Source organism: Azospirillum endophyticum (assembly GCF_016595245.1).
GTDB classification, from domain to species: domain Bacteria; phylum Pseudomonadota; class Alphaproteobacteria; order Azospirillales; family Azospirillaceae; genus Azospirillum; species Azospirillum endophyticum.
Genome location: NZ_JAENHM010000044.1, coordinates 1 through 115,343 on the forward strand (window position 1 = coordinate 1; position 115,343 = coordinate 115,343).

At 68.2% G+C, this 115,343-nt stretch carries 91 protein-coding genes, 1 pseudogene and 1 CRISPR repeat array (1 of these 93 running past the window's edge); of the genes and pseudogenes, 46 read left to right on the forward strand and 46 right to left on the reverse strand.

What is annotated here, in order from left to right; genetic code table 11:
* Positions 1–375 precede the first annotated feature (375 nt).
* From JHL17_RS13405 to JHL17_RS13420, 4 genes are all read left to right on the forward strand, one after another.
* Positions 376–1,065, forward strand: coding sequence for a GntR family transcriptional regulator (locus tag JHL17_RS13405; protein WP_200193868.1), 690 nt, complete (start codon positions 376–378; stop codon positions 1,063–1,065).
* A 180-nt stretch (positions 1,066–1,245) separates the two neighbouring features.
* On the forward strand, positions 1,246–2,355 hold the full coding sequence (locus JHL17_RS13410; protein ID WP_200193870.1) for an enolase C-terminal domain-like protein: 1,110 nt from the start codon (positions 1,246–1,248) through the stop codon (positions 2,353–2,355).
* Between the two features lie 31 nt (positions 2,356–2,386).
* Entirely contained in the window at positions 2,387–3,118 is a 732-nt protein-coding gene (locus JHL17_RS13415) for an SDR family oxidoreductase (protein WP_200193872.1), read from the forward strand.
* 236 nt (positions 3,119–3,354) lie between these two features.
* The gene (locus JHL17_RS13420) at positions 3,355–4,686 is read left to right on the forward strand and encodes an MFS transporter (protein WP_200193874.1); all 1,332 of its coding nucleotides are present in this window, start codon (positions 3,355–3,357) and stop codon (positions 4,684–4,686) included.
* A gap of 163 nt (positions 4,687–4,849) precedes the next feature.
* On the opposite strand, the gene JHL17_RS13425 is transcribed toward JHL17_RS13420, so the two are convergent.
* Both JHL17_RS13425 and JHL17_RS13430 read right to left on the reverse strand, forming a co-directional pair.
* Positions 4,850–6,415 (reverse strand): methyl-accepting chemotaxis protein, encoded by a 1,566-nt coding sequence (locus JHL17_RS13425; protein WP_200193877.1) that lies wholly within the window; start codon positions 6,413–6,415, stop codon positions 4,850–4,852.
* 55 nt (positions 6,416–6,470) lie between these two features.
* Positions 6,471–7,220, reverse strand: coding sequence for a substrate-binding periplasmic protein (locus JHL17_RS13430; protein WP_200193879.1), 750 nt, complete (start codon positions 7,218–7,220; stop codon positions 6,471–6,473).
* 301 nt (positions 7,221–7,521) lie between these two features.
* Here JHL17_RS13430 and JHL17_RS13435 point away from each other — a divergent pair, with 301 nt between their 5' ends.
* Together JHL17_RS13435 and JHL17_RS13440 are read left to right on the forward strand one after the other, a co-directional pair.
* Positions 7,522–8,511 carry a BMP family ABC transporter substrate-binding protein gene (locus tag JHL17_RS13435; protein WP_200193880.1) on the forward strand — a complete coding sequence of 330 codons (990 nt, stop codon included), beginning with the start codon at positions 7,522–7,524 and terminating at the stop codon, positions 8,509–8,511.
* A 56-nt stretch (positions 8,512–8,567) separates the two neighbouring features.
* Entirely contained in the window at positions 8,568–10,259 is a 1,692-nt protein-coding gene (locus JHL17_RS13440) for an ATP-binding protein (RefSeq protein ID WP_200193882.1), read from the forward strand.
* Positions 10,260–10,287: 28 nt separating this feature from the next.
* Here JHL17_RS13440 and JHL17_RS13445 read toward each other — a convergent pair whose 3' ends face one another.
* The 8 genes from JHL17_RS13445 to JHL17_RS13480 form a co-directional block, all read right to left on the reverse strand.
* Positions 10,288–12,576, reverse strand: coding sequence for a putative bifunctional diguanylate cyclase/phosphodiesterase (locus JHL17_RS13445; protein ID WP_247893524.1), 2,289 nt, complete (start codon positions 12,574–12,576; stop codon positions 10,288–10,290).
* 235 nt (positions 12,577–12,811) lie between these two features.
* A complete protein-coding gene (locus tag JHL17_RS13450; protein WP_200193887.1) occupies positions 12,812–13,462 on the reverse strand; it encodes a DAK2 domain-containing protein in 651 nt (216 codons plus the stop codon).
* Between the two features lies 1 nt (position 13,463).
* Complete coding sequence (locus tag JHL17_RS13455) at positions 13,464–14,465, reverse strand: dihydroxyacetone kinase subunit DhaK (RefSeq protein ID WP_200193889.1); 1,002 nt, start codon at positions 14,463–14,465, stop codon at positions 13,464–13,466.
* 28 nt (positions 14,466–14,493) lie between these two features.
* Complete coding sequence (locus tag JHL17_RS13460) at positions 14,494–16,236, reverse strand: acetolactate synthase catalytic subunit (protein ID WP_200193891.1); 1,743 nt, start codon at positions 16,234–16,236, stop codon at positions 14,494–14,496.
* 75 nt (positions 16,237–16,311) lie between these two features.
* Positions 16,312–17,502 carry a CaiB/BaiF CoA transferase family protein gene (locus JHL17_RS13465; protein ID WP_200193893.1) on the reverse strand — a complete coding sequence of 397 codons (1,191 nt, stop codon included), beginning with the start codon at positions 17,500–17,502 and terminating at the stop codon, positions 16,312–16,314.
* A gap of 10 nt (positions 17,503–17,512) precedes the next feature.
* Entirely contained in the window at positions 17,513–18,343 is an 831-nt protein-coding gene (locus tag JHL17_RS13470) for a CoA-transferase subunit beta (protein ID WP_200193895.1), read from the reverse strand.
* A complete protein-coding gene (locus JHL17_RS13475) occupies positions 18,336–19,241 on the reverse strand; it encodes a CoA-transferase (protein ID WP_200193897.1) in 906 nt (301 codons plus the stop codon). The genes JHL17_RS13470 and JHL17_RS13475 overlap by 8 nt, the downstream gene beginning before the upstream one ends.
* A 143-nt stretch (positions 19,242–19,384) precedes the next feature.
* Positions 19,385–20,572, reverse strand: coding sequence for a LacI family DNA-binding transcriptional regulator (locus JHL17_RS13480; protein ID WP_200193900.1), 1,188 nt, complete (start codon positions 20,570–20,572; stop codon positions 19,385–19,387).
* Between the two features lie 132 nt (positions 20,573–20,704).
* Between JHL17_RS13480 and JHL17_RS13485 the strand changes: the two genes are divergently transcribed.
* The 5 genes from JHL17_RS13485 (at position 20,705) to JHL17_RS13505 (ending at position 26,163) form a co-directional block, all read left to right on the forward strand.
* A complete protein-coding gene (locus tag JHL17_RS13485; protein WP_200193902.1) occupies positions 20,705–22,219 on the forward strand; it encodes a sugar ABC transporter ATP-binding protein in 1,515 nt (504 codons plus the stop codon).
* Complete coding sequence (locus JHL17_RS13490; RefSeq protein WP_200193904.1) at positions 22,216–23,223, forward strand: ABC transporter permease; 1,008 nt, start codon at positions 22,216–22,218, stop codon at positions 23,221–23,223. The genes JHL17_RS13485 and JHL17_RS13490 overlap by 4 nt, the downstream gene beginning before the upstream one ends.
* A 54-nt stretch (positions 23,224–23,277) precedes the next feature.
* Complete coding sequence (locus tag JHL17_RS13495; RefSeq protein WP_200193906.1) at positions 23,278–24,291, forward strand: substrate-binding domain-containing protein; 1,014 nt, start codon at positions 23,278–23,280, stop codon at positions 24,289–24,291.
* Positions 24,292–24,418: 127 nt separating this feature from the next.
* Entirely contained in the window at positions 24,419–25,318 is a 900-nt protein-coding gene (locus JHL17_RS13500) for a CoA-transferase (RefSeq protein WP_200193907.1), read from the forward strand.
* A complete protein-coding gene (locus JHL17_RS13505; RefSeq protein WP_200193909.1) occupies positions 25,315–26,163 on the forward strand; it encodes a hypothetical protein in 849 nt (282 codons plus the stop codon). Before JHL17_RS13500 ends, JHL17_RS13505 begins: the two co-directional genes overlap by 4 nt.
* Positions 26,164–26,223: 60 nt before the next feature.
* On the opposite strand, the gene JHL17_RS13510 is transcribed toward JHL17_RS13505, so the two are convergent.
* The 5 genes from JHL17_RS13510 to JHL17_RS13530 all read right to left on the reverse strand — a co-directional run bounded on the left by JHL17_RS13510 (position 26,224) and on the right by JHL17_RS13530 (position 31,274).
* The gene (locus JHL17_RS13510; protein ID WP_200193911.1) at positions 26,224–26,952 is read right to left on the reverse strand and encodes an FCD domain-containing protein; all 729 of its coding nucleotides are present in this window, start codon (positions 26,950–26,952) and stop codon (positions 26,224–26,226) included.
* A 136-nt stretch (positions 26,953–27,088) separates the two neighbouring features.
* Positions 27,089–28,387 (reverse strand): ABC transporter substrate-binding protein, encoded by a 1,299-nt coding sequence (locus JHL17_RS13515; protein WP_200193913.1) that lies wholly within the window; start codon positions 28,385–28,387, stop codon positions 27,089–27,091.
* A gap of 115 nt (positions 28,388–28,502) precedes the next feature.
* Positions 28,503–29,306 (reverse strand): enoyl-CoA hydratase-related protein, encoded by an 804-nt coding sequence (locus JHL17_RS13520; protein ID WP_200193915.1) that lies wholly within the window; start codon positions 29,304–29,306, stop codon positions 28,503–28,505.
* The gene (locus JHL17_RS13525) at positions 29,299–30,426 is read right to left on the reverse strand and encodes an alcohol dehydrogenase catalytic domain-containing protein (protein WP_200193917.1); all 1,128 of its coding nucleotides are present in this window, start codon (positions 30,424–30,426) and stop codon (positions 29,299–29,301) included. The genes JHL17_RS13520 and JHL17_RS13525 overlap by 8 nt, the downstream gene beginning before the upstream one ends.
* A 5-nt stretch (positions 30,427–30,431) precedes the next feature.
* Positions 30,432–31,274, reverse strand: a complete 843-nt coding sequence (locus JHL17_RS13530; protein WP_200193919.1) for a phytanoyl-CoA dioxygenase family protein — start codon at positions 31,272–31,274, stop codon at positions 30,432–30,434.
* Between the two features lie 223 nt (positions 31,275–31,497).
* Here JHL17_RS13530 and JHL17_RS13535 point away from each other — a divergent pair, with 223 nt between their 5' ends.
* Together JHL17_RS13535 and JHL17_RS13540 are read left to right on the forward strand one after the other, a co-directional pair.
* Entirely contained in the window at positions 31,498–32,664 is a 1,167-nt protein-coding gene (locus JHL17_RS13535; RefSeq protein ID WP_200193921.1) for an acyl-CoA dehydrogenase family protein, read from the forward strand.
* Complete coding sequence (locus JHL17_RS13540; RefSeq protein ID WP_200193923.1) at positions 32,661–34,151, forward strand: AMP-binding protein; 1,491 nt, start codon at positions 32,661–32,663, stop codon at positions 34,149–34,151. Before JHL17_RS13535 ends, JHL17_RS13540 begins: the two co-directional genes overlap by 4 nt.
* A gap of 8 nt (positions 34,152–34,159) precedes the next feature.
* Here JHL17_RS13540 and JHL17_RS13545 read toward each other — a convergent pair whose 3' ends face one another.
* Both JHL17_RS13545 and JHL17_RS13550 read right to left on the reverse strand, forming a co-directional pair.
* The gene (locus JHL17_RS13545; protein WP_200193925.1) at positions 34,160–35,185 is read right to left on the reverse strand and encodes an ABC transporter ATP-binding protein; all 1,026 of its coding nucleotides are present in this window, start codon (positions 35,183–35,185) and stop codon (positions 34,160–34,162) included.
* Between the two features lie 113 nt (positions 35,186–35,298).
* Positions 35,299–35,694 carry a (R)-mandelonitrile lyase gene (locus JHL17_RS13550; protein ID WP_200193927.1) on the reverse strand — a complete coding sequence of 132 codons (396 nt, stop codon included), beginning with the start codon at positions 35,692–35,694 and terminating at the stop codon, positions 35,299–35,301.
* A 295-nt stretch (positions 35,695–35,989) separates the two neighbouring features.
* On the opposite strand from JHL17_RS13550, the gene JHL17_RS13555 reads away from it, so the two are divergent.
* From JHL17_RS13555 to cas2, 7 genes are read left to right on the forward strand one after another with little or no spacing between them, the layout of a single operon-like run.
* A complete protein-coding gene (locus JHL17_RS13555; protein ID WP_247893525.1) occupies positions 35,990–38,308 on the forward strand; it encodes a CRISPR-associated endonuclease Cas3'' in 2,319 nt (772 codons plus the stop codon).
* Between the two features lie 21 nt (positions 38,309–38,329).
* Entirely contained in the window at positions 38,330–38,992 is a 663-nt protein-coding gene (gene cas5c / locus JHL17_RS13560) for a type I-C CRISPR-associated protein Cas5c (RefSeq protein WP_425599609.1), read from the forward strand.
* Positions 38,989–40,797, forward strand: coding sequence for a type I-C CRISPR-associated protein Cas8c/Csd1 (gene cas8c / locus JHL17_RS13565; protein ID WP_200193931.1), 1,809 nt, complete (start codon positions 38,989–38,991; stop codon positions 40,795–40,797). Before cas5c ends, cas8c begins: the two co-directional genes overlap by 4 nt.
* 3 nt (positions 40,798–40,800) lie before the next feature.
* Entirely contained in the window at positions 40,801–41,754 is a 954-nt protein-coding gene (gene cas7c / locus JHL17_RS13570; protein ID WP_200193933.1) for a type I-C CRISPR-associated protein Cas7/Csd2, read from the forward strand.
* 36 nt (positions 41,755–41,790) lie between these two features.
* A complete protein-coding gene (cas4, locus tag JHL17_RS13575; RefSeq protein ID WP_200193935.1) occupies positions 41,791–42,480 on the forward strand; it encodes a CRISPR-associated protein Cas4 in 690 nt (229 codons plus the stop codon).
* A 4-nt stretch (positions 42,481–42,484) separates the two neighbouring features.
* Complete coding sequence (gene cas1c, locus JHL17_RS13580; protein WP_200193937.1) at positions 42,485–43,525, forward strand: type I-C CRISPR-associated endonuclease Cas1c; 1,041 nt, start codon at positions 42,485–42,487, stop codon at positions 43,523–43,525.
* A gap of 6 nt (positions 43,526–43,531) precedes the next feature.
* On the forward strand, positions 43,532–43,822 hold the full coding sequence (cas2, locus tag JHL17_RS13585; RefSeq protein WP_200193939.1) for a CRISPR-associated endonuclease Cas2: 291 nt from the start codon (positions 43,532–43,534) through the stop codon (positions 43,820–43,822).
* 172 nt (positions 43,823–43,994) lie between these two features.
* Positions 43,995–48,093: direct repeats of the CRISPR family, unit length 32 nt; unit sequence GTCGCCCCCTTCGCGGGGGCGTGGATTGAAAC.
* Between the two features lie 79 nt (positions 48,094–48,172).
* Here cas2 and JHL17_RS13590 read toward each other — a convergent pair.
* A pseudogene (locus tag JHL17_RS13590) lies at positions 48,173–48,997 on the reverse strand (LysR family transcriptional regulator); the annotation flags it as partial.
* Positions 48,998–49,169: 172 nt separating this feature from the next.
* On the opposite strand from JHL17_RS13590, the gene JHL17_RS13595 reads away from it, so the two are divergent.
* Positions 49,170–50,186 carry an aldo/keto reductase gene (locus JHL17_RS13595; RefSeq protein ID WP_345773804.1) on the forward strand — a complete coding sequence of 339 codons (1,017 nt, stop codon included), beginning with the start codon at positions 49,170–49,172 and terminating at the stop codon, positions 50,184–50,186.
* A 15-nt stretch (positions 50,187–50,201) separates the two neighbouring features.
* Here JHL17_RS13595 and JHL17_RS13600 read toward each other — a convergent pair whose 3' ends face one another.
* Entirely contained in the window at positions 50,202–52,025 is a 1,824-nt protein-coding gene (locus JHL17_RS13600) for a tetratricopeptide repeat protein (protein WP_200193943.1), read from the reverse strand.
* Positions 52,026–52,357: 332 nt separating this feature from the next.
* Between JHL17_RS13600 and JHL17_RS13605 the strand changes: the two genes are divergently transcribed.
* Complete coding sequence (locus tag JHL17_RS13605) at positions 52,358–53,422, forward strand: TIGR03032 family protein (protein ID WP_200193945.1); 1,065 nt, start codon at positions 52,358–52,360, stop codon at positions 53,420–53,422.
* Positions 53,423–53,490: 68 nt separating this feature from the next.
* On the forward strand, positions 53,491–64,215 hold the full coding sequence (locus JHL17_RS13610) for an FG-GAP-like repeat-containing protein (RefSeq protein WP_200193947.1): 10,725 nt from the start codon (positions 53,491–53,493) through the stop codon (positions 64,213–64,215).
* A gap of 47 nt (positions 64,216–64,262) precedes the next feature.
* On the opposite strand, the gene JHL17_RS13615 is transcribed toward JHL17_RS13610, so the two are convergent.
* Both JHL17_RS13615 and JHL17_RS13620 read right to left on the reverse strand, forming a co-directional pair.
* Entirely contained in the window at positions 64,263–65,735 is a 1,473-nt protein-coding gene (locus tag JHL17_RS13615; RefSeq protein WP_200193949.1) for a M81 family metallopeptidase, read from the reverse strand.
* The gene (locus tag JHL17_RS13620) at positions 65,732–67,060 is read right to left on the reverse strand and encodes an MFS transporter (protein ID WP_200193952.1); all 1,329 of its coding nucleotides are present in this window, start codon (positions 67,058–67,060) and stop codon (positions 65,732–65,734) included. Before JHL17_RS13620 ends, JHL17_RS13615 begins: the two co-directional genes overlap by 4 nt.
* Before the next feature lie 159 nt (positions 67,061–67,219).
* Here JHL17_RS13620 and JHL17_RS13625 point away from each other — a divergent pair, with 159 nt between their 5' ends.
* On the forward strand, positions 67,220–68,125 hold the full coding sequence (locus JHL17_RS13625) for a LysR family transcriptional regulator (RefSeq protein WP_200193954.1): 906 nt from the start codon (positions 67,220–67,222) through the stop codon (positions 68,123–68,125).
* A 108-nt stretch (positions 68,126–68,233) separates the two neighbouring features.
* On the opposite strand, the gene JHL17_RS13630 is transcribed toward JHL17_RS13625, so the two are convergent.
* On the reverse strand, positions 68,234–69,304 hold the full coding sequence (locus JHL17_RS13630; RefSeq protein WP_345773805.1) for an alpha/beta fold hydrolase: 1,071 nt from the start codon (positions 69,302–69,304) through the stop codon (positions 68,234–68,236).
* A 284-nt stretch (positions 69,305–69,588) separates the two neighbouring features.
* On the opposite strand from JHL17_RS13630, the gene JHL17_RS13635 reads away from it, so the two are divergent.
* Both JHL17_RS13635 and JHL17_RS13640 read left to right on the forward strand, forming a co-directional pair.
* On the forward strand, positions 69,589–70,155 hold the full coding sequence (locus tag JHL17_RS13635; protein ID WP_200193958.1) for a TetR/AcrR family transcriptional regulator: 567 nt from the start codon (positions 69,589–69,591) through the stop codon (positions 70,153–70,155).
* A 101-nt stretch (positions 70,156–70,256) separates the two neighbouring features.
* The gene (locus JHL17_RS13640; protein ID WP_200193960.1) at positions 70,257–70,997 is read left to right on the forward strand and encodes an SDR family oxidoreductase; all 741 of its coding nucleotides are present in this window, start codon (positions 70,257–70,259) and stop codon (positions 70,995–70,997) included.
* Here the strand turns inward: JHL17_RS13640 and JHL17_RS13645 are convergent.
* Positions 70,985–72,583 carry an ABC-F family ATP-binding cassette domain-containing protein gene (locus JHL17_RS13645; protein ID WP_200193962.1) on the reverse strand — a complete coding sequence of 533 codons (1,599 nt, stop codon included), beginning with the start codon at positions 72,581–72,583 and terminating at the stop codon, positions 70,985–70,987. The two genes, JHL17_RS13640 and JHL17_RS13645, sit on opposite strands and share 13 nt — an antisense overlap.
* Positions 72,584–72,718: 135 nt before the next feature.
* Here JHL17_RS13645 and JHL17_RS13650 point away from each other — a divergent pair, with 135 nt between their 5' ends.
* On the forward strand, positions 72,719–73,360 hold the full coding sequence (locus JHL17_RS13650; protein WP_200193964.1) for a TetR/AcrR family transcriptional regulator: 642 nt from the start codon (positions 72,719–72,721) through the stop codon (positions 73,358–73,360).
* Between the two features lie 7 nt (positions 73,361–73,367).
* Here JHL17_RS13650 and JHL17_RS13655 read toward each other — a convergent pair whose 3' ends face one another.
* On the reverse strand, positions 73,368–74,702 hold the full coding sequence (locus JHL17_RS13655) for a sensor histidine kinase (protein WP_200193966.1): 1,335 nt from the start codon (positions 74,700–74,702) through the stop codon (positions 73,368–73,370).
* The gene (locus tag JHL17_RS13660) at positions 74,699–75,439 is read right to left on the reverse strand and encodes a response regulator (RefSeq protein WP_200193968.1); all 741 of its coding nucleotides are present in this window, start codon (positions 75,437–75,439) and stop codon (positions 74,699–74,701) included. The genes JHL17_RS13655 and JHL17_RS13660 overlap by 4 nt, the downstream gene beginning before the upstream one ends.
* 405 nt (positions 75,440–75,844) lie before the next feature.
* Here JHL17_RS13660 and JHL17_RS13665 point away from each other — a divergent pair, with 405 nt between their 5' ends.
* A complete protein-coding gene (locus JHL17_RS13665; protein WP_200193970.1) occupies positions 75,845–77,626 on the forward strand; it encodes a cytochrome c biogenesis protein DipZ in 1,782 nt (593 codons plus the stop codon).
* A 42-nt stretch (positions 77,627–77,668) separates the two neighbouring features.
* On the opposite strand, the gene JHL17_RS13670 is transcribed toward JHL17_RS13665, so the two are convergent.
* Positions 77,669–78,181 (reverse strand): MarR family winged helix-turn-helix transcriptional regulator, encoded by a 513-nt coding sequence (locus tag JHL17_RS13670; RefSeq protein ID WP_247893526.1) that lies wholly within the window; start codon positions 78,179–78,181, stop codon positions 77,669–77,671.
* Between the two features lie 118 nt (positions 78,182–78,299).
* Between JHL17_RS13670 and JHL17_RS13675 the strand changes: the two genes are divergently transcribed.
* Positions 78,300–78,491, forward strand: coding sequence for a hypothetical protein (locus JHL17_RS13675; RefSeq protein ID WP_200193972.1), 192 nt, complete (start codon positions 78,300–78,302; stop codon positions 78,489–78,491).
* A gap of 10 nt (positions 78,492–78,501) precedes the next feature.
* The gene (gene maiA / locus JHL17_RS13680; protein ID WP_200193974.1) at positions 78,502–79,137 is read left to right on the forward strand and encodes a maleylacetoacetate isomerase; all 636 of its coding nucleotides are present in this window, start codon (positions 78,502–78,504) and stop codon (positions 79,135–79,137) included.
* Between the two features lie 78 nt (positions 79,138–79,215).
* Here the strand turns inward: maiA and JHL17_RS13685 are convergent, their stop codons facing one another.
* Complete coding sequence (locus JHL17_RS13685) at positions 79,216–79,926, reverse strand: substrate-binding periplasmic protein (RefSeq protein WP_247893527.1); 711 nt, start codon at positions 79,924–79,926, stop codon at positions 79,216–79,218.
* A 276-nt stretch (positions 79,927–80,202) separates the two neighbouring features.
* Between JHL17_RS13685 and JHL17_RS13690 the strand changes: the two genes are divergently transcribed.
* From JHL17_RS13690 to JHL17_RS13700, 3 genes are all read left to right on the forward strand, one after another.
* The gene (locus JHL17_RS13690; RefSeq protein ID WP_200193978.1) at positions 80,203–80,847 is read left to right on the forward strand and encodes a MarR family winged helix-turn-helix transcriptional regulator; all 645 of its coding nucleotides are present in this window, start codon (positions 80,203–80,205) and stop codon (positions 80,845–80,847) included.
* Between the two features lie 71 nt (positions 80,848–80,918).
* A complete protein-coding gene (locus JHL17_RS13695) occupies positions 80,919–81,638 on the forward strand; it encodes a hypothetical protein (RefSeq protein ID WP_200193980.1) in 720 nt (239 codons plus the stop codon).
* Between the two features lie 87 nt (positions 81,639–81,725).
* Positions 81,726–82,271 (forward strand): carboxymuconolactone decarboxylase family protein, encoded by a 546-nt coding sequence (locus JHL17_RS13700; RefSeq protein ID WP_200193982.1) that lies wholly within the window; start codon positions 81,726–81,728, stop codon positions 82,269–82,271.
* A gap of 62 nt (positions 82,272–82,333) precedes the next feature.
* Here JHL17_RS13700 and JHL17_RS13705 read toward each other — a convergent pair whose 3' ends face one another.
* The 8 genes from JHL17_RS13705 to JHL17_RS13740 all read right to left on the reverse strand — a co-directional run bounded on the left by JHL17_RS13705 (position 82,334) and on the right by JHL17_RS13740 (position 91,070).
* On the reverse strand, positions 82,334–84,043 hold the full coding sequence (locus JHL17_RS13705; protein WP_282189306.1) for an AMP-binding protein: 1,710 nt from the start codon (positions 84,041–84,043) through the stop codon (positions 82,334–82,336).
* 102 nt (positions 84,044–84,145) lie between these two features.
* On the reverse strand, positions 84,146–84,754 hold the full coding sequence (locus tag JHL17_RS13710) for a gamma carbonic anhydrase family protein (RefSeq protein ID WP_200193985.1): 609 nt from the start codon (positions 84,752–84,754) through the stop codon (positions 84,146–84,148).
* Between the two features lie 44 nt (positions 84,755–84,798).
* Positions 84,799–86,046, reverse strand: coding sequence for a CaiB/BaiF CoA transferase family protein (locus JHL17_RS13715; RefSeq protein ID WP_200193987.1), 1,248 nt, complete (start codon positions 86,044–86,046; stop codon positions 84,799–84,801).
* Positions 86,039–86,971 carry a hydroxymethylglutaryl-CoA lyase gene (locus JHL17_RS13720; protein WP_200193989.1) on the reverse strand — a complete coding sequence of 311 codons (933 nt, stop codon included), beginning with the start codon at positions 86,969–86,971 and terminating at the stop codon, positions 86,039–86,041. Before JHL17_RS13720 ends, JHL17_RS13715 begins: the two co-directional genes overlap by 8 nt.
* A gap of 86 nt (positions 86,972–87,057) precedes the next feature.
* Positions 87,058–88,341 (reverse strand): TRAP transporter large permease, encoded by a 1,284-nt coding sequence (locus JHL17_RS13725; RefSeq protein WP_200193991.1) that lies wholly within the window; start codon positions 88,339–88,341, stop codon positions 87,058–87,060.
* Positions 88,341–88,916, reverse strand: a complete 576-nt coding sequence (locus JHL17_RS13730) for a TRAP transporter small permease (RefSeq protein ID WP_200193993.1) — start codon at positions 88,914–88,916, stop codon at positions 88,341–88,343. The genes JHL17_RS13725 and JHL17_RS13730 overlap by 1 nt, the downstream gene beginning before the upstream one ends.
* Positions 88,917–88,929: 13 nt before the next feature.
* Positions 88,930–89,955, reverse strand: coding sequence for a TRAP transporter substrate-binding protein DctP (dctP, locus tag JHL17_RS13735; protein WP_200193995.1), 1,026 nt, complete (start codon positions 89,953–89,955; stop codon positions 88,930–88,932).
* Positions 89,956–90,116: 161 nt separating this feature from the next.
* Entirely contained in the window at positions 90,117–91,070 is a 954-nt protein-coding gene (locus tag JHL17_RS13740) for a LysR family transcriptional regulator (protein WP_200193997.1), read from the reverse strand.
* A gap of 196 nt (positions 91,071–91,266) precedes the next feature.
* Here JHL17_RS13740 and JHL17_RS13745 point away from each other — a divergent pair, with 196 nt between their 5' ends.
* Genes JHL17_RS13745 through JHL17_RS13755 form a run of 3 tightly spaced genes read left to right on the forward strand, consistent with a single transcriptional unit; the run spans position 91,267 to position 93,471 of the window.
* Positions 91,267–91,596 carry a hypothetical protein gene (locus JHL17_RS13745; RefSeq protein ID WP_200193999.1) on the forward strand — a complete coding sequence of 110 codons (330 nt, stop codon included), beginning with the start codon at positions 91,267–91,269 and terminating at the stop codon, positions 91,594–91,596.
* Positions 91,593–93,164 carry a PepSY-associated TM helix domain-containing protein gene (locus tag JHL17_RS13750; RefSeq protein WP_200194001.1) on the forward strand — a complete coding sequence of 524 codons (1,572 nt, stop codon included), beginning with the start codon at positions 91,593–91,595 and terminating at the stop codon, positions 93,162–93,164. Before JHL17_RS13745 ends, JHL17_RS13750 begins: the two co-directional genes overlap by 4 nt.
* The gene (locus JHL17_RS13755; RefSeq protein WP_200194003.1) at positions 93,157–93,471 is read left to right on the forward strand and encodes a DUF3325 domain-containing protein; all 315 of its coding nucleotides are present in this window, start codon (positions 93,157–93,159) and stop codon (positions 93,469–93,471) included. The genes JHL17_RS13750 and JHL17_RS13755 overlap by 8 nt, the downstream gene beginning before the upstream one ends.
* A 22-nt stretch (positions 93,472–93,493) precedes the next feature.
* Here the strand turns inward: JHL17_RS13755 and JHL17_RS13760 are convergent, their stop codons facing one another.
* Both JHL17_RS13760 and JHL17_RS13765 read right to left on the reverse strand, forming a co-directional pair.
* A complete protein-coding gene (locus JHL17_RS13760) occupies positions 93,494–93,715 on the reverse strand; it encodes a hypothetical protein (protein ID WP_200194005.1) in 222 nt (73 codons plus the stop codon).
* A 186-nt stretch (positions 93,716–93,901) separates the two neighbouring features.
* A complete protein-coding gene (locus tag JHL17_RS13765; RefSeq protein ID WP_200194007.1) occupies positions 93,902–94,768 on the reverse strand; it encodes a LysR family transcriptional regulator in 867 nt (288 codons plus the stop codon).
* A 328-nt stretch (positions 94,769–95,096) separates the two neighbouring features.
* Between JHL17_RS13765 and JHL17_RS13770 the strand changes: the two genes are divergently transcribed.
* Together JHL17_RS13770 and JHL17_RS13775 are read left to right on the forward strand one after the other, a co-directional pair.
* Positions 95,097–95,474 carry a c-type cytochrome gene (locus JHL17_RS13770; RefSeq protein ID WP_200194329.1) on the forward strand — a complete coding sequence of 126 codons (378 nt, stop codon included), beginning with the start codon at positions 95,097–95,099 and terminating at the stop codon, positions 95,472–95,474.
* 165 nt (positions 95,475–95,639) lie between these two features.
* Positions 95,640–96,284: an alanyl-tRNA editing protein gene (locus tag JHL17_RS13775; RefSeq protein ID WP_200194009.1), complete on the forward strand. Its 645-nt coding sequence runs from the start codon at positions 95,640–95,642 to the stop codon at positions 96,282–96,284.
* Positions 96,285–96,313: 29 nt separating this feature from the next.
* Here JHL17_RS13775 and JHL17_RS13780 read toward each other — a convergent pair whose 3' ends face one another.
* Positions 96,314–97,258 (reverse strand): LysR family transcriptional regulator, encoded by a 945-nt coding sequence (locus JHL17_RS13780; protein WP_200194011.1) that lies wholly within the window; start codon positions 97,256–97,258, stop codon positions 96,314–96,316.
* Positions 97,259–97,433: 175 nt separating this feature from the next.
* On the opposite strand from JHL17_RS13780, the gene JHL17_RS13785 reads away from it, so the two are divergent.
* The 7 genes from JHL17_RS13785 (at position 97,434) to JHL17_RS13815 (ending at position 105,492) form a co-directional block, all read left to right on the forward strand.
* Positions 97,434–98,978 carry an ABC transporter substrate-binding protein gene (locus tag JHL17_RS13785; protein ID WP_247893528.1) on the forward strand — a complete coding sequence of 515 codons (1,545 nt, stop codon included), beginning with the start codon at positions 97,434–97,436 and terminating at the stop codon, positions 98,976–98,978.
* A 73-nt stretch (positions 98,979–99,051) separates the two neighbouring features.
* Positions 99,052–99,969 carry an ABC transporter permease gene (locus JHL17_RS13790; RefSeq protein ID WP_200194013.1) on the forward strand — a complete coding sequence of 306 codons (918 nt, stop codon included), beginning with the start codon at positions 99,052–99,054 and terminating at the stop codon, positions 99,967–99,969.
* Positions 99,966–100,889 (forward strand): ABC transporter permease, encoded by a 924-nt coding sequence (locus tag JHL17_RS13795; protein ID WP_200194015.1) that lies wholly within the window; start codon positions 99,966–99,968, stop codon positions 100,887–100,889. Before JHL17_RS13790 ends, JHL17_RS13795 begins: the two co-directional genes overlap by 4 nt.
* A gap of 5 nt (positions 100,890–100,894) precedes the next feature.
* Positions 100,895–101,872 carry an ABC transporter ATP-binding protein gene (locus JHL17_RS13800; protein WP_200194017.1) on the forward strand — a complete coding sequence of 326 codons (978 nt, stop codon included), beginning with the start codon at positions 100,895–100,897 and terminating at the stop codon, positions 101,870–101,872.
* Between the two features lie 42 nt (positions 101,873–101,914).
* Entirely contained in the window at positions 101,915–102,868 is a 954-nt protein-coding gene (locus tag JHL17_RS13805; RefSeq protein ID WP_200194019.1) for an ABC transporter ATP-binding protein, read from the forward strand.
* A gap of 30 nt (positions 102,869–102,898) precedes the next feature.
* Positions 102,899–104,344, forward strand: a complete 1,446-nt coding sequence (locus JHL17_RS13810) for a M20 family metallopeptidase (RefSeq protein WP_200194021.1) — start codon at positions 102,899–102,901, stop codon at positions 104,342–104,344.
* Positions 104,341–105,492: a M20 family metallopeptidase gene (locus JHL17_RS13815; protein WP_200194023.1), complete on the forward strand. Its 1,152-nt coding sequence runs from the start codon at positions 104,341–104,343 to the stop codon at positions 105,490–105,492. The genes JHL17_RS13810 and JHL17_RS13815 overlap by 4 nt, the downstream gene beginning before the upstream one ends.
* A 153-nt stretch (positions 105,493–105,645) precedes the next feature.
* Here the strand turns inward: JHL17_RS13815 and JHL17_RS13820 are convergent, their stop codons facing one another.
* Complete coding sequence (locus JHL17_RS13820; RefSeq protein WP_200194025.1) at positions 105,646–106,665, reverse strand: 1-aminocyclopropane-1-carboxylate deaminase; 1,020 nt, start codon at positions 106,663–106,665, stop codon at positions 105,646–105,648.
* Positions 106,666–106,805: 140 nt separating this feature from the next.
* Here JHL17_RS13820 and JHL17_RS13825 point away from each other — a divergent pair, with 140 nt between their 5' ends.
* Entirely contained in the window at positions 106,806–107,285 is a 480-nt protein-coding gene (locus JHL17_RS13825; RefSeq protein ID WP_200194027.1) for an Lrp/AsnC family transcriptional regulator, read from the forward strand.
* Positions 107,286–107,294: 9 nt separating this feature from the next.
* On the opposite strand, the gene JHL17_RS13830 is transcribed toward JHL17_RS13825, so the two are convergent.
* The 7 genes from JHL17_RS13830 to JHL17_RS13860 form a co-directional block, all read right to left on the reverse strand.
* On the reverse strand, positions 107,295–108,440 hold the full coding sequence (locus tag JHL17_RS13830; RefSeq protein WP_200194029.1) for an alpha-hydroxy acid oxidase: 1,146 nt from the start codon (positions 108,438–108,440) through the stop codon (positions 107,295–107,297).
* Positions 108,441–108,465: 25 nt separating this feature from the next.
* Positions 108,466–109,338 carry an IclR family transcriptional regulator gene (locus JHL17_RS13835; RefSeq protein ID WP_200194031.1) on the reverse strand — a complete coding sequence of 291 codons (873 nt, stop codon included), beginning with the start codon at positions 109,336–109,338 and terminating at the stop codon, positions 108,466–108,468.
* Between the two features lie 107 nt (positions 109,339–109,445).
* Positions 109,446–110,402 (reverse strand): dihydrodipicolinate synthase family protein, encoded by a 957-nt coding sequence (locus JHL17_RS13840; RefSeq protein ID WP_200194033.1) that lies wholly within the window; start codon positions 110,400–110,402, stop codon positions 109,446–109,448.
* Positions 110,403–110,462: 60 nt separating this feature from the next.
* Positions 110,463–112,250: an ABC transporter permease subunit gene (locus tag JHL17_RS13845; protein ID WP_200194034.1), complete on the reverse strand. Its 1,788-nt coding sequence runs from the start codon at positions 112,248–112,250 to the stop codon at positions 110,463–110,465.
* Between the two features lies 1 nt (position 112,251).
* Positions 112,252–113,382 (reverse strand): ABC transporter ATP-binding protein, encoded by a 1,131-nt coding sequence (locus JHL17_RS13850; RefSeq protein WP_200194036.1) that lies wholly within the window; start codon positions 113,380–113,382, stop codon positions 112,252–112,254.
* A 338-nt stretch (positions 113,383–113,720) separates the two neighbouring features.
* Positions 113,721–114,803 carry an ABC transporter substrate-binding protein gene (locus JHL17_RS13855; RefSeq protein WP_200194038.1) on the reverse strand — a complete coding sequence of 361 codons (1,083 nt, stop codon included), beginning with the start codon at positions 114,801–114,803 and terminating at the stop codon, positions 113,721–113,723.
* A gap of 55 nt (positions 114,804–114,858) precedes the next feature.
* Positions 114,859–115,343: the 3' end of an FAD-linked oxidase C-terminal domain-containing protein gene (locus JHL17_RS13860; RefSeq protein ID WP_200194039.1), read on the reverse strand. Its footprint extends 937 nt past the window's final position; 485 of the gene's 1,422 nt are visible here — the last part of the coding sequence; the start codon falls outside the window, past its right edge; the stop codon is at positions 114,859–114,861.

Here is a 115,343-nt window from a genome sequence, read left to right on the forward strand (position 1 = left end):
CACCGATTACCTCGACGCCATTCTCGCCGTTAAAATCCGTTAACCCGGATTCGGAGCCCTGCCTACGCGGAGGCGTGGATTGAAACATTGACGAAAGCCTGTTACTGGACGACCTGTCCGCGTCGCCTCCTACGCGGAGGCGTGGATTGAAACATCACCCTGACGGTGATCAGCCGGGACAAGTACGGTCGCCTCCGACGCGGAGGCGTGGCTTGAAACGAGCGCGTATCTGCCAGACAGTGGCGACGACCCCACCGAACCACCATGCAGCCGCACCATAATCAGTATCGCATCATGGATCGTGCACGATCCATGATGCATGATTGACCAGAGACTGGACAATTGCTAGGCTTCCCGGAGCGAGCTGGGAGCATCATGTCGAAGAAGCCTGTCATTTCCCGCGTCGCCCTTGCCGATCAGGTCATGCACCTGCTGCAGGAGCGCATTCTGGACGGCGAGTACGAGCCGGGCGGGCGCTTGAACATCGACGCGATCTCGCGCGAGCTTGACATCAGCTCGTCGCCCATTCGCGAGGCCTTGACGCGGCTATCGGCGATGGGGCTGGTGACGTCCTCGACCTTCGCGGGCTTCGCGGTCACTCCCGTCCCGACCCGCAAGTGGTTCGAACAGCTGCTGACCTTCCGCGTCCTTGCCGAGGGATGGGCCGTCAGGCAGGTCGCGCGGCTCCGGCCGGCCGGTGCGATCGAGCGGATGACCGACAGCCTCCGCGCGCTGGAATCGAGCACGCTCGGCGTGCGGGCGCGGGAATACGTGTCGGCCAGCAAGGCGGACGAGAACTTCCACGACGCCATGCTGGATGCCTGCGGCAACGAGGTGCTGGCCCAAAGCGTGCGCAGTCTGCACCCGCATCTGCATCATGCGCGCCTCTTCAGCACGGTTCCGCAAGACATCGCGCCGGTCATCGAGGAGCACAGGGCGATCCTAAACGCCGTTCTGTCGGGCGACGAGGATGCCGCCGCCGCGGCGCTGGAGCGCCATTTGCGGATGTCGTGGCAGCGTTACGACGGCTGGACCTCCGGCGAGACGACGATGCCCGATGCCTGACGCCGGGGAAGCGCCCGCAACACCGGCGCCTTCATCGAACGACCGCAGTGCATGCCCGACGGCGTAACCGGCCGTCGGACCTTGCCGTCTTGCGCCCGTCCTTCGCAGCCCGGGACAGGGCCGCAACCGAGAGACAGCACGTCGAAACCGCGCAAGACAGAACGACGAAGGACGCGTCCGGTGGCAAAGATCGTTTCCGTGGAGGTCCTGCAAGCGGACCTGAAACCCAAAGCCAAGCGCACCGACGCCGTCCAGAGCTTCGAGTGCCAGGAAACGCCGATGGTGCGGATCACCGATGCCGACGGTGTCGTCGGCACCGGCTACAGCTACACGATCGGAACCGGCGGGTCGTCGGTCGTGAGGCTGCTCGACGACCATCTGGTCCCGTTGCTGATCGGCCGCGAGGCCGACGACGTCGAGCGCATCTGGCGCGACCTGTTCTACCGCGTCCATGCCACGACGGTCGGCGCCCTGACCTCGATCGCGCTGGCCGTCATCGACACGGCGCTGTGGGACCTGCGCGGCCGCCGGACGTTCCTGCCGCTTCATCGGCTGGCCGGCGGCGCAAAGGAAAGCATCGACCTCTATTGCACCGAGGGCGGCTGGCTCCACATCGGGGAGCGCGAACTGGTCGAGGAAGCGCTGCGGGCCAAGGAGCGCGGCTTCGGCGGCACCAAGCTGAAGGTCGGGCGCCGGCATGTGGCGGAGGACGTCCGGCGCATCGCCGCCGTGCGCGAGGCGGTCGGCGCCGGCTGGGAGATCATGACCGACGCCAATCAGGGCTTCACCCTGGACGAGGCGATCCGCCGCGTCCGCCATTACCAGGACTTCGACGTAGCCTGGTTCGAGGAGCCCATCCATGCCGACGACGTCCAGGCGCACCGCCGCCTCGCCGCCGCGACCAGCGTCCCCATCGCCGTCGGCGAATCGCTCTACAGCCTGTCCCAGTTCAAGGATTACCTGCAGAGCGGCGCCTGTTCCATCCTGCAGGTCGATGTCGGGCGCATCGGCGGCATCACGCCCTGGCTGAAGGTCGCCCACATGGCGGAAGCCTTCAACGTGCCCGTCTGCCCGCATTTCCTGATGGAACTGCACCTGCCCCTGTGCTGCGCGGTGCCGAACAGCCGCTGGCTGGAGTTCATCCCCCAGCTCGACCTCGTGACCTCCTCGCAAATCCGGATCGAGGCCGGCAAGGCGATCCCGTCGGACGTCCCGGGCCTCGGCATCGACTGGGACTGGGCGGCGCTCGACCGGTACGTCGTGCACCGTCACACGCACACCGCCCACTGACCTCGGTCACGGCAGCATTGGGAGATCGACCATGTCGAATCTGGAAAACAAGGTCGTGCTGGTGACCGCGGCCGGTCAGGGCATCGGGCGGGCGTCGGCCCAAGCCTTCGCCCGCGCCGGCGCCCGGGTCTGGGCGATCGATCGGGACGAGGGGAAGCTGGCCGGCCTGGGCGAGGCGGCCGGCGGAGGCGCGCTTCGGCTTTGCCGGCTCGATGTTCTGGACGAAGGCGCCATCGAGCGGCTGGTGACCGAGATCGGCCGCATCGACGTGCTGTTCAACTGCACGGGCGTCGTGCAGAACGGCACGGTGCTGGAATGCGGCGACGCGGACCTGGACCTGGCCTTCGACCTCAACGTCAAGGCGATGGCCCGCAGCATCCGGGCCGTGCTGCCCGGCATGCTGGAGCGGGGGGACGGCAGCATCATCAACATGGCGTCGGTGGCCAGCAGCGTGAAGGCGGTGCCGAACCGCTTCGCCTACAGCGTCACCAAGGCCGCGGTGATCGGATTGACGAAATCCGTCGCGGCGGACTATGTGGCGCGCGGCATCCGCTGCAACGCGATCTGCCCTGGGACGGTGGAGAACGCTTCCCGGCAGGACCGGCCGGGCGGCCAGGGCGAGTACAAGGCGCCCCGCGCCGCCTTCGTGGCGCGGCAACCCATCGGAACGCCGGAGGATATCGCCGACCTCGTCCTCTATCTGGCCGGTGCCGCCTATACGACCGGCCAGATCCATGTGATCGACGGCGGCTGGGCCGCCTGACATCACTCGAACAACGAGGCGCGGGCGATAACGACCGGAGGTGGAGCGTGTGATGCCGCCGGGCAAGGTTTCGCTCGAATGCCGGCGGCGGCGGATGCGTGGCGGCGTCCCGGAGCCTTTGCCTGCCTGACCTTGTGCCGTGAGCGTGCTATTCCGAAGGCGAGACGCCGGTGGCCGAGGCCCCGGACGCGTCGGCGCCACCGCCCCCGGAAGGGGCGCAGGAAGGAATCATCCGCATGTCCACCGCTCAAGACACCACCGCGGAGGCCGGCAGCCGAGCCGCGGCGCCCCGCCGTGCGAATGTGCGGCGGGCGGTGACTGCGGCAGTCGTCGGCACCGTCATCGAATGGTTCGACTATGCGCTCTACGGGGCGGCGTCCGGGCTGGTCATCAACAGGCTGTTCTTCCCGCAATTCTCCGAACTGGGCGGCCTCCTCGCGGCCTTCGCCACCTTCGCCGTCGGCTTCTTCTCCCGGCCGCTGGGCGGAGTCGTCATCGCGCATTTCGGCGACCGGTTCGGGCGCAAGCCGGCCCTGGTCTTCACCATCGCCTCCATGGGGTTGGCCACCGTCGCCATGGGGCTGCTGCCGACCTATGGCGACATCGGCATCCTGGCGCCCATCCTGCTGGTGGTCTTCCGGCTGTTGCAGGGCTTCGGGGCGGGGGCGGAATATGCCGGCGCCGTCACCCTCGTCTCGGAATATGCTGCACCGGAGCATCGGAGCATGCTCACCGCCATCCTCCAGTCGGCGACGGTGGTCGGCATCATGCTGGCGACGCTGTGCTTCCTCGCGGTGTCCTACATGCCGGAGCCGATGCTGATGGGTTGGGGGTGGCGGATGCCCTTCCTGATCTCCGGCGTGCTGTTCTTCGTGGCGCTCTACATCCGCCGCAACCTCGACGAGACGCCGGAATATGTCGAGGCGATGGAGCGCGCCGCCCGCGAGCGGCAGGAGCACAAGGTCCCGGTCGGAGAGCTGCTGCGCCATTCGCCGAAGGAGCTGCTGTTCGGTTTCCTCTCCGTCACCGGCCACAATGCCAACGCCTATATCCTGAGCGCGTTCTCGCTCAGCTACATGACCAACACGCTGGGCATGCCGCGGGTGGAGGCGCTCAGCGCCGTGGTGATCGCGGCTCTCACCGGCGTCGTCGCGACGCCGGTCATAGGCGCCATCGCCGACCGGATCGGCAACGCCAAGGTCTACATCTTCGGGGCGGCCTTCACCTTCCTGTTCGCCATTCCCTTCTTCGCGCTGCTCGACACGGGGAACGTGGTGCTGGCGACGCTGGCGATGAGCCTCGGCTACGGCCTCGGCTTCGGCGGACTGGCCGGCGCCCAGGGTGCCTTCCTGGCCAATCTCTTCCCGACGCGCTACCGCTTCTCCGGCATCGCGATGACGCGGGAAATCAACAGCCTGCTGATCGCCGGGCCGACGCCCTTCATCGCCTCCGCGCTGGTGGCCGCTGCCGGCGGCAGCCCGCGCTACGTGTCCGCCTACCTGATGGCCTGCTGTGCCCTGACCATCGTCGCGGTCGCCGTGATCCGGACGCGGTCCGTCGCGCGCTGACCTTCCCCCGCGGACGCTGGCCGGTCGGCATCCCTCGTGGCCGGCCGGCGTCGCTGCGCAGTGATGGGGTTCCGGTGGGCGGCCGGGCACCGGATGGTTCCGGCCGGAAAGCCGTGGATCGAGCCGCGCCTCGGGTCGTGGCCGGTCCGGATCGCCGCTCCGCTCAACCGGCCTGCAATGTTCCGACGAAGCGGTCGACCTGCGCGTGGAATTCATGGACGCTGCGCTCCAGATCCTGGATGCCGCCATGCAGGTTTGCCGCGGCGGTGCCGTTGCGGTGCGCGGAATCGGCGACGGTGCGGACGTTCTGGCGGAGCCGCTCGGTTCCCTGGGCGGCCTGCTGGACGGCACGGCTGATTTCCGTCGTCGCCGAGTTCTGCTGCTCGACCGCTGCGGCGATCGAGGCGCTGATCGCGCTCAGCCGGCCCATGACATGGGAGATGTCACCGATCTTGCCGGCGGCGTCGCCGGTCGAGGCCTGGATCGCTCCGATCAGGGCGGAGATCTCCTCCGTGGCCTTGGCGGTCTGGCCCGCGAGATTCTTCACCTCGGTCGCCACCACCGCGAAGCCCTTGCCGGCCTCTCCCGCGCGCGCGGCCTCGATGGTCGCGTTCAGCGCCAGCAAGTTGGTCTGGCCGGCGATGGAGGTGATGAGGGTCAAGACGTCGCCGATCCGCCCGGCGTCGCCGACCAGCCGGTTCATGAGATCCACGGTGGTGGCGACCTGGCGGCTGGCGCCTTGCGATTCGGTCTGGGAACTTTGCGCCTGGATGGAGATCTCGCGGATCGATGCGGCGAGCTCCTCCACCGCGGCAGCCACGGTTTGCACGTTGCTGCTGACCTCCTCGGCGGTCCGGGCCACGGTCTGGCTGACGGAGGCGTTCTCTCCGGCGCCGGCGGCCATCTCGCCGACCGACAGGCCCATGGACGCGGCGGTCTGGTTGACGCCGGTCAGGAGGCGTCCGACGTCGCGGTCGAAGGTGTCGGCGACCGAGGTCAGCGCCTGCTGCCGTTGCCGGTCCGCCTCCTGGCGCAGGAGACCCTGTTCGGCTTCCAGCCGGCGCCGCTCGATGGCGTTCTCCCGGAAGGTTTGGACGGCGAGGGCCATCTTGCCGACCTCGTCCTCGCGGCCGGTGGCCGGAACCTCGATTTCGGTTCTGCCGGCGGCGAGCGCGCTCATCACCTGGGTCATCTGCGCGATCGGCCGCGTGACGGTGCGGACGATGGCGGCGAGAGCCCCGCAGACCACCAGGACCGACAGCAGGGCCGCCAGGGCGATGACCGCGGTGGTCGCGCGGATGTCGTCCTGGATGCGCCGGGTCGACAGCCTGACCTGGATCGTTCCGATCTCGGCCGCCTTCGCGCCCTCCCTGCGGGTCACCGGAGCGTTGCCGGCGATCCCGCCTTCCGGCTGGGCCGCCGTGCCGCCGTGGGCGGCGAAGATCTTGCCGTCCTTGTCCTTGATCGCGCTGCCGACATAGTCGGGATCGGCCGCCAGCGAGGCGAGCAGGACCGTCGCCGCGTTGGCATCCATGTTCCACAGGGCCTCGCCGGCGCCGCCGGCAAGGGCCGTCGCGATCATCTGCGCACGCTCCGCAAGGCCGTTGCGTGCCACGGCCATGTTCATGTAGGCGATGCCCGCCATCGCTCCCAGGGCGAGAACGACGAACAGGGCGGCGATCGGCACCAGGACGCGGGCCGTGAGATTGCGGCGGTAGATTCCGAACATCGCGACTCCTTCATGAAGCGGCCTATCCCGCAAGACCGGGGGCAAGGCGGCGACGTTACTGCGCGAGCGCCGACAGGTGCTGTTTCTGCAGGGTGCCGACGTCGATCTTCTTCAGCCCTTCGGCGAAGACCGCCGCCCATTTCCGCCCTTCCGGCTTGGTGTTGAAGGCGACGTGCAGCGTCTTCGATTCGAGCATCGGGCCGAATTCGATCTTGCCCTGGAGGGATTGCAGCTCGGCGGTGTTGCGCATCAGGTAGGAGAAGACATAGCGGTCGATCTCCGCCGCCTCGATGCGGCCGGCGGCGACCTTGCGGATGTTGGTGGTGTCGTCGACCACGGCCTCCGGCTTCAGGCCGTTCGTCGCGATGGCGTCTCCCACCGGCTTGGCGTTCACGTAGCCGTTGACCACGCCCAGCTTCAGGCGGGCGAGGCCCGGCGGGCTGGGATCGGCGATCTTGGCGCCGGCCGGAACGATCAGGCCGAGCGGGCTCTCGCCGATCGGGTCGGAGAGGGAGAAGCCGTCGAGTTCCGCCGGATACTCCGGGAAATACCCGACCACGCCGGGCTCTTCCTTGGCGCTGTGAACGGCGCGCTGCCAGGGCAGCACCTCGACGCTGACCGTATGCCCCATCGCCTTGAACGCTTCGCGGACCACGATGCTGGAAAAGCCGTTGTCCGGCAGGGAGCCGGAATAGGGGGGCCATTCCAGCGTCGTCAGGCGAACCGTATCCGCCTTCGCTCCGACTGCGCAGGCCAGGATGGCGCCGCCCAGCACGAGGGTGAGGCCCGTAATTCTTCCAACCATGGAAATACTCCCGGGAGTGCCCGGCCTCGGCGGAGAGGCAGGGGAGGATGGGGCGTCAGGGTATGAAATATGCCGCGTCATTTTCGAACCAGTTCGATTAACCGCTCGTTACGAAGCTATTTCCAGAATACAATTTCATGTAAAGTTCATCTTCCATTTGGAGCATGGTCGACCTGAGATCTGGTCGACTGAATTTTTTCACTTCCATTTCAATATTCGCAAAAATGTCATGCGACGATCATTCCGGCGCAAACGAGCTCTGCGACATTCGGGGTAGCCCAATCGCAACAGGGTGATCCCGGTGCCGTTCCTCCTCATTCTGCTGCTCGTCTTGGCCATGCTCCCGCCCGCCCGCGCCGAGGTCCCGGCGGACCGCCAGTTCGCCATCGTCTTCAACAACACCAAGACGGACGGCGGCTTCAACGAGCTGGCGCTGCGCGGCTTGCAGCGCTTCAAGTCCGAAACCGGCATCGATGCGCGCGAGAACGTCATCCGCACCGAGGAGGAGAGCGTCCGGTCGATGCGGACCTTCGCCGAGTTCGGCATCCGTAACATCCTGCTGATCGGGTTCGTCAACGAGGCCGCTGTTTCTACCGTCGCGCAGGAATTCCCGGCAATCCACTTCACCCTGATCGATGGTCGCGTCGATCTGCCGAACGTGCGCTCCGTCCTCTTCCGCGAGGACGAGGCCGCCTATCTCGTCGGCATGGCGGCGGGATTGGCGAGCGGAACCGGAACCGTCGCCTTCGTCGGCGGAATGCCCATTCCGCCGGTCAAGCGGTTCGAATGCGGCTTCATCCAGGGCGCCGTGGCGGCCCGCCCCTCCATCCGACTCCTTCGCCGTTTCCTCGGAACCGGGCCGAGCGCCTTTCGGGACAAGGATGCGGCGCACCGCGTGACGGAGCAACTGGTCGCCGACGGCGCCGACGTCGTTTTCGCCGCCGCCGGCTATGCCGGGATCGGCGTGCTCGAGGCCATGGCGGCGTCCGGACGCCTGGGGATCGGCGTGGACACCAACCAGAACGGCCTGTTTCCCGGCCATGTCCTGACATCGGCGATGAAGCGGGTCGACGTGGCGGCCTACCTCGCCCTGAAGGACGCCCATGAGGGGAAATGGACGGCCGGGGTGCAGTATCTGGGGTTGGCGGAACAGGGCGTCGACTGGGCGAAGGACGAGGCCAACGCCGCCCTGGTGGCCGGACTGGCATCGCGGGTCGATGCGGCGGCGGCGGAGATCGCCGGCGGTGCGCCGGCGGTGCGGCCGGCCGAGCTCGTTCCCGCCTGCCGCTGAAGAGGCCTCCGGACCGGGGTCGCTCCGCCGGCGTCGCCGACCAACCGAGGATCGCAATGCCGCTGCCCGCCGACGGTTTCCTTCGCCTGCGCCCGCCCGGCCGTCTCGCCCGGATCGGCGCCTTCCTGTCCGGAAGCCTGATGGTCCGGACCGTCGGGATGATCTGCCTTCCCCTGTTGTTCGCGGTCGGTCTGGCGGTGGTGGTGGCGATCAGCTTCTCCGACCGGGACGCCCGGACGGCGCTGGAGGCGAGGGCCCGGCAGACCGTGTCGCTTCTCGCCGGCGGGATCGGCGACGCGCTGTGGAACGTCGACCGGGTCGCGGCCCAGGCAATCCTGCGCCCCTTGTCGGAGGACCCCGACTTTGCCGGCGCGGTGATCACCGAAAGCGGCGGCGCGGTCTTCCTCAGGCTCGGGGATGCCGTCCCGCCGCAGGGCGGGCTGATCGTCGAACGGGTCCTGCTGACCAGGCCGTCCGTGGAAGGGCGGGCCGCAGGGGAGCCGACCGCGGGGACGCCGGCCGGCGAAGCGGCCGGGAGCCAGCGGATCGGCCAGCTCGAGCTTCGCCTGACGACGGCGCGGGCGGAGCAGACCATCAGCAGCCGGGCCTGGGCCATCGCCTTGAGCGGCTTCGGCCTGCTGGTCGTGGTGTGCGGCCTGCTGGCGGCCATCGTCCGCGGCGTGACCGCGCCGATCCGCCAGATGACCGACGGCATGGCGGTCCTGGCGGCCGGGCGGGTGGATCTGCGGATTCCGCGCATCGACCGCCGGGACGAGGTCGGGCGGATGGCGGCCGCGCTCGCCACCCTGAAGCAGCACGCGGAGGAGCGCCTGGACTTCATCGAACGCCAGGCCCGCCATATGGAGGTGATCGAGGAGACGGTCGCGAAGCGCACCGAGGAGCTGAGCGCGACGCTGGAAACCCTGAAGCGGGCGCAGGACGAGCTGATCCGGTCGGAGAAGCTGGCCGCCCTCGGCGGCATGGTCGCGGCCATCGCGCACGAGATCAACACGCCGATCGGCAACGGCCTGACGGTGGCGACCACGCTTTCGGACAGGGTCGCGGAATTCCAGGCCATCCTCCAGGGCAAGGAGTTGCGCCGGTCGGTCATCCGGGACTATTCCGACAGCTTCGGCACGGCCAGCCAGTTGCTGGTCGGCAACCTGCTGCGCGCGTCCGACCTGATCGGACGTTTCAAGCGCGTGGCCGTCGACCAGACCGGCGAACTGCGCCGCCGCTTCGGCCTCGACGTGGTCTGCGGCGAGGTCGTCGCCATGCTGCGTCCGACCTACCGGCATTCCCCGGTGTCCATCGCCCTGGACCTGCCCGGCGGCGTGGTGATGGACAGCTTCCCCGGCGCTCTCGGCCAGGTCCTGACCAACCTGATGGCGAACGCCATGCTCCATGCCTTCGCCGACGCGACGGTGGCGGGCACCATCATGATCGGGGCGGTGCTGGAGGAGGACGGCCGGCACGCGACCCTGACGGTGGCCGACGACGGGGCGGGCATCCCGGCGGCGATCCTGCCGCGGATCTTCGATCCGTTCTTCACGACGAAGCTCGGTGCGGGCGGCAGCGGGCTCGGCCTGCACATCGTCTATGCGATCGTCACGCGGGTTCTCGGCGGGACGGTCGCGGTGGAGAGCCGGGTCGGCGAGGGAACCCGGTTCTCGATCCTGCTGCCGCTGGAGGCCCCCCGGCAGCCGGAGCATGAGACGGCCGACGGGCCGGCGGCCGTGGCGCCGTGAACCGGCGCGGGCGGTTGGCCGGCGGCGGTCAGGAAACCGTTGCCGGCGACTGTTCCGGCGAACGTTCCGGCGATCGTTCGAGGATCCAGCGTTCGAACCGCTCCGCCGGCATCGGCTTGGCGTAGAGATAGCCCTGAACGGCGTCGCAGCCGAGCGACCGCAGGATCTCCTCCTGCTCCGCCGTTTCGACCCCTTCGGCGAGGACGGTCATCCCCAGCTCGTGGCCGACCTTCACGATGGTCGCCGCGATGCTGCGGCTTTCCGGGAGCGTGCCGAGATCGGTGACGAAGGAACGGTCGATCTTGAGGACGGAGGCCGGCAACTGCTGGAGCCGCGACAGCGACGAGTAGCCGGTGCCGAAATCGTCGATGGCGATGCTGAACCCCATGCCGCGGAGGACCCGGACCATGGCGAGGACCTGGTCGTTCTCCATCGCGTGGCTTTCGGTGATCTCCAGTTCGATGTCGCGTGGGTCGGCGTTGCAGGCGGTCAGGATGCGTTCGGCGCCGCGGACGAAATTCTCGTCGCGCAGCTGGCGCACCGACACGTTGACCGCCATGCGGAGCCGTCCGACGGCGCCGTCGCGCCAGCGGACCTGTGCGAGGCAGGCCTGCCGCAGCACCCATTCGCCCAGGCTGAGGATATGGCCGGCATCCTCGGCGACCGGGATGAACCGGTCGGGCGGCACCCAGCCTCCTTCCGGCAGCTGCCAGCGCAGCAGCGCCTCGCTTCCGAAGGTGGTCCCGTCCGACAGGGCGAGCTGCGGCTGGTAGACCAGGGAGAATTGCCCGTTGGACTGCGCCTCGGCCAGGCGGCTGACCAGCGAGAGCCGCCCGTGCAGCTCCTCCTCCATCACCGGATCGAAGCGCAGGATGCGTCCGCGCCCGCCGCGTTTGGCGCCCTTCAGGGCCATTCCCGCCCGGCGGACCAGCCGGTGGACATCCTGCTTCCCGACCCGTTCGCCCTCCTCGGCCAGGACGTAGCCGCCCGATACCCGGGTGGCGATGGGGTGTCCGTTGATGGTGAAGGGATCGACGAAGCAAAGCTCGATCGCCCGGACCAGCTCCCGCTGGTCGGTGGTCCGCTTCAGCCGGACCAGCACGCCGAACATGTCGCTGGCGATCCGGCTGACGGCGTTCCGGTCGCCGAAGACGGAGCAGAGCCGGTTCGCCACAGCCATCAGCAGCCTGTCGCCGGCCTCGTGCCCGAGCCCGTCGTTGACCGCCTGGAAATGGTCGAGGTCGAGAAGCAGTACGGCCAGCGCGTCGCCGGCCGCGGACCGTTCCGCCAGCCGGCCGCCGATTTCCTCCAGGAAGAGCGTGCGGTTGGGCAGCCCGGTCAGCTGGTCGTAATAGGCGAGCGACCGCACGTCGTCGAGGAGGGACACGTTGTCGAAGCCGAGCGCCACGTTGGAGCAGAAGACCTCCAGCAGGCGGCGGACGTCCGGCCCGATCTCCCGGCCGGTCGCGACGTAGATCGCCAGATCGTCCCCGGACTGGCCGGGGATGTAGAGCACCGTGGCGCTGTCCAGATAAACGCTCCGCTTGCCCTCCAGGGCCGACGCGATCAGGGTGCGCAGCGGCTCGTCGTCCACGCGGCCGAGCCGCGTCCCGGACAGGTGCCGGAACGGGCCGGCCGCCGCGAGAATGAGCGGCTCTCCGCAGTCACTGCTGCCGGTAGCCGCCAGGGCCGGTGTCGGTGCGAGGCGGGCGAGGACGAAGCCGTTCGCCTCGACGTCGAGAAGGCCGCCGAGCTGAAGCAGGATGCCCTCGCAGAAGGAGCGCAGCGAGCTGCGCCGGAACAGGCCGGCGGAGGCGGCGATGATCCGTTCCAGCCCCTTGCGGCTCAACTCCAGCGCATGGATGTGGCTGTAGGCGCGCAGCGCCGTGAACAGCGAGGTCAGCAGCCGGTTGCGCGTCAGTTCCGACTTGGTCCGGTAATCGTCGATGTCGTAGTCGCGGATGACCGCCAGTTCGGGAGCGTAGCCCGGCTGGCCAGTGCGCAGGATGATCCGCAGGGTGGTCAGCTTCAACTCCTCGCGGATGATGCGGACCAGCTTCAGCCCCGCATCCGGCGTCTCCATCACCACGTCGAGCAGGATGATGGCGAAATCGTCGTCCTCGCGCAGGATCGCGTGGGCTTCGGCCGCCGATTTCGCATGGGTCAGCTCCAGCCGGCGGCCGAGGGTCTCCACGTCGTGAAGCGAGTATTTCGTCGAGGCATGGACGACGTCGTCGTCATCGACCAGCAGCAGGCGCCACGCCCGCCCGGTTGCCGTGCCGCCGGTCTGTCCATCATCCTCGATGATGTCCAGCATGTCGTTTTCCGTGGACGCTTCCATCTATGACCGCCCGGCCCGCACCCGTTCCATCACGACGAAGTTATTACCTCGAAGGGTGTACGATCATGACGGATGGGAGAAGATTATGTGACGGACTTCGGCGTTCCCCGTCGCAAAACCGGGAGGTTCGAGACCGTCAGGCGGCTTCGACCGGCGCCTGACGGTCTCCTCGATCGACGAATGGCGTGGTGGCCCCGATCAAGCCGGAGGTTCAGGCCGGCTTGAGGCTTTCGACCATGTGGCGGAAGGCGATCATGCCAGGGTCGTCCAGCCCGACCGACCGCTCGGCGAACATGCGGGCGCGTCCGATGCGGTTCGGCTTGTCCCGGAAGACCTCGATCGTCCGCTCGGTGGCCCGGACCGCCGCCGCGTGCCGTGTGGCGGGATCGTCCCGTTCCGCAGCGGCGAGTGAGGCCAACGCCGCACGCACCGCGTCCAGCGGATCGAGCACGGTCTTGTCACCCAAGGCCGCGCCGCCGCGGGCCGAGAGCGCGCCCAGTATGTCTCCCAGCAGTTGCGGCAGTTCGGAACATGGCAGGGCGCTTCGCCCGGCCGTCGCCTTGGCCGCCGTGAGGAAGGCCACCGCCAGCAAGGTGCCGAAGCTCGATCCCGACGCCTTGGAGCATGCCATCGCGCAGGTCTTGAAGGCTTGGCCGAGGTCGCCGTCGCTGGTGGCATCCAGGCCGGGGCGGATTGCACGGATGTTCTGGGCGCATTTCCCGAGCGTGGCACCGAGATCGCCGTCGCCCAGCCGGGCGTCGAGGGCATTCAACTCGTCGGCCGCCGTGTCCATTCGATCCGCCCAGCGGTCGAGCGCCGCCGCCAGCACCGCCACCGTCAGTCCGTTGTCGGTTGCATCCATCTCACAGGCTCCAGAACGGGCAGTTGGCCGGGGCGCGCAGCAGCGCTTCCAGCTCCCCGTCGAGACGCAGCAGCGTCAGCGAGGCGCCGGCCATCTCCATCGAGGTGGCATAGCGCCCGACCAGCGGCAGGCCGACCGTCACGCCGGCCTCGGCCAGCCGGCGGGCGAGGTGGCGGTAGAGGATGTACAGCTCCTCATGCGGCGTGGCGCCCAGCGAGTTGACCAAGACCGACACCCGCTCGCCCCGGCCGATGCCGGTGTCGGCGAGCAGCCGGTCCAGCATCTCCCCGGCGATCTCGTCGGCGCGGCGCAGCGGGCCGCGCCAGATCCCGGGCTCGCCGTGGATGCCCATGCCCATCTCCATCTCGTCGTCGGCGATGGAGAAGGTCGGCTTGCCCGATTCCGGGACGATGCAGGGAGTCAGCGCGACGCCGATGCTGGCGGTCGCCGAAACCGCCTTGCGCGCCGCCGCGGTGACCTCGCCCAGCGTCGTTCCCGGCCGCTCGGCCATGGCGCCGGCGATCTTGTAGGCGTAGACCAGCCCGGCGACGCCGCGCCGCTTGGCCCGCTCCTCCGGCCCGGCACTGGCGACGTCGTCGGCGACCAGCACGCTGGTCGTCTCCATCCCCTCCATTTCCAGCATCTCGCCGGCCATGTCGAAGTTCATGCGGTCGCCGCCATAATTGCCGTAGAGCCGCAGCACACCGGCCCCGCCATCGGCCGCCCGCATGGCATCCACGCAATCGCCGACGCTGGGACCGGCGAAGACGTTGCCAATGGAACAGGCGTCGAGCAGCCCCGGCCCGACATAGCCGGTGAAGGTCGGCAGATGGCCGGACCCGCCGCCCGACACGATGCCGACCTTGCCCTGCACCGGCCCACCGGCCCTGGCGATCACCCGTCCGCCCTCGCCGAGGCGGCGATAGCTCTCCGGATGGGCGGCGACCAGCCCATCCAGCATCTCATCCACATAATCGGCGGGGTTGTTGAGGATCTTCTTCATGGCATTCCTCCCTGAAGCCAAGGTCGGCTCAATAGTTCAGCCGGGCATTGCCTTCGAACATCGTGACCGGCGGGTGGGCGCGCTGTTCGGTGACGATGTCCAGCACCGTGGTGGTGCCGGCGGCCAGCGCCCGCTGCAGCGCCGGCAGGAAGGCGTCGGGCGTCTCGATGCGCTCGCCGGCGCAGCCGCAGGCCCGGGCGATGGCGGCATGGTCGACGGCGGCGAAGTCGCAGACGTCGGAGTAGTCGTTGAACAGCACTTTCTCCGCGTGCTTCTGGTAGCCGAGGATCTGGTTGTTCAGCACGGCGACCACGACGTTCAGCCCCATGCGCCGGGCGGTCTCCAGCTCCGACCAGACATGGGCGAAGCCGCCGTCGCCGACCAGCGCGAAGACCGGGGCATCCGGCCGGGCACATTTGGCACCGAGTGCGAAAGGCAGTCCCCAGCCGAGCCCGGCCAGACCGCGCGGGGTGACGAAGCGCATGCCTGGCTTGCGCGAGGTCAGGTAGTTGGCGACCCAGATGGAGGAGTAGCTGGCGTCGGCGACCACGATGGTCTCCGGGGTCAGGACGCTGTCGAGGTCGCGCATGAGGCGCTCGGGCCGGACCGGTGCCGCATCCATCGGAATGGCACGGGCGACGTCGTCCTTCCAGGCGGCCAGACCGGCGGCGATCTGTTTCTCCACCTTCGGCCGGGCGGCGTGACGGGCGGAGAGATCCTCACCCTCCAGGGCCTCGGCCAGGGCGGCCAGGGTCAGCTTGGCGTCGCCGACCAGCCGCAGCGCCTCGTAGTTGCGGCCGATCTCCTGCCCGTCGACGTCGAGATGGATGAAGCGGGCGGTCTTCGGGTAGAGCGACCAGCTGTCGGTGCCGTTCTGGTTGGTGCGGTTGCCGATCAGCAGGATGACGTCGGCGTCCTCGACCATCGGGCGGAGGTGGCGGGTGCGGCCGCCGGTGCCCATGAAATAGCCGACCGGACCGAGCGACAGCGGATGACGCTCGTCCACCGCCCCCTTGCCCATGGCGGTGGTGGCGACGGGCAACGACGCGCGGTCCTGGAGCGCCGCCAGTTCGGCGGCGGCGTCGGACAGGTGGATGCCGCCGCCGGCGATGACCAGCGGCGCCTTGGCCGCGGCGAGCAGGGCCGCGGCCTCGCGCACCCGCGCCGGATCGGCGGCGACGCGGTCGAGCGGGAACCGGCCGAGCGAGGCGACGCGCTCGCCGGTGCCGGGAGCGGGCACGTCGTTGAACAGGTCGATCGGCGCGATCAGCACCGCCGGGCCCGGACGGCCCGAAGCGGCGGCAGTGAAGGCCATGTCGACATAGTCGTCGATGCGCTCGACCTCCGAGACGCGCTTGATCCATTTGGCGCAGCCGCGGAACAGCTCCAGATGGTCGAGTTCCTGGAAGGCGTTCTTGTCGGTCTGCTTGCGGTGCACATCCTGGACGATGGCGACGATCGGCACGCTGGCCTTGAGCGCCTCGGCGAGGCCGGCGACGAGCAGCGTCGCGGCAGGACCGTTCTGGGCGGTGACGACGGGGACCTTGTGGCTGACGCGGGCGTAAGCGTCGGCCATGGCGGTGCCGGCGTTCTCGGTGCGGTAGCCGATCTGTCGGATGCCGAATTCCGGCGCCACCAGGAACAGGGCCGACGGGATGCTCTGCCCGAAGATCATCTCGACGCCGTGACGCTTCAGGGCGGCCGCGAAGACATGGGCGCCGGTGCGGTTGGAGCCTTCGACCGGCTTGGCCGCGGCGAGATGGGTATCCATGCGTGTCCTCCGAAGGGAGTGATTCGATAAATCGTTTTAGTTAGGGGGCGTGGACGGCCGTCCGGATGGCGGCGGTCAGACGGTGCCGCCGTCGCGCAGGGCGCCGACATCCGCCGGGGTCATGCCCAGCCATTCGCCCAGCACCTCGTCGGTGTGCTGGCCCAGCACCGGGGCGGGGTGGCGAATCTCGCCGGGCGAGTCGGACAGACGGACGGTCAGGCCGTGGGTGGTGACGGTGCCGGCTTTCGGATGCTGCAGCTCGACGATCTGCCGGGCCTCGCGCATGTAGGGGTTGGCGAGCAGGTCGGGCAGGGTCGCGATCCGTGCCGCCGGCAGCTCGGCCTGCCGCAGCAGGGTCACCACCTCGTCGGCGGGAAGGCCGGCGATCCAGTCGCCGACGACGGCCTCGATGGCGGGGATGTTGCGCATCCGCGCCTCCAGCGTGGCGAAGCGCGGATCCTCCAGCAGGTCGGGCCGCTTCATGATCCGGGTCAGCCGCGGGAAATGGGCGTCGTTTCCGGCGACCATGTGCAGCCAGACGCCGTCGGCGGCGCGGAAGGTCTGGGCCGGCGCCGAGTAGCGGTCGCGGTTGCCGACGCGGGACATCGAACGGCCGAGCATCGCCTGCTCGGGGATGGCGGTGACCAGCATCGACACGGCGCTGCCCATCAGGCTGGCGTCGACCATCTGGCCCTTGCCGGTCTTGTGGCGGTGCTCGACGGCGGCCAGGATGCCGATGGAAGCGTAGAGCGCGGTGGCGTAGTCGACCAGGAAGGTCCCGCCCATGGTCGGCGGGCCGTCCGGATCGCCGGTGATCTCCATCAGGCCGGAGGTCGCCTGGGCGATGCCGTCGAAACAGGGCTCCGCCGCCATCGACCCCTGCTGGCCGTAGCCGGAGATGCGGGCCATGATCAGGCGCGGGTTGATCGCGTGGAGATCCTCCCAGCCGCAGCCCATCTTCTCCATGGTGCCGGGGCGGAAATTCTCGATCAGCACGTCGGCCTGCTTCACCATCTCGCGCAGCAGGCCATGGGCGCGCGGATCGCGGAAATTCAGGGTGATGCTGCGCTTGTTGCGGTTGAACACCATGAAGTACAGGCTCTCGCCTTCGACCTGGGGTTCCAGGGCGCGGGTGTCGTCGCCGCGTCGCGGGCGTTCGACCTTGACGACGTCGGCGCCGAGATCGCCCAGCATCATCCCGCAATGCGGGCCGGCGATGAAGCGAGACAGGTCGAGGACCTTCAGTCCATCGAGGGGTCCAGGCATGGGGGTCACCTCAGACGCGCAGCAGGACGCGGTTGGGATCGATCACCCGGCGGATGAGATCCAGTTCCTGCGCGCTGGGAAGCGGGGTGGCGGGAAGCTGCTCCGGCAGGGCCGGGCGGAAGGACATGAGGTCGCACACCTCTTCGACGGTGATTCCGGGGTGCAGCGAGCGCAGGCGCATCTGCCTGCTGCCGGGCTCGAAGTCGAAGATCGCCTTGTCGGTGACGACGAGCTGCGGTCCGCCGGCGGACAGCCCGGCCTCCTCGCGGCTGCGGCCGCCCCGCAGGTGGCCGACGCTGGTGATGAAGTCGACCGCCTCGACGAAGACCCGGCGGTCGAGATCGACCACGACGATCGGGCGGGGAACGAAGGCGAAATGCTCGGGCTGGGCGAGGCAGCCGACCAGCCGGACCTTCGGATCGCGGTAATCGCCGATGGCGGTGATGTTCAGGTTGCCGAAGCGGTCGATCTGCGCGGCGGAGTCGAAGCAGACGTCGAAGGCGCGGCGGGCCAGCATGTCGCACTTGACGCCGGTGTCCGACGGGCAGGCGGCGGCCTGCCAGCGGGTGAAGCTGTCCTGCTTCAGGTCGGCCGGCATGCTGGACAGATCCGGCTCCAGCAGGTTGCCCCAATAGACCGAGGCCGACGGCGCATGGAGCATCTGGGCCAGCCGCACCGCCGTCAGCGGGATGCCCACCGCCAGGGTGAAGGCCCGGCCGTTGGTGCCGACACCGGCGAAGGCGAGGTCGCCGTCGCGGATTTCCCGCGCGATGGCGGCGGTGACGATCTCGTTCGTCGTCGCAGCCGCATCAGAAGATAAATCGATTTTATTCTCAGGCATGGGTCTGCTCGCGGTTCGGGACGTCGAGAGCCTCCAGGGCGGCGAGGCCGCCGACCTTGGCGACATAGGCGTCGTGGTCGGGCACGGAGCGGGCATACTCGTCGAGATAGGCCTGCGCCCCCTCCGGCGTGCGGCTGCGCTCCAGATAGCCGGTCAGGTGGACGTCGTCCTCGTCGTAATGGCCGTCGCAGGCGGCCGGATGGGCGCCGTAGGGCAACTCGACGATGGCTTCGACCCAGTTGCCGGGGATGTAGGTCAGGGTGGGGCGGCGCTTGATCTCCTCGTGCGGGACGATCTTCTCCACCGTCACGATCAGGCGCGTCGCGGCGCTGGCGATCATCTGGTCGATGTCGTCGCTGTCGCGCACGATCGGCCACTGCACGTTGCCGTACTTGTCGCCGACATAGCCGTGGATGATGGTGAAGTCGGCCTTCGCCGCCGCGACGGCCTGGAGCGGCTCGCCGGTGAAGGGGCAGGAGAAGGGACGGATCTGCTCAGGATTGTGGCGGGCGATGTCGGACCCCAGCAGGGTCTTGATCGGCAGGAAGGCCAACCCCTGGGTCGCGGCGCGGAAACGGGCGACCATGGCGGTTTCCGAGAAGTCGCGCACGGCGATGGCCCCGCCTTCCACCCCACGGCGGAAGTTCGGCGCCAGGCCGTAGCTGAACATGCCGGTATAGATGCCCTCGAAGCGGCGGATCGCGCCGGCGGCGGCCAGCATGTCGGTGGCCGTCGTCGCTGCCCAGCTCTGCACCGTCAGATCCTTGATCCCGCGGCGGATCAGGGAGCGGATCGCGGCATTCGGCTGCCGGCGCAGCAGGCTGCCGCCGAGCGCCAGGGTGCTGCCCGACGCGATGGGGGCGAGCGCCTCCTCCAGGGTTGCCAGTTTCTCTTTCACGGTCGATGTCTCGCGTTGGTTGTGCCGGCGGCCGACGGCCGGCCGGACATGATCGAGTGGAAGCGGTCAAGCGGAAGCGATGCGCGGCGGCGGGCGCCGCGCTGGAAGAACGGTGTGAGGGCGATGGGCCGCGGTGTCGCGCGTCAGCCGCCTTCGGCGGTTCCGCGCGCCGCAGCCGGTCTGCGACGGCGCGGTTTCGGCACGGCCTGCGGCGGTGCCGTGGTGCCGCGCACGATCAGCGACGGTTTCAGCACCACCGAGCGCGGCGGCTCCGTGCGATCGCCGGCAATGCGTTGCAGCAGCAGGCGGGCGGCGGCATCCCCGGTTTCCCGCTTGGGGTGGTTGATGGTGGTGAGGTTGAGCAGCGGGTGCTCGGCGAGCTGGATGTTGTCGAAGCCGACGACCGAGACGTCGGCCGGAACGCGGATGCCGAGGTCGTGCAGGGCGCCGAGCGCGCCGAGCGCCATCAGGTCGTTGGCCGCCAGGATGGCCGTCGGCCGCTGCGAGAGCGCCATCAGGCTGCGCGCGGCGCTGTCGCCGGATTCCATGCTGTAGTCGCCCTGGACCGCCAGTGACGGATCGCCGTCCAGCCCGTGCGCCTGCACCGCCGCCTGGAAGGCGGCGAAGCGGTCGTCGGCGGAGCTGGAGCGGAAAAGCCCCTTGACGAAGGCGATGCGGCGGTGCCCGAGGCTGACCAGATAGTCGACCGCCATGCGCACGCCGGACTGGTTGTCGATGCCGACATAATCGGTGCTGAAATCGGGAGCGCGGCGGTTGACGGTGACGAGCGGGATGCCGGCAGCCGCCACCCGTTCCATGTCGTGGGCGTCGAGGATCTGGGAGAGCACGATCATGCCGTCGATCTGCTTGTCGAGCAGCGAGCGGACATAGGCGGTCTTCTTCTCCGCCTGGAAATCGGTGTTGCAGAGGATCAGGTTCTTGCGTTCCCGCCAGACCACGTCCTCCACCCCGCGGACGACGTCCGGCACGAAGGGGTTGGCAATGTCGCCCACCACCAGCCCGATCGACCAGCTCCGTCCCATTCGCAGGCCGCGGGCGGCCGACGAGGCGTGATAGCCGATCTCCCGCGCCTTGCGGCGCACGAGGTCGCGCGTCTCGGCCTTCACGTTCGGCTTGTCGGCCAGCGCGTTGGACACCGTCGCCGGGGAGACGCCGCACAGCGCCGCAAGATCCAGGATGGTCGGCCGGGCACCGGATGCGGGCGCCGCGGCCGTTCCGTTGGCCGCCGTTCTAACTGCCGTCGCCCCGTTTCCCGGAACGCCGTCGCCCTGTCCATTGGCCTGTTCTTCGCGAGGTCGATTTCTGGACATGCCCCACCAAAAAATGCTTGCGAACCAAATTAAAAACGTTTTAGCTCCTGACTGCAAGCGAAAAAACAATAAGCCGGCACCACAATCCGGCCCGCCAGCGACAAGCACAACCGAAAACAAGGGAGGGGAGCGATGCGCGATTCGGCGCCCCTGCTACGACTGACAGGCATTTCCAAGAGCTTTCCCGGCGTGCGTGCCCTGGACGGGGTCGACCTTACCGTCGGCAAGGGCGAAGTGGTTGCCTTGATTGGAGAAAACGGTGCCGGTAAATCGACGCTGATGAAGATCCTCAACGGGATCTACCAGCCTGATGCCGGGGAGATCGCGCTGAACGGCGCGCCCGTCGCCTTTCCCGATCCGCATGCGGCGCTCGCCCACGGCGTCAGCATGGTTCATCAGGAACCCAAGCTGTGCCTCGCACTCAACGTTACAGAAAACGTTTTAATTGGACATCTGCCGCGTGGACGCTTCGGCGCCATCGACTGGAAGCGAGCGCATGAGCGCACGCGGACGCTGCTGCGGCGGGTCGGTTTGGCGATGGAGCCGACGACCCCGGCGGAGCGGCTGTCGATCGCGGAGCGGCAACTCTTGCAGATCGCCAAGGCACTGGCATCGGAGTCGGCGCTGATCGTTCTGGACGAGCCAACCGCCAGCCTGACGCCGGTCGAGGTCGACCTGCTGTTCGGCATCGTGCGCGACCTGCAGGCTGCCGGGGTCAGCTTCATCTACATTTCCCACCATCTCGAAGAGATCCTGCGCATCGCGCAGAGGGTGTCGGTGCTGAAGGACGGCCGCAAGGTCGCCGACCGCTTGGTCAGTGAGACCAGCAAGGACGAGATGCTGTCGCTGATGGTGGGCCGCAGCCTGGGTGACCGCTTTCCCGGCAAGGACCGCCGGGCCGGCGCGGTCGCCCTGGAGGTGCGCGGCTTGAGCGGCCGGGGCTTCACCGACATTTCCTTCCGCGTTCATCGGGGGGAGGTGGTCGGCGTCGCCGGCCTCGTCGGCGCCGGGCGGACCGAACTGGCCCGCGCCATCTTCGGTGCCGATCCGCTCAAGGGCGGCTCGATCCTGGTGAACGGCCAGCCGGCGCGCATCCGCAACCCGGCCGACGCCATCGCGCTCGGCATCGCCTACATCGCCGAAGACCGGCGGGACGGGCTGTTCATGCCGCTGCCGGTGAAGGAGAACATCACCTGCGTGACGCCGGAGGCGGTCGCCAGCGCCGGCGTCATCCGAGAATCCAGCCAGAGGCGCATTGCGCTCGATTATATAAAACGATTGAACATCCGCACGCCGTCGCCGGACCAGCAGATCCGCTTCCTCAGCGGCGGCAACCAGCAGAAGTGCATCCTGGCGCGCTGGATCATCAAGGGGGTGCAGACCATCATCTTCGACGAGCCGACGCGGGGCATCGACGTCGGCGCGAAGACCGAAATCTACCGCCTGATCGACCAGCTCGCCCGCGAGGGCAAGTCCGTCATCCTGATCTCGTCCGAACTTCCGGAAATCCTCGGCATGAGCGACCGCGTCCTCGTCATGGAGCGCGGGCGGCTCAGCGGCGAGGTCGACGGACGCGACGCGACCGAGGAAAGCCTCCTGGCGCTCGCCCTTCCGGCCAACCCTTCTTCCCACGAGCTGCAGCCATGACCGAACCGTCCCAGCCGATGGCCGCGCCCGCCACGGGCCCCGCCGCGCCGCAACCCGCAACCGCCGGCCGTTCCGTCAACTGGACCGGCTTTCTCGTCCAGTACAGCAACGTGCTGGCCCTGATCGTCATCCTGCTGGTGGCCTCGGCGCTGTCGCCCTACTTCTTCTCGACCCGCAACATCTTCAACGTGCTGCGCGGCGCCACCATGGTGGGCATCGTCGCGGTGGGCATGACCTACGTGATCCTGAACCGCGGCATCGACCTGTCGGTCGGCTCGCTGGTCGGCCTGTCGGCGGCGCTGACCGCCTCCTTCGCCGACCAGGGCATCCTGGCGGCGGCGGCGATCGGGCTGGCCTCGGGCCTGTTCCTGGGGCTGGTCAACGGCCTGATGATCACGATGCTGCGCCTCCAGCCCTTCATCGCCACGCTGGGCATGATGATCTTCGCCCGCGGCCTCGTCTTCGTCTATACCGGCGGCAGCAACATCGCGGTCGAGCAGCCGAGCGACGCCTTCACCCTGCTGGGCTCGGGCTATCTCGGCCCCGTGCCGGTGCCGGTCGTGGTGTTCATCGCCATCTGGGCGCTCGCCGCCTGGGTGCTGCGCTACACGGTGTTCGGCCGCTCGATCTACGCGGTCGGCGCCAACGAGGAGGCGGCGCGGCTGTCCGGCATCAACGCCGACCGCAACAAGGTGCTGGTCTACTGCATCAGCGGCGTCCTGGCCGCCTTCGCCGGGGTGGTGATGGCGAGCCGCCTGACCGTCGGCGAGCCCAACGGCGGCACCCTGTTCGAACTGGACGCCATCGCCGCGGTGCTGATCGGCGGCACGACCTTCGACGGCGGCGTCGGCAGCGTGCACGGCACCGTGCTGGGCATCCTGATCCTGGCCTTCCTGTCCAACGTGCTGAACCTGCTGAACATCTCCCCCTATTCGCAGATGCTGCTGAAGGGCGTGATCATCGTCCTGGCGGTCGTGGTCAGCGAGTGGCGCAAGCGCAAGTAGCAGGTCGGACAGCCGTCCCCTGACTCAACCGACAATAAAACGAGGAAACGCATCATGTCGAAGAAGGATATCTGGATGCCCGGCCGCCGCGAGCTGCTGAAGGTCGGGTCCGCCGGCCTGGCCGCCGCCGCCGCCCTTCCCTTCGTCAACCGGACCGCCTGGGGCGAGACCGGGGTGGAGGGCAAGACCATCGGCTTCACCATGTCGTTCTCCAACACCGAGTGGATCAAGCAGATGCAGCGCGGCGTCGTCGACACCGCCGCCAAATACGGGATGAAGACCGTCGTCTACGACGCCAACGACCAGCCCGCCAAGCAGGTGCGCGACATCGAGGATCTGCTGGTCCGCAACGTCGACATCATCATCATCTCCACCTACTACGCCGATGCGATCCGGCCGGCGGTGCAGGAGATCAACCGGGCCGGCATCCCGATCGTGGTGCTCAGCTCCCCCCTGCCGGCCGGAGTCGACTTCAACTGCCTGCTGTCGACCGACATGATCGGTACCGCCCGCAAGGCCGGCGAATACTACGTCAAGAAGCTGAACGGCGAGGGCAGCGTCGTGCAGATCGAGGGCAAGCCGGGATCGCTGATCAACCAGCAGCGCGGCAGCGGCTGGCGCGAGGTCATCGACAAGCACCCGGGCATCAAGGTGGTGTCGCACGTCGTGGCCAATTACGACCGGACGCAGGCGATCCGCGGCATGGAGGACGCCCTGCAGGCCAACCCCAAGATCGACGCGGTCTACAGCCACAACGACGACATGGCGCTGGGCGCGGTCCGTGCCGCCGCGGAGTTCGGCCGCGAGAAGTCGATGTTCTTCACCGGCTTCGACGGGCTGACGCCGGAGGCGCTGGAAGCCATCCACAACGGCACCCTGGATGCCGTCTGGGAGTATCTTCCGTTCGGCGTCGAGGGCGTCGAGGCGGCAGTGCGCATCCTCCAGAAGAAGCCGATCCCGAAGACCATCGCCTTCGAATCGCCGATGATCACCAAGGAGAACGTGCTGGAGTGGTACGACCCGGAGACGCGCAAGCGCCGCGTCCTGCCGTCGCGCCTGTCGCTCTGACCGGCTTCGCTCTGACCGGCTTCGCTCCGGCCGGCTTCGCTCCGGCCGGCTTCGGCCGGCGGCCCCGCCACCGCCGGGGTCGCCCGGCCTTGCCCGCCGCACCATTCACCGCACCGGAATCCCTGCCGTGACACCAAGCACTTCCAAGGTGGGAAGCATCGCCGACGCCGTCGCCCTGATCCCCGACGGGACGCGGCTGGCGATCGGCGGCTTCGCCATCTACCAGCACCCCATGGCGGTCGTCCGCGCCTTGATCCGCGCTGGCCGCCGCGACCTTACGGTCGTCGGCACGGTCAACGGCAACGAGGTCGACCTGCTGGCCGGCGCCGGCTGCCTGAAGCGGGTCGAGACCTCCTATGTCGGGCTGGAGAAATACGGGCTGGCCCCCAATTTCCGCCGCGCCGTCGAGGAGGAGCGGATCGAGGTGGTCGACTACCCCGAAGTCCTCAGCTTCGACCGCTTCCGCGCCAGCCAGGAGAACCTCACCTTCTGGCCCTGCGACTATCTGGGCGGCACCGACGTGCTGGCCCGCAACCCCGACATCAGGATCTTCACCTGCCCGATCACCGGGCGGAGCCTCCAGGCGGTGCCGCCGGCCGATCCGGAGGTCGTGGTCCTGCATGCGATCGCCGCCGACGAGCGCGGCAACGTCATCCTGCCGCGGCGCCATCTGCTGCCGCAGGGGCTCGACGTCATCATGGCGCGTGGCTGCGACACCGTGATCGTCACGGTGGAAAAGATCGTGCCGCGCGCCCTGGTGCGCCGCCATGCCGAGCAGGTCCAGATCCCGGCCTACAAGACCAGGCTGGTGGTGGAGGCTCCCTGGGGGGCGCATCCCACCGCCGTCCTCGGACGCTATGCCACCGACGACGCCCATTTCCGGGACTATGTCGCCGCCTCGGCCAACCCGGACGGGTTCGCCGCCTATATCGACCGCTATGTCCATGCCCCCGCCGACCATGCCGCCTATCTGGAGCGGATCGGGGCGGAGCGGCTGGGCGCCCTGACGGAGCTCGACACGCTATGAGCGGATCGCACCACACCCCGTCGGCCGGCGCGCCGACGCTGGCCGAAACGATCGCCGTCAGCCTCGCCCGGTCCTTTTCCGACGGCGAGGTGGGGTTCACCGGCCTCGTCACCGGCGACGCCGCAGCGCTGTTCGGCACCTCCATCCCGCTGGCCGCCATGGCGCTGGCCCAGGCGATGCACGCGCCGAACCTGACCATCCTGCTGGCCGGCTGGTCGCACAACCCGGATTTGCAGTCGCTGTCGGTCATGCCGGATTCGGAATTCGACGCCGCCCTGCGCGACCTGCCCTGCGATGCCCAGATGATGACCTACCCGGGCCCGTGGTCGATCCGGCGCGGCGACATCGATTTCGGCTTCAGCTCCGGCGTCCAGGTCGACGTGGTCGGCAACATCAACAGCGTCTGCATCGGCGATCCGACAAGGCCGAAGGTGCGGCTGGTCGGGCCGATTCTCCAGCCCGAGCACATGACCCTGTTCGGGCGCGAGTATGTGATGATGCCTCACCACGCGCGCCGCAACTTCGTGGAACGGGTCGACTACGTGTCCGGTGTCGGCTATCCGGGTGGGTTGGAGGGACGACGGCGTCTGGGTCTTCACCACGGAGGGCCGGAATGGGTGGTGACGCCGAAATGCATCTTCGATTTCGACAAGGAGAAGGGCCGCATCCGCTTGAGATCGGTGCATAGCGAGGCCGACCTGCAGCGCGTTGTTGAACAGACCGGGTTCGACGTCGACAGCGCCGGGGTTCCGCTGACCGCGGTGCCGACTCAGGAAGAACTGGAACTGCTGCGCCGGCATGTCGATCCCAAGGGGGTGCTGCTCGGCGGCTACGGGATCGGATAGATCGGGCCGCGGAAGATCGGACTCGACTTGAGGCGCGGCGGCATGGCCGCCGTGCCGTTCCTATTGCGCCGCGTGGCCGTCGAACGGGTAGCGCAGGGTTTCGCGCGCATAGGCTTCGACATAGGCCATCAGCCGGTCGGAGGCGGCGGCCGCCTCCTCCGCGTCGCCGCGGTGGATCGCCAGCATCAGGTCGGAATGGGTCTTGGCGCCGTCCTCCAGGCTGCCGATATGGGCGTGATAGTTCTGGAACCAGAAGCGGCGGGACAGCGAGCGCAGCGGCCGGATGGTCTGGGTCGCCACCGGGTTGCGGGCGCATTGGTCGAGCAGCTGGTTCACCTCCTGGTCGAGGTGCATGAAGCGCATGCCGTCGCCGGCCCGCGCCGCCTCCAGCATCTCGCCGGCGATGGCGCGGCAGCGCTCGCGCTCGGGGCCGAGCGCGTAGCGGGCGGCGCGCCGGGCGATCAGCCGTTCCAGTTCGCGCCGGACGTCCAGCACATAGAGCTGGAGCTTCACGTCGACCTCGGTGACCATGATCCCGCGCGACGGGACGATGGTCACCATGCCGTCCAACTCCAGCCGCTTCAGCGCCTCGCGCACCGGGGTGCGGCCGATGCCGAGCTGGGTGCTGATCTGCTTCTCCGAGACGAAGCTGCGCGGCGGCAGCGTGCCCGACACGATCAGCTCCTCGATCGCGGCATAGGCCTGGTCGGCCATCGATCCGGCTTCGGACTGGGCTCCCGTCTGGGCTGCCGCCTGCTGCCCCATCCGCTGACTGGCCGGCTCTGTCACCCTGTCGCCCCCGTCCCTTGCCGCCGGTCCCGATCCCGGCCCGATCCGACGCCCGCTCGCGTCCGTCGACCCTGGCTTTAGCGCGCCGGGGCGGGGGACGCAAGCGGGCGCAGGCGCCGCGAACCGGCCGGTGCGCCTACTGCTTGCCGGCGTCGGCGGATTTGCGGACCAGCGGGCACTCGCTCTCGGCCAGCGGGCGGGCGGCGTCGGCGGCGGCGATGACGCCGAGCTGCTTGTAATAGTCCCACTTGCCCTTCGAGTCCGCCGGGCTCTTCACCTCGAACAGGTACATGTCGCGTATCACCCGGCCGTCCTCGCGGATGCGGCCGTTCTTGGTCATGAAGTCGTTGATCGGCGTGTCGCGCATCGTCTTCATCACGGTGGGCGCGTCGGTGGTGCCGGCCGCCTTCACCGCGTTCAGGTAATGGGTGATCGCGCCGTAATCGCCGGCCTGGACCATGGTCGGCATGCGCCCGGTCCGGTCGAAGAAGCGCTTGGAAAAGGCGCGGGTCTCCTCGTTCTGATCCCAGTAGAAGGCTTCGGTCAGCACCAGCCCCTGCGCCGTCTCCAGGCCCAGCGCATGGATGTCGGACAGGAACATCAGCAGCCCGGCCAGTTTCTGGCCCTGCTTGGTGATGCCGAACTCGGCCGCCTGCTTGACGGTGTTGATCAGGTCGCCGCCGGCGTTGGCCAACCCGATGACCTTGGCGCCGCTGGCCTGCGCCTGCAGCAGGTAGGAGGAGAAATCGGCGCTGTTCAGCGGATGGCGGGCCGAACCCAGGACCTTGCCGCCCGCCCCGGTGACGAAGGCGGCGGTGTCACGCTCCAGCGACAGGCCGAAGGAATAGTCGAGCGTGATGAAGTACCAGCTGTCGCCGCCCTGCTTCACCATGGTCCGCCCGGTGCCGGCGGCCAGCGCATAGGTGTCGTAGACCCAGTGGATGCCGTTGGGCGAACAGGCCTTTCCGGTGAAGTCCGACGAGCCGCCGGCGGTGCCGAAGACGATCTTGTTCTTGCGCCGGGTCAGCTCCTGGATCGCCAGCATCACCGCCGAATTCGGCAGGTCGATCACCACCTCGACGTTCCTGTTGTCGTACCAGTCGGCGGCGATCTGCACGCCGATGTCGGCCTTGTTCTGGTGGTCGGCGGCAAGCACCTCCACCGGACGGCCGAGCACGGAGGCGCCGAAATCCTCCACGGCCATCTTCACCGCCTCCACGCTGCCCTTGCCGCTGAGGTCGGCGAGCGAGCCGGACAGGTCGGTCAGCACGCCGATGCGGATCGGGCCGGTCGCGGCGGCGGCGGCGGGAGCCTGGGCGGCCGGCGTCTGCGTGGTCGAGGTCTGGGCCGTGGCGGACCCCGACAGCGTGCCGAAGGTCAGCGCGATGCCTGCGGCCGTGGCGGCCAGGAACCCGCGCGATACGAGCGTCTTCATGGGGCGTCCCTCCCTTTGCGTGATCGTCTGGTTGTCGGAAGCCGTCATGGCGGGCCGGTCGTTGGATGCCGGCCCTTGCGACGGCTGGAATGGTCGAGGCTGCAATGGCGATGGATCAGGAGACCGGCTTCGTCGCCGCTTCGATGGCGAGGCGGGATTCCTCGCCGGCATGGCAGATGCCCTGCAGGGCCGCCGCCATGTCGAGCATGGTGGAAAGATCGACCCGGCCCGCCTGCTGCAGCATGCGCTTGGTCATCCGAACCGCCTCCGGCGGGTTGGCGGCGATCTCCTCCGCCAGGGCGAGCGCCATCGGCATCAGCTCGGCGTCCGGGACCACGCGGGACACCAGCCCCAGGGCTGCCGCCTCCGCTCCCCCGACGGCCCGCCCGGTGAAGGCCATCTCGGCGGCGACCGCCGGTCCGGCGACCCGCGTCAGGAACCAAAGGCCGCCGTCGCCGGAAATCAGTCCCAGCTTGACGAAGTTGGAGCTGATGCGCGCCGATTCCCCGGCGATGCGCAGGTCGCACATGAAGACCAGATCGCAGCCGGCGCCATAGGCGGCGCCGTTCACCGCCGCGATCACCGGAATCTCGAGCTCGGCCATGGCGCGCGGGATGCGCTGGACCCCGGCACGATAGGCGTTGCGCACCTGGTCGGCCGGGCCGCCGAACATGCCGCGGCGGTCGCGGATGTCGTGGATGTTGCCGCCGGCGCTGAAGGCCTTGCCCGCCCCGGTCACCACCAGGACCCGCAGCGACCGGTCCGCCGCCACCGCCGCCAGCGCCGCCAGCAGCGGTTCCAGCACCGGCGGGTCGGTGACCGCGTTGCGGGTCTTCGGCGCGTCCAGCGTCAGGATCGCGACGGCGCCCCGGCGCTCCAGCCGGACGGTGCCGCCCGTCTCGCCATCGTCGTCATTCATGCATCACCACCACGGCGCGGATCACGTCGCCGCGCTCCACGTCTTCGAAGGCCTCGTTGATGGAGTCGAGCGGCAGGCGCCGGTCGATCAGCTCGTCCAGCCGCAGGCGGCCGTCGAGATAGGCCCGTGCATAGGCGGGGAAGTCGTCGGCCGCCTTCGCCCCGCCCAGGCTGGAGCGCAGGATGCGCCGCTCGCCGCTGATCGAGCCGAAGCGCAGTTCGACCAGCCGGTTAGGATCGGTCTTGCCCAGGATGGTGATGCTGCCGCCGGGCCGGGTGCAGTCCACCGAATCCTGCAGCGACCCGATGACGCCCGCCGCTTCGAAGGCGTGGTCGGCGCCGCGCCCGCCGGTGATCGCGCGCACCCGGGCGGCCAGATCCTCGCCGCCCAGCATGGTGTGGGTGGCGCCGAAGGCGGCGGCGCGCTCCAGCTTGTCGGGACGGCGGTCGACGGCGATGATCGCCCCGGCACCGGCCAGCCTTGCGCCCTGGACGACGTTCAGCCCGACCGGGCCGCAGCCGACCACCACCACGCTGTCGCCCAAGCCGACGCGGGCGACGCGCAGCGCCGCACCGACGCCGGTGATGACGCTGCAGCCCAGCAGGCAGGCGCGGTCGAACGGCATCTCGTCGGGCACCGGGATGGCCGCCGCCTCCGGCACCACGGCATATTCGGCGAAGGACGAGACGCTGAGGAAATGGCCGACCTCCACCCCGGCGGCGTCGCGCAGCCGCTTGCGGCCCGCCGACAGGGTGGCGGCGCGATGGTTGGGCACCACCATGTCGCACAGCATCGGCTGGTCGTGGCGGCAGTAATAGCATTGGCCGCAGGCGGCGTAGATCGTGCAGACCACATGCTGGCCCGGCCGCACCCGCTGCACCGCGGAGCCCACCGCCTCGACCACGCCGGCGCCCTCATGGCCGAGCACCACCGGCACCGGCACCGCGAAGGCCCCGGTCATCGCCTCGCGGTCGGTGTGGCAGAGGCCGGCCGCATGCATGCGGATCAGCACGTCGTTCGGCTCCAGCGGAGCCAGGGTCAGCGGTTCGATCGACAGCGGCGCCCCGGTTTCGCGAAGCACCGCCGCCCGGAACGTCGCCGGGGGATTCGGTCCCGCCATCCCGCCTACTCCGCCGCCGGCCGCTGGCGGCCGATATCGGCGTCGCTGCCGGCCCGGCGCAGGATGCCGTCGTCGCTGCCGGTCGCCACCGCCTCGCAGTTCCGCGCCACCACCCATTCGGGCCGGGGATTCTCGACGCCGTGCGGCCGGTTGGAGACCTGGTTGTAGACGGTGTAGATGTGCCAGCGCGAATGGCGCGACATGTTGTGGCCGGACCCGTGGACGATGTTCGGGTGGAACAGCACCACGGTGCCGGGCTTGCCGGTGATCGCCACCGGATCGCCGAAGCGCCGCATCATGTCGATGACCTGGTCCTTGGGCACGGTCCACAGCTTGTAGGAGGTCGTGGTCTCGTCCATCTCGGGGTCGAGCCGGCCCAGCTTGTGGCTGCCGGGGATGAAGTACAGGCAGCCGCCGATCTCCGTCGCCTCGTCCAGCATCAGCAGCGAGGTGGTCATGTCGGGCCGGTCGACGCCGTCGGTCTTCCAGTAGCCGTAATCCTGGTGCCACTGCCAGATGGCACCGTCGATCGCGTCCTTCAGGTTGCATTTGGTGTGGTAGACATAGACCGGCTCGTCGCCCAGCACTTGGCGCGCCGGATCGATCACCCGCGGCAGCGTCGCCAGCGCCTGGAAGGGCGGCGAGGCGGTCGGGCTCAGTTCGTCATGCACGCGGAACACCGTGCGCACGGTGCCGCTCTTCTCGCGGATCACCCCTTCATTCTCGATCCCCGTCACCCGCATCAGGTCGCGGCGCAGGATTTCCACCTCTTCCAGCGACACCAGGTCGGGAAACACCAGATATCCCTGCTCCTCATAGGCGGCCATCTGCGCATCGGTCAGCCTCATGGCGTCCTCCCGGTCCGGATTGAAGATATTGTTGATGTACAGCCGATATATCGGTAGCATATTATCGTATGACGGCGTGTTCAATGGAAAACGTCAACGGTCCGTTCATCGAACAAATATGTCCGGGGACGAGAGCGCCCGGCGCGCCCCGCGGGGCATTTCCCGCCGGAAACCGTGGATCGGCGCCGATGCGGACAAAAAACCTGAAGGGAGGATGCGGCCGATGCCGATGCGGGCAAGCTTGTGGACCGATCTGGTTGAGCCCGATTTTCTCGACCCGCTGAGACGCGCGGTCGCCGACCATGTGGAGCCCGATGCCGATGCGGTCGACCGCGAGGACGTCTATCCCGTCGAGGCGATCAAGGCGCTGGCCGGCCAGGGCTATACCAGCCTGACCCTGCCGGAGGAATTCGGCGGACGCGGCCTGGGCTTCGCCCATTGCGCGGCGCTGTTCGAGGAGGCCTCCTATGCCAGCGCCGCCGTCGGCATCAGCCTGATCACCATCCTGCAGGCCCAGACCATCATCCGCCTGTTCGGCGCCGACAGCTTGAAACGGTCGGTCCTGCCGGAATTCGGCCGCGGGCTGATCACTTCCTACGCCCTGACCGAGGCCAACCACGGCAGCGACATCCGCAGCCTCGACACCAAGGCGGTGCGCGACGGCGACCGCTGGGTGCTGACCGGCCGCAAGTCCTTCATCACCTCCGGTTCGGCGGCGGAGGCCTATGTGATCCTGGCAGAGACGGAAATCGGGGTTTCGTCCTTCTTCGTCCGCCGCGGCATGGAGGGCGTCTCGACCGAGGAAGGGCCGAACGCCGCGACCTTCGGGTTGCGCAACGGCCCGCATGTCGATCTGGTGCTGGACCGGGTGGCGCTTCCCGCCGACCATCTGATCGGGGTCGAGGGCAAGGGTGTGCGCCAAGCGGTGACCACGCTGGATTATTCGCGCACCATGGCCGCGGCGATCAGCCTGGGCATCGCCCGGGCCGCCTTCGACGGCGCCTTGTCCTTCGCCGCCGGGCGCAGTGCCTTCGACCGCAAGATCCTGGATTTCCAGGGAATCCAATGGTATTTCGCCGACATGCTGGCGGAGATCGACGCCGCCCGCCTGCTGACCTACGCCGCCGCGCGCAAGCTGGACGACCATGACGACATCGCCCGCTTCGGCAGCGAGGCCAAGCTGCTGGCCAGCCGGGTCGCCACCGACACCGCCTCCCGCGCGGTGCAGATCTGCGGCGCCTACGGCGTCATGGAATCCGCGCGCTTCGGACGCTATCTGCGCGACGCGAAGGCCTATGAGATCGCCGGCGGATCGTCGGAGATCCTCAAGAACACCATCGCCAAGCGCCTCCAGCAGCATGTGAACGACCAGCGGGAGGGCCTGTCGTGATCGCCGACGCGCTCTACGCCCATGCCGCGGCGACGCCCGGCCGTCCCTTCCTGCTGTTCGGCGAGCGGACGATCAGCTATGGCGCCATGGCGGCGCTGGTGGACGATGCGGCCGACCGGCTGTCCGGCCTCGGCGTCGGACCGGGGCAGACGGTGGCGATGATGGTGGGCAACCGCCCCGGCTTCCTCGTCGCCTGGTTCGCCCTGTCGGAACTCGGCGCCATCGCCGTGCCGATGAACACCGCGCTGGTCGGCGAGGGGCTGCGCTACCTGCTGGAGCAGAGCGAGGCCTCGCTGCTGATCGTCGAGGAGGAGTTCCGCCCGGCGCTGCCCGCCTCCGCGCCGCCGCTGCTGGCGATGGACGAAAGTTTCGAAGGCGATCCTCCCGCCTCGGTGCCGCCGCGCCGCCGCCTGGCGCTGCCCGGCGGCACGGCGAACGCCATCCTCTACACCTCCGGCACCACCGGCCTGCCGAAGGGGGCGGTCATTCCCAACGCCTGCTACGAGCTGGCGGGCGAGCATATGGCGGCGGCGCTGGAACTGATGGCCGAGGACCGCATCCTGCTGTTCCTGCCGCTGTTCCATGCCAACCCCCAGATGTACGGCGTGATGTCCTGCCTGCGGGTCGGGGCGGCGCTGGCCCTGCTGCCGCGCTTCTCCGCCTCGCGGCTGCTGGACGACGCGCGGCGCTACGGCGCCACCGGATTCACCTATGTCGGCACGGTGCTGAGCATCCTGGCGAAGCGGCTTGCCGAACCCGACCGCGCCCATTCGCTGCGCTGGGCGGTCGGTGGCGGGGCGCCGCACGGCGTCTGGCGCGAGATCGAGGATCGGCTGGGCATCGCCGTGCGCGAGCTGTACGGCATGACCGAGACCGGCGGCTGGGTGTCGATGAACACCGCCCGATCGGCGAAGTTCGGCAGCGTCGGCGCCCCGCGTCCCGACACCGAGCTGTGCGTGGTCGATGCCGACGACAACCCGCTGCCTGCCGGCGGGAAGGGCGAGATCGTCGTCCGGCCGGGCCGCCCCGGCCTGATGTTCGACGGCTATTGGAGAAAGCCCGAAGCGACGGTGGCGGCGACGCGGAACCTGTGGCTGCACACCGGCGACCGCGGCATGATGGAAAGCGACGGCTTCCTGCATTTCGACGGCCGCATGAAGGAGCTGATCCGCCGCGCCGGGGAGATGATCGCCCCGGCGGAGATCGAGACCGCCCTGCTGAAGCATCCCGCCGTGCAGGATTGCGCCGTCGTCGGCGTGCCGGACGACATCCTGGGCGAGGAGATCAAGGCGGTGGTCGTTCCCCGTCCCGGCTTCGATCCCCGGGACGTGGCGTCCTTCCTGGCCGGCCGCATCCCCGCCTTCATGATCCCGCGCTTCGTCGAGACGCGGCAGGAGATCCCGAAGACGGCGACGCAGAAGGTGCAGCGCCATCTGCTGCAGGGCCAGGGTGCCGATGTGGTGGATTTGGGGCGGCACAAGGGATAGCGTCGGTGTCAGGCGGAGTGGTCCGCCGCTCCGCCGGCGGCGATCTGCCGGGCAGCGCTCTCGATCAGGCGGTATTTCACGCTGCTGACCGTGGCTTCGCGGAACCAGTTGATCAGGTCGCCCCAGGGATCGACGATCTTGGCGAGGCCGGAGACGAAGGCGACGACCGCACCGACATCGACCAGTCCGCGGACCACGTACCAGCCGCCGATGCCCAGCACCACCGCGACGCCGAGGTGGTTCATCAGGTTCATCAGGAAGTTCATCCCGAACTTCAGCGTGTAGATGCCCATGTTCAGCGCGAACACGCTGTCGATGCGTGCGGTCTGCATCCGGTCGTCGGTCGCCGCACCGCCGTCGACCATGCCGGCGCTGATGCCGCGCAGCGTCCGGATGCGCGTCGCGGCCCGCCGGTTGATCGCACGCTGGATCAGCGGAACGACGATCATCTGCGGCAGGAACACCAGCACGCTCACCGCCGCGAATTCCAGCCGCAGATGGGCGATGTAGACGAGCACGCTGACCAGGATGCCGATCTGCAGCAGGGGTTCCGACAGGCTGATGCCGACGAAGTTTCCGATCGGTTCCGCCTCCGACAGGACCAGGGCGATTTCCACGCCCTCCTTTTCACGCGAGGCGCGCTGCCGTGGACCGCGGCGGGCCAAACCAAGGATCGTCCTGCGCAGATGCCGAACCGCCGTTTCGCTGACCCAGCCGCGATAGAGGTTCAGGACGAACTTGAGCGCTCCCTCCAGGAGCGCGATGGCGAAATAGGCGGCCGACAGCCAGGCGATCGCCGACAGCGATCCGGACGAGATGGCATCGTTGACGATGCGCCTCTGGATCTCGAGCGGCCAGATGCTCAGGAGGAAGACCATGACGGACAGGATCGACAGCCCGGCCTGATGCTTCCCGCTGTGGTGCCAGACATAGCCGGTGATCGACGCCGGCAGCGGCCGGCCGCAATTCCTCGCGGCGGCCGCGCTTCCGTCGGCCGCCCTGTCCGAAGTATGGCCGCTCAACGGAAGCGCCATCGGCCGTCTCCCGAGGGAGTGGTTCCATAGCCCACGCCATGGGTGGAATAAGGCTATCCGCCGGCCGTTCCGGAGCATTGACGTGCATCAAGATCGCCGGCGGCACGGCTCCGTCAGCCGCCGTACTGTTCGTCCGTCACCTTCTCCATCCAGTCGACGGCCCTGCCGTCCAGCTGTTCCTGGATGGCGATGTGCGTCATCGCCATGGTGGGCGAGGCGCCGTGCCAGTGCTTCTCGCCCGGCGCGAACCAGACGACGTCGCCGGGCCGGATCTCCTCGATCGGGCCGCCATCGCGCTGCACGCGGCCGCAGCCGGTGGTGACGATCAGCGTCTGTCCCAGCGGATGGGTGTGCCATGCGGTGCGGGCGCCGGGCTCGAAGGTGACGCTGGCGGCGGCGGCGCGGGCCGGCGGGTGGGGTTGGGCCAGCGGGTCGATGCGGACGGTGCCGGTGAACCAGTCGGTCGGTCCCTTGGCGGATGGCTGCGAGCCGACGCGCGTGATCTCCATGGTTTCTATCCTCCGGACATTGCCCGCTTGGGGCGGTGGTGCAGCGAAGGAAGTTAGGGGACGCAGCGGCCCGCGATCAGTCCCCCGACGGTGCATGGCGTTATGAAACGCATTTAGGACTGCCGGTGCCGCACGGCGCCGATCGATGACCACCGAACCCGAAAGTCATCTCCTCAGTTGTGCGATGCGTGAGGACACGTCCGGTGCGACGAGATGACTCGCCACAGGCGTTGCTTAAATTATGATCAAAAATCATACTGGCAGCCTGGAGCTGTGATTGATCGCCGGCGACGTCATGAACTCTATGATTTATGCGCATTCGGTTCCCGGAAAGGGTGAGGAGTGGTGGGAGCCCCTGCCGGCCCACCTGACCGCGGTCGCCGGCCGGGCTGGCGAATTCGCAGCCGTCTTCGGCGGCCGCGAGCTTGCCTGCGCCATGGGGGCGCTCCACGACATCGGCAAGCTGCAGGCCGCTTTCCAAGCCTACATCCGCGGACAAGGACCGAGCGTCGACCATTCCACCGCCGGGGCCGTCCTCGCCGAGCGCAGATACCCGGCGCCGTTCGGCCGAATGATGGCCTATGGAATCGCCGGCCATCATGCCGGGCTCGCCAACGGCGCCGTCGCCGGTGGCGGGTTGTCGGCGCTGAAGGACCGGCTGGCGGCCGGGACCGCCGCACCCCTGCCGGCCAGCCGCCTGACGCCCGACCTCGACGTCGCGCCGGCGGCGGTCGCTCTCGCCGCGCCGGTGCTGTCGGCGGGCTTCACCCATGAGTTCTCCGCTGCCTTCCTGATCCGCATGCTGTTCTCCTGCCTCGTGGACGCCGACCGGCTGGAGACGGAGCGCTTCTATGCGGAGCGACGCAATGAAAAGGTCGAGCGGGGATGCGCGCTCACCGTCGCCGATCTTCGCGACCGGCTGAACGCGCATCTGGCCGAGTTCGACGGGCGGACCGGAGCGGTCGATACCCTGCGGTCGGAGGTGCTGGCGGCGGTTCGGGCGCGGGCAGGGGACGAGCCGGGATTGTTCTCCCTGACGGTGCCGACCGGCGGCGGAAAGACCTTGTCGTCGCTGGCCTTCGCCTTGGACCATGCGGTTCGGCATGGGCTGCGCCGGGTCATCTATGTCATTCCCTTCACCTCCGTGGTCGAACAGACGGCGGCGGTCTTCCGCAAGGCCCTGGGCAGTGACGATGCCGTGCTCGAACACCATAGCGGCTTCGATTTCGGGCCGGCGGACGGCGGCACCCCCGACAAGGGAAATGACGACGAAGGCAAGGACGGTGCCAAGAAACTGAGGCTGGCCGCCGAGAACTGGGATCGGCCGGTGGTCGTCACCACCGCGGTGCAGTTCTTCGAAAGCCTGTTTTCCAACCGCCCATCGGCGTGCCGGAAGCTGCATGCCATCGCCGGATCGGTGGTGATCCTGGACGAGGCGCAGACCCTGCCGCTGACGATGCTGCGGCCATGCCTGGAGGCGCTGCGCGAGCTGGCGCGCGGCTATCGCAGCTCGGTGGTGCTGTGTACGGCGACCCAGCCGGCGGTGACGGTGGAGGCCGGCTTCAGGAACGGTCTCGACAAGGTGCGGGAACTGGCGCCCGACCCGCCGGAGCTGTACCGCCGCCTGAAGCGGGTGACGGTCGCCACCATCGCCGAGCCCCTGTCCGACGAGGCGCTTGCCGACCGGCTGCTGGACGAACCGCAGGCCCTGTGCATCGTCAAAAGCCGACGCCATGCGCGCGACCTGCTCCGCCGGATCGCCGGGGCCGACGGGGCGAGGCACCTGTCGACCAGCCTGTGCGCCAAGCACCGGAGGGCGGAACTGGCGGCCATCCGCGAGGATCTCAAGGCTGGCCGGACGGTGCGGCTGGTCGCGACCTCGCTGGTCGAGGCCGGGGTGGATTTCAGCTTTCCCACCGTCTACCGGGCGATGGCCGGGCTCGATTCGATCGCCCAGGCAGCCGGCCGCTGCAACCGGAACGGCGAGTTGCCGGAGCTGGGCCGGGTCTTCGTCTTCACCAGTCCGGAGAACGAGGGCCATCGGCCGCCGGCGGAGCTGGCGCTGTTCGCCCGGACCGCCGCCGACGTGCTGCGCACCCATGACGACCCGCTGGCTCTCGACACGCTGCGCGCCTATTTCCAGCAGGTCTATTGGCTGCGCGGCGACGAGGATCTGGACGCCGCGAAGGTGGGGGAGGGGCCGGACGCGATCCGCGGCATCCTGACCGCCTTGTGCCGGCACCGGACCAAGCACGACTTCCCCTTCGCCGACATCGCCAAGGCGTTCCGCATCATCGACTCGCCGCTGGTGCCGGTGATCGTTCCCTATCGTCCGGCCGGGGAGCCGGACGCCGTCCCGCGCCTGCTCGACGCCCTGCGCCACGCACCGGCGGACAAAACCGGGGGCATCGCCCGTGACCTGCAGCCCTATCTGGTCCAGGTTCCGCGTGCGGCCCGGGCCGGCCTGGTGAAGGCCGGGGCGGCGGAATGCATCCGGAGCGACGAGTTCGGCGACCAGTTCGTCGCGCTGGTCAACGGCGACCTCTACCACCCCGACGTCGGGCTGGATTGGGAAGATCCGACCTTCCGGCGGTTCGAAACCAGCATCTTTTGAGGGAGAGCCATGGCCTACGGCGTGAAACTTCACGTGTGGGGCGACCGCGCTTGCTTCACCCGGCCGGAAATGAAGGTCGAACGGGTGTCCTACGAAGTCATGACGCCGTCGGCGGCGCGCGGCATCCTGGAGGCGGTCCATTGGAAACCGGCGATCCGCTGGGCGATCGACGCCATCGAGGTGCTGAAGCCGATCCGCTTCCAGTCGATCCGCCGCAACGAGGTGGGATCGCGCGTGCCGACCGCGGCGGTGCGCAAGGCGATGAAGGCCGGCGCGGTGCAGGAACTGCGCATGGTGGCGGAGGAGAATCGGCAGCAGCGCGCCGCCACCCTGCTGGTCGACGTCGCCTATGTCATCCACGCCCATTTCGAACTGACGGACTGCGCCGGGCCGGACGACAGCGAGGCCAAGCATCTGTCGATGTTCAACCGACGCGCGGCCGGCGGACAATGCTTCCAGCAGCCTTGCCTCGGCGTTCGCGAGTTCCCGGCGAATTTCGCCCTGCTGGAGGATGGCGCCGCACCGCTGTCGGAACTGCCGCCGGACCAGCGTGACCGCGACCTCGGCTGGATGCTGCTCGACATCGACCATGCCAACGATATGACCTCGCTGTTCTTCCGCGCGGCGCTGCGCGACGGCGTGATGGCGGTGCCGCCGCTCGACTCGGTGGAGGTGCGGTCATGACCGTCCTGGCTGCGCTCAACGGCTATTACGGCCGGCTGGCCGACCGGGGCGAGGTGCCGCCCTTCGGCTATTCGACCGAGCGGATCGCCCACATCATCGTGCTGTCGCCGGATGGCGAGCCGCTGAAGATCCTGCCCTGGCAGAGCCTGTCGGGGAAGAAGGCGTTACCGCGCCCGGTGGCGGTGCCGCAATCCTTCAAGCGTCCGGGAACGACGCCGCGTTCCTTCTTCCTGTGGGACAACGGGAAATTCGCGCTCGGCCTCGGGCTGGACAAGGCGACGCGGAAGCGGGTGGCCCATCCCGGCAACCACGCGGCCTTCCAGGATCTGCACCGCCGCCTGCTGGCCGGAACCGAGGATGCCGGGCTGGTCGCCCTGTTGCGCTTCCTCGACGGCTGGTCGGCCGACCGGTTCGAGGGCTGCGGCTTCACCGATGCCATGCTCGACCAGAACTTCATGTTCATGCTCGACGGCGACCGGCACGACCGGGGGGAGCCGCGCTTCCTGCACGACCGTCCCGCCGCCCGGCGCATCTGGGAACGGGCGGTGGCCGCCGGCGCCGGGGAGGAGGGGATCTGTCTGGTGACGGGAACGCGCCAGCCGATCGCCCGGCTGCATCCGGCGATCAAGGGGGTGATGGACGCGCAGAGTTCCGGCGCCTCCATCGTCTCCTTCAACAACGACGCCTTCACCTCCTATGGCAAGGAGCAGGGGCTGAACGCGCCGGTGTCGGAGGCGGCGGCCTTCGGCTATGGCGCCGCGTTGAACGCGCTGCTGGCGCGGGGCAGCGGCAACCGGCTGACGATCGGCGACGCGACCACGGTGTTCTGGGCCGACACGTCCGGTGGCGAGGACTCCGCCCGCAAGGCGGAGGTGCTTTTTCACGATCTGCTCAGCCCGCCGCCGGCCGAGGATGCCGACGAGGCGCAGGCGATCCGCAACGCCCTGCTTCCGGTCAGCCAGGGGCTTGCGGTGCGGGAGATCGCACCGGAGCTGGACGAGCGGACGCGCTTCTACGTGCTCGGCCTGTCGCCGAACATCGCCCGGCTGTCGGTGCGCTTCTGGCTGGAGGACAGCTTCGCCGAGATCGCCAAGCGCGTCGGCCTTCATTGGAGGGATCTGCAGATCGAGCCCTCGCCCTGGCGCACCGCGCCGGCGGTCTGGATGCTGCTGCGCGAAACCGCTCCGCTCGGCAAGACCGAGAACATCGCGCCGCAACTGGCCGGCGAGGTGATGCGCGCCATCCTGACCGGCGGCCGCTACCCCCGCAGCCTGCTGGCGGCGGTCATCACCCGCATGCGGGCCGGCGACGCGGTGAACGGCGTCAAGGCCGCGCTCTGCCGTGCCTGCCTGAACCGCGACTCCCGCCTGGGAACGAAGACGACGGAGGAGATACCCGTGAGCCTGAACCGAGACGAGGCGAACCCGGCCTACCGGCTGGGCCGCCTGTTCGCCGTGCTGGAGGGCGCCCAGCGGGCGGCCCTGGGGGACGTGAACGCCAGCATCCGCGACCGCTATTTCGGCGCCGCGTCGGCCACCCCGGCCAGCGTCTTCCCCATGCTGCTGCGCAACAGCAACCACCATCTGGCGGTGCTGCGCAAGGGCGACAAGCCGCGGCTCGGCGGCTGGTTCGAAGGCGAGATCGGCCAGATCCTCGGCGGGCTGGACAGCGGCTTCCCGCGCTCGCTGCGCATCGAGGACCAGGGGCGCTTCGCCATCGGCTACTACCACCAGCGCTATTCCGGCAAGGCCGCCGCATCCGGCGAGCCGGCCGGCACCACCGAACAGACCGTTTCCGAGGATTGAGCCATGTCCGCGATCCAGAACCGCTACGAGTTCGTCTATCTGTTCGACGTCACCAACGGCAACCCGAACGGCGATCCCGACGCCGGCAACCTGCCGCGGCTCGACCCGGAAACCAACAAGGGCCTGGTGACCGACGTCTGCCTGAAGCGCAAGATCCGCAACTTCGCCGCACTCAGCCGCGACGGCGAGCCGCGTTACGGCATCTATGTCCAGGAAGGCGCGATCCTGAACGAGAAGCACCGCGCCGCCTACCGTGCCGTCCGTCCCGACGACAAGGAGGTGGAGAGCGCGAAGAAGCTGTCGCCCAAGGAGGCGGAGGAAAAGGCCGTCCGCCGGTTCATGTGCGACAACTTCTTCGACGTCCGCAGCTTCGGCGCGGTGATGAGCACCAGCATCAATTGCGGTCAGGTGCGCGGACCGGTCCAGCTGTCCTTCGCCCATTCGGTGGAGCCGATCCTGCCGCTGGAGATTTCGATCACCCGCATGGCCGCCACCTCGGAGAAGGAGGCGAAGGAGCGCAAGGACGGCGATCCTGCCGATGACGGCCGCCGCGACAACCGCACCATGGGGCGCAAGCATGTCGTCCCCTATGGCCTGTATCGCTGCCACGGCTACATCTCCGCCAAGCTGGCGGAGGGGACCGGCTTCGACGGGGACGACCTCGACCTGCTGTGGAGCGCGCTGGAGGGAATGTTCGACCATGACCGTTCGGCCGCCCGCGGCGAGATGGCCGGCCGCAAGCTGGTCCTGTTCCGCCATGACAGCGCGCTCGGCAACGCCCCGGCCCACCGTCTGTTCGACCTCGTCACCGTGAAGCGGCATTTCCAGGGCGAGGATTACGATCTGGACGGTCCCGGCACCGGCAACCTGCCGCCGGCCCGCCGTTTCGCCGATTATCGGATCACCCTGGATGCGGAGCGCGTGCCCGCCGGGGTGACGATGATCGAGCGGTTCTGACCGACGCGGGCAGCTGGCCGGGGACGGAGGGACGGTATGGACGAGGATGATCTTCTTCCCCTGTCGGCCTTGCAGCATCAGCTGTTCTGTCCGCGTCAATGCGCCCTGATCCATGTCGAACGGCAGTGGCGGGAGAACGCCTTCACCGTGGAGGGCCGGCTGCTGCACGACGCGGTGGATGCGGGCGGCCGGGAAAGACGGGGTGCCGTCCGCACGGTGCGGTCGATGCCGCTGCGGTCGCGGCGGCTCGGCCTTGCCGGCATCGCCGATCTGGTCGAGCTGCATGGCCCCGACCAGCGGCCCTACCCGGTCGAGTACAAGCGCGGCCGGCCCAAGGCCCACCGGGCGGACGAGGTGCAGCTCTGTGCCCAGGCGATCTGCCTGGAGGAGATGTTCCGGACGGAGATCGCCGAGGGCGCTCTCTTCTACGGAGAGAACCGGCGACGCGTCGCGGTCCGGCTCGACGCCGAATTGCGCGGGCTGACCGAGCGGACGGCGGCGGCCGTCCGCGCCATGTTCGAGTCCGGCCAGACCCCGCCGCCGGTGTACGAGGCGGCGAAATGCCGGAACTGTTCGATGATCGAGCTTTGCCGTCCGCGCCGGCTGGGCCGCCCGCCGCCGGTGGCCGGCTGGCTCGCCCGGCAGCTGGAAGACGGGGAGGATGCGATGCCGCCCGACAGCCATAAAGAAATCGGCCATGGGCAAACCGACCGGGGAGACTCCTGATCCCATGCGCCAGCATTTGAATACGATGTTCGTCACCACCGAAGGCGCGTGGCTGACCAAGGACGGCGCCAACATCGTGGTGGAGGTGGAGCGGCGGGAAATCGGCCGCGTGCCGATGCATTTGATGGGCGGCATCGTCTGCTTCGGCCGGGTCGGCCTGTCGCCGCCGCTGATGGGCGCCTGCGCCGAAGCCGGGGTGGCGGTCTCCTTCCTGAGCGAGCACGGCAAGTTCCTGGCACGGGTGGAGGGGCCATGCAGCGGGAACGTGCTGCTGCGCCGGCGCCAGTATCGGCTGGCCGACGATCCGGAGGCCGGGCTGGTCATCGTCCGCGCCATCGTGGCGGCCAAGGCGGCGAACCAGCGCGCGGTGCTGCGCCGTGCCCTGCGGGACCATGGCTCTTCGATGGCGGAGCCGGGCCGCGCGGCGCTCGACGACGCCCAACGCCGGCTGGGGGACGTGGCCCGCCGGGTGATGGGGGCGGAGAGCATCGACAGCGCGCGCGGTCACGAAGGCGATGCCGCGAACGCCTATTTCGGTGCGTTCGACCATCTGATCCGCCGCGACGACGACGCCTTCCGCTTCCGCGGCCGCAGCCGGCGCCCGCCGCTGGATGCCTGCAACGCCCTTTTGTCCTTCCTCTACGCCATGGTCGGCCATGATTGCCGCTCGGCGCTGGAATCCGTCGGCCTGGACCCGCAGGTCGGTTTCCTGCATCGCGACCGTCCCGGCCGGGCCGGTCTCGCGCTCGACCTGATGGAGGAGTTCCGCCCGGTGCTGGCCGACCGGGTGGCCCTCACGCTGATCAACCGCCAGCAGATCGGATCGAAGGACTTCACCTATATGGAGGGCGGTGCCGTCCTGCTGTGCGACGATGCCCGCAAGGCGGTGCTTGCCGCCTATCAGGAGCGCAAGAAGGACGAGATCACCCACCCGTTCCTGGACGAGAAAGTCAGTTTGGGGTTGGTCCCGCACATCCAGGCCCAGCTGCTGGCCCGCCATCTGCGCGGCGACCTCGACGGCTACCCGCCGTTCCTCTGGAAGTGACCGGCCATGCTGATGCTGATCACCTATGACGTGAACACCCAGGACGCCGCCGGCCGCCGCCGCTTGCGCCGGGTCGCCAAGGCCTGTCGGGATTTCGGCCAGCGCGTGCAGTTTTCCGTATTCGAATGCGAGGTCGATCCGGCACAATGGACCGCGCTGCGCGCCCGGCTGATCGGCGAGATCGACCCCGGCACCGACAGCCTGCGCTTCTACCATCTCGGCGCCAATGCGAGCCGCCGCATCGAGCATGTCGGCGCCAAACCCACCCTGGACCTCGACGGCACGCTGGTGTTCTGAGCCTGCGCGAACCCCAAGCGGACATGAAAGTCCCGGGAGGTTCGCAGCGCAATGCTTTCAATGGGTTGGCTTCGGTGGCATCGTGATCGACGCCCGGCCGGGCAGGGCGCGTGGGGTGGTTCGCGCTCGATCCGGGATTGTGGGTTCCTGAACAAGTGGATATTGATTGGCAGTCGCCCCCTTCGCGGGGGCGTGGATTGAAACGCCCCCAAGACGCTGATTACGACACTGGAGATTTGTCGCCCCCTTCGCGGGGGCGTGGATTGAAACGCTGTTCCCGCCGGCCTCTTCGACGACGCCGTCAGTCGCCCCCTTCGCGGGGGCGTGGATTGAAACTGGCGTCCACCCGCGGCCTTTCCGCCGCCAGGGGGGTCGCCCCCTTCGCGGGGGCGTGGATTGAAACGTTGCAGCGATCCGACCGCGCCCGCGTGGTCTGGAGGTCGCCCCCTTCGCGGGGGCGTGGATTGAAACGCTGCCGTCGTCGTGGTAGATGATCGCGGTGCTGGCGTCGCCCCCTTCGCGGGGGCGTGGATTGAAACCGGCCAGGTCGGTCTGCTTTCCGGCGCACCACCTGTCGCCCCCTTCGCGGGGGCGTGGATTGAAACGACGTCGCGATGGTGATGATCGTCATGGTCGCCAAGTCGCCCCCTTCGCGGGGGCGTGGATTGAAACCAGCGGCCAGACGGCGACCCAGCGCTTTCGGCAGTGTCGCCCCCTTCGCGGGGGCGTGGATTGAAACCTCCGCTCTCTCCTTCCGGCGGAGGCCTAACCAATGGTCGCCCCCTTCGCGGGGGCGTGGATTGAAACAAGGCGAAGTTTGAGCCAGAGTTGGACGCGATGGGCGTCGCCCCCTTCGCGGGGGCGTGGATTGAAACGGCCGCGATCTCAGTGGATATCGATGACGGTGGGCGGTCGCCCCCTTCGCGGGGGCGTGGATTGAAACCCGGCATGTCGGGAAATCCGGCGAGGGCGTCAAGTCGCCCCCTTCGCGGGGGCGTGGATTGAAACAGCAAGGACGTTGCTCTCGGCGCCAGCATCGACGCGTCGCCCCCTTCGCGGGGGCGTGGATTGAAACTCCCGCATCCCCTTGAGGACGGAGCCGAACATTGGTCGCCCCCTTCGCGGGGGCGTGGATTGAAACTGGGCCATGCCGTTGACCGTCGCCGTCTGGTGGCGTCGCCCCCTTCGCGGGGGCGTGGATTGAAACCTCGCTGAACGCGGCGTGAAGCCGCACCACAAGACGTCGCCCCCTTCGCGGGGGCGTGGATTGAAACATCGGCAGGCCATGCTCGCACAGGGCGCGCGTTGGTCGCCCCCTTCGCGGGGGCGTGGATTGAAACTATTCCAGGGGCGGTATCAGGGTCGACCCGCTGCGGTCGCCCCCTTCGCGGGGGCGTGGATTGAAACCACTACTGGTACTGCCGAGCACTTGGCGACCAGAGTCGCCCCCTTCGCGGGGGCGTGGATTGAAACTCTGCATCGGCATTGGCCTGTCGCTGGTGACTGGTCGCCCCCTTCGCGGGGGCGTGGATTGAAACACCAACACCCTGTCCGACCTCCGCGACTGCTACGAGTCGCCCCCTTCGCGGGGGCGTGGATTGAAACGTTTTGAAAGGCTTCCGCGTCGCCCGGCAGGACGTGTCGCCCCCTTCGCGGGGGCGTGGATTGAAACGCCGCCTCGAAGCTGTGGGCGATCCGCATGCTGTCGTCGCCCCCTTCGCGGGGGCGTGGATTGAAACCCCTCTCGTCGGCGACTTCCGCATTCGCGCTGGGTCGCCCCCTTCGCGGGGGCGTGGATTGAAACTGTCGTTCTCTGCGGGAGCCACGTTTGCAGGCTCCGTCGCCCCCTTCGCGGGGGCGTGGATTGAAACGGGTTCGGTGCCCTGCCGGATTTTGTCGCATGGGGTCGCCCCCTTCGCGGGGGCGTGGATTGAAACGGGATCAAGGGGCCGGGCATTGCCGCGTTGCGCGGGTCGCCCCCTTCGCGGGGGCGTGGATTGAAACCTCCCAACCTGCCCCGGCGCGGCTGAGACGCGGCCGTCGCCCCCTTCGCGGGGGCGTGGATTGAAACCATGGCTAACCTATAAAATATATTATAGGTGCGCTCGTCGCCCCCTTCGCGGGGGCGTGGATTGAAACGGGTCGAGGATCGGGGAGGTCACGCGGATGGTGGGGTCGCCCCCTTCGCGGGGGCGTGGATTGAAACACCTCATCGATCCGATCAAAGACTGCGGTACGCACCGTCGCCCCCTTCGCGGGGGCGTGGATTGAAACACCAGCTTGGCCTGCCGTAGGCCGCCCGGCGCCAGTCGCCCCCTTCGCGGGGGCGTGGATTGAAACAGGTTCATGCCGCTGGAGGTCGCCCGCCTGCTCGAGTCGCCCCCTTCGCGGGGGCGTGGATTGAAACGGTGCGGCAGGATCGACGCCGCCATGATCTGGTCGTCGCCCCCTTCGCGGGGGCGTGGATTGAAACGCTGACATGTAGGTCACGAACCAGCCGTCGGCCTTGTCGCCCCCTTCGCGGGGGCGTGGATTGAAACGCGCTGAACGCCGCGCAGCGCCATCTGCATGAACGGTCGCCCCCTTCGCGGGGGCGTGGATTGAAACCATCGAGGCGCAGCTGGCCGCGACCAAGGCGACCGGTCGCCCCCTTCGCGGGGGCGTGGATTGAAACGGCTACCATGGCCAGCGAGGCCTTGAGGACTGGCGGGTCGCCCCCTTCGCGGGGGCGTGGATTGAAACTCCTGTGCGGCGGGACTTGCCCTCTGGCGCCTATGTCGCCCCCTTCGCGGGGGCGTGGATTGAAACTTCGCCATGTCCTCACCGCGCCCGCTTGGCGCGCGTCGCCCCCTTCGCGGGGGCGTGGATTGAAACAAGCGCCGCCTGCGCTCCCCCTCCCCTCCCCCAGTCGCCCCCTTCGCGGGGGCGTGGATTGAAACTGGACGATGGCAGCGGCGCTTATGCCCTGCTGACGCGTCGCCCCCTTCGCGGGGGCGTGGATTGAAACTCCTGGGTCCAGCGCGTCTCATGCGCGCCGACGAGTCGCCCCCTTCGCGGGGGCGTGGATTGAAACAGCAGGAACCGAGCGGGCGAAAAAGTTGTCCGGCAGTCGCCCCCTTCGCGGGGGCGTGGATTGAAACTTTCGGATCGGCACCGCCGCCCTGATCTGGTCCGGTCGCCCCCTTCGCGGGGGCGTGGATTGAAACCTTGTAGGACATCGCGAGGCCGCGGAAGGCGTCGGTCGCCCCCTTCGCGGGGGCGTGGATTGAAACTGGACGATGGCAGCGGCGCTTATGCCCTGCTGACGGTCGCCCCCTTCGCGGGGGCGTGGATTGAAACTGGACGATGGCAGCGGCGCTTATGCCCTGCTGACGGTCGCCCCCTTCGCGGGGGCGTGGATTGAAACACCAGCACCCGAGCCATCTCGCGCCGCTTGTCCGGTCGCCCCCTTCGCGGGGGCGTGGATTGAAACAGCTGCACGACCTGCGGACGGCCGATGCCAGTCCGTCGCCCCCTTCGCGGGGGCGTGGATTGAAACTTGCGCTGGTAGGGACGGAGGATCATGCCGCACCCCGTCGCCCCCTTCGCGGGGGCGTGGATTGAAACCTGCTCGATCAGCGCGACGCGGGTGTCGAGCCGCTGGTCGCCCCCTTCGCGGGGGCGTGGATTGAAACGCGGTCAACGGCGACGGCACCATGGCCGTCATGGTCGCCCCCTTCGCGGGGGCGTGGATTGAAACGCCGGCATGGATGTCCAAGCCCGGTTCGGCACCTCGTCGCCCCCTTCGCGGGGGCGTGGATTGAAACACCTGCCACGATGACGGTACGTGCGATATCAATGGTCGCCCCCTTCGCGGGGGCGTGGATTGAAACTGCAGGATGCTGAATGTCGCCAGAACCGACGAAAGTCGCCCCCTTCGCGGGGGCGTGGATTGAAACCGTGGGGCGAGCGGCGCAATCTATGAAATCCGAGAGTCGCTCCCTTCGCGGGGGCGTGGATTGAAACAGCCAGCCCACCGCCTCCATGACATGCTGGCGGGTCGTCGCTCCCTTCGCGGGGGCGTGGATTGAAACGATGGCGTGATCGTCGTTGTCGGACTGAGCGAGGGTCGCTCCCTTCGCGGGGGCGTGGGTTGAAACCTGACCAAGTATTATGGTGAGGGCGGGCAGGATCGTCGCTCCCTTTACGGGGGCGTGGATTGAAACTTGCCTACAATGAAATGGTCGGACCCAAGAGCTAGTCGCCTCCTACGCGGAGGCGTGGATTGAAACCGGGAAAGTCCGGAAGACGGCAGTGCTCCGCGGCGAAGTCGAGGAAGGCGCGGACGCGGGCGGGCAGGGGGCCGGTGCCGCCGAGATAGACGGCGTGGATGTCCTCGCCGCCGCCGGGGTTCCTGTCCTCCAGCACCGGCGCCAGCGTTCCGGCGGCGAGGTCGGCCTCCACTTGGAAGCGGGCCAGACGCGCCAGCCCGATGCCGCCCAGGGCGAGCAGGCGCGCCGCTTCGCCGTCGCTCGCCCGGGCAACGGCGGGCGGCGCATGCTCCACGATCCCGCCGTCCGTCCGGAAGGGCCAGCCGGCGATGGCGCGCGGAAAGGTCCAGCCGATGCCGGCATGGCGGGCGAGGTCGGCGGGATGTGCCGGCGTCCCCTGCCTGTCCAGATAGGCCGGGGCGGCGACCACCACCATGCGGGCGCTTCCCAGCTTGCGGGCCATCAGGCCGGAATCGCGCAGCGGTCCGGTCCGGATCGCCACGTCGGCGCGTTCCTCCATCAGGTCGGCCACGGCATCAGACAGCACGAGGTCGATGGTGATGCCGGGATGGGCGGCAAGGAACCCGGGCACCCGCGGCATCAGGATGCGCATGCCGAAGGGGACGTTGCAGTTGACGCGCAGATGTCCGCGCGGCACCGCGCCGGCCGAGGCCTCCCGCTCGGCCTCCTCCATCTCGCCCAGGATGCGCAGCGCGCGGGCATGGAACGCCTCGCCCTCCGGAGTCAGGACGAGGCGGCGGGTCGAGCGGTGGAGCAGCCGCGTGCCGAGCCGCGCCTCCAGCCGGGTGACGAGCTTGCTGACGCCCGACGGGGTCAGGCCGCAGGCATGGGCCGCCGTAGTGAAGCCGCCGAGATCGACGACCCGGACGAAAACCTCCATCTCGGCCGCCCGATTGACCTCCATCCGCGCCACGATGATGACCCCGCGTCACAAGTCCTGTAACCGGCGGCAGCCTAATTCACGGAAGCCTCGTCGGCTATATCCTCTGTCAGGCCGGCGAAGGAAATCGCCATCGTTACGGCAAGGGGAAGGACGGGATATGGAATACCGCACACTTGGTGCCTCGGGCCTCAGGGTGCCCGCTCTCAGCTTCGGGACCGGCACCTTCGGCGGCAAGGGACCGCTGTTCTCGGCCTGGGGGACCAGCGACGCCGCCGACGCCCGCCGGCTGGTCGACATCTGCCTGGAGGCCGGTGTCACGCTGTTCGACAGCGCCGACGTCTATTCCGACGGTGCCTCGGAGGAGGTGCTCGGCGCCGCCATCCGCGGCCGGCGCGATCAGGTCCTGATCTCGACCAAGACCGGGCTGCCGATGGGCGACGGGCCGAACGACGCGGGCGTCTCCCGGCACCGGCTGATCGGCGCGGTGGAGGCGGCGCTCCGGCGGCTCGGCACGGATTACATCGACCTGCTGCACCTGCACGCCTTCGACGCCGTCACGCCGGTGGAGGAGGTGCTGCACACGCTGGACACCCTGGTCCGCGCCGGGAAAATCCGCCATGTCGGCGCCTCGAATTTTTCGGGCTGGCATCTGATGAAGTCGCTCGCCGCCGCCGACCGCCATGGCTGGCCGCGCCATGTCGCCCATCAGGTCCATTATTCGCTGACCGGGCGCGACTATGAATGGGAGCTGATGCCGCTCGGCCTCGACCAGAAGGTCGGCGCGCTGGTCTGGAGCCCGCTCGGCTGGGGGCGGCTGACCGGCAGGATCCGGCGCGGCGAGCCGGTCCCCCCGGGCAGCCGTCTCCACGACACCGCCCAGTGGGGGCCGCCGGTCGGGGAGGAGCGGCTCTACCGCATCGTCGACGCGCTGGACGCTGTGGCGGCGGAGACCGGGCGCAGCGTTCCGCAGGTGGCGATCGCCTGGCTGCTCGCCCGACCGACCGTCTCCTCGGTGATCATCGGCGCCCGCAACGAGGCGCAGCTGCGCGACAATCTGGGCGCCGTCGGCTGGAGGCTCGAGTCCGGACAGATCGCGCGCCTCGATGCCGCCAGCGACGTGATGCCGGCCTATCCCTACTATCCCTACCGCACCCAGGAGGGGTTCGCGCGACTCAATCCGATGCCCGACTTCACGGGCCGGCCGGGATGACGTGGGAGGGCAGGGTCATCGCCGTTCCGCCCATTCCGCCAGGGCGGTGCGGACGCGGGCGATGACGGGGGGCCAGTCGCCCGGCCGGTCCTGGCGGAACAGGCGCATGGTCGGATACCACGGACTGTCCGCGCGGTCGCGCAGCCAGCGCCAGCAGGCGTCGTGGCGCGACAGCATCCAGACCGGCCGGGCCAGCGCTCCCGCCAGATGGCACACCGAGGTGTCGACGCTGATGACGAGGTCGAGTTCCGCGACCAGCGCGGCGGTGTCGGCGAAATCGTCGGCCGCGCCCATCCAGTCGGTGAGGTCCAGGCCGGGCGGCGGCGCCTCGTCCGTCGGCGGCCCCTTCTGCAGGCTGTAGAAGGCCACGCCCGGGACGTCGGCGAGCGGAGCCAGGGCGGCCAGGGCCACGCTGCGCCGCCGGTCGGTCATATGGGCGATGAATTGCCCGTCATGCGACGACCCCGCCCAGACCAGCCCGACCTTCCGCCGCCGTTCGCCGGCCAGCCTGCGTCGCCAGCCGCCGCGATCCCGGTCGGCGGCATGCAGATAGGGGACGGTCGCCGGGATGGTCGCCAGGCTAGTGCCGAAGACCAGCGGCAGGCTGAGCAGGGGGATGCAGGCGTCGCAGGCCGGGGGCGCTTCGGCGAGCGACCGTACCGAGGCGATGCCGGGAAGTCTCGACAGCAGCCGGACCAGCGACGGCTGCACCATCAGATGGACCCGGGCGCCCAGTGCCGCCAGCATCGGTGCATAGCGGACGAAGTGCAGCGTGTCGCCTTGTCCCTGTTCGGCGACCAGGAGGATCGAGCGTCCCGCCGGGTCGCCGCCCTGCCAGGGCGGGGCATGGGCCGGATAGGTGGTGCGCTCCATCCGCCAGCGCGATTCGTAGAGGCGCCAGCCCTCTGCGAAGTCGCCCTGCGCCAGCAGCACCATGGAGAGGTTGAAGCGCGCGGCGTCGCCTTCGGGGTCGAGCGCGACGGCGCGCCGGTTGCCGCGGTGCGCCAGATCCGTCCGTCCGCTGTCATGTTCGGCCAGGGACAGGGTGACGAGGGTCGCGGCGGAGGCCGGTTGCAGCACCAGCGACCGGCGGGCCAGCGATACCGCCGTCGCGACGTCGCCGCGCAGGCTCGCCACCAGGCTGTCGCCGGCCTCCGCATGGCCCTCCAGCGGAACCAGCCGCCGCAGCCGGGCATGGACCGCCAGTGCCGCGTCGAGCCTGCCTTGCCGGATCAGGAAGCCGGCTTGGTTCACGTACCCCGCCGGTTGCCCGGGAGACAGCGCGATCGCCCGCCGCACGCAGGCGAGGGGGAGAGGCGGCTCCGCCGCTTCGCCTCCCGCCCTCTCGACCTCCATTGTCTCGTTGAGCGCGGCGGCCAGGGCGAGCCATGCCGGCGGGCTGTCCGGGGCCAGCCGTACCACCCGGCGCTGGACGACGGCCAGACGCTCCATCGCCCGCCGCTCCGACAGCATCGTACCGGCGATCGACCAGCCCTCGGCGAAGGCGGGATCGAGCACCAGGGCCCGGATCGTCGCCCGTGCCGCCGCCTTGGGACGCCGGGATTTCCGCAGCAGCGCCGCCAGCCCGGCCCAGGCCTTCGGATAGGCGGGGCGCAGCCGCAAGGCATGGCGGTAGGCCTGCTCCGCGCCGGCCACATGGCCCAAGGTACGGCGCGCTTCGCCGAGATTGTGCCAGATGCTCGCCCGGTGCGGCGCCAGCACGGCCGCAGTCGTGAAACAGGTGGCGGCCAGCGCGTCCTGCCCGTCGGCCAGCGCCGCGGCGCCGCGGTGGGTGAGGGCGACGGCGTGATCGGCGAAACCGGAGGGCGCTGCGGGCATGAAAGGGCGTCCTTCCGGGAGCGGCCGGACTTGCGGCGTGGTTAGCGGGAGACTCTGTGTGCGGTGCAAAATGACGGAGAAGATGCCGTCCATTCCGACACGGTATCCGTCTTCGTCCGATTCCGCAGCCGAAGTTTGTGCACCATGTCCGGCCCTTCTACCTTTGGTCATCGATTTGCCGATCGCTGGCTTAGCTTACTTCCATCCTTGGCCGCGGGACCTCCCCATTTCATGGGATATCGCCTTCGACTCCAAACAATTTACCATCGAGATGGAACGCATTTTAACGAATCACCTGGGATGATCGTCGAAGGACGATGGAGAGCGATCGGATGGCAGCCGAGGAACGATCCCGCCCCCTGCTGGAAGGCACGCCGCAGCTGCCCGAGTGGCTGGAAGCCGCCGGCTGCGCGATCGCCTTCTCGACCTACGAGGCGCACCGGCTCTTCTTCCTCGGGCTGGGCGAAGACGGACGACTGAAGGCCCATGAGCGGATGGTGCAGCGCTGCCAGGGCCTGTGCGTCGACGGCGGCGCGCTGTGGGTCGGCGGACACTCCCATCTCTGGCGTTTCGCCAACGCGCTGCAACCTTCCGACCGCACAGTGTCCGGTGCCGACCGTCTCTATGTGCCGCGGCTGGGATACATGACCGGCGATGTCGACATCCACGACATCGCAGTCGGACGGGACGGTATTCCGGTCTTCGTGAACACGCGATTCAGCTGTCTTGCCGTCCCAGATGCCGACCGGGGCTTTCGCCCGATCTGGAAGCCCGCCTTCATTTCCACCCTGCGCAACGAAGACCGCTGCCATCTGAACGGGGTCGCTCTCGACGAAGGCGGCCGGCCGGCCTTCGCGACGGCGCTGGGCCGTTGTGATGTCATCGAGGGTTGGCGCGAGCGCCGGGCCGACGGCGGCGTGCTGATCGACGTCCCGTCGGGCGAGATCGCCGGTGCCGGGCTGTCGATGCCGCATTCCCCGCGCCTGCACCGCGGCCGGCTTTGGCTGCTCAATTCCGGCACCGGCGAGCTTGGGACGGTGGACGAGAGCGGCCGCTTCGAGCCGGCCTGCTTTTGCCCGGGCTTCGCACGCGGACTGGCCTTCCATGGGAAATGGGCGGTCGTCGGGCTCTCGCGTGCACGGGGCGATCACGGAACGCTGAGCGGGCTGCCGCTCGGACCGGCGCTGGATCGGGCGGGGATTCCCGCGCAATGCGGGCTGGCGGTGGTGGATACCGAGAGCGGAACCTTGGCGCACATGCTGTGGCTCCGTCACACCGTGAACGAGCTGTACGACGTCGCCATCCTTCCCGGCGTGCGGCGTGCGGAGGCGGTGGGGCTGCTCGACGCGCGGGCGCTGGCCGAAGCGGTGGCCATTCCAACGGAGCTTCCGAAATGACCGGACGTCTCATGGCGGCCGGTGAATGGGTTTGGTGTCGATATTCGTATCCGAGGGGCTGAACGATCGTGACCACGCCAACCTTTACCCTTGTCGGCACCAACCCCTTCGGTCTCGGCGGCGTCGGGAATTATGCCGCCCCCAGGTTCGCGGACCTCGACGGCGACGGCGATCTTGATCTTCTGGTCGGCAACAAGCTTGGCGAGACGGTGTATTTCGCCAATGTCGGAACGTCGCTGGCGCCGACCTATTCCCTGCAAGGCACGAATCCGTTCGGTCTTTCCAGTGCCGATGCCTATGCGAAGCCAAGCTTCGTAGATATCGATGGCGATGGCGACCTCGATCTGTTCATCGGCAGCAAGAACGGCGACACGCGGTTCTTCCGCAACACTGGAACGTCGTTGTCGCCGACCTTCTCGCTCGAGGGAAGCAACCTCTTCGGCATCGTCGCCGGCGGTGCCAACGGCTACGCGGCTCCGACCTTCGCCGACTTGGACGGCGACGGCGATGTAGACCTGCTGATGGGGGACCATTCCAACGGTATCCTTCTGTACCGCAACACTGGAACGTCGTCGTCGCCGACCTTTTCGCTGGAGGGAACGAACCTCTTCGGCATGACGGCGGGTGTCAGTAACAATTCGCCGCTCCTCGTCGATCTCGACGGTGACGGCGATCTCGACCTTGTGAACAAGGATGTCGTTTCCATCAATATCGGGACGACATCGTCCCCCACATTCTCGCTCGTCGGGACGGCAGTCTACGGTCTTAATACCGGAGGCTATCCGATGCCGGCCCTGGCCGACCTCGACGGCGACGGCGACGTCGACGCGATTTACGGTCTCGACACAGGCTCTCTGGTATATCTGAGGAACATTGCGCCGGTCGTCAGGACGCTGGCCGATTCCGGCAACACGCTGACACTGTCGCAGATCAACACGCTGACGGGCGGCACCGGGACCGACGTCATCACACTAGGCGATATTGGCGCGACCTTCCGTATCACCGGCGTCGAAACGCTGACGGGCGGGGTTGGCACCGATGCCGTGACGCTGGGTACGACCGGCAACACCCTGCTGGTGACCGCCATCGAAACGCTGACCGGCGGTGCCGGTACCGACGTCGTCACCCTGGGCGATGCTGGCAACACCCTGCTGGTGACCGCCATCGAAACGCTGACCGGCGGCGCCGGTACCGATGCCGTAACGCTGGGCACCACCGGCAACACCCTGCTGGTGAGCGGGTTGGAGACGCTGATCGGCTCCGGCGGCACCAATGTGATCACGCTGGGTGACACGGTCGGCACCACCATGATGGTGTCGTGGCTGAAAAGCCTGATCGGCGGGGTTGGGAACGATGTCATCACGCTCGGCTCGACGGGCAACACCACAACGATGGCGCAGGTTGAGACCCTGGCCGGTGGCGTTGGAATCGACATCATCACGCTGGGTTCGGCAGGCAACACCGTGGTGGTGTCCAAATTGGAATCCCTGCTGGGTGGCGTCGGTGTCGACGTCGTCACCCTGGGCGATGCCGGCAACACGATAGCGCTCTATAGTGTTGAAACCATCATCGGCGGTGCGGGAACCGACTCCATCGTGCTCGGCTCCAATGGCGTACGGTATGCGGTGTCGGGCGTGGAAGTCGTCACTGCGGGTGGCGCGGGCGGTACAGCGGTTTTGCAACTTGCGGCACAGGGCAACACCACCACGGTGTCGCTGGTGACGAGCATCGTCGGCGGTATCGGCACCGACCTGATCACCCTGGGATCGGCCGGCGTCACCACCAAGGTGTCGGATCTGGAGACGCTGACCGGTGGTGTCGGCAGCGACGCCGTGACCGTCGGAACAGCCGGCGCGACCATGCTGGTTTCCCGGCTGGAATCCCTGACCGGCGGTTCCGGCACTGATGTCATCACCATCGGCACCATCGGCAGCACGATGACGGTGAAACTGCTGGAAACCCTGGTTGGCAGTGCCGGCACCGACCTCCTGACGTTCGCCTCCGGTGGCAACACGACACTGCTGTCCAATATTGAGACGTTGATCGGTGCGGCTGGCACCGATGTTGTCATCCTCGGGACCATCGGCAGCACGATGACGGTGAGGCTGCTGGAGACCCTGGTTGGCGGTGCCGGCACCGACCTCGTGACGTTCGGTACCGGTGGCAACACGACACTGGTGTCCGGCATCGAGACGTTGATCGGCGGGTCCGGCACCGATCTCGTCATCCTCGGCACCGACGGCAACACGATTCAGATCTCCCTCATCGAAACGGTGACGGGAGACAGCGGCACCGATGTCGTAACCGTAGGCTCCACCGGCGCATCGGTGAGGGTGCAGAGCATCGAGACCTTGATCGGCGGGGCCGGCACCGATGTCGTGACGTTCGGTACCGCTGGTAACACAGTGCTGCTTACCGCAGTGGAAAGCATTCTCGGTTCCTCCGGGACCGACGTCGTGACCTTGGGGTCGGCCGGCGGCACGATGTTGATCTCGGTGCTTGAAACACTGGTCGGTGGTGTGGGCGTCGATGTCGTCACGACCAGCGCCAGTGGTTCGACCCTTTTCCTTTCCCAGGTCGAAACATTGAGCGGTGGCTCGGGCCGTGACGCCATCTCACTGGCGGAGTCTGGCAACACCATTCAGGTTTCGCGGATCGAAGCGCTGACCGGCGGGGCCGGTACCGACGTCGTGACGCTTGCCTCCACCGGAAGCACGGCGGTGATGTCCGGCATCGAGATTCTGACGGGCAGCACCGGCACCGACATCGTGACACTGGGAACCACCGGAAACACCCTGCTGGTGTCGGCCGTCGAAACGCTGAACGGTGGGGCCGGCACCGACGTCGTGATGCTCGGCACGGCCGGAAACACCCTGCAGTTCGTCGCTCTCGAAACGCTTGCCGGCGGTGCCGGCATCGATGTCGTGACGCTCGGCACCGGCGGCAACACGGTGCTGGCCTCCGACATCGAGACGCTGACCGGCGGGGCTGGCTCAGATTTCGTCATGCTCGGCACCGCCGGCAGCACGATTCAGGTTTGGCGCATCGAAACGCTGACCGGCGGGATCGGCACCGATGTCGTGACGGTCGCCGCCGCCGGCGGCACGATACTTTCCTCAGGCATCGAAACCTTGACCGGTGGGGCCGGCATCGATGTCGTCATGCTCGGCACCGCCGGCAACACGATTCAGGTCTCCCTCGTCGAAGCGGTGACGGGAGCCAGCGGCACCGACGCCGTGACACTCGGCACCGCCGGCAACACCCTGTCGACGTCGGCCATCGAAACGCTGACGGGTAAGGCCGGCACCGACGTCATCACCCTGGGCAGCGCCGGCAATACGATGCTGGTTTCGGTCGTCGAGACCTTGACCGGCGGGGCCGGCACCGATGTCATCACGCTGGGCACGGCCGGCAACACCCTGTCGGCAACCAGCATCGAAACCTTGACCGGTGGGGCCGGCACCGACGTCGTCACCCTCGGCACCGCCGGCAATACCCTGTTGACGTCGGCCATCGAAACGCTGACCGGTGGGGCCGGCAGCGACATCATCACGCTCGGCACCGCCGGCAGCACGATGCTGGCAACCGACATCGAGACCTTCATAGGCGGCGCCGGGATCGATGCCATCACTCTCGGCACTGGCGGCAACACCCTGTTTGTGTCAGCCGTCGAAACGCTGACGGGTGACACCGGCACCGACATCATCACACTGGACAGCGCCGGCAGCACGATGCTGGTCTCGGCTGTCGAGACGCTGACGGGAGACAGCGGCACCGATGTCATCACGCTGGGCACGGCCGGCAACACGCTGAACATAGCCGGCATCGAGAGCCTGACCGGCGGTAGCGGCATCGATGTCGTGGCGCTCGCCATCGCCGGCAACACGATTCTGATTTCGCGCATCGAAACGCTGACCGGTGGTGCCAGCATCGATCTCGTGACACTCGTCTCCGGCGGCAATACGACACTGGTGTCCGGCATCGAAACCTTGACCGGCGCCGTCGGCACCGATGCCGTGGCACTCGGCACTGCCGGCAACACCCTGTTGACGTCGGCCATCGAAACGCTGACCGGCGGCGCCGGCACCGACATCGTGACGCTCGGCACCACTGGCAATACCCTGCTGGTCTCGGCTGTCGAAACGCTGACCGGCGGGATCGGCACCGATGTCGTGACGCTCGGCGCCAGTGGCAACACCCTGCTGGCGACCGGCATCGAGACACTCGTCGGCGGTGCCGGCACCGACGTCGTGATGCTCGACACCGCCGGCAACACCTTGCTGGCGACCGGCATCGAGACGCTCATCGGTGGCTCCGGCACCGATGTCGTCATGCTCGGCAGCAGCGGGGCGACCTTTCACGCCGTCAATATCGAAACCGTCATCACGATCGGGCAAACCCTTCATCTGAGCGGGCTGGAAACCCTGGTCAGCCTTCCGAATGCCGACGTTCTCATCTTGAACGACGGCGGCAACACCCTGTCGGTCTCCACCCAATACAGAACCATTCTCGGGGCATCGGGATCCGACGTGGTCACGCTCGCAAGCGGTGGCAGCACAGTTCTCATAGAACGTCTCGAAACGCTGACAGGCTCGAACGCCGGCGACGCGGTGATCATCGGCACGTCCGGCATGACGCTGCTGACAACCCTGCTCGACACGATTACCGGCGGGATCGGCACCGATGTCATCATGCTGGGCAGCACCGGCAGCACCCTGCTCGTCGACCGGCTGGAGACGCTGAGCGGCGGCAGCGGCATCGACATCGTCACGCTGGGGACCAGCGGCACGACCCTGTTCGTCAATGGCATCGAGACATTGGCAGGGTCTGCGGGTACCGATGTCGTGACACTCGGGTCGGCCGGCGGCACTCTGCTCGTCACCCTGCTGGAGACGCTCACCGGCGGCACGGGTTCCGATCTGATCGTCCTCGGCACGTCCGGTTCCACCGTCTTGGTCTCGGGGATCGACGTCCTGACCGGCGGCATCGGCACCGACGTCGTCACCCTCGGCACCGCCGGCAACACAGTGCTGCTGCGCGGCATCGAGACGCTGGCCGGCGGCATCGGCACCGACATCGTCAGGCTTGGCGATACCGGCAACACCACCCTGGCTTCGGCCATCGAGACGATCATCGGAGGGACCGCCGCCGACGCGATTTCGCTGGGCACAGCCGGCAGCACCCTGTTCGCAACCGCTATCGAGACGCTGACCGGCAGCGCCGGCACAGACGTCGTGGCTCTCGGTTCGGCGGGTAACACCCTGTTCGCTTCGGGCTTCGAAACGATCATTGGCGGTGCCGGCACCGACGTCGTCGCCATCGGCACCTCGGGGAGCACGCTGTTCGCCTCGGCTCTCGAAACCCTGACGGGCGGTACCGACACCGACCTCGTCACCCTGGGTTCGGCCGGCAACACCCTGTCGGCCGCACTGCTGGAGACGATTGCCGGTGGTTCGGGTACAGACCTGATCTTCCTGGGGTCGTCCGGCAACACGACCCTCGTTTCCAGCATCGAGATCCTGGTCACCGGCAGCGGCACCGACGTCGTCGTGCTCGGCACGGCCGGCAACACGGTGCTGCTGCGCGGCATCGAGACGCTGACCGGTTCGGCGGGCACCGACATCGTCACCATCGGCAATACCGGCACCACCATGCTGGTTTCCGGCCTGGAGACGCTGAGCGGCGGCACCGGCACCGATGTCATCAGCCTGGGCACGGTGGGCAACACCCTGTTGCTGGCCGGCCTGCTGGAAACCTTGACCGGTTCGTCGGGCACCGATGTCGTCACGCTGGGAGCTGCCGGTGCCACGATCCTTGTGGGGTTGCTGGAGACGATCATCGGCGGCACCGGGTCCGAACTGGTCTATCTCGGTACCGCGGGCAACACCGTTCTGGTCTCGGGCGTCGAGACCCTGGTCGGCGGTTCGGGCAGCGATGTCGTCACCCTGGGCGGTGGCGGCAACACGGTGCTGGTGCGTGGCATCGAGACGCTGACCGGTTCGTCGGGCACCGACGTGGTCACGCTGGGCGACACCGCCAACACGCTGCTCGTCAGCGGTATCGAGACCCTGACGGGCAGTACGGCTTCCGACGCCGTCACCTTGGGTACGGCCGGCAATACCCTGCTGGTCTCGGGTCTGGAGACGCTGACCGGTTCGTCGGGCATCGACGTCGTCACATTGGGCTCGGCCGGCAACACCGTCCTCGCCAGCCTGCTGGATACGCTGACCGGCGGTGCCGGCATCGACGCCATCACGCTGGGCACCTCGGGCAGCATCCTGCTGGTTTCGGCCCTTGAGACCCTGACCGGCGGCGTGGGCACCGACGCCATCATCCTGGGGACGGCGGGCAACACCCTGCTGGCTTCGGGCATCGAGTTCCTGCAGGGTGGTTCTGGCAGCGACCTGGTCTTCCTCGGCTCGGCCGGGAACTCCTTCCAGACGGTTGCCCTGGAGGTCCTGATCGGCGGTTCGGGCAGCGATTTCGTCACGCTGGGCTCGGCCGGCAGCACCACCACCGTCCGTGGCCTTGAGACGCTGACCGGCGGTGTCGGCACCGACGTCATCACCATCGGCGATACCAGCACTACCATGCTGGTCTCCAGCATCGAGACGCTGGCCGGCGGTTCGGGCATCGACGCCATCACGCTGGGCATTTCGGGCAACACCCTGCTGGTTTCGGGTCTGGAGACCCTGACCGGCGGCACGGGCACCGATGTCGTCACCTTTGGCTCGGCCGGCGGCACGCTGCTCGCCAGCCTGCTGGAGACGATCACCGGCGGCATGGGTTCCGAGCTGGTGTTCCTCGGATCGGCCGGTTCGACGGTCTCGGTTTCGGGCATCGACATCCTGGTCGGCGGCACAGGCACCGACGTCGTCACCTTCGGCTCCGCCGGCAACACGGTGCTGCTGCGCGGCATCGAGACGCTGACCGGCAATATCGGCACCGACGTCCTGACCCTGGGCAACACGGCCAACACCGCGACGGTCTCGCTCTTCGAGACGATCATCGGCGGCGCCGCCAGCGATGCCATCGCGCTGGGTACGACCGGCAATACCCTGCTGGTCTCGGCCGTCGAGACGCTGACCGGTTCGTCGGGCACCGACGTGATCACCATCGGCTCGGTCCTCGGCAATACCATCCTGGTGTCAGGCATCGAAGCTTTGACCGGTCAGGCCGGCAATGACGTCGTCGCGCTGGGCACGGCCGGCAGCACCATCCTGGTGTCGGCGCTCGAGACCCTGACCGGTGGTCTCGGCACCGACACCGTCACCCTTGGCTCAGCCGGCAATACGATGCTGGCGAGCGGTCTGGAGACGCTGACCGGCGGTGCCGGCACCGATCTGGTGTTCATCGGCCTGACCGGCAGCACCCTGCTGGTTTCCGGCGTCGAGACGCTGGTCGCCGGGTCGAACATCGAGACGCCGAACTCGCTGATCGACATCGTAACGCTGTCGTCAACCGGCACCACCATCCTCCTGCGCGGCCTGGAGACGCTGGTCGGCGGCGTCGGCACCGACGTGGTGACCATCGGCGACACCGGCACCACCATGCTGGTTTCCAGCATCGAGACGTTGAGCGGTGGCACCGGCATCGATGTCATCAGCCTGGGCACGGTGGGCAGCACACTGCTGGTGACCGGCCTAATGGAGACATTGACCGGCGGCACGGGCACCGATGTCGTCACGCTGGGCACGGTGGGCAACACGCTGGTCGCCAACGCACTGGAGACCATCACCGGCGGTGCCGGCCTCGAATTGGTCTTCCTCGGCTCGGCCGGTTCGACGGTCACGGTGTCGGACATCGACATCCTGATCGGCGGCACGGGCACCGACGTCGTCACCTTCGGCTCCGCCGGCAACACGGTTCTGCTGCGCGGCATCGAGACGCTGATCGGCAACGTCGGCACCGACGTCCTGACCCTGGGCAACACGGCCAATGCCGCGACGGTTTCGCTCTTCGAGACGATCATCGGCGGCACCGCCAGCGATGCCATCACGCTGGGCACGACCGGCAATACCCTGCTGGTCTCGGCTATCGAGACGCTGACCGGGAGCGTCGGCACCGACATCGTCACCCTCGGCTCGACCGGCAACACCCTTGCGGTGACGCTGATCGAGACGCTGAGCGGCGGTGCGGGCATCGACGTCGTGACGCTCGCCGGCACGGGCGGCAACATCCTGCTGGTCTCGGCTCTCGATACGATCACCGGCTCCTCGGCCACCGATCTCATCGCCCTCGGTTCGGCCGGCAGCACGCTGCTCGCCAACCTGCTGGAGACGATCAGCGGCGGTACGGGCACCGACGTGATCTTCCTGGGCTCGGCCGGCAGCTCCGTCCTCGTCTCGGGCATCGAGATCCTGGTCGGCGGCACCAACTCCGACGTGGTTACGCTGGGCGCGGCCGGAAACACGGTCATCGTCCGTGGTCTGGAGACCCTGACCGGTGGCACGGGCGCCGATGTCGTCACCATCGGCGACACCGGCACCACCATGCTGGTCTCCGGCGTCGAGACCCTGACCGGTGGTTCGGGCCTCGACCTGATCTCGCTCGGTACGACGGGCAGCACCCTGCTGGTTTCGGGTCTGGAGACCCTGAGCGGTGGCGTGGGCACCGATGTCGTCACGCTGGGGACGGTGGACAACACCCTGGTCGCCAACGCGCTGGAGACCATCACCGGCGGTACGGGTTCCGACCTCGTGTTCCTGGGTTCGGGCGGTTCGACGCTGCTGGCGTCGGCCATCGAAATCCTGATCGGCGGCACGGGCACCGACGTCGTCACGCTGGGCACGGCCGGCAACACGGTGCTGCTGCGCGGCATCGAGACGCTGACCGGTTCGTCGGGCACCGACGTCGTCACGCTGGGCAACATCTTCAATTCGCTTCTGGCCAGCGGGATCGAGACGCTGACCGGCGGTTCGGCTTCCGATATCGTCACGCTTGGCATGGCCGGCAATACCCTGCTGGTCTCGGGTCTGGAGACGCTGATCGGAGGCACCGGCACCGACACGGTGACCATCGGCACCATCGGCAGCACGCTGCTGGTGCTCGGCATCGAGACGGTGATCGGCGGCAGCGGCCTGGAGGTGATCCTCACCGGCACGACCGGTGCGACCCTCACCGTCTCGGGTGCGGATTTCGTGGTCGGCGACACCGGCACCGACATCCTGACCCTGGGTTCGGCCGGCAACACCAGCACCATCCGCGGCATCGAAGCGCTGATCGGCGGCGTCGGCACCGACCTTGTGTTCCTGGGTGACACCGGCACCACGATGATGCTCGCCACCGGCATCGAAATCCTGGTCGGCGGCACGGCCACCGACGTGCTGACCATCGGTGCCGCGGGCGCCACCCTGCTGACCCGTGGTATCGAGACGCTGATCGGCGGCGTAGGCACCGACGTGATCACCCTGGGTGACACGGCGAACACCATCACCGTCGCCGGCATCGACACCCTGACCGGCGGTGCGGGCACCGACATCGTCTTCACCAGCACGGCTGGCGCGACGGTGACGGTCTCGGGCGTGGAGTTCCTGGTCGGCGGCACCGGTTCGGATGTCGTGACCCTGGGTGCGGCGGGCAACACCGTGATCACCCGCGGCATCGACACGCTGTCGGGCGGTGCGGGCACCGACTGGGTGTTCCTGGGCGACACCGGCGTCACCATGGCGCTGGGTTCGGGCATCGAGATCCTGGTCGGCGGCGCCGGTTCCGACGTCGTCACCCTCGGCACCTCGGGCAGCACCTTGCTGACCCGCGCGGTCGAGACGCTGATCGGCACGACTGGCCTCGACGTGATCACCCTGGGTGACACGCCGAACACCATCACCGTTTCGGGCATCGACACCCTGATCGGCGGTGCGGGCACCGACATCGTCTTCACCGGTTCGGCCGGCGTGACGATGACGGTCTCGGGCGTGGAGTTCCTGGTCGGCGGCACCGGTTCGGACCTCGTGACCCTGGGTGCGGCGGGCAACACCGTCATCACCCGCGGCATCGACACCATGATCGGCGGTGCGGACAGCGACTTGGTGATCCTTGGCGACACCGGAGTGACCATGCGGGCCGAGAGCGGGATAGAGATCATCGTCGGCGGTGCGGCCACGGATGTGGTCAGCCTCGGCGACGGCGGCAACATGGTTTTGTTGCGCGGCATCGAGACGCTGGTCGGCGGTGCGGGCAACGATGTGATCACGCTGGGCAACACCGGGGTGACCATGTCGGTCAGCGCCGTCGAGACGTTGATCGGCGGTACCGGGACCGATGTGATCACGGTGACCGGCGGGGCGATCCGCTTCCTGGGCGGCACTGGCGACAGCATCAGCCTGGGCAACGGCACCGATACGGTGGTGTACTCGTCCTTCGCCGATATCTCGGCGCTGGGCGCGAACACCGGCTTCCTCTCGGTGTCGAACTTCCGGTCGGGCATCGACCGGGTGGAACTGACCGGGACGGCCCGGACCACGGCGGACCGCAACGGCGACTCGTCGCTGTCGACGGTGACCGCGGCGACCAATGCGGTGAGCATGGCCAGCGAGTTGGTCAGCCTGTCCTCGGTCGTCAGCGGCAGCCTGACGGACGCCAGTCTTTCCGGCTTCCGCACGGCGCTGGGAACGCTGACGAACTCGTCGGCCGGTGCGAGCACGCTGGTTCTCGCCAACAACGGCACCAGCTCCGGCCTGTACCAGGTGGTCGACGGCGACGGTGACGGCCAAGCGGCTGCCACCGAGCTTCGCCTGCTCGGCATCTACAACGGCACGGTGCTCTCGTTGTCCGACATCAACCTCGGATAACACCTTCGGCCTTCGACCCGGATGCCGCCACCTCCGGGCGGGGAGCGCTATCCCTCCCCCCGGTCGAAGGGCCATTTCGGCCGCTGGATCTTCCGGAACGGCAGGCTGGTGATGTCGGCGGGGACGGCGCCGGGTGCATCGACCATGACGATGCGCGCGGCGATCGGCGCGTAGGCGGCGCGGAAGTGCTGGGACGACTTCACGACGACCAGCTTGCGCCGGGAGGGGTCGCAGCCGAGCTGCGTGAACAGGTCGAGGCCGAAGGCCTGGCATCGGAAGCTGGTCAGCACGACCTCGATCCCCTGGCTGGCGACCAGCACGCAATCGCCGAGTTTGGCGGGAGTTCCGGCGAGCCCGGTCATGACCATATCCCGTCGGCAGGCCCTGACCTCCCAGACCGCATCGACGGGAGCGCCGGACAGCGGTCCGACCTTTCCGCCGACGCGGAGCGGCAGGCGCGCACCCTCTCCGGCGTCCATGGCGATCCGGACCGCACCGGGGTCCCAGAGCGGACCCAGGCATGCGTCGGTGACCGCGCGCTGGAAAAGGCGTTGGAGGATGAAGGTGGCGTCGCCCGGCGCACCGCCGCCGGCATTGTCGCTGCCGTCGCCGAGAACCACCGTTCCAGGAGTGGCGAGGGCGAGGTCGATCGCCTGGTCGATCCCGGGCGGGCTCTCCCCCAGGCGATCGCGCAGGGCGAACACCTCGCCCGCAAGCCGCTTCGCCAGTGCGGCGGCCCGGCTGCCGTCGCGGTCATCGGCGGCGTCGCTGTAGACCAGCAGCTTCGTCCCCATGTCCGGCGTATCCCCCCAGGAGAAGCCGTGCACGATGGAGATGGAGACGATGCCGTCCCGCCCTTCCAGTGTCTTTATGTGGTCGACGAGAGCACGGGCGGGCTCGCGGGTCGTGTGGAGCAGGCCGATCATGCCGGTATCGGCGACCGCCGCACGCAGCGTCAGCCGACGGTCGGCAAGCGCGTCGCAGAGATCGACCAGCTCCAGCGCGCGCTCGGCGATGTCGGTATGAGGATACTCCTTCCAGCAGATCAGGAGGTCGGCGCTGGCAACCATCGCTTCGCTGAGATGGGTGTGCGGATCGAGCGTCGCCCCGATCACCGCCTCGGGGCCGGCAAGGGCACGGGCACGGGCCAGGAGATCGCCTTCGCAATCGTCATACCCGTCGGCCACCATCGCCCCGTGCAGGCCGAACAGCACGATATCGACCGGAAGCGCCGCCCGCAGGTCGGCGAGCAGCGCATCGCGCAGGCTCTCATAGGCGGCACGGGTCACCAGCCCGTTGGGGACGGCGGCGGCGACCAGCCCTTCGATCAGCGTCCAGCCCCGTTGCCTCCCGATCCGGCGCGCCGCCCATAACGGCCCGCTGTGCATCTGCATGGCCTCGGGGTGCCGGCCGGCCGGGAAGAAGGCCCGTTCGTGAAAGCTTGAAACGCCGGTGGGCATCGGACCGAAGGTGTTGGTCTCGGTCGCCAGCGAACCGGAGAAGACTCGTTTGGCGCTCATTCGCCGGCCCTCGCGGTGGTGGAAACGGAAACAGGAAGGGGCGGTTTGGCCGTCCGGCGCAGAGCCAGAAGCAGCAGGCCGCCGAGCGCCAGACCGGCCGCGATGGCGTTCAGCCCGCCCTGGAGCGATCCCGTGGCATCGCGCACCATGCCGATGATGGTCGGGCTGAGGAAACCACCGAGCAGGCCGATGCTGTTGATCAGCGCGATGCCGCCGGCGGCGGCCGTTCCGCGCAGAAGCTCTGCGGGAATGGTCCAGAACACCGTATAGGCGACATAGGTCGCGGCGGCCGCCACCGTCAGGGCGGCAAGCGAGACCGGGAGGTTGCCGAGCGTGCCGCCGGTGACCGCCAGGGCGGCCGCGGCGATCAGGCAGGCGCCGACGCTGTAGCCATAGCGCTCGCCGTTGCGGTCGGATTGCCGTCCGGCCAGCAGCATGGCGGTCACCGCGATCACATAGGGGACGGCGGAGAGGAAACCGATGGCCAGCGTGTCGGCGACGCCGCCCGCGCGCAGCAGGGTCGGCAGCCAGAAGCTCACGGCATAGAGCCCGGCGATCATGCAGAGATAGGACAGGGCGAGCCCGTAAATCCTCGGCGAGCGCAGGGCGTCCAGGAAGCGGTGATGACGGTGGCCGGCCTCGTCCGGCTCCATCTCGGCCGTGATCAGCGCCCGCTCCCCTGCGTTCAGCCAGGGCGCCTTGTCGGGGCCGTCGCTGAGATGGAAGAAGAGAAGGATGCCGACCAGAACGCTGGGGAGTCCTTCGAGGAGGAAAAGCCATTGCCACCCGGCAAGGCCGAGGGCCCCGTCGGCTCCGGTCATGATGGAGGTGGCGAGCGGACCGCCGACGATGCCGGCCACCGGTCCGGCGAGGAGGACGCTCGCCATCACCTGTCCGCGCCGCCGGCGCCCGTACCAGAGGGTGAGGAAATACAGCATGCCGGGCCCGAAGCCCGCTTCGAACACCCCGAGCAGGAAGCGCAGGATATAGAATGCCTGCTCGTCGCGGACGAACACCATGGCCGCCGATGCGAGCCCCCAAAGGACCATGATGCGGCTCAGGGTGCGGCGCGCCCCGATGCGGGCCAGCAGCAGATTGCTGGGCACCTCGAGCAGCACGTAGCCGAGGAAGAATATGCCCGCGCCGAAGCCGTAGGCCGCTTCCGAGAGGCCGAGATCGCTCTGCATCTGCAGCTTCGCGAAGCTGATGTTGACCCGGTCGAGATAAGCCAGACCATAGGACAGGATGAGGATCGGCAGGATGCGCCACGCGACCTTGCGGAAGACCGCGTCCCGTTCCGGCGCGGCAGGGTCCGGACACGGCATTCCGGGCGATCGTATCGTCTGTGCCAAACGGGCCTCCGCTGCCTGATTTTTGTTGAGAAGGCCAAGGATCAGCGGAACGGACGTTGCCTGCAATGACGGAAAGTCCGATAATCCGTTGCGGAAAAGTCAACATTACCAGTCAAGACGGCGGCCCGCCCTATGCCTCTCGGTCCCGGCAGCAAACAACTGTCCTACTTCATGGCGGTTCTCCGCACCGGATCGATCCGCGCGGCCGCGGAGGCCGGCAACGTCGAGCCCTCGGTCGTCAGCCGGCAGATCGCCAGCCTGGAAGCCGAGCTCGGCGTGCCGTTGCTGGAGCGTCGCGGTCGCGGCGTGGTTCCGACGGAGGCTGCCGGCCTCGTCCTGGCCTATTGCCGGGAGCGTCATTCCGGCGACGAAGCGTTGAGGACGCGGCTGGCGGAACTGGAAGGGCTCGGGCGAGGACACCTGCACATCATGGTGGGCGAGGGGCTGGTCGACGCGTTCATGGATGCCGTGCTGATCGCCTTCTGCGAACGGCATCCGGGCGTGGAGGTGACGGTCGAGATCGGCGGAGCGAGCGATGCCGTCCGATCGGTCGCCGAGGAGCGCTGCCATTTCGGGCTGGCCTTTGCGCCGCCGGCCAGCGCGGCGGTGCGCGTCATCCGGCAACGGCCGCAGCCGGTCCACGCCATCCTGGCGCCGGACCATGCCGCCGCGGATTTGCCGGCTCCACTCCCATTGTCGGCGCTCACCCCCTTTGCCTGTGCCCTTGCCGCGCCCGGTACGGGGCTGCGGACGCTGATCCAGACCGCCGGCGATGCGGAAGGGATCGAGTTGCGGCCGGTCTTCATCGCGAACACGGTGGCACCGTTGAAGCGGTTCGCCATGGCCGGACTGGGGGTGACCTTCCTGTCGGTGCATGCGGTCGCCCCCGAACTGGCATCCGGGCGCCTGGTCGCCCGCCCCATGGCGAACAGCATCCTGGCGACGAGCCGGGCGAGCCTGATCATGCGGGAGGGACGCGCCCTGTCGCGTGCCGGCGCCCGCCTGCTTGAAATGATTGACGACACAAGGTTCTTTTGAGGAGCGTCGACGGCCACGCTTCGCGCGTGGGACTTCGGGCGCCGTCGAACGGTCCGGCCCGGTCCTTCGCGGCCGGCATCGCGCCGGTCTCTCGCTCGGTGGCCGCGTTCAGGCTTTTCCGGCGTCGAGCACGGCCTGGGCGAAGGCTTCCGGCGCTTCCTGCGGCAGGTTGTGGCCGATGCCGCCGGTGATCAGCCGATGCTCGTACCGGCCGGTGAACTTCGCGCGGTACATGGCCGGTTCCGGATGCGGCGCGCCGTTGGCATCGCCTTCCATGGTGATCGTCGGTATCCCGATGGTCGGGAAGGCGGCAAGCGCCCGCTCGAGCGCGTCGTACTGGGGCTCCCCCTCCGCCAAGCCGAGGCGCCAGCGGTAATTGTGGATGCTGACGTCGACGTGGTCGGGATTGTCGAATGCCGCCGCCGACCGGTCGAAGGTGGCGTCGTCGAAGGACCAGTTCGGCGAGGCGAGTTGCCAGATGAGCCGGGCGAAGTCGCGCGTGTATTTCGCATAGCCGGCCCGGCCGCGTTCGGTCGTGAAGTAATACTGATACCACCACTGCAGTTCGGCCTTGGGAGGCAACGGTGTCCGGTTGAGCTCCTGGCTGCCGATCAGATAACCGCTCACCGAAACCATCGCCTTGCAGCGGTCCGGCCAGAGTGCCGCCATGATGTTCACCGTCCGGGCGCCCCAATCGCAGCCGGCGAGGATCGCGCTCGGTATCTTCAGCGCGTCCATCAAGGCGAGGATGTCGGTGGCGATGGCTGCCTGCTGGCCGTTGCGCGGCGTTCCGGCGGACAGGAAGCGCGTCGTGCCGTAACCGCGCAGATACGGGACGATGACGTGGTACCCGGCCGCCGCCAGGATGGGCGCCACCTCCACATAGCTGTGGATGTCATAGGGCCAGCCGTGCAGGAGGAGCACCGCCGGCCCGTCGGCGGGACCATCCTCGGCGTAGCCGATGCTGAGCGGTCCGGCATCGATCTGCTTGAGGGATTTGAAGCCGGGAAGCATACGGGGAACGGCGGCCGGCCGGGCCGCGGACGCTTCCGCCGCCGGTGCAGGTGCGGCATTCAGGCCGAAGCCGACCGCCGCCGCGGCGAGGCCTGCCGTGCCGATGAATCGCCGGCGACCATGGTCGACCCGGGCCGTATCGGGGGTGTCGGATTTGCGTGCCACTGATCTCTCCATGACGGGGTCGTTCGTGGCGGCAAAGTCCGACACCGATGTATCCCCGGCATGTCCGGAAAAGGGTGACATTGAAAGCGCGGGTGTCGATCTGCCCTTCGGATACAATGGAATACGAAACCCTCCATTCCAGGATGGGCGGAGCCGGAAATCTGGATCGAGGCAGGCGGGAGCGGGGGCTGCCTTCCGCTTCCAAGCGGAGAACTCGACCTGTGGACGGATGTGTCGGCATTTTATTCTTGATCGATCGTTCCGGAATCCGTTAGGGTCCAGGCATGGCACGTCCCAAGGAATTCGATGAGGAACAGGCGCTGGATGCAGCGATCGGCGTCTTCCGCGAGCATGGCTTCGAAGGCACGTCGGCTGGGATGCTGGTCCGGGCGATGGGAATCGGCCGCCAGAGCCTGTATGACACCTTCGGCGACAAGTGGCAGCTCTACTGTGCCGCGCTGCGGCGCTATGCCGTGACCGAGGCGCAGGCACACACCGCGGCGCTTCGTGGCTCGCCGCGCGCCATCGACGGCTTGAGGGCCATGGTCGACCGTCTGGTTGCCGACGCGCGGAGCGCCTGCCTCGGTGTCGGTTCGGTCTGCGAATTCGGCCGGACGCGCCCGGAGCTGGCGGAGATCCATGATGCCGCCGGACGGATGCACCGTGTCGCCATTGCCGGCCGCATCCGCGAGGCGCAGGCCGATGGCGACGTGGCGACCGACCTCGATCCGGAGCAGGCGGCGGACTTTCTGATCGCCAACTTCGCCGGGATCCGCATCGCCGCCCGCGGCGGAGCCGATCTCAAAACGCTTCAAGGTCTTGGAACCCTGGCCTTGCGTGCCTTGCGGTGAGGCGGCACCCTCTTTTTTTGCCGAATTATGGAATGATCAGTCAAAAATAACGCTGTTCCTTCCTTAAATCCAATCTCCTCCTTCCAACGACAGGTGACTGCATGACTGACGCGGCTTCGACACCGAACAGGGTCGCTCTGGTTTTCGGCGGATCGCGCGGCATCGGTGCCGCGATCGCGATGCGCTTGGCGGAAGACGGCTTCCGGGTCGCCCTGACCTATGTCTCGCGGCCGGACAAGGCGGAAGACGTGGCGGCCGCCATCGGCGCGCGCGGCGGCAAGGCTCTGGCGATCCGGGCGGACAGTGCCGATGCCGTGGAGATCGCCGCCGCCGTGGACCGGACGGTGGATCGCTTCGGGCCGCTGGACGTGGCGGTCGTCAACGCCGGCGTGCTGCGCCTGGGTACGGTGGACGCCGTCAGCATCGAGGATCTGGATCTCATGCTGGCGGTGAACATCCGCGGCGTGTTCTGCGCCATCCAGTCCGCGGCGTCGCGGATGAGGGATGGCGGCCGCATCGTCACGATCGGCAGCAACACGGCCGTCCGTACGGGCACGGCGGGAGGCAGCGTCTATGCCATGACCAAGGCGGCGGTCGCGGCGCTGGTGAAGGGCGTCGCCCTCGACCTTGCCCCGCGCGGGATCACGGTGAACAACATCCAGCCCGGTCCGACCGAGACGGACATGACGGCCGACATGCTGTCACGTTTGGCCGATATGGTGCCGTTGAAGCGCGTCGGTCGTCCCGACGAGATCGCGGCGCTGGCTTCCTACCTGGCCGGGCGGCAGTCCGGCTACATGACGGGAAGCAGCCTGACCATCGACGGCGGCTACATCCTCTGACCATCCGGCGGGGCGAGATCCAGGCGCCGGACGATGCCGATGTTGGTCATGAAGGCCTCGTCATGGCTGACCAGCAGGATCGCGCCGTCATAGGATCGCAGCCCCGCTTCCATGGCCTCGATCGACTCGATGTCCAGATGGTTGGTCGGCTCGTCCAGGATCAGCAGCGCCGGTGGCCGCGTCCCTCCGAGCACACAGGCGAGGCCGGCGCGTAGCGTCTGTCCGCCGCTCAACGTCCCGACCTGTTGCAGGGCGGCATCCGCCCGGAACAGGAAGCGGGCGAGCGCGGCCCGGCAGGCGTTGTCGGTTTCCCCAGGGTTGAGGCGCCTGAAATTGTCGAGGATCGAGGCGGCGGGTTCGAGGATACCGACGCGCTGGTCGAGCAGGGCGAAATCGACGGCGACCGACACCGTTCCCCGGACCGGTGGGATGCCGCCGGCGATCAGCGTCACCAGCGTCGTCTTGCCCGAGCCGTTCGGTCCGACGATGGCGACCCGTTCCGGCCCTTCGATGGTGAAGGAGAGATCGCGGATGACCGGATCGCCGGGGTCGTGGCCGGCGGTGACGCCGTCCAGCCGCAGGACGGTCCGGTTCGGCGGAAGCCCGGTGGACGGCAGCGCCACCGAAAGATCCCGCAGGATCTCAATTCGGGACCGTGCCGACGCCAGCGCCGCCTGTGCCTCCGCCCGCTGGCGATCGGCCAGCTTGGCGCCGGCGCCCCGGCTGGCCTCGGCATTGCTCTTCCGCGTCCCCAGGAGGATGCGGGGCATGTCGCCCTGCGCCGCCTTGCGTGACCCGGCCGCATCCCACCGGTCCTTCTGTTCCGCCGCGCGCTGGGTCTTGCGCCGGACTTCCGCCGCCTGTGTCTCGGCATGGGCCAGATCCTGCTGCGCCGCCTCCAGTTCCGTCGCCTTGCGCTCGCGATAGCGTGTCCAGTTGCCGCCGTAGCGTGTCGCTCCCAGCGAGGTCAGTTCGACGATGGCATCCATCCGGTCGAGCAGTTCGCGGTCGTGGCTGACCACGATCGCCCCGGCCCGCCAGCCGGCGAGGAGGGCGATCACCGCCTCCCGGCCGGGACGGTCGAGGTTGTTGGTCGGCTCATCGAGCAGCAGGAAATCCGGTGCGGCGAAGACCGCCGCGGCGAGGCTGGCGCGCGTCCGCTGCCCGCCCGAAAGCTCCGTCAGCCGCGTGTCGGGACCGGCGTCGAGCCCGACGCGGCCCAGGGCGGCGATGATGCGGTCCGCCAGTGTCCAATCGGCATCCGCCAATTCCTCGGCGTCCGCCGCCCCGGCCTCGGCGCGGCGCAGGAGGGCGAGCGCCCTGGCGACGCCGAACAGATCCGCCACCGTTTCCCGCTCGTCGGGCTGGACCGACTGTTTCAGCAGGCCGAATGTGCCGTTTGCCCGGATGCCGCCGGCGAGCGGCTGAAGCTCCCCGGTGATGATTTTCAGAAGGGTCGACTTGCCAATTCCGTTCCGCCCGACCAAGCCGGTGCGTTCCTGTCCGAAATTCAGGTCGAGATCGTTCAGGACCACATGGCCGTCGGGCGTCGCCCAGCAGATCCGGGACAGGGTGATGGATGTCATGCGACGCCCCCGGTTGGATGCCTGGTATCGGCACGCAGTCGTGCTGATACCAGACGATGATGGAAAACGCAACGCGGCTGTGCTGTTTTGGCGATGACCGGAAGTCGAGATGACCGGGAAGCGATGGGAGCGAGCATGGACGCCGGCCGACGCAAGCCAGGAGGGAGACCGACCAGGGAGCAGGCAGAGGCCATCGATGCGCGCATCCTGGATGGTGCAAGGGCCGTCTTCTGCCGCAAGGGCGTCGCCGGCAGCGGCATGGAGGAGGTTGCCGCCGAACTCGGCATCTCCAAGCACACGCTTTACCGCCGCTATTCCAACAAGGCGGCGCTTCTCGAAGCCGTGGTCGGGCTTGACGTCGGCCGATTCCGCCAAGCCTTGTCGGACGCCGCTGCCGGCGAGGACGGAACGGGAACGCTCGACGCGCTGCGCCGCGCCGCCTTCCGCTATGTCGAGATCGGATCGTCGCGCGGCTATGCCGCCTTCTATCTCTCCGTCAGCGCGGAGGCCGCGATCTCGCCGGATCTCCGGGAGCGGCTGGCTTCCTGGTCCCGCGATGCGTTGGAGCCGCTGGTCGGCTGCGTTGCGGCTGCGCAGAGCGTGGGTGATCTGCGGACCGGCGATCCCATCACGGTCTGCGCGATCCTGGTCGACTTGCTGGAGGGCGTCAACAACCGGATCCGGCTCGGCGACGACACAGCGGCCGTCGCGCCGTCGCTGACGCGTCTGTTCGAGGAACGCTGGGCCGTCTTCATCGCCGCTCTCGGGGGCGGCTAGGCCGGGTTCAGCCGAGCGTCACCTCGGCGCAGAGGCCGCCGGCGTGCCGGTTCCGCAGTGTCAGCGACCCGCCGATCGCCAGCGCCAGTTGGTGGGCGATGGCCAGTCCCAGCCCGGTTCCTCCGGAATCACGGTTGCGGGATTGTTCAAGCCGGTAGAAGGGCTGAAGCACCGCACCGAGCTGATTCTCCGGAATGCCGGGGCCGTTGTCGCGGACCGTGATAGCGATTCGGCCGCTGCCGTCCCGGGTCACCATGAGCTCGGCTTCCCCGGCGAATTTCAGGGCATTGTCGATCAGGTTGGTCAGGATGCGGCGCAATGCATGCGGCCGGGTGGTCAGGATCGCACCGGGCATTCCATGGACGGCCACCGGCATGCCCATGTCCTGATAGTCGAAGGCGATGCTCTCGACGAAGGAGCCGACGTCGATGCGCGCCGGTGTCTCGACATCGCCATGGGCGCTGCGCGCATAGGCAACTCCTTCGCGCACCAGCCGTCCGATCTGGGAAAGATCCCGGAGCAGCCGCTCCTTCTCCGGGCCATCCTCCGCCATCTCCACCCGCAGCGTCATGCGGGTGATCGGCGTCTGCAGGTCGTGGGAGATGGCGGCGAGGATGCGCACGCGCTCCTCCAGGTAATGGGCGATCCTGTCGCGCATGGCGTTGAAGGCGGTCGCGGCATGGGCGACCTCGCTCGGGCCGTCCTCCTCCAACCGCGCCGCCTTGCCGGCGGGATCGAGCGTCTCGGCCGCCTTGGCGAAGCGGGCCAGCGGGCGGATCGCCTGCCGGACGGCCAGCCAGGAGCAGAGGGTCAGCAGCACGAGTTGGGCAGCCAGCAGCAGGGGAAGCCAAGGGGCGAGCGGCATGAGTGCCGGCGTCACGTCGACCGTCACCGGGGAGCCGTCGCGGAGCGTCACATGGGCTTGGAGATGCGGTTGGCTGCCGGGAATGCTCTCGACCACCACCGGGAAGCCGGGTCCGGCACCGGCGTTGATGGCCCGGGCGATCTCCGCGCCGCGTTTGCCCAGTTCCGGCACGCCCGGCAGGCCGGGACCCAGCTCATAGCGGTAGGTGCGCCGCTCCAGCACCGCCAGCCAGCGGCCACGCTCTTCCGGCGGCAGGCGATCGAGCAGGGCGACCGAGGTCGCCACATCCTGCTCCAGCGTGCCCAGCATCATCGCCTTGGCGGCATTGGTGCGTTCCAGGACCAGCGCACCGAAGGACAGTCCGTGCGCCGCGGCAAGCCCGGTCAGGAGAATGACGAACAGCCGCCAGCGCAAGCTGCGCGGCCGATGCAGGAGATGGCCGAACCGGCGGAATGCGCCCGTCACCGCGTCTGTCATGGCCGCGCTCTCGTGATCTCCACCGGCATCGCCAGCACATAGCCTTCGTTGCGGACGGTCTTGATGTGGCTGGGCTCGCGCGCATCGTCGCGCAAGCGCTGCCGGAGCCGGCTGACCAGCAGGTCGACCGAACGTTCGAACAGCTCCGCCTCGCGACCCTGTGTCAGGTTGAGGAGCTGGTCGCGTGACAGGACCCGTTGCGGGTGGTCGAGGAAGACGCGCAGCAGCCGGTATTCCGCACCGCTCAGTGCGACGGCGGTGCCGTCTCCGTCGAGCAGATGGCGGGCGATGGTGTCGAGCCGCCAGTTGCCGAAGCTCAGCAGCTGTCCAGCCTCGCTGATCTGGAGGTTGGGCGGCAGCATGCGCGCCCGGCGCAGGATCGCCTTGATGCGGGCCAGCAGCTCGCGTGCCGCGAAAGGCTTCGCCAGATAGTCGTCGGCCCCCATCTCCAGGCCGAGGATCCGATCCATTTCGTCGTTGCGCGCGGTCAGCATCAGGACCGGCGTCGCGGCATGCCGGCCGGCGCGAAGCTCCCGGCACAGCACCAACCCGTCATCACCCGGCATCATGATGTCGAGCACGACGAGATCCACCCGGTCGTGCTCCAGGAACGACCGCATCTGCCGGCCGTCTGCGGCGAGGGTCACGCGCAGTCCGTTCCTCTTCAGATAGCCGGACACCAATTCCCTGATGTCGCGGTCGTCGTCGACGATCAGGACGTGGTCGATGTGATCCATTCGGTCGAACCCCGCTGCTGTTCGGCGGTCTTGTGACGGGTGGAGACCTGCCCGCGTCCGGCGGTTTGTGTCGGCCTGTATCCGCCCCGTCGGCCGATACATGCCGGTACAAAAATCCCCCTACCGCAAGCCGGCGTCCGCATCGTTCCGTCTGGACAGCCCGCCTTCCGTCGATATATTTAGCGAAATAATAATTATGATGCAAACTTCTTAAGGGGATACCTCCATGCTTCGGCGCAGATTTCCGGCTGCCCTGTTCGGTTTGGCCCGGTCGCGGGCCGCCCTGATCGTCGAGGCGGCCGAAGCGGTCTCGCAGTGAACTCCCTCTTGATCTCCCTCGTGATCTCCCACTGATTTGCCGGGCCGGGCGCCAACCCGCACCCGGCCTTGCGAAAGGGTTCGACCATGATCCTCTTTCTCGTCTCCTTCCTGGCGGGTGCCCTGACCATCGTCAGCCCCTGCATCCTGCCGGTCGTGCCCTTCGTCTTCTCCCGGGCGGGGCAGCCGCTGTTCCGCAGCGTCCTGCCGATGCTGCTCGGCATGGTGGCCAGCTTCGCCGGGGTCGCCACGTTGTCCGCCGTGGGCGGAGGCTGGGCGGTGGAAGCGAACGGGGCCGGGCGGGCCGTCGCCATCGCGCTGATGGCCGTGTTCGGATGGACGCTCCTATCGCCCCGCGCCGCGGCGATGCTCAGCCGCCCGCTGGTCGTTGCCGGCAACCGGCTGTCCGGTCGGGCCGGTGTCGCCGGATCGCTTCTGTTGGGCGTCGCCACCGGCCTGCTCTGGATGCCGTGCGCCGGGCCGATCCTCGGGCTGGTCCTGACCGGTGCGGCGCTTCACGGCGCCAGCCTGCAAACCACCCTGCTACTCGTGGCCTATGCGGCGGGTGCCGCGACCTCTTTGACGCTGGCCCTTCTGGCCGGCGGCCGGGTGCTGGCGATGATGAAGCGGTCGCTCGGCATCGGGGAGCGTCTGCGCCAGGGGCTCGGCATCGCCGTCCTCGCCGGCGTCGGCGTCATCGCCCTGGGGCTCGACACCGGGCTGCTGGCCCGCCTGTCCTATGCCGGAACGTCCGGCGTCGAACAGGCGCTGATCGACCGGTTCGCTCCTGCCGCTCCCTCTGCCCCTGCCGGAACGTCGGCTGCGCCGGAGACGTCGGCGACGGGTCTGGTGCTTGCCGATGCCCGGCGGGTCTACCGCAGCAGCCTGCCGGTCGAGGGCGTTCTTCCTTCCCTAGATGGTGCGACGGACTGGCTGAACTCAAAGCCGCTGACCACGGAGGAGCTGCGTGGAAAGGTCGTGTTGATCGATTTCTGGACCTACTCCTGCATCAACTGCATCCGGACGCTGCCGTACCTGCGGGCATGGGCGGAGAAGTACAGGGACCAGGGGCTGGTGGTGGTCGGCGTCCATGCCCCGGAGTTCGCCTTTGAAAAGCGGATCGGGAACGTGCAGAAGGCGCTGGGGGATTTCGCCATCACCTACCCGGTGGCGATCGACAACGACTTCCGCATCTGGCGGGCGTTCGGCAACAGCTATTGGCCGGCCTTCTACGTCGCTGACGCCACCGGCCGGATCCGTCATCACCAGTTCGGCGAGGGTGGGTACGGGCAGACCGAACGGGTCATCCAGGATTTGCTGGCAGAGGCTGCCGCAGGACTGGACGCTGGAGCCCGGGCCGGCGATGGCGGGCTGGTCAGCCCGGCGGGGCAGGGGGCACAGGCGCCCGCCGAACTCGGTGAAGTCCGCTCCGGCGAAACCTATGTCGGCTACCGGCAGGCTGCGAACTTCGCGTCGCCGGAGCGGGACGGCATCGATCGGCCGCAGGACTATACGGTCGGCGCGCTGCGGCTGAACCACTGGGGGCTTTCGGGCAACTGGACGGTCGAGCCCGAGCAGGCGCGGCTGAACTGGGCGGGTGGGGCGATCGTCTACCGCTTCCGGGCCCGCGACCTGCACCTCATCCTCGGTCCGACCCGGGACGGCCGGCCGGTCCGCTTCCAGGTCACGATCGACGGCATGGCGCCCGGGCCGGATCACGGAACGGACACGGACGCCGAGGGCTACGGTACCGTTTCGGAAACCAGGCTCTACCAGCTGGTGCGGCAGGCGGGCGCGGTGCGGGAGCGGACGTTCGAAGTGCGTTTCCTCGATGCCGGAGTCGACGCTTACGCCTTCACCTTCGGCTGAGGAGAGGCCCGCATGGCCCCGAACCTCCGCATCCGATCTCTTTCACTTGGCGGCCTCCCGGAGGTTGTCGCGCAGTCGGGCCACCGCTCTCTGAAGAACGCGGAATTCGTCGGGCGGAAGCCCGGAGGCCTTCACCGTCAACTCGCCGAAGCCCAAGCCCCGCTCGCGGAGCTGGCGGCCGGCCTCGGTCAGGGAAACGCGGACGCTGCGCTCATCCTCGTCGTCGCGCGCCCGCGTCACATAGCCCATGGCTTCCAGCCGCTGCAGCATCGGCGTCATGGTGCTGGGTTCGAGGAACAGCTTTTCGCTCAGGCTCTTGACGGTCTGCCGGTCCTCCTCCCACAGGGCGATGATGGTGATGTACTGGGGGTAGGTGACGCCAAGCTGCTCCAGCACCGGCTTGTAGACCCGCGAATAGGCGAGGTTGGCGGAATAGATCGTGAAGCACATGAAATCCGCCAGCTTGGCGGTTTGCGACCTTGCGGCGGGCATGTCGGGAGCGGAGACGCCGTCGGCGGCGGTCTCGGCAGATGTGCTGGCGGGCTTGCGGCTCATGTCGTCACCGGGGGTTCCATTGTCCTGATCACCATCGCAGCACCCGCCGGGCTCGGCAGGACGCCGATGTGATTACGATCATAATGATTATCACACCTTCACAGTAGGAGACAGGGCCATGCGTGTCTTTCTTGCGCTGGCGGCGGCCGTCGGGTTGGCTGCCGCCCCCTGCGGCTGGGACGACGATCCGCGCGAGGCGCCGTCCATTCCGGCGCTGCTCTCATCGCCGCAACCAATTCCTTCCCCCGCCGCCTTGCTTCCGTCCCGGCCCGCCGCGGCGTGGCCGGCGGTGACCGCTCCCCACCAGTGAGGACCAAGACATGAAGCTGTTCGAAGACCGGATCTCGTCGGCCGTCGCCCATGTACGGATCGTACTGGCCATGAAAGGGATCGAGGTCGAAAGCGTGCCGATCGCCATTCTCGGGGAAGAGGCGCGCAACCGGAGCGCCGATTATCTGGCAATCAATCCGCAGGGGCTCGTCCCGGCGCTCCTGACCGACGACGGCGCGTTGATCACACAGTCGCTGGCGATCATCGAGTACCTCGACGAGCGGTTTCCCGAACCGGCGCTGCTGCCGGCCGATCCGGCCGAACGAGCCCTGGCCCGGTCGATCGCCCTGGTTGTCGCTTCGGATATCCATCCCCTCCTGCCGCCCCGGGTCGCGCAACGGCTGGGCGCTATTCCCGGCACCGATCCCACGACGGTCGCGGCATGGAACCGCCACTGGATCGAGGAAGGATTGTCTGCGGTCGAAGCCCTGCTGTCCCGGCAGCAGCCAGGACCCTTCGCCGTCGGAAGCGCACCGTCGATCGCCGATATCGTTCTCTTCCCGCAACTCGTCGGCGCGGAACGTGTGGGCCTTTCCTTCAATCAATGGCCGCGCATCGCCGCCGTCGTCCCGACACTGCGCAGCATTCCCGCATTCGCAGCCAACGCGCCGCTGCCCCGGTCATAGGCGCGTAGCGCCGCCGACGCCTGGAATGCCCCGGTCGAAGGAGCCGGGGCATTCCCACGTTCGGGCCCTCCGTGTCGGCTACCGTTCCCAGTTGCGGATGATGGCGTCGATCGTACCGTCCTTCTTGAGCGTCTCGTAGGCGGCCCGCAGCCGCTCGGCCTTCTCCGTCCGCGGTTTGGGGACGGAGATGTAGCGGGGGACCATGGCCAGGGGCTTGGAGAGGATCTTGACCGAACCGGTTCGCCCCTCATTGTCGGCAAGATAGCGAAGCACCTGCAGGTCGCCGGCGATGGCATCGACGCGGCCGAGAAGCAGGCGCCGGAACGAGACGACGTTGCTGCTGCTTTCGATCTTCTCGAACAGGCCGGACTTGTCGAACTCCGGCGTGTATTCGAAGCCTTCGACGACGCCGATCCGCAGCCCGCGCAGATCCTCGATGCGCGTGTAGTCGATCTCCGAATCGCTGCGGACCATGAGGACGGTAGCCCCGACCCGGTAGGGGCCGATCAGATGGCCGCGCTCCAGCCGGCGGGGCGAGGTGAAGAACTGAAAGGCGACATCCACCTCGTTCTCGTCATGGGCGCGCACCACTTCGGGCCAGGTCATGGGGCGATGGACCGGATAAACGCCGATCTCCTTCAGCATGGCTTCGACGATCTCGGTGTCCATTCCCGTCCGCTTGCCGCGCAGGGTGAAATTGTAGGGCGGGAAGAAGTCCTCGGAGGCGACCAGCCAATTCTCGGCGCGTGCCGGGGTCGCGGCGGTGAACAATGCGGTGGCGACCAGCATCGCCGCACATCCCAGGACTATGCGCAGCCCTGTCATGATCTGGCTTTTTCCGCCTGGACTCTGGAGATCGTTGCGCCTGGGATTCATTGGATCTGCCGACAAGCCGGAGTTACGAAGGGGGCGCTTCTCGGGAGAAGCGGGAGGCGTGTGCTCCGCGAGTGGTACATCGGCAGCCTCCGGCTGGGAAAGGACTGTTTGTCGGGAACGTGCCGCGCCGTCGCGCATCGACGGCAAAAGCGCTTGACCACGTTAAATAGGAGTCCTATCTTTATCTGCATGGATCACGCTTCCAATCCCGACCCCGTTCCGACACGCCTGCGCGAGGGCTTCGAACGCATCGCGCTGGTGCTGCGCGCCGATCTCTGGTCGGCGGCGGGCATGGCGGGGCTCAACCCCACCCAGGCGCAGGTGCTGGCCCTTCTGTCCGCCCGGCCCGACGGCCTGCGCCCCAAGGAGATCGCCGCGCATCTGGCGGTTTCGGCACCCAGCATGGCCGACACGCTCGCCGCGCTGGAACGCAAGGCTTTGCTGCGGCGCACGCCCGATCCCGCCGATGCGCGGGCACTCATCGCCCGGCTGACGGAGGACGGCTTGGCCGCCGGCCGCAGCCTTGCCTCCGCGGCCTCGCAGGTCGCGGCGGCGCTGTCTCAGCTGTCCGCCGCCGAACAGGCCGGGCTGCTGCGGGCGCAGATCAAGCTCATCCGGGCCTTGCAGTTGGCCGGGGCCATCCCGGTCCAGCGCCTGTGCGTGAGTTGCCGCCATTTCCGGCCGAACGCCCATCCGGGCGAGGCCGCCGCCCATCACTGTGATTTCGTGAACGCCGCCATCGGCGACCGGGACCTCCGGCTCGATTGCGGCGAGCATGAAGAGGCTGATCCTGCCGTCCAGGCTGCCACCTGGACGGATTTCACCCAAGGATAGCCGCCCCTCCAAGCCCAACCGTCAGAGTCCCTGGCCATCAGGGCTCAAGCATCAGGAAGGAAAGCTTCATCATGGTCTTCCACACTCCACGGGGCATCGGCCTCGTGGCGACGGCCCTCTGCTGCCTGTCGACGGCCGCTGCGGCACATGGGATCAAGACCCCTGCCGACCAAGCGGTGACGGCCTCGTTCGACATCGTCGAAACGCGGATCGTCAGCGATCATGGCCACGCCGTCTTCAGCACCCGCGTCCGCGCCGATGCCGGCAAGGCGACGCCTCAGGCCACCGGCAAGTTCGAGGGATCCGAGGTTTACGCCTATGTCTGGCCGACCTCCCTCGACTCCGCCGACGTCGGTTTCGAGAAGGACCAGGGCATCGTCGCCTTGGCGGTCACCTTCCACCCCGATTTCGACGATGCCGCCCGTGGCGAGAAGAACCGCGACCGCTGGCATTCGCACTGGGTCGTCCTCAACGAGGACAAGGCCTGCCCGGGCGGGCTGAAGGTCAAGGACATCCCCGAGGGCACCAAGCCCAGGCTGCCGGAAACCTGGCCCGGCGCCCCGATCCTGATCGACAGCCCGGACTACAGGACGGACCTCAAGGCCGATCTGGTCGAGGTTCATATTCCGCTGGAGAAAATCGGTGCGATCGCCACCGCATCCTTCGACGGCGTGACCGCCGGATTGCGGATCAACGCCAACCTGCACGCGCCGCTGCTGTGCATCACCAACATCCACAAGGTCGCATCCGGCAACTTGTCGCTGCCGGGCAAGGTCGTTCCCGCGAAATAGATCGGGAACGATGGAAGCGGCCCGGCGACTGCCATCGCCGGACCGCCGGTATACCCCCCTCCAAGCATCAGAGAAGGATAAATCATCATGGCACACGTCAATCTCGTCGATCCAGCCTCGTCATCCGCCGCCGTCAAGCCGACGCTCGACCGGATCAAGGGCGCCTTCGGCGTCGTCCCCAACATGTTCAAGGCCGTCGCGAACTCGCCGGCCGCGCTCGCCAGCATGTGGGGCTCGTTCGGCGCTCTCGGCCAGGGCAAGCTCGGCACGAAGCTCGGCGAACAGATCGCCGTGGCGGTCGCCGACCGCAACGACTGCCACTACTGCCTCGCCGCCCATACCCTGCTCGGTCAGAAGGCCGGGGTCAGCGGGGCGGAGATGGCCGAGGCGCAGCGCGGCCGGTCATCCGATCCCAAAACGGCGGCGGCGCTCGCCTTCGCCGTGAAGCTGGTCGAGAACCGCGCAGGCGTCGATGCCGCCGACGTCGCGGCCCTGCGCGAGGTCGGCTTCGACGATGAGGCGATCGTCGAGATCCTCGCCCATGTCGCGCTGAATCTCTACACCAACTACGTGAACGTCGCCCTGGACGTGCCGGTCGACTTCCCCGGAGTAAAGCTCTCGCGCGGCGCCTGACCGCCGGGGGGTGGCCGGAGCCGTCGCGGTCCGGCCGTCCTTACCCGTCCTCCCATGCGCCGTCAGGCGGTCCGGTCCTGGTCGAGTCCCAGTTCCTCGGCCATGGTCCGGCGCATGACGAATTTCTGGATCTTGCCGGTCACCGTCATCGGGAACTCGTCGACGAAGCGGATGTATTTCGGGATCTTGTAATGGGCGATGGCGCCCTTGCAGAAGTCGGTCACCTGCTGCTCTGTCAGCGCCGCCCCCGGCTTCGGCCGGATCCAGGCGCAGAGCTGTTCGCCGAACTGCCGGTCCGGCACGCCGAAGACCTGGACGTCGGCGATGTCGGGGTGGGTGTAGAGGAACTCCTCCACCTCGCGCGGGTAGATGTTCTCGCCGCCGCGGATCACCATGTCCTTCAGCCGGCCGACGATGTTGCAATAGCCCTCGGCATCGATGGTCGCGAGGTCGCCGGTGTGCATCCAGCCGGCCTCGTCGATCGCCCTTTCCGTCTGCTCCGTGTCGTCCCAATAGCCGCGCATCACCGAATAGCCGCGGGTCAGCAGCTCGCCCGGCGTACCCGGCGGAACGATGCGGCCCTCGGCATCGACGATCTTCACCTCCAGATGCGGCTGGATGCGCCCGACGGTGGAGACGCGCCGCTCCAGCGGGTCGTCGGTGGAGCTCTGGAAGCTGACCGGGCTGGTCTCGGTCATGCCGTAGGCGATGGTGATCTCGCGCTGGTTCATCTCGGAGACCACGCGCTTCATCACCTCGATCGGACAGGGCGAGCCGGCCATGATGCCGGTGCGCAGGCTCGACAGGTCGTAGCGGGCGAAATCCGGGTGGTCGAGCAGGGCGATGAACATGGTCGGCACGCCGTGCAGTCCGGTACAGCGCTCCTCCTGCACCGCCGACAGCACGGCGACGGGGTCGAAGCCCTCGCCGGGGATCACCATGCAGGCACGGTGGGTGACGCAGGCGAGGTTGCCCAGCACCATGCCGAAACAATGATAGAAGGGCACCGGGATGCACAGCCGGTCCTGTTCGGTCAGGCGCATCGCCTCGCCGACGAAGAAGCCGTTGTTCAGGATGTTGTGATGGGTCAGCGCGGCGCCCTTCGGGCTGCCGGTGGTGCCGCTGGTGAACTGGATGTTCACCGGATCGTCGAACTGCAGGAGGCCGGCCAGCCGTCCCAGCTCCGCCACGTCGGCCGGACGGGCCAGTGCCGGCAGATCGTCGAAATTCAGCATGCCCGGCGTCTTCTCCGGCCCCATCCGGATCAGGTGACGCAGGGTGGGCAGACGTTGCAGCGCGAGGGGTTTGCCGGCGGCCGCCCGCGTCAGTTCCGGCGCCAGCTTGGCCATCATGCCGAGATAGTCGCTGGACTTGAAGGACGGCGACAGGATCAGCGCGGCGCAGCCGACCTTGTTGATGGCGTATTCCAGCTCGTGCAGGCGGTAGGCCGGGTTGATGTTGACCAGGATCAGGCCGGCCTTGGCGGTGGCGAACTGGGTCACCACCCATTCGGCGTTGTTCTGCGACCAGATGCCGATGCGTTCTCCCGGCTTCAGCCCCAGCCCGACCAGCCCCGCCGCCACCCGATCGACCCTGCGCTTGAACTCCGCATAGGTCCAGCGGGCGCTCTGGTGGCGGACCACCAGCGCCGGCCGGTCGGGAGACAATGCCGCCATGCGGTCGAGATGCGCGCCGATGGTCTCGCCCAGCAGCGGGGTGCGGCTCGCCCCGTGAACGTAGCTCTGGGTCAGCGGCTGGGTGTCGGTATGCAAGGTCGCGCTCCTCCGGAATTCGTTCTTGAGCGCAGCAGTTGAGGTGGCTGCGCATTCCGGTACTGAACCCATACCGACCCGTATTGTCGATACCTCTCCCGGTTAAATCTCCGCGCCGAGATCGAGTTGCCCGCCGCCCGCCGCGGCCCGCGCGAGGCCGGCATAGTGGCGGACGTCGAAGGCGATGAACTCCACCTCCGCGTCGGTGACGTCGCGCAGGTGCCTGGCCGGGCTGCCGGCCCAGAGCTGGCGGGCGGGGATGCGCTTGCGCGGGGTCAGCACGGCGCCGGCGGCCAGCATGGCGCCGCTTTCCACCACCGCTCCGTCCAGCACGATCGCGCCGATTCCGACCAGGCAGCCGTCCGCCAGCGTGCAGCCATGCATCCGCACGCCATGGCCGATCACCACGTCGGCACCGATGATCGTGGGATACTCGTTCAGCATGACGTGGACGATGGTGCCGTCCTGGATGTTGGTGCGCGGCCCGACCGTGATGCTGTGGTCGTCGCCGCGCAACACGCAGCCGTACCAGACGCTGGCTTCCGTCCCGATGGTGACGTCGCCGACCACCACCGCGCCGGGGGCGACGTAGGCGTCGGCGGCGATGCGCGGCCACACCCCCTTGACGGGCCGGATGATGGCGCCGGGGTGGCGGGCGAGCAGGGCCTTCCCGGTTTCGAAGACGGTCTCGGTTGCGCTCTCGGTGGTCATTGCTTCTTGTCCTTAAATCAGGGCCTGCCCGGTCTTTGCGCCGGTCAGGAGGCGAGCCGTTCCGCTTCCCCTTCTTTCGTCGAGGCCGGATCGGCGACCACGCCGGCGGCGAGCAGCCGGTCGATGTCGGCCCGAGTGTAGCCCAGTTCCGCCAGCAGCGTCGCGCTCTGCGCGCCCACCGGCGGCAGGGCCATGCGCGGACCAAGCCGGCGGCCGTCGAGCGTCAGCGGCAGCAGCGGGACGCGGGTTTCCCCGCCGGTTTCGGTGACGATGGGGGCGAGGCCGCCGCTCTGGTTCAGGTGGGGATCGTCGAACAGCTCCTCCGGCCGGTTGATCGGGGCATAGGGCAGGCCGTTGCGTTCGAACAGACAGGATATCTCGGCTTTGCCATAGGTGGCGAGGCGGCGGCGGATTTCCGGCAGCATCCAGTCGCGGGCGTGGCAGCGCTTGGTGTTGCCGTCCAGCCTGGGGTCGGCGGCCAGGTCGTCGAAGCCGAAGGCGGTGCAGAAGGTCCGCCACTGCACGTCGCTGACCACGCCGAGGAAGATCTGCTCGCCGTCCTTCACCTCGAAGGTGTCGTAGATGCTGAAGGCGGCGATGCGCTCGGGGAAGGGGGGCGGGGCCTCGCCGGTCACGGCGAACTGCTGCATGTGCTGGGCCGACAGCAGGACGCAGGTCTCGAACAGCCCGGACTGGATGTCCTGGCCGCGGCCGGTGGCGTCGCGGGTGCGCAGCGCCGCCAGGATGCCGATCACCCCGAACATGCCGCCCATGATGTCGTTGACCGAGCTGCCGGCGCGCAGCGGCCGGCCGGTCGGGCCGGTCATGTAGGCGAGCCCGGCCATCATCTGCACCACCTCGTCCAGCGCCGTGCGCTTCTCATAGGGGCCGGGCAGGAAGCCCTTCAGCGACAGGGTGATGATGCGCGGATTGCGCGCTTGGAGACTGGCGTAGTCGAGGCCGTAGCGCGCCATCAGGCCGGGCCGGAAATTCTCCAGCACCACGTCGGCGGTGTCGACCAGCTTGTGGATTGCGGCCAGCCCGTCGGGGCTGTTCAGGTCGACGGCCAGCGACTGCTTGTTGCGGTTGAAGGTGCGGAAGAAGCCGGCGGCGGCCCCCGGCAGGGCGCGGGTCTTGTCGCCGGTCACCGGCTCCACCTTGACGACGTCGGCGCCGAGGTCGCCCAGGATCATGCCGCAGGTCGGCCCCATCACCATGTGGGAGAATTCGACGACGCGGATGCCGGAAAGCGGAAGATCGGCCGGCGGCGGGGCGGTATTGCTGTCAGGCATGGACGGGGCTCCGGTGGAAATGCTTGGGCAGGCCGGCGGCGGCGATCTTGCCGTGCAGCGTCTGGCCCGGAAGAAGGGTGGCGAGCAGGCGCTGCGCCCCGATCAGGGCGTCCAGGTCGATGCCGGTGTCGAAGCCCATCGACTCCAGCATGAAGGCGAGATCCTCGGTGGCGACGTTGCCGCTGGCGCCTGGGGCGTGCGGGCAGCCGCCGAGCCCGCCGAGCGAGGCGTCGAACTCGCGGATGCCGATGTCCAGCACGGCGAGGCAGTTGGCGAGGCCGAGGCCGCGGGTGTCGTGGAAATGGGCGCTCCGCAGCCGGTCGCCGGCGATGTCCCGCACCCGCTTGTAGAGGCGGCGGACCTGCGCCGGGTCGGCATAGCCGACGGTATCGGCCAGCGCCACGCGGTCGGCCCCGGCCTCCAGGCAGGCCTCTGCGAGGCGGACCACCTCGTCCTCCGGCACCTCGCCCTGGATGGTGCAGCCGAAGGCGGTGGAGATGCCGGCGTCGATGCGGGTCTTGTAACCGCCCTCGTCGCGGCCGCGGCAGACGCGGGCCAGTTCCTCCACCGACTCCTCGCGGGTCTTGCGGATGTTGGCGCGGCTGTGCGCCTCGCTGGCCGACAGCGGCAGGACGATGACGTCGGAACCGGCGGCGAGCGCCGCCATGGCGCCTTTCAGGTTGGGGGCCAGCGTGTGGACGATGACGTCCGGCAGCGCACGGGCACCGGCCACCACCGCGGCCGCGTCCGCCATCTGCGGCAGCAGCTTGGGCGGAACGAAGGAGGCGGCTTCGAAGCGGCGGATTCCGGCGCGGTGTTCGGCCTCCAGCCAGCGCAGCTTGTCGGCGGTCGGCATGACGCGGTCGAGGATCTGGAGACCGTCGCGCAGGCCGACCTCGACGATGGTCACGGGGGCTTTCGTCATGGCAAGGGTCCTCCGTTCGGATGCGCCGGAACGGGGCGCATCCGGTGGAAACGGGATGAGGGAAGTCGGAACCGCCTAAGGGGCGGTCAGATGCCGAAGCCTGCGGCTTGCGGCAGCCAGAGCGACAGCGACGGGAACAGCCAGATGATGAACAAACCGGCCATCATCAGCAGCACATAGGGCAGGGCGCCGCGCGTGACCTCCGCCAGGGAGGAGGTCGTGATGCCCTTGATGACGAACAGGTTCATGCCGACCGGCGGGGTGATCAGCGCCAGTTCCAGGTTGATCATCAGCATCACGCCGTACCAGATCGGGTTGATGCCGAGCGCGGTCATCACCGGCAGGATGATCGGCGTGGTGATCAGGATGATGGCGATGGTCTCCAGGAACATGCCCAGGATGAAGATCGCCGCCATCACCGCCAGGATGAAGCCGCTCTGCGACAGCCCGAGCGTCGTTACCGTTTCCATGATCTGCGCCGGCAGGCGGATGATGGTGATGGCATGACCGAACATGCCGGCGGCGGCGATGATCATGAACAGCATGGCGCTGGTCCGCATCGTCTGCACGCCGCAATCCAGCAGGTCGGCGACGGTGACGTTGCGGTAGACCAGCAGCGCCACCGCCAGCGCATAGACTGCGCCGACCGCCGCGGCCTCGCCGGCGGTGAAGACGCCGAGATAGATGCCGCCCAGGATCAGCGGCGGCATCATCACCGCCCAGATCGATTTGCGGAAGGCGGAAGCGACGGTGCGGAAACCGGGCCAGGGCTGCGACTGCACGCTTTCCTGCCCCCTGGCCTGCAGCCAGCTGTAGCCGGCGAAGATCACCGCCATCAGCAGCCCGGGGATGATGCCGGCCAGGAACAGGGCGCCGATCGAGGCGTCGGTGACGATGGCATAGAGGATCATCGGTCCCGACGGCGGGATCAGGATGCCCAGCGTGCCGCCGGCGGCGATCAGCCCGTAGGTGTCGCGCTGGCGGTAGCCGTAGCGCTTCATCTGCGGGATGGAGATCGAGCCGATGGTCAGCGCCGTGGCCACCGAGGAGCCGGAGATGGTCGAGAAGATGGTGCAGGACAGGATGGTGGCGAAGCTGAGCCCGCCCTTGATATGCCCCACCAGCGTGTTCGACATCTCGTAGAGGTCGTCGACCACCTTGGCCTTGATCATGATGTGCGCCATGAAGGCGAACATCGGAATGGTGGCGAGCAACGGGTTGTTCAGGCTGGCGAACACCGCGTCGGCCATGCTGTCGACGCTGCCTTCGAACAGGGCCAGGACGCCGAGCGAGGTGAGGGAGAGCGCCGCGAAGATCGGCATGCCGCTGAACAGCAGGAGCAGCAGCGCGCCAAGGATCAGGAACGTCATCAATGGCCTCCCGTCCGCTCGTCCGGCTCGTTGCTGGCAAGGGTCCCGACCAGCTTGGCGAAGGCGACGATCCCCAGCAGGGCGGCGCCGACGGGAAGCGTGGCCTGCGGAATCCACAGGGGCAGTTCCAACTGGCCGGAGGAGTAGGCGTCGAAATCGTAGGAGAAGGCGGCGGTGTGCCAGCCGGTGCGGACCAGCAGCACGGCGAAGACCACCACCGCCAGGTTCGCCCAGGCATCCAGCCAGCGCCGGCCCCGCGGTCCGACCAGGCCCATGATCAGGTCGATGCGAATATGGTGCCCGGTGCGCAACGCTTCGGCGGCGCCGGCCATCACCATGGCGACGACCATGAAGCCGCAGGCCTCGTCCACGCCCTCCAGCGGATGGCCCACGACATAGCGGGCGACCACCCCGGCCGTGGTCAGGGCGAGGACGACGACGATCAGCAGGATGCTCAGTGCGCCGCCGATGCGCGACAGGACCGATGCGGTGCCGGTCAGCAGGCGCAGGGCGCCGTGGGAGGATGCCTTGCCGCTTGCGCGGGCGACCGCCTCGGGGGTGGACATGCTGCTCATGGCCGGCCTCCCCTTATTGGAGCTTCTGGACGAGTTCCAGCAGCTTGCGCCCGTCGGCGCCGGTCTCGTCGGCAAACCCCTCGGCGAAGGCGGGAGCCATGGCGGCCTTGAAGGCGGCGTTCTCCTCCGGCGTCGCGACATGGACCTTGACGCCCTTCGACTCAAGTTCCGCCGGGGCGTTTGCGGCCGCTTCCTGCGAGGCTTCCAGCGCCCAGGCGGCGGCATCTTCGCCGGCCTTCTTCAAGGCCGCCTTGTCCTTGTCGGTCAGCTTGTCGTACCAGCCGGGATTGACGTAGCCGTGCAGGTAGGCCGCCAGCACCGGCACCACCGTCATGTGGTCCTGCACCTCGTAGTATTTGCGCGACCAGGCGGCGGCGACGTCGGTGATGGCGGTGTCGATGACGCCGGTCGCCAGCGCCTGGTAGACCTCGCTGCCGGGGATCGCGACCGGGGTGGCGCCCATCGCCTTCAGCCCGCGGTCGAAGGCCGGACCGATGCCGCGCATCTTCAGGCCCTGGAAATCCACCGGCTTCAGCAGCGGCTTGCCCTTCGAGGTAAAGACGCTGGTGTTGGTCTGGAACATCCAGACGACGTTCTTCACGCCCTTCTTCAGCAGGCGTTCCTCAAGGAAGGTGGCCGCTTCGGAGGTCGGCCACTTCTTCCACGCCTCGATCGACGACATGGTGTAGGGGCCGACCGTGACGTTCATCAGCGGCAGGGTCTTGCCCCACTGGAAGTTCAGCGAGAAGGCGCATTCGATGTCGCCCTTGGCGACGGCCAGGATGTTGTCGTTGGCCTTGATCAGGCTGTCGGAGCCGAACACCTGGACGTCGAGATCGCCGTCCGACAGCGTCTTCACCTCCGCCGCCCAACGGTCGATGACCTTGGAGATGTGATGGGCCGGCGGCAGCTGATGGCTGCAGCGCATCCGCGTCGCGGCCTCCGCATCCGTCGGCAGCGTCATCCATGCCGTGGCCGAGGCGACGGCGAGCAGCGACAGCGTCGATCTTGCGTGGCTGGACGTCTTGGTGGGCGTCATGTCCTGCACCTCCCGATGGTGGTTCGTCGCGGCGGTCCAGCCCGTGCGAGCACGGCGTCCGGACCCGCGGCCCGTTCGACTGCGGGCTTTCGGATTGTTTGTCCGGCAAGCAGAACAGCATGGGGGGAGCAGGGTCGTAAAATATAAAGAACCGAAGCGAGCTATCTGGTTTCCAGATAGGTCTCGCGCAACCGCCCGGGCCAACGGCCCGCTGCATGCGCTTCGCGCACCACATCGATCATCAGCCGGCGCGCCTCCACCACGGCACGCGATGCCATCTTCATCCGCGAGGACACCAGATACAGGGTGCGGCCCATCGACGGGTTCACCACCGGCCGCGCGACCAGTTCGCCGCGGTCGATCTCGTTGCCGGCCAAGGCGGCCGACTGGACCGTCACACCCAGCCCGGCGCTGACCGCCCGCTTCAGTGGAATGGCCGATTCAATCTCCAGATAGACCTTGGCGGCGATGGCGTTGCGCACTTCGGCGTCGCTGGCCAACGCCTGCAGCACGCCGATGCGCCCGGGCATGATCAGCGGCAGACGCAGCACCTCGGCCAGATCGATGGGGCCGCCGTCGCCGATCATCGCCCGGGTGCCGAGGCAGACCAGTTCCTCGTCCAGCAACGGGATGGCCTCCAGCCGGTCGTCGTTGGGCGGCACCAGGGTGAGGGCGATGTCGGCCTGACCGGACAGCATCCATTGATGCATGATCTCGCTGTGCGCCTCGATCACGCGCAGCTTGACCTCGGTCAGGGTGGCCGCGACGCGCCGGATGAAGGTCAGGCCGATGGCCTCCATCGCGGTGTAGTTGAAGCCGACCATCACCGGACCCACCACGGCCCGCGACAGCGACAGCACGTCCAGTTCGGCCTGTTCAAGCGCGTGCAGCACGCCTCTCGCATGGGCATAAAGCCGGTCGCCCGCCTCTGTCCGGCTGACACCGCGCGGCTGACGGACCAGAAGCTGGACGCCCAAATCCTCCTCCAGCGTCGCGACATGCTGGCTGAGCGCCGATTGCGCCACGTTCAGGAACTCGCTGGCCCTGGAAAGGCTGCCCAGTTCGCAGACGGCGACGAAATAGCGGAGGCGACGGAAATCCAGCTTCGGTGGCATGCGGTTTTGTCCCACAGCCTCCCTTGCCGGACAAAGCAGAATATTGCCGCCGGTCCTGCGTTCCGATCCCGCTGCGGCACGGCCGGAAGCGGACCGCACATAAACTTGCAAATGATAATGATTATCATTACTCAGGAGGGGTGCCTGCCGATCCGCAAGGGGACGCCGGTCCTATGATGAAGGGGGAGCCATCACGATGACGACCGGCGGGCAGCCCAGGCAACCGGTGAACGGGAGAACCGTGCCGTCGCGTTGCCACACCGCCGCACGGGTGACGGCCGCGGTGTTTGGCGCCTACGGCTTCGCCTGGGGCCTTGCCAGCTTCGGGGCGGAGCTGGGAGCGCTGGCCGGCATGGCCCCGGCGGAGGCGGTCACCACCTCCAGCCTGCTGGCGCTGCTGGTCCTGCCGGTGGTGGCGCTGTGGGCCTTCGCGGTGCCGCGGGTGGTGGTCGGCTGGGCGGTGCTGGGGGGTGGCGGGGTGCTGCTGACCGTGGCGGCACGATTGGCCGGGGTTGCGGCGCCATGACGAAGGAGAGGCGCAAGCTGATAACCTCGGCGTTGCGCGCCGCCATGCTGTGGCCACATACCTGGACCGGGGTGGCGCTCGGCGGGCTGCTGATGCTGATCTTCTTCATGGGATCGCTGGCCGTCTTCGCATCGGAAATCGATCGCTGGATGATGCCGGCGACCAGGATCGGCGCGGTGGAAACGGGACCGGTCTCGCTCGACCGTGCGGCGGTGCCGCTGGTCGAGGCGATTGCCGCCGGGCGGGCGGTGCGCGACTGGTACGTGCAACTCCCGAACGAGCGGCGGCCGGTGATGGCCTTCCGGGTGCGGACGGACAGCGGCAATGCCGCTGGCATGGCGACGGCCGACGGCAGGCTGCTGGCGCCGGTGGGAACGCTGGGCGCCGGGTCGTTCTTCTATCCGCTGCACTACAGCCTGCTTCTGAAAGCGGGCTTCGTCGGCTACTGGATCGTGTGCTTCGTGTCGGTGGCGATGCTGGCCGGGCTGATATCCGGCGTCATCATCCATGCGCGGATCTTCAAGGACTTCTTCACCTTCCGCAGCTGGGGACAAATCCGCCGCTCGCTGCTCGACCTGCACAATCTGGCCGGCGTGCTGATCCTGCCCTTCCATCTGATGATCACCTTCACCGGCATCGTCATCATCCTGCCCATCGTGCTGCCGGCCGGCGTCCATGCGCTCTATGACGGCGACGTGCAGCGCTTCTACGACGACGCGCTCGGCAATTACAGCCGGCCGCGCAGCGGCATCTCCGCACCGCTGGCTCCGCTCGATCCGATGGTGGCGGAGGCCCGTCGGCTGTGGGGCGGGGGAGAGCCGGCGGTGGTGTTCGTCTACAACGCCGGCGACGCCGCGTCGGTCGTCCGCATCAACCGCGACACCGGCGACCGCATCAGCCTGGACATCCAGCCGGTCTTCTTCGACGGCACCAGCGGCGCCCTGCTGAATTACCGGCGGCCGGGACCGATGGTGGCGACGCACCACGTCCTGTCGGGGCTGCATTTCGCCGCCTTCGAGCACTGGCCGCTGCGCTGGCTGTATTTCCTGTCCGGGCTGGCCGGCTGCGTGCTGATCGGCACCGGCATGCTGTACTGGATGGAGAAGCGGCGGGTCGCCCATGGCCGGAAGCCGGGGATCGGCTGGGGCAGCGTCGCCGCCCTCGCCTGCGGCAGCACCACCGGCCTGCTGATCGCCACCCTGTCGATGCTGGCAGCCAACCGGCTGCTGCCGGCCGGCGTTCCGTCGCGGGAACTGGCCGAGGTCGGCGTCTTCTTCCTGGCCTGGATCGGCAGTGCGATCCAGGCCGCCGTCCGCACCCGGAGCGATCCGCCCTGGAGCGCGCACTGCGCCGCCGTCGCCCTGCTGGCGGGAAGCTGCGCGGTGCTGAACTGGATCACGACGGGGGAGCATCCCCTCCGCGCCGTGGCCCTGGCCGACTGGCCGGTGCTGGGCGTCGATGTCGCGCTGGCGTTGACGGCCCTTGCCGCGTGGCACGTATCCCGGCGTCTGGCCTGCCGGCAAACCCCCGACCTTTCAACCCTGATGAAGGTGACCGACCATGGCTGATGCCCTGTCGCTGCCCGGACTGTTCGGGCTCTGTTATCTCGCCTTCGCGGCACTTGCCCTGACGGTGGAGCGGCATTGGCGCGACCTGATCGATCCCAGGCGCGCGCCGCCGCGCCGAACGGTGTTCCGCCTGCGGCTGGCGGCGCTACTGTGCATGGCCGCCGCCCTGTCCGTCGCCGTCAGGCAGGGCGGTACGGCCTTCGGCATCCTGCTGTGGGTGCTGGCGCTGAGCGCAGGAGCACTCGCCGTCGCGGCGACCGTCACCTGGAGGACCCGCAACGGGAAGACCGGCGCCGCCCGCGGCTGAACCCCGGTCCTGGATCCCCCCTTCACATCCGCATCATGCGGAAGATGGCGATGAACATCACGACCACGCCCACTTCGGCAAGGGTGGCGAGCCAAGCCGGGTGGAACACGATGCCCAGCGGCATGATCAGCAGGAGGATGAGGGACGGAAACACGATGTAGGGCGATTCGAGCCGGCGGGACCACCCCTCCACCCCGGTATTTTCTTCTTCAAGCGGCAACGGTTGCGCCAGATGCGTCGACATCGGATCGGACCCCTGTTTTTGGTCGGCATGAGCGGGGCGACGGGACTTGCGGTCGTATACGACCGGGTCCTTGCCCTTGCGATGCCGATCCTAGGCAGTGCGATCCATCGGAAAAAGCGGAATAAACCGATGGTTTACATCGAATTTTCTCAACTGAACTCCGGGCGGTTCCGTCGTTGCGGGTGATCAGTCCAGGCTTGCGCCCATGTCCGCACCGGCCGCCAAAGGGGCGCCGAGGATGGCCTTTAGTCCGGTGAGGGCCGGGTCGATGACAGCGGCGTCGGCGTCCGTCGGATAGGCGGCGTAGATGGGAAGGCTGAGGGGGCGGATCTCCGGCAGAATCTCGCCCTTGCCGGCATCGATCAGGGGTTGGACGAGTTGCCGGGGAAAATGCCCCGTTCCACCGCATTGCTTGACGTAGTCGAGGCCCAGAGTACCGACGCCGATCGAAACGGGAGCCGATTGCACGTCGGGGCGATGGAGACGCAGGTTGCGCCGGAACTCGTCGCCCCAGTCGATATGGACATAGGGCTCCTCCAGGTAATCCTCGACCGCTGGCATCCGGAACAGGACGAGCTCCTCCTCGAGAAGCAGGCGGATGGACAGGCCCGGCAGCGCGCGCGGCGAATAGAGGACGGCGACATCCAGCGTGCCGTCCTGAAGGCCCTGAAGCAGGCCGCTCGGCAGGCCGACGTCGCAGCGCAAGGCGATCTCGTTGGCATTGCGCCGCATCCAGGGGATCCAGCGGTACAGCAGCCGGTTCCACAATCCCGCCTCGCTGCCGATGCGCAGGAGCGCCTTGTGGCCGGCGGGCAAGGTGGCTTCCTGGCGCGCCTGTTCCCACAGGCGCAGGATCGCCACGGCATGGCGCTGGAAGCGCAGCCCGGCTCCGGTCAGGGTGGCGCCGGTCTTGTTGCGCACGAAAAGGCGACAGCCAAGCTGCTGTTCCAACTGCTGGATTCGTGTGCTGACCGTCGACTGCGTCACATGGAGCCGCTCGGCCGCCGCCATGAAGCTGCCCGCCGCCGTGACCTCCAGAAACGTCCGGGCCATTTCCGTATCCATGACACCTCGCTCGCATGCCGGCATCCGCCCACCGGTCGCTCCCAGTCTTCCAGGATCAGACCTAAGGCATCGGCGGCTTGATCGCGACAAGGCGCTGTGAGACGATTCGTCGCATCCTTCGGTGGCAACCACCGTTGTTGATAGCCCTGCTGCACCGTAATGGTATCGGAAAGACCGATGACAACCATCGGTTAAATTCGCTTTCTGGCTCATTCGGCCGTCAGTAGCCTTCACCGTGCCGGTCGGAGGGAAGCCGGCCGACCTCTCCGGATGTCCGGAGGCAACGTTGAGAAATGGGAGTTCCGCTGTGTCCGTCATGCGTCATGTTCTGTTGGCATCCGTCATTCTGATTTCCGGTGGCACCGTCGCCGCACAGGCGGCGGACGGCGATGCCGCAGCCGGAAAGACGGTGTTCAACGTCTGCAAGGCTTGCCACACCATCGAGGCCGGCGGCCCCAACCGCGTCGGTCCCAACCTGCATGGCGTCGTCGGCCGCAAGGCGGGCTCCCATGACGGCTTCAGCTATTCGGCGGCGGTGAAGGACGCGGGCTATGAATGGGACGAGGCGAAGCTCGATGCCTATCTGAAGGACCCGAAGGCGGCGCTGCCCGGCAACAAGATGGCCTTTGCCGGCGTCAAGGACGATGCCAAGCGCGCCGACCTCATCGCCTACCTGAAGAGCGAGTCGAAGTAACGGCGCAGGCGCCGAAGCAGCGTTCCGTTCGCTGCCGCAGCCCTGCCGGTATGGGGCTGCGGCGGTTCGGTCAAAATTCCCGTCGAACGGGTGCGCCTTCTTGAGAGTGGAGGGGAACTTCTTCTGGTAGAGGTGGTTCTGCGTGGATTTTCGCGAGGCACCCCCATGACCCGGAAGCTGTTTTGGGACGATCCCTACCGCACCCGCCTGGATACCCGCATCGCCGCGGTGGATGGCGACGAGGTGGCGCTGGAGGCCACCATTTTCTATGCGCTCTCCGGCGGGCAGGAGAGCGATGCCGGTACGATCGGCCGCTTCGACGTGCTGGAGGCGCGCAAGGACGGTCGAGAGATCCGCTACAGGCTTGCCCCCGGCCATGGGCTTGTACCCGGCGACGCCGTTGCCGTGGCGATCGACTGGCAGCGCCGCTACCGGCTGATGCGCCTGCACTTCGCGGCGGAGATCGTCCTCGAACTGGTCATGCACCGCCTGCCGGGCATCCGCAAGGTCGGAGCCCACATCGCCGCCGACAAGGCGCGCATCGACTTCGCCTGGGACGAGCCGTTGACCCCGCTGCTGCCCGAACTCGCCGAGCGGGCGATGACTATCGTCGTGGCCGACACCGTCATCCTCAGCGGATTCAGCGACGAGGCCGCTGAGCGCCGTTTTTGGGAGATTCCCGGATTGGCCCGGGTCCCTTGCGGCGGCACGCATCTGCGCAGGGCGGGAGAGATCGGCGCGCTGACGCTGAAGCGCCGCAACACCGGCAAGGGCAAGGAGCGGATCGAGATCGCGCTGGTGGACGCTTAACCGCGGGCAAGCCGTTTCCGGACGCGACCCTAAAAAAGGACCTCCTGGCCACTGGCGTCACCCGGTCGTTCGGGGCCGTGCTCCAGCCGCTGGATGATGCCGGTCAGATGCGTTGCGAAGGCGAACACCGCCTCGGGCAGATGGCGGTCGAGCATCGTCTGGATCTGGTAGTAGCGCTGGTCGAGCGTGGGGGAGTCGATGGGGACCGACGCCACCGGATGGCCGACCGAACTGGAATGGACGGTGAAGGGGCTGGCGATGGTGATGCCGCCGCCCTCCGCGGCGAAGGCCCACAGACCGGCGATGTAGTTGGAAACCAGCACCGGCTCGATCACCACGCCCGCCTGCCCGCAGGCGATGTCGAACAACTGCCGCACCGTCGTGTTTTTCTGCGGCAGGGCCATCGGCTCGCGTGCCAGCTGGGCCAGAGACAGAACCGGCCTGTCCGCCAGAGGGTGGTCCTTCGCCATCACCGCCAGGACCGGTGCACGTCCCTCTCCCAGGGCCGTTACTCCCGGTTCCGGAGCAAAGGAGAAGGTCGCGCCGATGTCGACTTCGCCCTCGCGCACCATGCGGGTCACGGCGGCCGGCGCATCGACGTGCAGTTCGATGCGGATGCCGGGATGGCGGTCGCGGAAGCTGTGGATCGCCGCCGGGACCAGGCTCATGCCGAACCCTTCGGTCGCGGCGACCCGGACCCGTCCGCTCGCCAGCCCGCGCAACCCCTTCAACTCGGTCACGATGGCTTCCTCTTCGAGGAACACGCGCTGGGCATGGCGTGCGAGCAGGTCACCGGCATAGCTCGGCACCATGCCGCGCGGCCGGCGTTCGAACAGATCGACGCCGAGATCGGCTTCAAGGTGGGCGATCTGCCGGCTGATGGCGGAGGAGGCGACATGCAGGCGGGCGGAAGCGTCGGCGATCGATCCGGTGCGGACGACCTCCAGGAAGTAGCGAAGCGCCGTGGCGTTCATGGCATTCCCCCTGCCAAAATTTGATAGGCTAGCGGATAATCAGTGAGCGTAATCATGTCGTTGCCATTTAGGCAACGATAGCTTGCGACTATTATAATTGCGGCATGCCAAACTGCACAATACCGTGTCATGGCTAACTTTCGTGCAGATGGACCCTCTTGGACGGAGTTCGGACATGGCGCCCTTTGCGTACGGTAAGTCGATGGTGTTCGCCGCGGTCGCGGCTTTGGCGCTGCCTGCGGTCTCCTTTTCCACCGCGGCACTCGCCAACAAAGCGAACGACACGCTGGTCTATGCGTCCGACAGCGAGCCGGAGAACATCAGCCCCTATCATAACAATCTGCGCGAAGGCGTCATCATCGCCCATCTCGTGTGGGAAACGCTGATCCACCGGAATCCCAAGACCAGCCAGTATGAGCCGGAACTCGCCACTGCCTGGAAATGGGTCGATCCGGTCACGCTGGAACTTAGTTTGCGCCAGGGCGTGACCTTTCAGGACGGCTCGCCCTTCACCGCCGACGATGTCGTCTTCACCTTCAACTACGTACTGACGCCGGAAGCGAAGGTGGTGACCAAGCAGAACGTCGAGTGGATGGCCGGCGCCGACAAGATCGACGACCACACGGTGCGCGTCCGTCTGAAGGGGCCGTTCCCGGCGGCGCTGGAGTATCTGTCCGGCCCGACGCCGATCTATCCCGCCGCCTATTTCAAGAAGGTCGGGCTTGACGGCTTTTCCAAGGCGCCCGTCGGCACCGGTCCCTACCGCATCACGGCGGTGGAGAACGGCAAGGGCGTGAAGATGGAGAAGTACAAGGGCTACTGGAAAGGCAGCCCGCTCGGTGATCCGTCCATCGGCAAGATCGAATTCCGCGTCATCCCGGACGGCGAGACCCGCATGGCCGAGCTGATGACCGGCGGGGTCGACTGGATCTGGCGCGTGCCGAAGGATCAGGCGGACCAGCTGAAAGCGGTGCCGAACGTCACCGTGCTGTCGGCTGAGACGATGCGCGTCGGCTTCCTGCAGTTCGACGCCGCCGGCCGCACCGCCGCCGACACGCCGATGAAGAACGAAAAGGTGCGCCAGGCCATCGCCTATGCCGTCGACCGTCCGGCGATGGTCAAGAATCTGGTCGGCGAGGGCGCGCGGGTGATGAACTCCGCCTGCTTCATCGACCAGATCGGCTGCACCGACGACGGCGTGCCGCGCTACGAGTACAATCCGGACAAAGCGAGGAAGCTGCTGGCCGAGGCCGGCTATCCGAACGGGTTCGACACCGATCTCTACGCCTATCGCGAGCGCGACTATGCCGAAGCGGTCATCGGCTACCTGCGTGCGGTCGGCATCCGCGCCAACCTGCGGTTCCTGAAATACGCCGCGATGCGCGAGGCGGCCCGCGCCGGCAAGGTGCCGTTCCAATACCAGACCTGGGGCTCCTTCTCGGTCAACGACGCCTCCGCCTTCACGGGGGTGTGGTTCAAGGAGAACGAGGACGACATGAGCCGGGATCCCAAGGTCAGGGCTCTCCTGGACAAGGCGGATACCACCACCGACAGCGCGGTGCGCAAGGATCTCTACAAGCAGGCGCTGTCGATGATCGCGGAGAAGGGCTACCTGCTGCCGCTGTTCTCCTATCCCAGCAACTACGCCTTCAGTTCCGACCTGTCCTTCACCGCCCAGGCCGACGAACTCCCGCGCTTCTACACCGCTCATTGGAAGTGAGCCCGCGGCGGGCCGGCGCAGTCATCGACCGGCCCGCAGCGCTTCCCTGCACGCTCCTCATCAGGAGGCCGCCATGCTCGCATTCCTGCTTCGCCGGCTCGCCGTTGCGCTGTCGGTGGTGCTGACCGTATCGGTCATCGCCTTTCTGCTTCTGCACCTGTCCGGCGATCTTGCCACCGACCTCGCCGGCCCCGAGGCGTCGCCCGAGCAGGTGGCGCGGGTGCGCGTCGAATATGGTCTCGACCAGCCGCTCGTCGTCCAGTACGGCCAGTGGCTGGCCGGAGCCGCCCGGTTCGACTTCGGCCGGTCCTTCTATTTCCGAGAATCGGTGGCGTCGCTGCTCGGCGACCGTATCCCGATCACCCTGAAGCTCGGCGCCATTTCGCTCGGCCTCGCCCTTCTCGTCGCCATTCCGCTGGGGGCGCTGGCCGCGGTGAAGCGCGGCAGCTGGTTCGACCGCGCCGCCCTGGCCTTCTGCGCGCTGGGACAGGCGGTGCCGACCTTCTGGCTCGGCCTGACGCTGATCATCATCTTCGCGGTGAACCTGCGCTGGCTGCCGGTCTCGGGCAATGCGACCTGGAGCCATTACGTGCTGCCGTCGGTGGCGCTCGGCTGGTACGCCATCCCGGCGGTGATGCGTCTGACCCGCAACGGCATGCTGGACGTGATGGCGTCCGACTATATCCGGACCGCACGCGCCAAGGGCCTGCGCCCGCACACGGTGATCTTCAAGCATGCGCTGCGCAACGCGGTGGTGCCGGTGGTGGCGCTGGCGGCGGTGCAGTTCGGCTTCATGCTCGGCGGCTCCATCGTGGTCGAGGCGGTCTTCTCGCTTCAGGGGCTGGGCCAGCTCGCCTGGGAAGCCATCGCGCGCAAGGATTTCCCGGTGGTCCAGGCCATCGTGATGCTGCTCGCCACGATCTACATCCTGCTGACCTTCCTTGCCGACCTCCTCAACGCCTGGCTGGACCCAAGGATCCGCGTCGCATGAGCACCACGAGCGCTTCAGGTGCGGCTCCTGCCGCCGCCGGCTTCGACCCGGTTCCGGTCCGCCGGTCACCGCTGGCCCGTTTCACCAAGCGGGCAGCGCGCCACCCCGGCTTCATGGCCGGCGCGGTCCTCCTCGCCGTCATCCTCGTCCTGTCGATCGGCGCGCCGCTGTTCACCGCCCACGACCCCTATGCGCAGGACATCTCCCGACGGCTGATCCCGCCGGTCTGGCACGACAAGGGAAGCTGGGAGCACTGGCTCGGCACCGACAAGCTGGGGCGCGACTATTTCGCCCGGCTGCTCTATGGCGGCCGCATCTCGCTGATGATCGGGGCGGCGACGGTGCTGCTGTCGGGCGTGATCGGCACGGCGCTGGGCGTCGCCGCCGGCTTCTTCGGCGGCCGGGTCGACATGGTCATCGGCTACGTCATCAACGTCCGGCTGGCGCTGCCGGTGGTGTTGGTGGCGCTGGCGGTGGCCGCCCTGGTCGGCACCTCGCTGAACACGGTCATCGTCGTGCTCGGCCTGCTGCTGTGGGACCGCTTCGCCGTGGTGGCGCGGTCGACGACGCAGCAGATCGCCCACGCCGATTTCGTCGCCGCGGCCCGCGCCATCGGCTGCTCGACGCGGCTGATCGTCTTCTCGGAAGTGCTGCCGAACATCCTCAACCCGCTGATCGTGGTCGCCACGCTGGAGATGGCCCACGCCATCCTGCTGGAGGCGGCGCTGTCCTTCCTCGGGCTCGGCGTGCAGCCGCCGCTGCCGTCCTGGGGCCTGATGATCTCGGAGGGCAAGCAGTACATGTTCTTCAGCCCCTGGGTCATCACCATCCCCGGCGTGGCGCTGGTGGCGCTGGTCCTCGGCATCAACCTTCTGGGCGACGGCCTGCGCGACGTCACCGCCCCCGACAACCGGAGCTGACGGCCATGCCCCTGCTCGACGTCGACACCCTCACCATCGAGATCCCCACCGAGGCCGGTCTGCTGCACGCCGTCAACGGGGTGTCCTTCACCCTGGAGCGCGGCGAGACGCTGGCCATCGTCGGCGAGAGCGGGTCTGGCAAGTCGCTGACCTCGCTGGCACTGATGGATCTGCTGCCGTCACGGGCGGTGCGCAAGGCGCGTTCCCTGCGCTTCGACGGCATCGACCTGATGGCCGCCGGCCGCCGCGAGATGGAGAACCTGCGCGGCGACCGCATGGCGATGATCTTCCAGGAGCCGATGACCTCGCTGAACCCCGCCTACACCGTCGGCGACCAGCTGGCCGAGGCGCTGCGCCGCCACCGCCCGGTCGGCCGGGCCGCCGCGCGCGATCGGGCGGTCCATCTGCTGGAGCGGGTCGGCATCACCGCCGCCGCCTCCCGCCTCGGCCAGTATCCCCACCAGCTGTCGGGCGGCCTGCGCCAGCGCGTGATGATCGCCATGGGTCTGATGTGCGAACCCGACCTGATCATCGCCGACGAGCCGACCACCGCGCTGGACGTGACGATCCAGGCGCAGATCCTGCTGCTGCTGCGCGATATCCAGCGCGAGTTCGGCATGGGGCTGATCCTGGTCACCCATGATCTCGGCGTCGTCGCCCGCGTCGCCACCAAGGTGGCGGTGATGTATGCCGGCCGGCTGGTCGAGACCGGCCCGGTCGAGGCGGTGTTCGGTGCCCCCAGCCATCCCTACACCCAGGGGCTGCTGCGCGCCATCCCGGTCCCCGGCCGCACCAAGCCGGGCGAGCCGCTGGGCACCATTCCGGGGCAGGTGCCGAACCTGATCGGTCCGCTGGCCGGCTGCGCCTTCCGCAACCGCTGCGACCGCGCCACCGACGCCTGTGCCGCCGCTATTCCGGACCGGGACCTCGGCCCCGGCCACCGCATGGCCTGCGTGCTCGACCCCGTCGCCGTTCCCGCCTGATCGCCTTCCCCGATTAAACGTCTTCATTGACCGGAGACCGAGATGACCGTTCCGGTGCTCGAACTCGAAAACGTCACCAAGATCTACCCGGTGCCGCAGGGGATGTTCAAACCCAAGGCGATGCTGACCGCCGTCGGCGGGGTGTCGCTGAGCGTCGCCCGTGGCGAGGTGCATGCGCTGGTCGGCGAAAGCGGCTCCGGCAAGTCGACGCTGGCGAAGTTGCTGCTGGGCCTGACCAAGCCGACCTCCGGCGAAATCCGCATCGACGGCGTGCCGATCGCCCGGACCGACCGGCGGGAAGTGGCGCGGCGCATCCAGCCGGTGTTCCAGGATCCCTATTCCTCGCTGAACCCGCGCAAGTCGGTGGCCGACCTGATCGCCCTGCCGCTGGTCGCCCACGGCATCGGCACCTCGGCCAGCCGGCAGCAGAAGGTGGCGGAGATGCTGGACGCCGTCGGGCTGCCGCGCCGGATGATCGACGCCTATCCCGGCCAGATGTCGGGCGGCCAGCGCCAGCGCGTCGCCATCGCCCGCGCGCTGGTCATGCAGCCCGACGTGCTGATCTGCGACGAGCCGACCTCGGCGCTCGACGTCTCGGTGCAGGCGCAGATCCTGAACCTGCTGATGGATTTGAAGCGCGAGTTCAAGCTGACCTACTTCTTCATCAGCCACAACCTCGCGGTGGTCGAGCATCTCGCCGACCGGGTGGCGGTGATGTATCTCGGCCGCATCGTCGAGGAACGCGGGCGCGAGGCGCTGTTCACCGGCGCCGGCCATCCCTATTCCCGCGCGCTGCTCGACTGCGTGCTGACCCCAGATCCGACGCTGGGCATGCCCGAGGCGGTGATCGGAGGCTCCTTCCCCAACCCCATCGCCCCGCCGCCCGGCTGCGCCTTCCACCCGCGCTGTCCACGCGCCACCGAACGGTGCCGCGTCGAGGCGCCGGGTCCCGTGCCGATCGCCGACGGCGCCGCCGCCTGCCATCACGCCGCTTAACGACTCCTCCCCCAATTCCCGAGTTCCGCCATGACTCACCAGCCATCGCGTGACGGCGCCATCGCGCGCGCCGCCCAACATTTCGCGTCCGGTGCCTTCCTGGCCGACCTGACGCGGCGTGTCGCCATCAAGTCCGAAAGCCAGTCGCCCGACCATGGAGCCGAGCTGCACGCCTATCTGGACGGGGAGATGATCCCGTCGCTGGCGAAGCTCGGCTTCGCCGGCACCATCGTGGAGAACCCGGTCGCCGGTCGCGGGCCGTTCCTGATCGCCAAGCGCCACGAGGCCGACCATTTGCCCACCGTGCTGATCTACGGCCACGGCGACGTGGTGCCGGGCCATGAGGGGCGCTGGCGCGACGGCATCGACCCGTGGACGGTGACGATCCAGGGCGATCGCTGGTACGGCCGCGGCACCGCCGACAACAAGGGCCAGCATTCCGTCAACATCGCGGCGCTGGCCCAGGTGATGGCGGAACGCGGCGGCAGCCTGGGCTTCAATGCCAAGTTCGTGATCGAGATGGGCGAGGAGGCCGGCTCGCCCGGCCTGCGCGCGCTGGCCGAGAGCCATGGCGAGGATCTCTCCGCCGACGTGCTGATCGCCTCGGACGGGCCGCGGGTGATCGCCGGGCGGCCGACGGTGTTCCTCGGCTCGCGCGGCGCGCTGAATTTCGAGCTGACGGTCGATCTGCGCAAGGGTGCCCACCATTCGGGCAACTGGGGCGGGCTGCTCGCCAATCCCGGCACCATCCTCGCCAATGCCATCGCCTCGCTGGTCGACGGGCAGGGGCGGATCAGGCTCGATGCGCTGAAGCCGGCCGGCATCCCGCCGGCGGTCAAGGCTGCCATCGCCGACCTGACGGTGGGCGGCGGGCCGAACGATCCCGAGATCGACCGCGACTGGGGCGAGGCCGGCCTGACGCCGGAGGAACGGGTGTTCGGCTGGAACACGCTGGAGGTGCTGGCCTTCGAGACCGGGAATCCGCGTGCGCCGGTCAACGCGGTGCCGGCCAGCGCCAAGGCGACGCTGCAACTCCGCTTCGTCGTCGGCACCGATCCGGCGAAGGTCCTCGACGCCGTGCGCGCCCATCTCGCCGCCAACGGCTTCCAGCGGGTGCAGGCGACCGCCAGCCGGATGGAGGCGTTCTCCGCCACCCGGCTCGATCCCACCGACCCGTGGGTCGGCTGGGCGCTGGACTCGCTGGCACGGACGACGGGCAAGAAGCCGGCGCTGCTGCCCAATCTGGGCGGCTCGATCCCCAACGACGTCTTCGCCGAGGTGTTGGGGCTGCCGACCATCTGGGTGCCCCATTCCTATCCGGCCTGTTCCCAGCATGCGCCCGACGAACATCTGCTGGCGCCGGTCGTCGAAGAAGCCCTGCGGGTGATGGCCGGGCTGTTCTGGGACCTGGGCGAGACCGGTTCCGCCATCCGGGACGCTCGCAAGACCGCCGGCAAGGAGGCCATCCGCGCATGACCCCGCTCGCCCAACGTGCCAGCGACTGGCTGGCAAGCCGCCGCACCGAGATGGAGGAGATGCTCCAGCGCATCGTCGACATCGATTCCGGCAGCCGCGACCAGGCCGGCATCGATGCGGTCGGCGAGATCATGGCGGCGATGCTGGAGGCCGACGGCATCGCCGTGACCCGTTTCCCGAACGAGACCTACGGCAGCGTGCTGAAGGCCGATATTCCCGGGCATAGGGGCGGGGCGCCGGTGCTGCTGATGGGGCACCGCGACACCGTCTATCCCAAGGGCACGGTGGCAGCCCGGCCCTTCCGCCGCGACGGCGACACCGCCTATGGGCCGGGCGTGGCCGACATGCAGGGCGGGCTGGTCGTCGACGTCTTCGTGCTGCGGGCGCTGAAGGCGGCGGGCGGCACCGATTTCCCGCTGATCGGCCTGTTCACCGCCGACGAGGAGATCGGTTCGCCCTCCGGACGCAAGATCATCGAGGAGGTGGCGCGGGGAGCCCGTGCCGCTTTCAACGCCGAGCCGGGGCGGGTGTCGGGCAATGTCGTCACCGCGCGCAAGGGCGGGCTGACGCTGGATATCAAAGTGACCGGACGGGCCGCCCATTCCGGCGTCAACCACGCCGACGGGGCGAGCGCCATCGGGGCGCTGGCGGCGAAGATCACCGCGCTGCATGCGCTGACCGACTATCCCAGCGGCATCACCACCAATGTCGGCGTCATCCGCGGCGGGCGGACGCACAACACCGTCGCCGACCATGCGGAAGCGGCGCTGGACATCCGCTTCCGCTCCGTCGACCAGCTCGACGGCATTCTGGCGCGGGTCGAGGCGATCCTGGCGGCCGAGGATGTGCCGGGCACCAGCGCGTCCTACGAACGGGGGCACCTGTTCATGCCGCTGGAGGAACGGCATGCAGCCGAGCTGTTCGCCCGCTATCAGGCGGCGGCGAAGGAGGTCGGCTTCGAGGTCGGCGGGGAGTTCACCGGCGGGTGTGCGGATTCAGGCTTCACCGGTGCGCTCGGCGTGCCCTCGCTGTGCGGGCTGGGGCCGGTCGGCGGGGCCGCCCATACGGAACGCGAATGGTGCCGGCTCGACACGCTGGTGCCGCGCGCCCAGGCGCTGGCGGTCACGATCGCGGGGTTGGAGGGGTAGGTCTGGGATATACGGTTTCCCCCTCTCCCCCCGGGGAGAGGGTCGGGGTGAGGGGGATGCATAGCGTGGATTCCCGATGGAGGCACGCAGTGCGACCCCCTCACCCTAACCCTCTCCCCGGGGGGAGAGGGGATTCTCAGGGTCGAGAGTAGCTCAACCGTTGCGATACGTATAGCTGTAGCCGTTCAGCGCCGGGGCGCCGCCGAGATGGGCGTAGAGCACCTTCGAGCCTTCGGGGAAATAGCCCTTCTTCACGAGGTCGATCATGCCCTGCATCGACTTGCCCTCATAGACCGGGTCGGTGATCATCGCCTCGGTGCGGGCGGCGAGGCGGATCGCCTCGTTGGTCTCGGCGCTGGGCACGCCGTAGGCCGGATAGGCGTAGTCTTCCAGGATGACGATCTCGTCGTCGCGGACCTTGCGGCCGAGTTCGACCAGTTCGGCGGTGTTGTCGACGATCTCGCGGACCTGGGCGCGGGTCTGTTCCGGGGTGCCGGAGGCGTCGATGCCGATCACGCGGTCGGCGCGGTCGTCGGCGGCGAAGCCGACGATCATGCCGCCCTGGGTCGAGCCGGTCACGACGCAGACGACGATGTAGTCGAACTTGAAGCCGAGGTCGGCCTCCTGCTTGCGGACCTCTTCGGCGAAGCCGACATAGCCGAGACCGCCGTACTTGTGGACGGAGCCGCCGGCCGGAATGCCGTAGGGCTTGCCGCCGGCATCCTTCACCGACTGGATGGCGTCTTCCCAGCTCTTGCGGATGCCGATGTCGAAGCCGTCCGAAACGATGCGGCTGTCGGCGCCCATCAAACGGGTCAGCAGGATGTTGCCGACGCGGTCATAGACGGCGTCCTCGTGCGGAACCCAGCTTTCCTGGACGACCACGCACTTCATGCCGAGCTTGGCGGCGGTCGCCGCGACCATGCGGGTGTGGTTCGACTGCACGCCGCCGATCGACACCAGCGTGTCGGCACCGGCCGCGATGGCGTCGGGAACGATGTATTCCAGCTTGCGCAGCTTGTTGCCGCCCATGGCGAGGCCGGAGTTGCAGTCGTCGCGCTTGGCGTAGATCTCGACCTTGCCGCCGAGCGCCTCGGTCAGGCGCGGGAGGTGTTCGATGGGAGACGGGCCGAAGGTGAGCGGGTAACGTTCGAAGCGTTCGAGGCGCAGCATGGCGGGGCTCCAGTGTCTCAAGTGAAGCGACGGTATCACCACGGAAATGAAAGGTGCTCTCGAACTTCGCTATCGAATTGCCGCAGACTGTCCCTAAAATGCCATTCAGTACAGGATCTTTCCCAAAAATTGGGGCTGGAATGAGAGAAAACGACACCGCCGACGAGCTCAGCACGACGGACCGAAAGATTCTCCAGCATCTTCAACGGGATGGCCGGATGACGAATGCCGATCTGGCGGCGGCGGTGCATCTCAGCCCCGCCACCTGCCACCGGCACACGCAACGCCTGTTCGCGGAAGGCTACATCCGCTCCGTCCGGGCCGAGATCGAGCCGGCCCGGGTGGATCGCGGCACGCTGGTGATGGTCGGCGTGGAGCTTGACCGCTCGACGCCGGAGAGCTTCGCCGAGTTCGAGCGGGCGATCCGCAAGCTGCCCTTCGTCCTCGACTGCCATCTGGTCGCCGGGGATTTCGATTTCTTCCTGAAGATCCGGGTCAGCGACATCGCGGACTTCAACCGTCTGCACGGGCAGGAGCTGATCGCGCTGCCGGGCGTGCGGCAGACGCGCACCTTCTTCGTCATGAAGGAGGTGATCGACAACGCGATGCTGGATTTCTGAAGCTGACGCTCAGCCCACGCAGCCGCGCAGGTCGGCCACCGTCCGACAGCCGAGCAGGGCCATGGTCCGGTCGAGTTCGTCCTGCAAGATCGCCAGCGCATGTTCGGCTCCCGCCTGACCGTCGGCGGCGAGGCCGAACAGGGGGGCGCGGCCGAGCAGCACCGCCGTCGCACCGGCGGCCAGGAGCTTCGCGGCGTCGCTGCCGCGCCGCACGCCGCTGTCGGCCAGCACCGTCAATCGGTCGCCGACCGCATCGACGATCCGCGGCAACACGGCAAGCGGCGACGGGGCGCTGTCCAGGTTGCGCCCGCCATGGTTGGACACCACGATGGCCTCGACCCCGGCTTCCGCAGCCCGCAGCGCGTCGGCCGGCGCCAGCAGGCCCTTGATGATGATCCGACCGCGCCAGCGCCGCCGCAATTCGGCGACGTCGTCCCAGCTGACCCGGTCGCACAGCCGGATCGGATCGTGCGATGTGGAGTCGGTGATCCGGGTCCGGAACTGCGGCGGGTAATGGGCGTAGCCCGGCCAGCCGCCGTTGGTCAGCAGGCGCAGCAGCACGCCGACCAGCCAGGCCGGATGGCGCGCAACGTCCAGCGTGCCGCGCAGCGACGGCGTGACCGGGACGCTGAAGCCATTGTGCAGATTGTACTCGCGCTTGGGCGAGACCGCGGTGTCGACGGTCAGGATCAGCGTGTCGACGCCACAGGCGGCGACGCGGTCCAGCAGGGCATGGGTCAGGCTGCGGTCGCGCCAGACATAGAGCTGGAACCACAGCTCGGCCCCCGCCTCGGCGATGGCCTCGATGCTGGTGATCGACTGGGTCGAGACGGAGAAGGGAATGCCGGCGGCGCGGGCCGCCCGTGCCAGCAGCACCTCCCCGTCGTAGCGGACGAGGCCGGCGGCGGCGGTGGGGGCGATGACGAAGGGCAGGGGGCGCTCGCGGCCGAACAGGCTGATGCCGGTGTGGCGCCCGGCGGTGTCGACCAGGGCCCGAGGCATCAGTTCGCTGCGGTCGAAAGTCTCGCGCAGGCGGCGCAGGGAGGTCTCATCCTCGGTGCCGCGGTCGATGTAGTCGAACAGGCCGCGCGGCAGGAAACGCCGGGCCTGCCGGCGCAATTCGTCAATGTTCAGGCATGTCTGGCTGGCCGCCATGAACTGTCGCCTCCTGCGGGGCGGACTATCGCGGATAGCCGCCGAATTTGTGGACGGAGATGGAGGCCGCCGCGACCTGGACATGGCGGACGAGTTCCTCCTCGACCCGCTCGGGCGTCCAGCGCGTGGCGGGGACGGAGATGCTGATGCCGGCGACCGCGCGGCCATGCTCGTCGGTGATGGCGGCGCCGACGGAGATGTCGCCCATCACCGTCTCGTTGGTCAGCAAGGCATAGCCCTTCTCCCCCGCCTCGCGCACGCGGGCGCGCAGCCGGTCGGGATCGCAGACCGTGAAGGGGGTGAGCGGGCGCAGGTCGGTGCGGGCCAGGATGTCCTCGCGCTCCTCCTCCGACAGGCGGGACAGGATGGCGGTGCCGGACGCGGTGTAATAGGCGGGCAGGCGGCTGCCGACCATGAACTCGATGTTGACCAGGTGCTTGCCGGGGAAACGGGCGACGAAGACGATCTCGGCGCCGTCCAGTTCCTGGAGGTTGGCGGTCTCGCCGACGCTGCGGCTGATGTCCAGAAGGTAGGGGTAGGCCTTCTCGATCAGCTCGTTGGCGCGCAGGTAATTGTAGGAGAACTGCAGCAGTTTCGGGGTCAGCGCGTAGTTGCGCGTGCCCTGGACACGGCGCAGGTAGCCCAGGACCTCCAGCGTGTAGACCAGCCGCTGCGCCGCGCTGCGGTCGAGGTTGGCGGCCTTGGCGATCTCCGACAGCGGCATCTGGCGATGCGGCCCGTCGAAGGCATGGAGAATCTGGAAGGTCTTTTCGGTCGACCCGACGAACAGCGAGGAGTCGCGCGGGTCGGCCTTCTTTGTCCCCGGATCCGAGGCCGTCGCGTCCTGTTCCGTAGCGGAACCCTCCGTCTTCGGCTTCCGTCCTGCTGTGCGCATCATCGGCAATCCCCTGGGCTTCCTCATCCGACCGGATCGTCGTCCGGTGCCGCCGCGCTACGCATAGCATCCGGCGAAGCGAATGCCACGCGCGGCGCGGTTGCCGCCGGTCAGACCGGCTGGGCTGCCGGCACGCCCTCGGCCGGAACCCCCTCGTAGGTGGCGAGCAGGCGCGACAGCTCGCGCCGCAGCGACCGCTTCAGCGGCTCGGCCGGCTCGCGCAGCGGCGCCAGCATCGCCGGGGCCTCGACGCCGATCAGGTCCATCACCGCCTTCATCGGGCCGGGGTTGGTCTCGGCGAAAGCCAGGTTCATCATCGGGATCAGGCTGCGGTGGATCTCCAACGCCTTGTCCAGCTTGCCGGTCGAGGCGAGATCATGGATCAGCCGCCAGGCCCGCGGCAGCAGGTTGGCCGTCACCACGATGCCGCCCTTGGCGCCGGCGGCGACGTGCAGCGGGAACAGCGTATCCTCCCCGCTGAGGACGGTGAAGGAGGAGTCGACCCCCGCCACCGTGCGCAGGAAATGATACATGTCGGTGTTGCAGGCCTTCATGCCGATGATCCGCTCGTGCCGCGACAGCTCGTGCAGGATCTCCGGGTCGACGGCGATGCGGGTGCGGTAGGGGATCTCGTAGATCAGGATCGGCACCGGCGATTCGTCGGCGTAGCGCAGGAAATAGTCGCGGATGCCGGCCTGGGTCGGGTTGGTGTAGTAGGGGGTCAGGACCAGCAGCCCGTCGACACCGGCCGCCGCGAAATCGCGGCCGGCGGCCAGCGCGTCGTAATAGCCGGTGTCGAGCACGCCGGCGATCACCGGGCCGCGCTTCCCGCCGGCACCCGCCGCACCCGCCATCGCCTCGACCGACAGCTCGGCGAAGCGGATGCGCTGGTCCTTCGCCAACGCGCCATACTCCCCGGTGCCGCCGAGCGGGACCAGCCCGTCGATCCCCTGGCGGAACAGCCAGGAGAACAGCGCCTTGGAGGCCGCCACGTCGATGGTGCCGGAGGATGTCACCGGCGTCGGGGTGGCGGGCAGAATGCCGCGAAGCTTCGTGGCGTCAAGCATGTCGAATCCTTGGAAGAAGCAGGGGTGAAAGTGGTTCAGGGAGGGCTTGGCCGGCCCGGTTCAGCTGGCAAGGCTGCGCCGCCGCATCCGGTCCGCGACCCAGATCAGGGCGGCGACGAACAGCAGCAGCCCGGTCGACACCGCCGCGATGACGGGGGAGACCTGCAGCGTCACCTCGTCCCAGAACTGCTTGGGCAGGGTGGCGCTGAGGCCGCCCGAGGAGAAGAGCGAGATGGTCAGCTCGTCGAAGGACGTGGCGAAGGCGAACAGGAAGGACGACAGCATGCCGGCCCCGAGGATCGGGAAGGTGACGTGCCGCAGCGCCGCCAGCGGCCGGGCGCCCAGGCTCTGCGCAGCCATGTCCAGGCGGGTGTCGTAGTTGCGCAGCACCGCCATCATCGTCATCACCACATAGGGCACGGCGACCACCGTATGTCCGATCACCAGCCCGAGGATGGTGCCGACCAGCCCCATCTGGGCGAAGACGTAGAACATGCCGACGGCGATGATCATGCGCGGCACGACGATGGGCGACAGGATGAAGGCCAGCATGGCGCCCTTGCCCCGCATCTGGCCGCGCACCATCAGGAAGGCGGCGGGAACGCCGATCGCCATCGCCAGCAGGCCGGTGCCGAAGGCGACCACGATAGAGCGCCACAGCGCCTGCATCCAGATCGGCGACTGCAGCAGCTGCTCGTACCATTGCAGCGTGAAGCCGGACGGCGGCCAGGCCAGGCCGCCCTTGCCGAAGGACAGCGGGATCATCAGGAAGGCGGGCAGGCTGATCAGCACCAGCAGGAACCAGACGAAGGCGGTCAGCGCCAGCGGGCGCTCGGCCCGGCCGGCGATCGGATGGCGGCGCGGGACGATGCCGATCAGCGCGTCGCTGGCCGAACCCAGCGCCGCCAGCACCCGCCCGCCCAGCCGCCGCATGGCGGTGTCGCGGTTGCGCACGACCGCGCTCTCGCCGGTCAGCGAGGCGAAGCCGAAGACGCGGTCGTACAGCACGAAGACGATCAGCACGACGGTCAGCAGCAGCACCGAGATGGCGCCGGCCAGCCCCCAGTTCAGCGTCTGCTGCACCTGGTCGATGATCAGCTGGGTGATCATCGTCTCCTTGCGGCCGCCCAGCAGGGCCGGCACGATGAAGAAGCCGATGGCCGACACGAAGACCATGATCGCCGACGCGGCGACGCCGGGCAGAGACAGCGGGAAATAGACGGTCCAGAAGGCGGTGCCGGGCCTGGCGCCCAGCGTGCTGGCGGCCCGCGGCAGGGTGCGGTCGATGTTCTCCATCACCGCCAGCATGGTCATCACCGCCAGCGGCAGCATGGCGTGCACCATGCCGACCAGCACCGCGCCGAAGCCGTAGAGCAGGTCCAGGGGCCGGTCGATGATGCCGAGAGACATCAGCGTGCTGTTGATGACGCCGTTGCGGCCGAGGATGACCACCCAGGCGAAGGCGCGCACCAGGAAGCTGGTCCAGAAGGACAGCAGCACCCAGAAGATCAGCCGGCTCTTCGCCGGCCCCTTGGCGACCGAGATCAGGTAGGCGATGGGATAGGCGGCCACCACCGCGACCAGCGTCGTCGCCAGCGAGATCTTCAGCGTGATCCACAGCACGGTGGCGTAGAGGCTGGAGGCGAAGAGCTGGGCGTAGGGCGCCAGCGTGAAGCCCTGCCCGTTGTAGACGCTGAGCGCCAGCAGCTGCCCGACCGGAAAGACCAGGAAGGCGACGAGGAGGAGGACGAGCGGAGCACCCATCAGCACCGGCTTGCGCCAGGCGGGCGGCGGGGAATGGCGTTTGGCGCCTGCGGTGTCGGTCATGGTCAGGGACTGGCCGTTCATGTCAGGCGGTCCCCGCAGCCGGGGCGGCGGTGTCGGCGATGACGACGGCGTCGCGTCCGCTCCAGGACAGCGTCAGCACGTCGTCGATGCGGACCGCATCGGCCTCGTTGCGGGTGGGGAAGGCGGCGACCAGCGGCGGCAGGTTGCGGTCGAGCGGCTCCATGTAGACCTTGGTCAGGCTGCCGGTGACCATCACCTCCGACACGCGGCCCTGGACACCGACGGCCGGCACGCCCATGGCCGATGCGCCGTGGCGGGCGACCGCCAGGTTCTGCGGACGAACCATCACCCGCACCGACGAACCCGGCGGCAGGTCGTGGCCGTTGGCGAGCGCGCGGCCGGAAACGCCGCTGCTGCCCACCCCGACCTCCACCTCGTCGCCGACGCGGGTGCGCAGGTCGGCGGGCAGGATGTTGGACTCACCCAGGAAGTCGGCGACGAACAGCGTGCGCGGCCGGAAATACAGGTCGGCCGGCGTGCCCAACTGCTCGATCCGCCCGGCATTCATCAGGCAGATGCGGTCGGACATCGTCATCGCCTCTTCCTGGTCGTGGGTGACGTAGACGATCGTCGTTCCCATCTCGCGGTGCAGGCGCTTGATCTCCAGCTGCATGTGCTCGCGCAGCTTCTTGTCGAGGGCCCCCAGCGGCTCGTCCATCAGGATGATCGAGGGCTTGTAGACCATGCAGCGGGCGAGCGCCACGCGCTGCTGCTGGCCGCCCGACAGCTCACGCGGGTAGCGGCCGGCGATGTGCGGGAGATGAACCATCTCCAGCGCCTCGCGCGCCCGCCGCTTGGCGTCGGCGGCCGACACCTTCCGCATCTTCAGCGGAAAGGCGATGTTCTCCTCGATCGTCATGTGCGGGAAGAGGGCGTAATTCTGGAACACCACGCCGATGTCCCGTTCATAGGGCGGAGCGTAGGTGACGTCCTGGGACCCGATGCGCACGCTTCCCTCGTCGGGCGGGACGAGGCCGGCCAGCAGGCTGAGCAGCGTCGTCTTGCCGGAGCCGGACGGGCCGAGCAGCGTCAGGAACTCGCCGTCGGCGACGACGAGATCCGTGGGGGCGAGCGCCACGAAGTCACCGTAGCGCTTGGCGAGGCCCTGGACGGAAAGGCTGGAAGAAGACATGCGCGCCTCCTCGCGAGGGGTTGGGCCGAAGGATGGTGTGGATGGCGGGATTGGGTGCCTGCCGCCCCTTTCCCAACCCTTCCGCTCTCGCGCTACTGGATCCACAATCTGAGCTTTGGGTAACATGCTGGAATCAAACAACTTATTTGGACGTCATTCCCGCGGAGGCGGGAATCCAGCCAGCTCGACAGCTTAGCCGCGGAGTTTCCTGGATCCCCGCCTTCGCGGGGATGACGCAGAGTTCTTTTGATTCCAGAGCCTTACCAAGGCTTGGGGTTGTGTGCATCACGTAGCGCGCGAGCCGGGAAGAGCCGGGGAGAGGACAGCGCGACTGCGCCTTAGCTCAGCAGCCAGGCGTTGTAGCGCTCCAGGCCGGTCTGCTGGTTCTTCAGCCAGTATTCGGCATCGATCTTCACGCCGCGCTCGATGTTGGCCGGGAAGGTCGGGCAGTCGGGGGCGATCTTGGCGTCGATGTGGTTGAAGGCTTCCGGCTGGGTGACGCCGGCCGGGAAATACTTCACCAGGGCGGCCTGACGCTTCGGGTCGGAGGCGAACTTGATGAACTGGCGGCAGGCGTCGGCGTTCGGGGTACCGGCCAGGATCGCCCAGCTGTCGAGGCCCCAGATGTTCTGGTCCCACACGATGCCAACCGGGGCGCCGGCGGCCATCGCCGCCTGCGGCCGCGACACCCAGGTCGGGACCATGTCGACCTCGCCCGACAGCAGCATCTGCTCGACCTGCGCGCCGCTGGTCCAGAACACCGAGATGTCCTTCTTGAGGCGGTCGAGCGCCTTGAAGGCGCGGTCGAGGTCGCAGGGATAGACCTTGTCGTTGGTCACGCCGTCGGCCATCAGCGCCTGTTCGATGGTGTCGAACGGGTGCTTGCGCAGGGCGCGGCGGCCGGGGAAGTTGGCGACGTCGTAGAAGTCCTTCCAGGAGGCCGGCGCCTTGCGGCCCTTGAAGGCGTCGGTACGGTAGGCCAGCACGGTGGTGTAGACGTTGGTGCCGACGCCGTATTCCGACATGTACTGCTTGGGGATCGAGGCGACGGCCGGGTCGGCCTCCAGCCCGTGCTTCTCCAGCAGCGGCTTGTCGCCGCCGGTCAGCATCAGGATGGCCGGCTGGCTGATCTTGGCCATGTCCCAGGTGTAGGACTTCGCTTCCACCATCGAGCGGATCTGCGCCGTCGGCTCGGCGTTCGCCTGGACGCCGACCACCTCGATGCCAGTGGCCTCGGTGAAGGGCTTGTAGAAGATCTCGCCGTAGGCCTTGGTGTAGATGCCGCCGTCGTCGCGCACGACGATCCGCTTGTTCTGCGCCCGCGCCGGGCTCCAGATCGCCGGCATGGCGAGCGCGGCCGTGCCGGCGGCGCCGGCTTTCAGCAGGGTGCGGCGGGACCAGCCGGATTGGCGGATGCTCATGTCGGAACTCCTCTTGGTGGGACGGGACGGCGGATGGACGCGAAGGACAGGAAGCTCAGCCCGGCGGCAGCAGGCGGCCGGGATTGAAGATGTTCTGCGGATCGAGCGCCTGCTTGACCGCGCGCATCAGCGCCAGCTCGGCGGGCGGCTTGTAGCGCGCCATTTCTCCCAGCTGGACCCGGCCGACGCCGTGCTCGGCGCTGAAGGTGCCGTTCAGCCGGGCGGCCTCGTCGTTGACGGCGTGGCGGATCCGGGCGGCGAGCGCATCGCGGTCGGCGATCGCGTTCCACGCATCGAAGGTGAAGAAGGGGATAAAATGGACGTTGCCGTCGCCGAGATGGGCGACGACGATCGCCGGCAGGCCGGGCACCAGCGCCCGCACCGCGGCGGTCGCGGCGTCGATGAAGGCGGGAACGGCGGACAGCGGCACCGCGCAGTCGGTGGTCAGCCCGACGCCGGCCTTCTTGTTGGCCTCCGACACGCTGTGCCGGATCTCCCACATAGCGTGGCGCTGGCTGTCGCTGGCGGCGAGCGCCGCGT

Coding starts and splice junctions, on each gene's coding strand:
- JHL17_RS13405 (WP_200193868.1), top strand. CDS start 376: ATGTCGAAGAAGCCTGTCATTTCCCGCGTCGCCCTTGCCGATCAGGTC.
- JHL17_RS13415 (WP_200193872.1), top strand. CDS start 2,387: ATGTCGAATCTGGAAAACAAGGTCGTGCTGGTGACCGCGGCCGGTCAG.
- JHL17_RS13420 (WP_200193874.1), top strand. CDS start 3,355: ATGTCCACCGCTCAAGACACCACCGCGGAGGCCGGCAGCCGAGCCGCG.
- JHL17_RS13425 (WP_200193877.1), bottom strand. CDS start 6,415: ATGTTCGGAATCTACCGCCGCAATCTCACGGCCCGCGTCCTGGTGCCG.
- JHL17_RS13430 (WP_200193879.1), bottom strand. CDS start 7,220: ATGGTTGGAAGAATTACGGGCCTCACCCTCGTGCTGGGCGGCGCCATC.
- JHL17_RS13440 (WP_200193882.1), top strand. CDS start 8,568: ATGCCGCTGCCCGCCGACGGTTTCCTTCGCCTGCGCCCGCCCGGCCGT.
- JHL17_RS13445 (WP_247893524.1), bottom strand. CDS start 12,576: ATGCTGGACATCATCGAGGATGATGGACAGACCGGCGGCACGGCAACC.
- JHL17_RS13450 (WP_200193887.1), bottom strand. CDS start 13,462: ATGGATGCAACCGACAACGGACTGACGGTGGCGGTGCTGGCGGCGGCG.
- JHL17_RS13455 (WP_200193889.1), bottom strand. CDS start 14,465: ATGAAGAAGATCCTCAACAACCCCGCCGATTATGTGGATGAGATGCTG.
- JHL17_RS13460 (WP_200193891.1), bottom strand. CDS start 16,236: ATGGATACCCATCTCGCCGCGGCCAAGCCGGTCGAAGGCTCCAACCGC.
- JHL17_RS13465 (WP_200193893.1), bottom strand. CDS start 17,502: ATGCCTGGACCCCTCGATGGACTGAAGGTCCTCGACCTGTCTCGCTTC.
- JHL17_RS13470 (WP_200193895.1), bottom strand. CDS start 18,343: ATGCCTGAGAATAAAATCGATTTATCTTCTGATGCGGCTGCGACGACG.
- JHL17_RS13480 (WP_200193900.1), bottom strand. CDS start 20,572: ATGTCCAGAAATCGACCTCGCGAAGAACAGGCCAATGGACAGGGCGAC.
- JHL17_RS13485 (WP_200193902.1), top strand. CDS start 20,705: ATGCGCGATTCGGCGCCCCTGCTACGACTGACAGGCATTTCCAAGAGC.
- JHL17_RS13490 (WP_200193904.1), top strand. CDS start 22,216: ATGACCGAACCGTCCCAGCCGATGGCCGCGCCCGCCACGGGCCCCGCC.
- JHL17_RS13495 (WP_200193906.1), top strand. CDS start 23,278: ATGTCGAAGAAGGATATCTGGATGCCCGGCCGCCGCGAGCTGCTGAAG.
- JHL17_RS13505 (WP_200193909.1), top strand. CDS start 25,315: ATGAGCGGATCGCACCACACCCCGTCGGCCGGCGCGCCGACGCTGGCC.
- JHL17_RS13515 (WP_200193913.1), bottom strand. CDS start 28,387: ATGAAGACGCTCGTATCGCGCGGGTTCCTGGCCGCCACGGCCGCAGGC.
- JHL17_RS13520 (WP_200193915.1), bottom strand. CDS start 29,306: ATGAATGACGACGATGGCGAGACGGGCGGCACCGTCCGGCTGGAGCGC.
- JHL17_RS13525 (WP_200193917.1), bottom strand. CDS start 30,426: ATGGCGGGACCGAATCCCCCGGCGACGTTCCGGGCGGCGGTGCTTCGC.
- JHL17_RS13530 (WP_200193919.1), bottom strand. CDS start 31,274: ATGAGGCTGACCGATGCGCAGATGGCCGCCTATGAGGAGCAGGGATAT.
- JHL17_RS13535 (WP_200193921.1), top strand. CDS start 31,498: ATGCCGATGCGGGCAAGCTTGTGGACCGATCTGGTTGAGCCCGATTTT.
- JHL17_RS13545 (WP_200193925.1), bottom strand. CDS start 35,185: ATGGCGCTTCCGTTGAGCGGCCATACTTCGGACAGGGCGGCCGACGGA.
- JHL17_RS13550 (WP_200193927.1), bottom strand. CDS start 35,694: ATGGAGATCACGCGCGTCGGCTCGCAGCCATCCGCCAAGGGACCGACC.
- JHL17_RS13555 (WP_247893525.1), top strand. CDS start 35,990: ATGAACTCTATGATTTATGCGCATTCGGTTCCCGGAAAGGGTGAGGAG.
- cas8c (WP_200193931.1), top strand. CDS start 38,989: ATGACCGTCCTGGCTGCGCTCAACGGCTATTACGGCCGGCTGGCCGAC.
- cas7c (WP_200193933.1), top strand. CDS start 40,801: ATGTCCGCGATCCAGAACCGCTACGAGTTCGTCTATCTGTTCGACGTC.
- cas4 (WP_200193935.1), top strand. CDS start 41,791: ATGGACGAGGATGATCTTCTTCCCCTGTCGGCCTTGCAGCATCAGCTG.
- cas1c (WP_200193937.1), top strand. CDS start 42,485: ATGCGCCAGCATTTGAATACGATGTTCGTCACCACCGAAGGCGCGTGG.
- cas2 (WP_200193939.1), top strand. CDS start 43,532: ATGCTGATGCTGATCACCTATGACGTGAACACCCAGGACGCCGCCGGC.
- JHL17_RS13600 (WP_200193943.1), bottom strand. CDS start 52,025: ATGCCCGCAGCGCCCTCCGGTTTCGCCGATCACGCCGTCGCCCTCACC.
- JHL17_RS13605 (WP_200193945.1), top strand. CDS start 52,358: ATGGCAGCCGAGGAACGATCCCGCCCCCTGCTGGAAGGCACGCCGCAG.
- JHL17_RS13615 (WP_200193949.1), bottom strand. CDS start 65,735: ATGAGCGCCAAACGAGTCTTCTCCGGTTCGCTGGCGACCGAGACCAAC.
- JHL17_RS13620 (WP_200193952.1), bottom strand. CDS start 67,060: ATGCCGTGTCCGGACCCTGCCGCGCCGGAACGGGACGCGGTCTTCCGC.
- JHL17_RS13625 (WP_200193954.1), top strand. CDS start 67,220: ATGCCTCTCGGTCCCGGCAGCAAACAACTGTCCTACTTCATGGCGGTT.
- JHL17_RS13635 (WP_200193958.1), top strand. CDS start 69,589: ATGGCACGTCCCAAGGAATTCGATGAGGAACAGGCGCTGGATGCAGCG.
- JHL17_RS13640 (WP_200193960.1), top strand. CDS start 70,257: ATGACTGACGCGGCTTCGACACCGAACAGGGTCGCTCTGGTTTTCGGC.
- JHL17_RS13645 (WP_200193962.1), bottom strand. CDS start 72,583: ATGACATCCATCACCCTGTCCCGGATCTGCTGGGCGACGCCCGACGGC.
- JHL17_RS13650 (WP_200193964.1), top strand. CDS start 72,719: ATGGACGCCGGCCGACGCAAGCCAGGAGGGAGACCGACCAGGGAGCAG.
- JHL17_RS13655 (WP_200193966.1), bottom strand. CDS start 74,702: ATGACAGACGCGGTGACGGGCGCATTCCGCCGGTTCGGCCATCTCCTG.
- JHL17_RS13660 (WP_200193968.1), bottom strand. CDS start 75,439: ATGGATCACATCGACCACGTCCTGATCGTCGACGACGACCGCGACATC.
- JHL17_RS13665 (WP_200193970.1), top strand. CDS start 75,845: ATGATCCTCTTTCTCGTCTCCTTCCTGGCGGGTGCCCTGACCATCGTC.
- JHL17_RS13670 (WP_247893526.1), bottom strand. CDS start 78,181: ATGAGCCGCAAGCCCGCCAGCACATCTGCCGAGACCGCCGCCGACGGC.
- JHL17_RS13675 (WP_200193972.1), top strand. CDS start 78,300: ATGCGTGTCTTTCTTGCGCTGGCGGCGGCCGTCGGGTTGGCTGCCGCC.
- maiA (WP_200193974.1), top strand. CDS start 78,502: ATGAAGCTGTTCGAAGACCGGATCTCGTCGGCCGTCGCCCATGTACGG.
- JHL17_RS13685 (WP_247893527.1), bottom strand. CDS start 79,926: ATGCTGGTCGCCACCGCATTGTTCACCGCCGCGACCCCGGCACGCGCC.
- JHL17_RS13690 (WP_200193978.1), top strand. CDS start 80,203: ATGGATCACGCTTCCAATCCCGACCCCGTTCCGACACGCCTGCGCGAG.
- JHL17_RS13695 (WP_200193980.1), top strand. CDS start 80,919: ATGGTCTTCCACACTCCACGGGGCATCGGCCTCGTGGCGACGGCCCTC.
- JHL17_RS13700 (WP_200193982.1), top strand. CDS start 81,726: ATGGCACACGTCAATCTCGTCGATCCAGCCTCGTCATCCGCCGCCGTC.
- JHL17_RS13710 (WP_200193985.1), bottom strand. CDS start 84,754: ATGACCACCGAGAGCGCAACCGAGACCGTCTTCGAAACCGGGAAGGCC.
- JHL17_RS13715 (WP_200193987.1), bottom strand. CDS start 86,046: ATGCCTGACAGCAATACCGCCCCGCCGCCGGCCGATCTTCCGCTTTCC.
- JHL17_RS13720 (WP_200193989.1), bottom strand. CDS start 86,971: ATGACGAAAGCCCCCGTGACCATCGTCGAGGTCGGCCTGCGCGACGGT.
- JHL17_RS13725 (WP_200193991.1), bottom strand. CDS start 88,341: ATGACGTTCCTGATCCTTGGCGCGCTGCTGCTCCTGCTGTTCAGCGGC.
- JHL17_RS13730 (WP_200193993.1), bottom strand. CDS start 88,916: ATGAGCAGCATGTCCACCCCCGAGGCGGTCGCCCGCGCAAGCGGCAAG.
- dctP (WP_200193995.1), bottom strand. CDS start 89,955: ATGACGCCCACCAAGACGTCCAGCCACGCAAGATCGACGCTGTCGCTG.
- JHL17_RS13740 (WP_200193997.1), bottom strand. CDS start 91,070: ATGCCACCGAAGCTGGATTTCCGTCGCCTCCGCTATTTCGTCGCCGTC.
- JHL17_RS13745 (WP_200193999.1), top strand. CDS start 91,267: ATGACGACCGGCGGGCAGCCCAGGCAACCGGTGAACGGGAGAACCGTG.
- JHL17_RS13750 (WP_200194001.1), top strand. CDS start 91,593: ATGACGAAGGAGAGGCGCAAGCTGATAACCTCGGCGTTGCGCGCCGCC.
- JHL17_RS13755 (WP_200194003.1), top strand. CDS start 93,157: ATGGCTGATGCCCTGTCGCTGCCCGGACTGTTCGGGCTCTGTTATCTC.
- JHL17_RS13760 (WP_200194005.1), bottom strand. CDS start 93,715: ATGTCGACGCATCTGGCGCAACCGTTGCCGCTTGAAGAAGAAAATACC.
- JHL17_RS13765 (WP_200194007.1), bottom strand. CDS start 94,768: ATGGCCCGGACGTTTCTGGAGGTCACGGCGGCGGGCAGCTTCATGGCG.
- JHL17_RS13770 (WP_200194329.1), top strand. CDS start 95,097: ATGCGTCATGTTCTGTTGGCATCCGTCATTCTGATTTCCGGTGGCACC.
- JHL17_RS13775 (WP_200194009.1), top strand. CDS start 95,640: ATGACCCGGAAGCTGTTTTGGGACGATCCCTACCGCACCCGCCTGGAT.
- JHL17_RS13780 (WP_200194011.1), bottom strand. CDS start 97,258: ATGAACGCCACGGCGCTTCGCTACTTCCTGGAGGTCGTCCGCACCGGA.
- JHL17_RS13785 (WP_247893528.1), top strand. CDS start 97,434: ATGGCGCCCTTTGCGTACGGTAAGTCGATGGTGTTCGCCGCGGTCGCG.
- JHL17_RS13790 (WP_200194013.1), top strand. CDS start 99,052: ATGCTCGCATTCCTGCTTCGCCGGCTCGCCGTTGCGCTGTCGGTGGTG.
- JHL17_RS13795 (WP_200194015.1), top strand. CDS start 99,966: ATGAGCACCACGAGCGCTTCAGGTGCGGCTCCTGCCGCCGCCGGCTTC.
- JHL17_RS13800 (WP_200194017.1), top strand. CDS start 100,895: ATGCCCCTGCTCGACGTCGACACCCTCACCATCGAGATCCCCACCGAG.
- JHL17_RS13805 (WP_200194019.1), top strand. CDS start 101,915: ATGACCGTTCCGGTGCTCGAACTCGAAAACGTCACCAAGATCTACCCG.
- JHL17_RS13810 (WP_200194021.1), top strand. CDS start 102,899: ATGACTCACCAGCCATCGCGTGACGGCGCCATCGCGCGCGCCGCCCAA.
- JHL17_RS13815 (WP_200194023.1), top strand. CDS start 104,341: ATGACCCCGCTCGCCCAACGTGCCAGCGACTGGCTGGCAAGCCGCCGC.
- JHL17_RS13820 (WP_200194025.1), bottom strand. CDS start 106,665: ATGCTGCGCCTCGAACGCTTCGAACGTTACCCGCTCACCTTCGGCCCG.
- JHL17_RS13825 (WP_200194027.1), top strand. CDS start 106,806: ATGAGAGAAAACGACACCGCCGACGAGCTCAGCACGACGGACCGAAAG.
- JHL17_RS13830 (WP_200194029.1), bottom strand. CDS start 108,440: ATGGCGGCCAGCCAGACATGCCTGAACATTGACGAATTGCGCCGGCAG.
- JHL17_RS13835 (WP_200194031.1), bottom strand. CDS start 109,338: ATGATGCGCACAGCAGGACGGAAGCCGAAGACGGAGGGTTCCGCTACG.
- JHL17_RS13840 (WP_200194033.1), bottom strand. CDS start 110,402: ATGCTTGACGCCACGAAGCTTCGCGGCATTCTGCCCGCCACCCCGACG.
- JHL17_RS13845 (WP_200194034.1), bottom strand. CDS start 112,250: ATGAACGGCCAGTCCCTGACCATGACCGACACCGCAGGCGCCAAACGC.
- JHL17_RS13850 (WP_200194036.1), bottom strand. CDS start 113,382: ATGTCTTCTTCCAGCCTTTCCGTCCAGGGCCTCGCCAAGCGCTACGGT.
- JHL17_RS13855 (WP_200194038.1), bottom strand. CDS start 114,803: ATGAGCATCCGCCAATCCGGCTGGTCCCGCCGCACCCTGCTGAAAGCC.